Genomic DNA, 115343 nt, shown 5'->3' with positions numbered 1-115343 from the left:
CTTATTTTGTAAGTGAACGTGTACGTCTCCGGGCCATGGAACCGGAAGATTTGGAGATAATGTATGCCATGGAGAATGACCCGCAGACGTGGGATGTCACGAACTTCTCTGTGCCATATTCCAAGTATGTGCTGAAGCAATACATGGAAAACTCGCAATGCGATATGTTTGCCGACCGTCAGCTTCGCATGATGATAGTGCGTCTCGAGGATGATGCCGTGGTGGGTACTATTGATGTTACGGACTTTGCCCCGATGCACTCCCGCGGTGAGGTGGGGATTGCGGTGCGAAAGGAGTATCAAGGGAATGGATATGCTTCCGATGCCTTGAAACTTTTATGTGATTATGCCTTTGGCTTTTTGTTTCTGAAGCAACTGATTGTTCATGTGGCTGCCGATAATGACGTGAGCCTGCGTCTGTTCGGCTCTTGTGGGTTTGTGCAGTGCGGACTGTTGAAAGAGTGGTGGTTTACAGGCGGCGAATTTAAGGATGTTGTTTTGATGCAGCGTATTCGTCCTGAGAGTGCGGAACCGGATAAAAGGTAATCGGCAATCGGGTTTGTCGGTTGCTGTCAGTTCAGGGTGGGGATTTGCGGAAAGCGTGACCACATTTCATATTTCCCGCCGAGTTTGCCAAGCGCGTCTTTCCATAGGCTTCTGCTGGCTTTTTCATCCATGAGTGAGGGAATATCCGCTTTGTCCACCAGCCAGGTATTTTCTTCTATCTCCTGCTTCAATTGTCCGGGCTCCCAGCCGGAGTAACCGAGGAAGAAGCGTATTTTTCCTTTTATAGAATTTCCTTCCGCCATAAATCGCTTGATGGCGGTGAAATCGCCGTTCAGATAGAATCCGTTGGCTATCGGGAGTGAGTCTGCTACGTTATCCAGCGTGTGCAGATAGAAAAGGGTGTCGGTGCTGATGGGACCGCCTTTATAGATAGGAATATCTTCCCGGCAGTCGATTTCGCTTAATAAATCATTCAAAAATAGAGGCAACGGTTTGTTCATGACCAATCCCATTGTTCCGTCTTGTGTATGGTCTACTAATAAAATAACCGCTCGCCCGAACATATGGTCACACAAAAAAGGTTCGGATATAAGAACTTTTCCTCGTGTAGGAACTATATGGTTAGTTTCTATTTTGAATATGTCCGTATTGATATACATGCCCCCAAATTAAGTATTTTTCTATAAAGGAGCAAATTATATTTCTCTTTTTTGCGAGAAAAGTGTCTTTCTTGGGGTTTTTAAGGTTTTACAGAGAATGAAGTGTCTTCATGGTTTTGAACGTTCATTCTCTGTAAAAGGCATATACGGTCTATTTTATAGGATGGTTTTCTGCAAAAATAGCCATACGTTCATCCAACTGGGCATATTGATGGTCTTGGATGAATGAGGTGCAGGCGCGTAATCCTTCTTGGTGGCTTCCGGTGGTTACCAGTGAAATGGCGCTTACGCCGTAGTACATCAGCTCTTTGGCAAGCTCGCCGCTGCTCATGCCCGGATAGCCGATAGTGAAGTAGAATCCGTCTGCTACGGGGTCTCCGAGGTCGTTGTCGTATACCAGATGGAAACCGTGACGCAGGAAAATCTCTTTCAATCGCCGTGCGCGTTCTCCATATATCTTTACTTCGTCCAAGAAGTTGTATTCGCCTTCATTGGCAGCTTTCAGCATGGCGGCAAGCGCATATTGCGCCGAGTGGCTGGTTCCGGAAGAAAGGGCGTACAGGACGCGGTGAATGAACACTGTGCCGAACGTACCGCCACCATAGCGTTGTGTCAGTCCCGGATATGCCCGGTGATAAAGTTTGTCCGAGATGCAACTTACTCCGATGCGTTGTCCTGCATAGCTGAATGCTTTGGAACCGGATATGAGCAAGACATAATGGTCGGTGTAATGGGCTACTGAAGGCTGGTATGGCGCTTGGAACGGTTTGCTTAGGTCCTGACGGAAATCCATGGCGAAATAGGCAAGGTCTTCCAAGACAATTACGTCATATTGAGTGGCAAGCTCACCGATAATGCGGAGTTCCTCTTCTTTCAGACATATCCAGCTGGGATTATTCGGGTTGGAGTAAACAATGGCGGAGATATTGCCTTTTTTGAGATAGCTTTCCAACTTTTCTTTCAGTTTGTCACCACGGTAATCGTACACATCAAAGGTTTCATATTTCTGTCCCATTACAACTAATTGTTGCTTTTGCACGGGGAAACCGGGGTCGATGAACAGGATGGTATCTTTCTTCCCGTCGCATTGGCTGCATGTGAGGAATGAGGCAAAAGTTCCCTGCATGGAGCCTGTTACCGGTACGCATCCTTCCGGCGCTACATCTACGTTGATGAATGCTTTGATAAAGCGGGATGCTTCCTCTTTCAATGCCGGCAAACCGTTGATGTCCGGATATAGGCTTGCTATCCCTTTTTGCAGAGATTCAATTTCCGCCTTTACTCCTACGGCCGAAGGTGGCAGTCCGGGAACTCCCATTTCCATTTTTATAAATTCCACACCGGAATCAGCTTCTGCCTTAGCTGCGATAGCTTTTACTTCGCGAATAGTAGCTTTTGCAAAGTCTGCAATATGAAAATCTTCGATAGTTTCATCTATTAATTTACGTTCAATAGGGGTATTTTTCATGATTTCTATTTTTTTTGTCTATGCAAAGGTAACATAAATCTCTTATAATCAACCAATGTTAAAAAAAAGATGATTTTTTTTCTTTCAAGCTATTGCAGGTTAAAAAAAAACGCCTACCTTTGCAACCGCAATCGAGAGAGATAGCGATGAAAGAATGAAATTCTGGTGCGTTAGTTCAGTTGGTTAGAATACATGCCTGTCACGCATGGGGTCACGGGTTCGAGTCCCGTACGCACCGCGAAAGCAAATAGCAAATTAAAGCAAAGCTCTGAAATTCAAGGATTTCAGAGCTTTGCTTTTTTGTTGTTTCTGCAAAAAAAAAGGCTTTAGATAGCCTCTATATGGCTTATTCGTGATGCTTTTGTGATAACTGTATCCGGGGGCGGTAATTATTTAAATTGGATAGGTTATGGACAAGTTTTTATTGTTTATCTTTGCAGCCGCATTTATTGGCAGATAAAAGATATTATGAAACAGAAACGAATACCGTTGGTGGGGGAACAATATCTTGTTCCTTTTATATTGATTACTTCTCTCTTCTTTTTATGGGGATTTGCGCATGCCATTTTGGATGTGCTGAACAAACATTTCCAAGAATTACTGGATATTACGAAAGCGCATTCGGCTTTTATCCAAGCAATGATGTATATGGGATATTTTGTTATGGCTATTCCTGCAGGCTTATTCATAAGCCGTTTCGGGTATCGCAGAGGGGTGGTTTTCGGATTACTGCTGTATGGTATCGGGTCGTTATTGTTTATTCCCGGACAGTACTATCTGTCGTTCAATATGTTTTTGTTTGCTCTTTTTGTCATTGGTTGCGGACTGACTTTTTTGGAAACTGCAGCCAATCCTTATGCTACGGAATTGGGAGCAAAAGAGACAGCTGCCAGCCGCTTGAATTTTGCACAATCGTTCAACGGATTGGGATGTATTTGCGCTCCTGTATTGGCAGGGTTGCTTTTGTTTTCGGAAGACGGGAATGGCAGTGGGGGTAATGTGGCTCTGCCTTATGTCGGTATGGGGATAGTTGTATTGTTAGTAGCACTGGTTTTTTCAAGGATAAAGCTACCCGAAATAGAGCATGGGATAGAGGTGGATGAAGAAGGGCATCAGATAGGGCTGTGGTCACACAAACTTTTTATCTTTGGTCTGCTCGCTTTGTTTGCCTACGAAATAGGAGAAATTTCCATTAATAGCTTTTTTATCAATTATGTAGTAGAGCAGGGCTGGATGAATGCTCGTGATGCTTCACTGGTACTCTCGTTTGGCGGATTGGGCTTGTTTATGCTGGGACGTTTTGCGGGTAGCTGGATTATGGGACGTGTACGTGCAGAGAAAATGTTGTTGGTTTGCGCTACAGGAACGGTAGTGACTACTTTGGCGGTATTGCTTGATGTCGGTATGGTGTCACTGATAGCGTTGCTCTGCGGATATGCTTTCGAGGCTATAATGTTTCCTACTATTTTTGCTCTTTCTCTAAGAGGGTTGGGCAACCATACCAAGCGTGCTTCTTCTTTCTTGATGATGTCTCCCGTAGGCGGGGTAGTAGGTCCTCTGTTGATGGGGCTTGTAGCCGATTATACAACAATGGTGATAGCGTTTATCGTACCGTTGGCTGCTTATTGCGTGGTTTGGTGCTATGCACGCAAAATGCTGTCTGTCGCAGGAAAAGTGCGGTAAAAGACCTGTCAATATAGAATATATCCGGCTATTCCCGCAAGTATTATCAGCAGGATAGGATGTATCTTCCACTTCCAAGTCACTCCGAAAGCAGCCGCAAAGATGAGAATGCTTTTGTAGTCAATGAAGTTTTCTTTATTCATCAGTAACAAGGCGGCTGCGGCAATCAGTGAAACAGACATTGGCAATAGTCCCGACATGGCAGCCTTGATGTATTTGTTGTCTCTGCATTTCACGAAGAAATAGGATATGAGCAGTACTAATATGAATGAAGGCAGGCAGACAGCCACGGTGGCGGCAACAGCTCCCCATGCGCTTTGAGTAACGGTATAGCCTACATATGTGGCGCTGTTGATACCAATCGGTCCCGGTGTCATCTGTGAAATAGCTACGACGTCGGTAAATTGCTGGAGTGTGAGCCAGTGATAGCGGTCTACTACTTCGTGTTGGATTAATGAGAGCATGGCATAGCCACCTCCGAATCCGAACATTCCAATTTTTAGATATACTAAGATTAGCTGCCAATAAATCATGCTTGTAGTTTTGTAAGTTTATCTTTTAACCATAGTGTGTAAATGAGCCCGCCGGCAATTCCTGCCAAAACAATGTAGACAGGCGACAGTCCGCATTGCCAGATGAGCAATGTTGCGATAGCGGGAAGCACCAGTTGCCAGTATTTCAGTTTCAAGGCACGCACTGCGGAAATGCAAGGAAATACGATTAAGGCTACCACCGCCGGGCGAATGCCATTGAAGATGCGTATCATAATTTGATTGTCTTGAAAACGGGCAAAGAACATTGCTATCAGCATCATAATGACGAAAGACGGTAGTATGGTAGCCAAAGCGCATACCAAACTGCCTTTTACTTTGTGCAGTTTGTAACCGACAAATATGGATATATTGACCGCAAACACTCCCGGTAGCGACTGGGTTAATGCGAACATCTCCATAAAGTCGTTTTTAGTCATCCATTTTTTGTTTACAATCTCTCGCTCAATAAGTGGTATCATGGCGTATCCTCCACCGATGGTAAACATTCCTATTTTGGCAAATGTAAGGAATAGAATCAGGTATTTCATGTCTTCTTATATCTATACTAAAAGAGTTGCAATATAGGGGAAAAATCCCACTATTGCAACTCTCTTATGAGTTATATCAAGATGTACGTTACTTCATCTTATTCAGGTTTTCCTGTGCTTTTTCAGGCTCTACGGTCAAGGCTTTGGTAAACCATTCCTTTGCGATTTCCGTATCGCCGGACAGCCATGCCAATACTCCCAGGTTGTTCCATGCACGAGGGTCATCTTTTACTCTTTCCAAGTATTGTCCGGCACGGTCAAAGTCACCGTAAACGATATTGGCGGAGGCGGCATTGATATTCGCCACAATGTCTGCAGGGTAATTAGTGGCGGCTATTTCATAAACTTCCTTATATTCCTTTGTGCCCGGTTGGAAGTTCTTGGCCACACCATACATTTCCTGCAGGTTCAGCATCTTGGGATTGGTATAAATCAATGTTGCCGCTTCGGAGTTGCGGACTTCACGTATTTCGTAATCCACGGAGATAGACAGACGGCGCAAACGGGAATAATATTCGTTTATCATGGTGCGATAAGTCGTGGCTCCCAATCCGGTCTTCAGTCTGGCTTCACGTACATCAAGGTTGGTGTATTTGTTGATGATTTCCAATGCCTTGTCTGCATATGCAGGTTTGTCTTCTTCGAGCATCTTAATAAGGCTGTCCCAATCTTCACCGGCTGAAGTTACGTTCAATATGCTGTCAGGGAAGTGATAGCTTCCTCTCAGATAAAGAGCGAAGGAGTCGGCACGTTTTGTAGCCACGCGGTCGTTGGTCTTGGCTGAGCCGTCGGGTGAAGCGTATCCGCATACGTTGATAGCTTTGAAAGTAACCAAATCACCTTCGGTCAGCGGGTTCAGAGTTTCTTTCAGCTTTTGCAACTCTGTGGAGTTGTTCTTGAAATCAGCTTTGAATTCTGTGCCGCCTACTGCATATTCTATGTACAGGGTGTTTTGTTCGGAACGGACTTTCAAAGGCTCTTCCGTTGGAGTAAGGTAAGACACCATGCTCATACAAGGTTCGCAAATAGCCCCTTTCTGTGGCAATGGCTCTTCTTCTACGATAACTACCGGTTCTATTACCTTTATTTCGGGTAAATCCAGCAGACAGTCTTTTCTGCCTTCCTGCAATATCCACATATCCGCCTCGTTCATCCATTCTTCATAAGGAAGACATACGGTGTAGTTAACCAAATTTTGGCGGTCGGCAGACTTTCCTTTAATTATGGTATAAGGTGCATCATAATAGCCTTTCTTGGCAAGTTTGCGGTCTTTATGGCGCATCTTGAATTTCTTCTTACCGGTTACAACAACGGGCGGCAGGGTTTTGTACTTCTTTCCGGCAAACAGTACCGGAGTAAATGCATAGGATTGAGTACTGTTGACTTTCACGGCTTCCATATTGAACTTGAAATCCAGTGTCAGCGTATCGTTCTCCAAAGTCAATGCCGGTTTGGTGACTTTTACTTCACCTGCAAATGCAGCCAGTGGCAACATGGCAAACAGCAGACAATATATTTTTTTCATATTCTTCTTGTTTTAGTTGATGAATTTAGAGTGATTGAGTTTCTACCGTTTTGTATTTACGCTTGTGCTTGGGTCCGAAAGTGAAGTTGATACCCATGTTTACGTTGACTTGCGCACGGCTGATAGGAGCGAAGTAAGCCGGTTCGTATTTGCACATGGGGACGTCTGCACCGATGAAGAAGTTGAAGCCGCGCGGGTGGAAGTTCAACATGATACCGGCATCGGAGCCGAAGTTGGACAAGGCATAGTTTACAGATGCTTCAAACCAAGAGAGAGGAGCTACATTGGCAGAAACGCGGGCTTCTGTCCATGAGTGCTTACCTTGCATACGGGTAGTGGAGAGGAAACCGAAGCTCAGACGGTCGTAAGCGGGCAATGTGTATTGTGCACCCAAGTGCAGGGTGGCTGCGAGGGCGGTGGTACGTTTCATGCCTTCACCTGCCTTGTCAAATTTGGCGAGGTCGGCAAGGTCGTCTACCAATTCGTCTACTTGGGTATCCAGTTTTTGATTACTATCAGTTCCGTCGTCTTTTACAGAGATTTCACTGAAACCGTCGAAAGTGAAGTCCTTGCTCATTGTTCCTTTAGTTGTATTCTTCCAAGATATGAAACCGAGGTCGAGCAGAGAGGCGGAGAATGTCCATTCATCGTTCAGCTTGTACGTTGCTCCCAAATCAATAGCCATACCGAAGCCTGTGGGGCCGAGGTTGTCTGTATCAAAATCCATATCATCATACGAAATCTGTCCTTCAGTGCCTTCTTTCAATGTTTGGGTTCTGTTTCCGTCGGCATCCAGCGTATAGTCGTCTTCCTGATAGTTGCCGGTTTCACCTTTGGTAGGTATTATAAGACCCTTGGCGGACATATAGAGTTCGGCATTCTTAGGAGTGATAGTCCATTTGTCCTGAGAGGCGAGGATGTTCAACTCATCAATATGCATGGTTGCTTTTGCCAATCCCACGAGAGCCTTGACTTTGGCGCCTACTGTCAGGCGTTCATTGATTTCGCGTGCATGGCCGAAAGCGATTTCCGCATAGTTGGTAGATACGATATTCAGGTTTTTCACATTGTAATTGCTTCCCGTTTCGCTGGCTACTCCGTTCTTCATGAACTTAAAGAGCTCATCGGGCATGAAGAAGTTGGTGTTTGACTTTACGGAGATACCTAATGTGTTGAAACCGCCCCAAGCGTGAAAACCTAAGGAGAGTATCGACTCGTCTATGTTGACGCCTACTTTCAGTCTTTTAGGCAGTCCTTTCATGAATTCGGCGCTGCTGACTTCTTCATTCATGAAGGTGGTGAGGTCTCCATTGGCTTTCTTGAAGATAAAGTCGCCTACGCCACCTGTGGACTGTGCACCGATTGTAAGATTTCCCAAACCGGGGAAGCTGACATAACCGCGTTCGCCCATAAAGGCAGGATTGAGTTCATGACGGTAAGTGCTTCCTTCCAAAAAATAGGTTGAACGGCTGTTCTGTGTCTGTGCCATTGCGTCACTGATTGCAAGTGTCGCTACTGCTCCGGACAGTATAATTGCTAAAACATTTGTTCTCATTCGTTTCATTATATATGATTATTGAATCTTTAGTTTGTATCGCATGAAATATATTTTTCTTAATTCAAATCTACTTTGATGCCATTAGGTATTTTCAGCTTCATATCTTTCAGTTGCATCCACTGTGAGCTTAATAACTGAACATCGGTGGCTTGTCCCGGTACAGCAGTTACTTTCAGCTTCAAACCGTCCAGTTTGCTGATTGCACCTTCTGCCGTTGCGTTGAGATTGATGGATAACGTGCTTGAAACTTCAGTTTTGCCATCTTTGCTTTCCGTGATTGTTCCTTCTACGGTTACATCAATATCTTCTATCACGTTGCCATTCGCATCAAGTGCGCTGACGTTCTCATTCTTGATTTCCATTGCTAAAGGAATGGTGTTGACTGCGTTTATTGAAAGAATCGCTTTTTTGATGTCTACATCTTCAAGGTCGAGATCGAAGTCGTCAATGGTCTCTTCGTATACAATTCTCAGATTGCTGCCGAAACTCAGAGGAACATCAATGTCGTAACTACTGTTTAATATGTAGTCTTGCCCTAAGCCAACATTATAATAGTCATTGGATTTTACAGCCGGTTCCAAATCGACGGTTATTTTGTCGGGGATAGTTTCGATTATGTCATTTAAATTGGGTACAACAACATTAGTCACCCCTTCTATTGTGGTTGCAATACGTGTTAAAGAAATGGTTTGTTCGTTTTGTCCACTTGGTTTTAGTATAATTGACTCTCCACCGTTACCGCTTCCTATTTTTACGCTTTTAGTAACTGTCCCATTCTTATAGCCAGTCATAACTCCATCCAGTTCTATATTTGTATTTAAGGGGTTGTTGGCTTTAAATGAGAAAATCGGATTGATAATATCCAGTTGAACATCGTCATCTTGTAAAAAATCCGGTAAATTACTTAATTCCACTTCTGTGGGTTTTACATTCATATCGGGTTTTACAGTACCTTGCATACTGTTTACGGTCATTTTGTCCAGAGTGATTTGCGGCTTGATACTTAAAGAGGCTTTCTTTGAAAGATCGATTTCGGTAACGTTAACAGTAGCTTCTACATTTACAGCTTCATGAAGCGAGAGTGTACCGGCATCAACTTTTTTCCCCTCACCGTATTGTTCACTAAATGTAAATCCGGTTACATGCAATACAACCTCTAAACCGTTATTCTTATCAATTTCCTTATTGGTTATAGTATATTTATTGTCGGTAAGTTGCTCTTTGAATTGTAAAAAATCAGGGAACGCAATTTCCATAGTCTTAATTGTAGCTTTATTATAGCTTAGTGCACCGTCGAGCTTGAATTTCAAGGTTAGGTTTACATCATCCATGGCTGTCAAAGAACCGATTTCTATTACAGCCGGATCTATTTCTGTGGCTGTTGCATCAATGAAGCCGTTACTTTTTACATTTTCTGCTGTATAGTCGACATCTGTAGGGAATTCATTTTCATTAATAATGCTAATTGGACTAATATTATTCTCTGATTTATTTATGTCCACTAACTTTACCGATGTATTTGTCTCATCAATATTGTCCGATTTCAGCAAATGGTATTCTCCATTCTCCAATACCTGCAAATCATCTCCTTCGTCAATTTCAATGATTTTATCCAGCGTTATTTTCTCCGTATATCCTACGGGAATTGCCAAATGTTCGCCACCTATATTGACTGTCATGTCAATATCTTTGTTTAAGTCATAACTATTATCGATGCACGATGTGGTTATTCCTAACGATGTTAATAGTAGAGCCGCAGCTATGAGCGGTCTTTTTTTTGTGTTTAGCATCATAATTTTTACTGTTTATAATCGATATTATTGTTTTGTTTATGCGGTTTATTCTTTTTAAAGAATCTGGAAAAATAGGATAAATTTAAAGACCTTTGGAATACTCTTTAAAAACTGCGCAAATATATGAATATTCTTTAATAAGTCGGTGAAAACAGTGATAAAATGTGGAAAATTTCGAATAAATGTTGCATACACCTATTCTCAGTGCGTACGAGATCTATTGCCTAAAAAACTTACATCAGACAGAGGGGGGCTTCAGCCGTACACTCAGGGTGTCTCAGTCGTATACTGAGATAGGTTGTTTGTATATATCTGATTGACAGTTAGTTGTGATGTATTCTCAAAAATAGAATAATTTGTGACAAATAGACGCTCAATTCTTAAATCTATTTAAAAGCCGCTCATTTTATAAAGTTTAATATTTATCTTTGAACATTAAAAGAAAAATTGGCCTGACAACACTACAATGATACAGATTACACAACTACAAGGAACAGACAGACGGCTGTACGAGCTCGTGGCGCCATTGGTGATGAATCCGGAAATACTGAAACAGAATTATAACTATCCATTTCGCACATCGGAAGACTTTGTCTGGTTTGTGGCAATAGACAAAAAGAACGTTATAGGTTTTATACCGGTAGAAGAAAAGAAGAAAGAGTATGTTATCAATAATTATTATGTGGAAGGTAATAATGAGGATACACTAAAACTGTTATTAGAAAAAGTCATATCAGAAACGGATTCGAGTAAAGAATTGACTTCGGTTACTTTCATGGAACATTGCTCTCTTTTCAAAGAGTTGGGCTTTTCGGAGGAGAAAGTCTGGACCCGTTATGTGAAAATGAAAAAAGACAGATAACTATGGTCACATCTAAAAATGTATACGAACTTGCACAGGAACGTTTGGGATTGATTTTTAGGGAGTTTGATACTATATGCGTGTCTTTTTCCGGTGGTAAGGATAGCGGTGTACTGCTGAACTTGTGCATAGATTATATCCGGCGCAATAACCTGAAGCGAAAGATATGTGTGTTTCATATGGACTATGAGATACAGTATACCGTAACCATAGACTATGTAGATCGTATATTAGAAGCCAATAAGGATATCTTAGAGGTTTATCGGGTATGTGTGCCTTTCAAAGTTACAACCTGTACATCTATGTATCAAAGCTATTGGCGGCCATGGGATGAGGATATGAAAGAGCTTTGGGTACGCCAGATGCCCCCGGGGGCCTATACAAAGGAGGCTTTCCCTTTCTATACGGAGAATATGTGGGATTACGAATACCAAATGCATTTTGCCAAATGGTTGCATTTGCGAAAAGATGCGGTGCGTACTTGTTTCCTTATAGGCATCCGTACGCAGGAGAGCTTTAACCGTTGGCGCAGCATCCATTTAAATCGCAAATACCAAATGTACCATAATTACAGGTGGACCTCTAAAATCGGTAATGACATATATAATGCGTACCCCATATACGATTGGAAAACGACGGACATTTGGACGGCCAATGGAAAGTTTGGTTTCGATTACAATCATTTATACGACTTGTATTATAAGGCGGGAGTCAATATAGAACGTCAGCGTGTGGCAAGTCCGTTCCTTTGCGAAGCACAGGAAAGTTTGGCGTTGTATAAAGTGATAGACCCTAATACTTGGGGAAAGATGATAGGACGTGTCAATGGCGTGAATTTTACGGGTATTTACGGTGGAACCCATGCCATGGGATGGCAGAGTGTACGGATACCTGAGGGGTATACTTGGAAGAGTTTTATGCAATTCCTGCTCTCTACGTTACCCGAAGAAGCCCGGCGCAACTATTTGAAAAAGCTGACTGTCAGCATCGAATTCTGGCGAACTAAAGGAGGGTGCCTTAGCGAGAATACTATCAAGAAACTGCAAGACGCAGGCATCCCTATCGAAGTGGTGAACTATACCAATTACAAAACAAACAAGAAACCCGTCCGTATGGATTATCTGGACGATATTGATATTGCAGAATTCCGGGAAATACCTACCTATAAACGTATGTGCATTTGCATCCTGAAGAATGACCATGCGTGTAAGTACATGGGATTTGCACTGACAAAAGAAGAGATATACAAACGAGACAAAATAATGGAACAATTCAAAAATATGATGTTATGAGTGTAGATAAGAGTCCGGTATATGGTGTGAAAGCAGTTCCTATAGAGAAAATACAAGCTAATGATTACAACCCGAATGTAGTGGCGCCGCCCGAAATGAAATTGTTGGAACTGTCTATTTGGGAAGACGGCTTTACGATGCCTTGCGTCTGCTATTATGATAAGGAGAAAGATAATTATATTTTAGTGGACGGATACCATCGTTATCAGGTGTTGAAGACTTCCCAGCGGATTTACCAGCGTGAAAACGGTTTGTTGCCGGTTGTAGTGATAGACAAGGAACTGTCTAACCGTATGGCATCCACCATTCGCCATAATCGTGCGCGCGGAACGCATAACATCGAACTAATGTGCAACATTGTTGCCGAATTGGATCATGCCGGGATGTCCGATCAGTGGATAATGAAAAATATAGGAATGGATCGTGACGAATTACTTCGTTTGAAGCAAATTTCAGGGTTGGCGGACTTATTTGCCAATAAAGATTTCAGTATTCCTGATAATAAGCCGGAATATATTCCTTAACATTCAAAATAATTCTTTTGCAAACTTGCATAATTTAACCAAATCGCCTACATTTGTCAGCACATAAACAGAATAAACTGGTTGTATAGTCTTCGGACGTAGAATATAGTGCTGCATGAAAAAAATATTAGTTAGCGGCGGTGCCGGCTTTATAGGCTCCCATCTGTGTACTCGGTTGATTAAGGACGGTCACAAGGTAATATGCTTGGATAATCTTTTTACCGGTTCAGAGGAGAATATAGAGCATTTGAAAGGGAATTCCCATTTTGAGTTTGTACTTCATGATGTTGAGTTTCCTTATAAGGCAGAGGTCGATGAGATTTATAATTTGGCTTGCCCCGCATCTCCGATACATTATCAGCACGATGCGATAAAGACTATAAAGACTTCCGTGTTGGGAGCTATTAATATGTTGGAGCTGGCGAAAAAGACAAATGCAAAGATTATGCAGGCGTCAACCAGCGAAATCTATGGTGATCCTGTCGTACATCCTCAAGTAGAAAGTTATTGGGGGAATGTAAACCCAATCGGAATCCGCTCTTGCTATGATGAAGGCAAGCGTTGTGCCGAGACGCTTTTTATGGATCATCACCGCCAGAACGGGATACGCATTAAGATTATACGTATTTTTAATACATATGGTCCGCGTATGTTGCCTAACGATGGGCGAGTGGTTTCTAATTTTGTGGTTCAGGCATTGCGGAACGAGGACATTACGATTTACGGTTCAGGTGCCCAAACTCGTAGTTTCCAGTATGTGGACGATTTGATAGAAGGAATGGTACGCATGATGAATACGGAAGATGAATTTGTGGGGCCGATCAATTTGGGTAACCCGAACGAGTTCTCTATTCTTGATTTGGCGGAAAAAGTTATTAAGCTGACAGGTTCTAAGTCGAAATTGATATTCAATCCATTGCCGAACGATGATCCTAAGCAGCGAAGACCGGACATTACGTTGGCAAAAAACAAATTGGATTGGCAGCCCACTATTGAATTGGAAGAAGGGTTACGCCATATGATTGAATATTTCAGTAGATATCGTTCTTGAATAAATATAGTATCAATAGCGGGAAAAATATAATATAAAGATGAACATGGAAATAAATCCTTCTGAGTACAAAATCCTCATCGTAGATGATGTGATGTCCAACGTATTGTTGTTGAAAGTACTCTTGACAAATGAGAAGTTTGCGATTGCTACGGCAAACAACGGACAGCAGGCTTTGGAGCAGGTGGATAAAGAACATCCGGACTTGGTGCTGCTGGACGTAATGATGCCGGATTTAAGCGGGTTTGAGGTCGCACAGCGTCTCAAGTCCAATCCCGACACGGCAGATATTCCAATCATCTTTTTGACTGCGCTGAACAGTACGACAGATATTGTGAAGGGTTTCCAAGTAGGGGCTAATGACTTTATATCCAAACCTTTCAATAAGGAAGAATTGATAATTCGTGTAACTCACCAGATTTCATTGGTGGCAGCCAAACGCATTATTTTGAAGAAGACGGAAGAGTTGCAGCGTACCATTGCCGGACGCGACAAGCTGTATTCTGTAATAGCCCATGACTTGCGTTCTCCGATGGGTTCTATCAAAATGGTGCTGAATATGCTGATTCTTAATCTGCCTGTTGAGAAGATTGGCAGTGAAATGTACGAACTGCTGACAATGGCAAACCAGACAACGGAAGATGTATTCTCATTACTGGATAATCTGTTGAAATGGACAAAAAGTCAAATAGGCAGTCTGAGTGTGGTTTATCAGGATATTGATGTAGTGGAGGTGGTAGACAGCGTGATTGATGTATTCAATATGGTAGCCGGTTTGAAGAAGATTACCATTCGCGAAGAGAAGCCGGAGAAGTTACCCGTCTGCGCCGATATTGATATGCTGAAAACTGTTATTCGCAATCTGTTGAGCAATGCCATTAAATTCAGTAACGAGAATTCCGAAGTACTGGTGAAAATGGAGGAACAAGGAGATGTGGTAGTAGTCAGCGTAAAGGATAGCGGTTGCGGCATTGACGAAGAGGGGCAGAAGAAATTGCTGCATACCGACACGCATTTCAGTACTTTCGGTACAAACAACGAAGAAGGTTCCGGATTGGGATTGTTGTTATGTCAGGACTTTGTAGTAAAGAATGGCGGTAAGCTGTGGTTCACATCCAAGAAGGGAGAAGGATCTACATTCTACTTCTCTATACCGTTGAAGAAATAAATGAAAAAGGTGATAAGTGGTGTGGGTGTGTCAAAATACACTTGAACATCTCTTTTAGGCACGGATTACACGGATTTCACGGAAAAAGAATAAAGAAAATCTGTGAAATCCGTGTAATCCGCGCCTAAAAAGAAACAAGCAGTAAGCGAGTTTTTGTTTTGACACATTCCCATCGCTTTACTTGTTACATAGTCTTTTGAAGTCGCAGTATTCACATTTTTTCGTGTCTTCTGTTTGAGTGAAAGGCTCTTCAGGATTGTATATCTCCTGCAATAGTGTCAATAGCCGTTCACGAAAATCATCTTCATAAAATGCAAAATTATAGACCGGTACTTTAGGTTGGCGCGGTGCACCCATTTCTATAACGGGCGAGTAACTTTCGGACGCTGCACGATGAATATACAGCAGGGATGGAGCCACTTTTAATGTTTGCTTGCGGCACATGATGGCGGCATACAGGAAAGTCTGGAAAATATAGTTCGGGCGGTTATCAGCAGGGGTGAACAGTTGTTCTATATTTTCGGGAGTTTTGGGAGTACCGCCTGTCTTATAGTCCACAATACGCAGGGTATCGTTTTTACTATCCATACGGTCTATCGTTCCGCCAATATTTAAAGGCAGGATTCCTAAGGGGGTATTTACTTCGATGGTTTCCGTTACTTTCTGTTCCATGGCTTCCATGCGGAAAGGAGCATACTGCAAGTCATTGCGAAGCAGCTGCCGCAAATAGGATGCGATGACTTGGGAGTGGACAAGTTGTGTGCCGTTATACTCGGGCTGTTCGTTGGCGGGTACATGAAAAAGCTCTTCTTTGAAGGCGGTATCTACGTAAGTTTGCAGTTTGACGTCATTGCGAAGCAGCTGTTCCAAGTCCTCCTTGCGTATCTCCTTTCCATTGGCAGTAAGGTCTTGATAGACCAGTTCGGCAGAACGGTGGAAGATGGTTCCGAACAGAGCGGAGTCAATTTCTGCACTGACCTCATCGGGTGCTTTCAGCCCGACAACGTAGCGGTAGTAGAACTTTAACCGGCAATCGAGGTAGGTGTTGAGTGCCGAAGGAGAAAAGAGTGCATTCGGATGTCGCCGGATGTCGTATGTGTTGTACATCCGTAGCAATACCTCATCTGTTTTACGTATTTCTATCTCACGGCTGTGTTGGGGAGATTGTCCTGCTTCCAGATATTCGCGTGAGATGTCGTGTGGAGACTCTACAAGGAACTGCAGCATGAAACGTGACATTTCACCTCGGTTTAAGCCGTCGGATGCCGTATTATATAATAAGGTGATATTTTCCGCACGCTGTATCAAGCGGTAGAAATAATAGGCATATACCGAGTTCTTATGCTCAATGGTAGTCATACCGAATGCCTTGCGCAGGTTATAAGGTATGAAAGACGAGTCGCCGCCGGATTTTGGAAGCTGGCCTTCATTAAGGGACAGCATTATAAGGTTGCGGAAGTCAAGATTACGCGTTTCCAATACTCCCATTACTTGCATACCGATAGCCGGCTCGCCATGAAACGGGATGTTTGTCGAGGTGAGCAGACGGTTCATCAGACGTTTCAGGGTATCTGTCTGCAAGTTTAGTCCGTCACTTTCTATCAAGTTGAGCAAGCGGTTGACGAGAGTGTAGCTCTTGAATAGTGATTCCCGGTAAAGTTGGTTGAAAATATCTTCTTTGTCCTTTTCCTGACGGTAAACGACGGCTACCTCGCGCAGCAGTTCGGTGAGGTAACGGCAGATGGAAGAGATGCCGCTTTGCGGGGTGAATATCTGTTCAAGAAAAGCATCCTTCTTAAGTTCCGATGGAAGAGGATAGAAGCGGTTGTTTTTAGTGAGTTGTTTCTCCAAGTCTTCGGAGATGGTAGACAGTTGCCGGGTATAGGGATGTTTCAATACGGCAAGTACTGTTTCGTATGTATAGCGTCCCGTATCTCTGCGGTATCCCGTGGTCTGCAACTCCATAAGAGCGTTGATGTAACTGTATATAGGTGTCTGCGCCAATGGGAATCCCATAGTTATATTGACGTTTTCCACTTCCGGGGGGATAGAGTGCAGTACGGGCAATAACAGTGATTCGTTGCACAATACAATGGCGTTTTCTTTCTCCTTACTCGTCTCGGTGTCGTTTTTCATGACAGTACGCACCCATTTGGGCAGGTAGCGGGCTTGTGCATTTTCTGTCGGAGCAGAGATGAAACGGATTTTCTTGGGATGCCGCAAGACGTCAAAGGCTGTTTCGGGCAGCTGGTTGGGAAACAGCTTTAAGTTGCGCAGAATAAATTCGCCTGCCTCGTGGATGTATGGAGGTTGCTGTTCGTGGGGCAGACGGGTGTAGAATATGTCATAATCCCAGTAAAACATGGCTTTTCCCGCATCTTGCAGAAGCCGGAAGAAGCGGGTTTCTACTTTATTCAGCACATTGAAGCCGACGAATACGTAGCGGTCATAACGCAACCGGTCTGTGTCAAGCTGTTCTATGACATGGCGGTACATCATACCTTCATAAGCGATACCCAGTTCGGAGAGATTCTTCCGGTAATTCCTGTAAATATCTCCTAACTTGTCCCAAAGAGAGATAAACTTCTCTTTGAGCTGCGTGCGCTTGTCGATGGAGAAGTTTTGAAAGAACTGTTGTATGGCTTCTTCCTGCTCTTTATCGAGGAAGTCGTAGCTGTCCATGATATTCTTCAACTCCTGCAGGTTGCTGAACAGTTTGCCGGCATCTACAAGGTTTTTGTCAACGTCATCGAAATCGCTGATAAGCAGTTCTCCCCAAAAATAGAAGTCATCCAACGGTTCTTCGCTATGAGTCTCTTCACGGAATACTTTATACAGCTCGCACACCAGTCGGATAGGATCACCCGGTTTCAAGGGCGAAAGCTGGCGGAACAGTTCGCTGATGTTGACATATGCGGGAGACCATAACGGGCGATCGCTTTGGGCAGCCAGATATTCATTAAAGAACAGGCTGGCGCGTTTGTTGGGAAAAACGATAGCTGTGCGTGACAGATCGTTTCCTATTTTGGAATATAGGTCTTGGGCTACTAATTGAAGGAACGTTTTCATACTTTCTCTATTATTTCTTCTTCTACATACCACAGATACCCGCTGATAGTATTTGCATCATACCCCATGCGGATGAGTAAATCTATGTATCCTTGTACCTGTTTGTTATATTTTTTATTGGGTTTGCCGAACTTGAAGTCTACAACCACGATTGTTCCGCCACGCATCATCACGCGGTCCGGACGGCGGTTGCGCAGTTCTCCGTTTTCCTGCCAAATAATGTCGCATTCATTGAATAACTGCCAACTACCCGAATACCAATCCTTGATTTGCGGTTGCGAGAACGCCCTGAGGGTCAGTTCCCGTATTTCCTCTTCTTTTTCGGTGCGCCCTATGATACCCTCGAATACCAGACGGCTGATGGCATCGTCAATATCCTCTTCCGTTTCGATGGCAGAGAATAAAGTGTGCAACAGACGTCCCCGATTGATGAAACGCCGGCTGGACTTGGCTTCGTCTACTCCGGCTATGAAGTCGGCGGAACGGTTGGACTGGCGGAACTCGATGTCGTGGCGCATACTTTCCATATGCACCGGAAGTTTAACGGGCTTCTGTGCAAGCTTGTTCAGGGCTTGGCTGTTGTCATTCTCTTCTTCCGACGGATATACCTCTCCACTTTCATAAATGCTCTCTTCTTCATCCCAACTGCCTTCACCCGCTTGGGCAACTTGAGGCAGTGCGGCGGAAAGAAGTTCTGCCATTGTGCCTTTCTGGTCTTTCTTGCTCCATAATATCAGGTTTTTTCCGGCACGGGTAAATGCTACGTAAAGCAGATTTAGATTGTCCACCCATAATTGTAAGCGTTCGTCAAGATAATCCTGACGGTAAACAGACTCCGCCATCGTGGAAGAGTAGTTGACGGGAACAAGGTCTATTGCGTTGTAAGGTGGTTCGGGGGCGGTGCACCACACGAGCTGGTTATATGTTTCATTCTCCAGTTTCCAGTCGCAGAAGGGGATGAGGACGGTATGGAATTCCAATCCTTTGGACTTATGAATGGAGAAGATGCGTATGCCGTCCATTTCTCCGCTGGGGATTGTCTTGGCGCAAAGTGTTTCGTCCCAATAACGGATAAAGCCATCGAGGTCGGAGGAATTGTTTTGCAGATATTCCGTCACTGCATCGAAGAAAGAGAACAGATAAGCGTCTTGCTTTTCGATGCCGCCCATGTTGAATAGTGTAAACAGTTCTTCCAATAGCTCGTATAGAGGCATCAGGCGTAGTTCATCCATACGGGAGACGAATTCTGCAGGGAGTGCTGTTCGTGCATCAGCCGTTAATATGTCGTGCCAGTCTGCCGGTTCTGCCTTATCTCCACCTGTAATTTGTAATTTGTAATTTGTAATTAGCGAAGCTTTCGCTATCTTTTCTTCCGGATTCGACAGATAGCGTAGAGCATCTATCAGCATACAGATGGCAAGAGACGCATCCAAGCGGAACGCTTCATCCGATACAACGGGAAGGTGTAACTCTTTGTCGAAATAGTCCGCAATAGGCGGTATGTTTTTATTTTTGCGTACAAGAATGGTAATATCATTTAGTTTCACACCTTCCGAGAGTAGCCTTTGTACTTCTTCGCCCATAGCGGATAAAGTTTTTTGGGTATAGTTCTGTTCTTTGTCAGGCTCTATGAAAGAGACTTTGACATAACCCTTGCTGTCTGTTTTAGGAGATTCTTGGATTACATCGGCATAGGCGCGTTTCAGCGGGAAGCATTCTTCTTTCAGTTCTTCCAAGTGCAAAGAGTTCAGGTAATCGACCGCAGCGGTAAAAAGACAGTTGTTGAAATTGATGACATTCGTTTCACTTCGGCGGTTTACCTTCAATGTTTCCACGCGCACCGGGAAAGGAAAAGAGAGTTGGGGACTGGTGTCGCAGAATTGAGGTTTGGATTGGTTGCTTCCTAAGCTGTTCAATATTCCCCAATCACCGTTGCGCCAGCGGTAAATGGACTGTTTCACATCACCCACAATCAGACTGTCTGCTCCCTGCGACAGCCCTTCGAGCAACAGTAGCCGGAAATTATCCCATTGCATACGGCTTGTATCCTGAAACTCGTCTATCATAACATTGCGGATGTTGGCGCCTATTTTTTCGAATACGAAAGAAGAATCGCCTTCGTGCACTAATTTGTGTAACAGGGCGTTGGTGTCTGACAACAGAAACCGATTATGTTCGCGGTTCAGTGTGCGCACTTCTTCATCAATATGATTGAGCAACTGCAATTTGTTGAGATGTTGCAACGAGAGACGGCAACTGTTTATCGTACGGCTTTTCTGCGGACGCAGTCTTTCCGCATCTTGAAGCAAGGGTATCAGGCTGGTTTCCGCAAGACGGATAATCTCATCCTTGCGGGAGGATGTTTTTGTTGCCCAGTTCTTGGCATCTGCCAAGCTGTTTTGTAAGGTAGCGTTCAGTACATCCTTGTCTGTCAATCGTCCGTCACGCAGTTTACGAAAATAGCTGCCTATGCTGCGTGCACCGCCTTTTAAGTCTTCGGGTACGAGGGCGTGACCGTCTAACTCGCCTTCAAATTGGTCGTAGAAGCCTTTCATCTGTTCCAATGCGTCGGTTTCCATTTCGCGTAGCACATTCCGATAGAGTTTTATCGTTTCTGGAGAACGAAGTTTGAGACGAAGCCCTTCACCACGTTCTATATAGCTTTCATCGAAGATATTCCGTCCGAAACTCTTGACTTCACTGGAGACATTCCAACGCTTGTCATCGGCAATGCGTTCATTGATGTAATCCAACAGCCAAGCAAGTACGGGCGAAGAGGGAGTCAGTTTTTCAATCATACTGTCGACAGCGTCACTCAGCACATCGGCGTTATTCAGTTCGATGTTAAGGTTTGGGCTGAGTTCCAGTTCGCGGGCAAGGTTGCGCATGACGGACTGGAAAAACGAATCGATTGTCTCTACACGGAAACGGCTGTAATCGTGCAGCATATATTGCAATGCCATTCCAGCCCGTTGGCGCAGTTCTTTGTCAGGGGGGGGAGAGGGATTCAAATCCTCTTTGATGCGTTTCAGATAAGCGTCCGATGCAGGGTCCTCCTTCCAAATGCCGTACAGTTGTGTTAAAATGCGCTCTTTCATTTCCGCCGTAGCTTTGTTGGTAAAGGTTACGGCAAGTATCTGACGGTAGGCACGGGGATTGATAATCAGAAGTTTGATGTATTCCACAGCCAGTGTGAAGGTCTTTCCCGAACCGGCTGAGGCTTTATATACTAATAGTTCCATTGGATATGCAGCTTTGAAGTTTGACTACAAACATACATAAAAATCATGAGAAAGGCTTAAGGATAACGTGAAAAACAGGTATGCAAAAAAGGACTGCACCCTTTTGTCCGTACGGTGCAGCCCTTTAAATATGTATTTTCAATAAAGATTTATACGCTCTTATCAAAGAATGGGTGTCTGGAACAGGAATGTGAAAGAGGGGCTGTCTTTCAAATCTTTTACGGCATCTCCGGCATATATTTCTCCGTTGGTCAGCGAGAGTTTTTTTACTGTGGCTTTAGGGTTGAAATTTATTTTCTTCAAATCAAGCCAGAACAGGTTAGGAGTGAGAGTCGATTCGAAATAATAGACTTTGTCTTTCTGATTGGAGACCGAACGCCAACGGGTAGAAGATATGTGGGGCTTGTCCGGGGTAGTGATTCCAAACGGAACGGATACGGTACGCATCACGCTCAATACACTGGGCACTGCAATCTTTGCGTCTGCCGTCTGCGGAATGGCATGGATGTAGAATGACGCGCGTACAAAGCGGTCGCTGGAACGATTGGTTCCGGGCAGCATCTGTAATCCACCGACTTCTTTCCAATAGTCGTTTATAGCTAATTGATTTTCATACTTGGGTGAATTGGTCATTACCTGATATTCTTTACCCTCGTGGATACTCAGTTTTCCGTCCAGATATTCCAGAATAGCGGTATTTCCCGTTTCGTCTGTAATAGCCAGATGGAGGGTGGAAGCCGAGCCGTTAGGCATTTGGGGAGCATCAATGCGGAAGGTCTCTTTTTTCAGTTCGTCTACAGCTTCGCGTACAGTGGCGAAGTTGTCAAGTACATATTGCGTCCAAATGCCGATGCCCATTACCGGACGGGTATCTCCGGGACGGTCGTATACGGACTCCGGCAGGAACAGCAAACTGGCTACCAGTCCTCTTTCGTTCATGCCGTCGCACGTACCTATGTCATAACCTGTTGCGATGACACTGCCATACTTGGAAGTCCATTTCACTGTTTCACCTTTATTGTATCCGGCTCTTTCCATTCCCCGGGGAAATACGTAGAGGTTACTCATGATATCCTCTTTCCAGTCCATCGTACGGCCTGTGATAACCATATTGTCCGGTCCGATGTAAGTGGCGCGCGTACATGCGCCCGCTTGTTGTATGCCTAATGAAAACAGGGCAGCTAAGGCTGTTAATGCTACCGTTCCTCTTTTTGTATTCATAATTTTATTTGTTAAATGATTTATATACAAAGAGTAACAAATACAACATCAAACAGTTTGATGCAGACCGGCTTTTTAGGCTCTATTCTGTTTTCTCTTTCAGAAGGTCTTCCATTTTCAGCACTTCATCACGATATTGAGCGGCTTCAATGAAGTCGAGTTTCTTGGCGGCTTCCTGCATGAGTTTTTTGGTACGCTCAATACTCTTTTCAAGTTGGGCGCGACTCATGTACTGAACAATCGGGTCTGCAGCGAGTGTAGCGGTACTGTCTTGTTCCACATAGGGACGGGGAGTGGTTGCGGAAGATTTTTCTTTACCCGCTCCGCTTTCGGCGAGTCCTTCCGTACCGGCAAACACATTGAGATTCTTTGCTTTCTTTATTTGCTGGGGAGTAATGCCATGTTCTTCGTTGTACTTCAATTGTTTTTCGCGGCGGCGGTTGGTTTCGTCAATGGTGAGCTGCATACTGTCCGTAATTCTGTCGGCATACATGATAACCATACCGTTGACGTTACGGGCGGCACGTCCGGCTGTCTGAGTCAACGAACGGTGAGAACGGAGAAATCCTTCCTTGTCCGCGTCCAAGATAGCCACAAGAGAAACTTCCGGCAAGTCCAGTCCTTCACGCAAAAGATTGACACCGACAAGCACATCATATTCACCTTCACGTAAATCACTCATAATTTTTACGCGTTCCAGCGTGTCTACATCACTGTGTATGTAATTACACTTTACGCTGTTATTGAGAAGATATTCTGTCAGCTCTTCCGCCATACGTTTGGTCAGAGTGGTGACGAGCGTACGTTCATTGCGTTCTATGCGCAATTGGATTTCTTCCATCAGGTCGTCTATCTGGTTATGGCTGGGACGCACTTCGATGATAGGGTCCAGCAAACCGGTGGGGCGAATCACCTGTTCCACTACAATACCTTCGGATTGCATCAGTTCGTAGTCGGCGGGGGTGGCGCTGACGTATATCACTTGCTTGGCCATTGATTCAAATTCCTCAAATTTCAACGGGCGATTGTCCATTGCGGCGGGAAGCCGGAAACCGTATTCTACAAGATTGGTCTTTCGGGCGCGGTCACCGCCATACATGGCACGTATTTGCGGAACACTGACATGGCTCTCGTCAATGACAATCAGGAAATCATCGGGGAAAAAATCCAGTAGACAGTAAGGGCGAGTACCCGCTTCACGTCCGTCAAAATAGCGCGAATAGTTCTCAATGCCCGAACAGTGGCCCAGTTCGCGTAGCATTTCCATGTCATAGGTGACCCGCTCCTGCAAGCGTTTGGCTTCAAAAGGACGTCCCTCGTTTTCAAACCACTGCACCTGTTTGTGCAAGTCGTCCTCTATCTCGTGGATAGCCCGCAGGGTGGCTTCTTTGGTCGTCATAAAGAGGTTAGCGGGATATATTTTGTAGGCATCGAACCGGGCGATTGTAACTCCGCTTATAGGGTCCACTTCTTCAATGCTGTCTACTTCATCTCCCCAAAAAACTATGCGCAGAAGGTTGTCGGCATAGGCAAGGTAAATGTCTACGGTATCACCCTTTACGCGAAAATTACCGCGGTTCAAGTCGATGTCGTTGCGGACATAAAGACTGTCTACAAGCCGGCGCAGGAATACGTTGCGGCTGTAATTTTTCCCTTGTTGCACGTCGATGACGTTATTATAAAAATCCGCCGGATTTCCCATACCGTAGATGCACGATACGGAAGATACCACTACCACGTCCTTGCGTCCGGAAAGCAGGGCGGAAGTGGCGGCAAGCCGAAGTTTGTCAATTTCGTCATTGATGGCGAGGTCTTTCTCTATATAAGTGTCTGAAGAAGGAAGATAGGCTTCGGGTTGATAATAATCATAATAGGATACGTAATATTCTACCGCGTTGTTTGGAAAGAATCCTTTGAATTCACTGTATAGTTGCGCTGCCAACGTCTTGTTATGGCTCAATATGAGCGTAGGTTTGTTGATGTTGGCTATGACATTGGCAATGGTAAATGTTTTTCCGGAACCTGTCACACCCAGTAATGTCTGTGCAGGGACTCCTTCACGCACACCTTCGGTAAGCTGCGCAATTGCTTCCGGCTGGTCGCCGGTGGGCTGATAGGCGGATGTTAACTCGAATTTGTTCATTTCATCAGAATTGTAGGGCAAAGATAGGAAAGTTACATCGAAAATTTGTGAATTCGTAAGTAAAACATATCTTTGCGGTATCAAATTAATAACAACCATTAATGTAATACAACAAAAACATGATTTGGAACGAAAGTATCGAATGCATGGATCGCGAAAGCCTTCGTAAAATTCAGAGCATTCGTCTTAAAAAGACAGTGGAACGTGTATATCATGATACTCCTTTCTACCGCAAGAAAATGCAGGAACTGGGAATTACTCCCGATGACATCAACAGCATTGACGACATTGTGAAACTTCCTTTTACTACGAAATACGATTTACGGGACAATTATCCCTTCGGGCTTTGTGCCGTTCCTATGAGTCAGATAGTTCGTATCCATGCATCTTCCGGTACGACCGGAAAGCCTACCGTGGTGGGATATACGCGTAAAGACCTTTCAGCTTGGTCGGAATGTTTGTCACGTGCTTTTACAGCTTATGGCGCAGGCAGCTCGGATATTTTTCAAGTGTCTTACGGATATGGGCTTTTTACCGGTGGATTAGGCGCTCATGCCGGTGCCGAGAATATCGGCGCTTCTGTTATTCCTATGTCCAGCGGTAATACGGAGAAGCAAATTACGTTGATGCATGATTTCGGTTCGACAGTACTCTGCTGCACGCCCTCTTATGCGCTGTATCTGGCGGATGCCATTAAAGATTCGGGCTTTCCGCGTGAAGAGTTCAAGTTGAAAGTCGGGGCATTCGGTGCAGAGCCGTGGACGGAGAATATGCGCCGGGATATTGAAACGAAGTTGGGTATAAAGGCTTATGATATTTACGGATTGAGCGAAATAGCGGGTCCGGGTGTGGGATACGAATGCGAATGCCAAAATGGTACACATCTTAATGAAGATCATTACTTCCCGGAGATAGTAGACCCGAAAACGCTTGAATCGGTTGCACCGGGTGAAACAGGCGAGTTGGTATTTACTCACCTAACCAAAGAAGGTATGCCGTTGCTGCGTTATCGCACCAAAGACCTTACGGCTTTGCACTATGAAAAATGTGCTTGCGGACGTACACTGGTACGTATGGATCGTATTCTCGGGCGTAGTGATGATATGCTCATTATACGCGGTGTGAATGTATTCCCCACACAGATTGAATCTGTTATTCTTGAAATGCCTGAATTTGAACCGCATTATTTGTTGCTTGTCGACCGTAAGAATAATACGGATACCATGGAACTGCAAGTGGAAGTCCGTCCGGAATATTACTCCGATGAGATTAACAAGATGCTGGCTTTGAAAAAGAAACTTACTGCACGTTTGCAGAGTGTATTGGGCTTGGGCGTAGATGTCCGTTTGGTAGAGCCACGCAGTATTGAACGCAGTGTAGGTAAAGCGAAACGCGTAATAGATAATCGTAAATTGTAAATCCTCAAATAGTAAACTTATGGTAGCAAAACAACTTTCTATTTTTTTGGAAAATAAGTCCGGTCGCCTTACGGAGGTAACGGAAGTTCTTGCCCAAGAAGGTGTTAATCTTTCTGCTCTCTGCATAGCCGAGAATGCCGATTTCGGTATTCTTCGCGGTATCGTCTCCGAACCGGATAAAGCGTATAAGGCTTTAAAGGACAATCATTTTGCCGTAAACGTAACAGATGTGGTGGGAATCAGCTGTCCCAATGTTCCGGGTTCATTGGCAAAAGTGCTTCGTTGCCTGTCTGATGAAGGTGTATTTATTGAATATATGTACTCTTTTGCCAACGGACAGACTGCCAATGTTATTATCCGTCCCAATGATATGGAAAACTGTATCCGGGTATTGACGGAGAAAAAGGTGGATTTACTCGCTGCAAGCGATTTATATAAACTGTAAAAAGGAAGAAAAATAACAGAGTGATAGGGTATAATTTCAGTACCTCATCACTCTGTTGCTCTGTCATCTTATTATCTTGCATCACTTTACCCTTCTGTCACTCTATTATTTTTTTCTTTCCCTATTCATCGATTATCTTTCTCCCTTCGTCTTTGTTTTTGAAAAATTAAGGTGCGTATCGTTGTTTAATTCGATGCGAACCTCTATCTTTGCGCATTATTTGAATAAAAGTAATGAAGAAGAACATCCTTATAACTTTGCTTGCAGCACTGCTGCTCTCCTCATGTGGAGAATACAACAAGTTGCTGAAAAGCACAGACTACGAATACAAGTACGAAGCGGCAAAGAATTACTTTGCAAAAGGCCAGTACAATCGTGCTGCAACTTTGCTGAATGAATTGATTGCTATTCTTAAAGGTACTGATAAAGCGGAAGAATCACTTTATATGCTGGGTATGAGCTATTATAACCAGAATGATTATCAGACTGCCGCACAGACATTTACCCAATATTACAATGTGTATCCGCGTGGTACGTTTTCTGAATTGGCGCGTTTCCATGCAGGAAAGGCGTTGTATTTGGATACACCGGAACCCCGTTTGGACCAGTCCAGTACATATAATGCAATTCAGCAATTGCAGATGTTTCTTGAATATTTCCCGAACAGTTCAAAAAAAGATGAGGCTCAAAGCATGATTTTCGCATTGCAGGACAAGCTGGTTATGAAAGAATATCTTTCGGCCAAACTCTATTATAATTTAGGAAATTATTTGGGAAATAACTATGAGTCTTGCGTTATCACTGCACAAAATGCGTTGAAGGATTACCCTTATACCAATATGCGTGAAGATTTGTCTATTCTTATCCTGCGTGCCAAATATGAAATGGCAGTGTATAGTGTGGAGGATAAGAGAGCCGAACGTTATCGCGAGACGGTAGATGAATACTATGCTTTTAAAAATGAATTTCCTGAAAGCAAATACATGAAAGATGCCGATCGCATTTTCAAGGAAGCGCAGAAGATTTTGAAAGACTGATAGAAAGAGAGATTATCATCGTTATAGAATAAAATTAATTTAGATAGAAATTTATGGATTACAGAAAGACAAATGCTCCTGTTACTACGGTGACCCGCGATATGATGGAGTTGTGTGAGGATACCGGTAATGTATATGAAACAGTAGCGATTATTGGTAAGCGTGCCAATCAAATCAGTGTTGAAATCAAGAATGATCTTTCTAAGAAGCTGGCTGAGTTTGCTTCTTATAATGACAATCTTGAAGAAGTATTCGAGAATCGCGAACAGATTGAGATTTCCCGTTACTATGAGAAATTACCGAAACCTACATTGATTGCTACTCAGGAGTATCTTGAAGGTAAGGTATATTATCGTAATCCTTCTAAGGAAAAAGAGAAATTGCAGTAATGATACAACGTATTCAATCCGTTTATTTATTGTTAGTAGCAATTCTGCTGGTTGTGGCTATCTGCTTGCCGGTGGGAGAGTTTATAGGTTCGGATGGGATATCCGCTCATGTTTTCAAACCACTGGGGGTAACTTTGGCCGACGGGAGTTTTCAGTCTACATGGGGCTTGTTTGGTATTCTTTTATTGAGTGCAATCATTGCGCTATGCACTATATTCCTGTTCCGTAACCGTATGCTGCAAGTTCGTATGACGATATTCGGCAGTCTTTTACTGATAGGCTATTACATTGCTTTCTTTGTATTCATGTTTATCTTGAAAGGCGATTTGAATGCAATGAGTTTCCAGTTGGGTTGGGCTTTATGTTTACCTGCCGTATGTATCATACTGAATTATTTGGCTTTCCGTGCTATCTATCGTGACGAACTGATGGTGAAAGCTGCGGATAGATTGAGATAATGAGTCTGTTTCGATAAGAAGCGGAGATTGAAATAATAAAGGGGTTGTCAAAATATAGAAGTCCTATCATTCTGTCATTCTGAACGCAGTGAAGAATCTCTTCTCTGCATACATTAGAGAGGAGATTCTTCGTCGCAAGCTCCTCTGAATGACAGATTATACCTTAGTGTAAAAATCAAAAGATGTTTTGAGCGAAGCTAATGATAGGACTTTTACATTTTGACACCTCTTTTATTTATCAGACCTGTCGTTATTTTGGCTCAGTTTGAAAACTTGAGAGCTTGGTAAAAAACGGAGCGGTAGAGAATTCGTGGAGATTTTGTTTAGTGTAATAAAAGTTCGAGCTTTGTCTTGTGGCACAAACAAATCAATTGCAATTGTTGGCAGAAGCCGTGTTGCTTTCATGCCACCCCCTTTCACCCTTCCGAATCCTCCTGTTTATACGGGATAGCGGGTGGAACCCCATATCACAGACTGCATATTCCGGCAATTCCAATGACGCATCTCAGCTCCCTAAACCACACACCTCAGCTCCTCAAATGCCTGTGGTTTGCAGGACAAATGCTCGTGGTTTAGGGAGTTGAAGTGTGTGGTTTAGAGAGCTGAGATGTGTCATTGGGGAAGTAAAAAGCGGGTTCCACCCGCTATCCCGTATAAACAGGAGGATTCGGAAGGGTGGAAGGGGTACAGGCGCAAACTGAAATCCAAGAATATTCCCTGTTTTGATGTATATCATAATCCGTTTTGACGTATATCAAAATAAATTGTGATGTACATCACTTCCTCTTCAGATTAGCGAATGTGTATACATAAAGGGGAATTAGAAAACGTTAATCCCCCAAGAACTACAACTGAACCGTTATTTTCTTAAATCGAATAAATAAGTGATTTTAGCCGTGATAACTCCATGGGCTGAACGGGAGAAATAGTCTTTCTTAGTACTACTGTAAAAGTCGGACAAAGCATAATAATATCTGCCTTCTACCAAAAAGTTTCCAGCTTTGGTACGAAGCTCTATGCCGGCCCCGCCCGTAATACCATAGTCAAACTTGTTATCTACAGCTTTGTCGTGTTGCTCAACGGTTATTCCCGTATCATTGTCCCAGTCACCGCTAATTGTATAACTGTCTCCTAAGAAGAAGCCAATCTGCGGCCCGGCATGAATAAAGAATTGCAGCCCCCTGTCTTTTCCGAATGCCAGATGCGCAAGGAAAGGAATTTCTACATAGTTCATCTTGCGTGTGTATTGCAGTTCGGGATAGTCCTGGTAAAATTCATCCCAGCCATGCTGGGAGAAGTTCAGCTCTATTTGCGCACCGCATATCATACTGAAGTACTTCTCGGAAATATAACGGGCTGTCAGTCCTCCGTTGATGCCCATCAGATTGCTTTGGCGGACTCTGGGAGAGAAACTTACACTATTCAGGTTGATACCGCCGTTGATGCCCACAGAAAAGTTATGGCGTTGTTCGCCCACCTGTGCGCTTGCCGGCAAGGCACACATACCTGCCAAGAGTGCTGTTCCTATAATTGTTTTTAGTTTCATTTTCCTAAAATTGCGAATTGCTATGACCTAATGGCTGTAGTGCCGTCTCTTTAATCAAAATCGAGCTTTATCAATTCAAAGTTTTTGGTGAAATGCACAAAGAATACTTTCCGGTTGATAAATCCGCCCCAGTTATTTACGCGCTGGAACTTGAATCCGGTCTGAATGGGAACGAGGTCCATTCCGTTCAAGTTCTTTTCAAATCCGGAACCGTATCGGGACAACCCTTTGAGGAAGAAATAACCTGTATCGAAACCTAACATGCCGAATTTGGGATAACGCTCATCCATTTCTTTTCCATACCATTTGCGATAACTCTTGGTGAAGTTGATAGCTGCCGGCAACAGATTGTTCGTATAGAAAGATGAATAGAAATATGTATCGAGTTCAAAGAAGGCTTCAAGATGATCTTTTGTGTAAGTCTGCCATTCCGGGTAGCCGAACAGATGTACGCGGTTGTCGGGCTTTTCGCGTACCAATAACGTCAACTGCGGAAGTATCTTAATCAGTGTGACGTTACTTCCGGAAGTGGGGATGAAGATATTTTCGCGGTCGTCACGCAGTACGGCTTTCAATGATTCTACGGTAGCATCTTCTTTCAAAGATTTCATCGGTATGGAGCGGTTGAGCAGTTCCTCCTTCAGCCCTTTTATAAAATCCGCTTTGTCTTTAGTGCCTTGGCTGGCTTCGATGAAGATGACATTGGCATTAGGGAACTGGCGGACAAAGTGGTCGTGCACTTCTGAATAGAGATAGGATTGGGGCGTATTGATTTGGTACACCGACGGATTACGGAATACGGTATTGTCTTTGGATGTAAACGGTATGACCAGACGTATATCATGCTTGTCGGCAAAGTCGGCCAGCGGCTTGATGTGTTGCTGGTGTAGCGGACCGAAAATAATATCCATATCCTTCATCTCGTTTTTTCCAAGTATGGAGTTCAGGGATGATGTGGCAGGACCGGTACTGTAAGTATAAAGGTCGATGGAAGTGCCTGTACGCTTCAAACTGTCTACCGCCATGAGGAAACCTTCATAATATTCCACCATTTTTGCGGATTCGCTTTTACTTGCCCCGTCGGGTAGGAACGGAAGGATAACGGCAGCTTTGATAACATTGATGCGCTCATTGCTCTTTTTGTTTTCACTGAATAGTTCGCTGTTGCTTGGCACAGCTTGGGGGTGTGTGCTTTGCTGCGTTTGGGAAGATGGATAGGGGATACAGAGGAATGATCCCTTCTTTATTTTATTCTCACCCCGCAACTCCGGATTGGCGGCAATGAGTTCGGCCTCAGTGATGCCATATTCGCGGCTGATGCTGAATACTGTTTCTTTGCGTTTTACCTTGTGCATATCGCGGCAACGTGATTGTACCGGAGCTTGAACAGATACAGTCCCTGCAGATGTGCCGGAAAGTTCCGGTGCGTTTGCGGTGGCGGTTGTCGCGTCTGTAGAAGAAGGTATCTGAATTACCTGCCCGATGCGGAAGTTTTCGGCACTCAGTCCGGGATTGGCATCGCATATGGCTTTGGCGGATACGTTATATTTCACGGTCAGGCGATATAGAGTCTCACCGGGAGCTATGGTATGAAAAGTTTCCTTTTGCGAATTGGCATCCGTACGCGGAATGCGTAAGGTGCGTCCCACATATATCTTGTCATCGCTGCCGGGATTTAGTTGTACTATATCCGCTTGGCTGATGTTGTACATGCTGGCAATGGAATATAAGCTTTGACCTTTTTCTATTGTATGCAGAAAATATGACTGGTTTTCTTGTGCATTTACACCGAAACTGCATGCGCCGGCAAACAGTAGGGAGCAAAAAATACGGTTGATTGTTTTCATTCAGTAATCGTTGGTTTATGTTTACAATTTCCCAAAGTAGCTGCAAAGTTAGCAATATTGTCCTATTTTAACCAAAGGATTGCGTTAAGAAATAATATTGTGCATTTCAAAACTGAAAAATACATCTTTTCGACTGATATTCGGTGGGAAACCGTTATTTTTGCACAAATTCATTAATTAAAGTATGCAAGAAGAAACAGAATATATCAATGTATACGGAGCGCGTGTACATAATTTGAAAGACATTGATGCTGAAATCCCCCGCAACAGCCTGACTGTTATCACCGGGTTGAGTGGAAGCGGCAAGTCATCTCTCGCATTCGATACGATATTTGCCGAAGGCCAGCGCCGTTATATTGAAACATTTTCAGCCTATGCCCGTAACTTCTTGGGCAACTTGGAACGCCCTGATGTGGATAAAATTACAGGATTGAGCCCTGTGATTTCCATAGAGCAAAAGACAACCAATAAAAATCCACGTTCTACCGTAGGTACGACAACGGAGATATACGATTATCTTCGTCTGCTGTATGCCCGCGCCGGTGAAGCTTATTCTTATCTTTCCGGTGAAAAAATGGTGAAATACACCGAAGAACAGATTCTTGAGCTTATTCTGAATGATTATAAAGGGAAACGTATTTACATTCTTGCTCCGTTGGTGCGTAGTCGTAAGGGTCATTACAAGGAATTGTTCGAGCAAATTCGCAAAAAAGGTTATCTCCATGTCCGCGTGGACGGCGAGGTGCGCGAAGCATTGCCCGGCATGAAACTGGACCGTTACAAGAGCCACGATGTGGAGGTGGTCATTGACAAGCTGGTGGTAACGGATAAGGATGACACCCGCTTGAAGAACAGCGTTGCCACTGCCATGCGTCAGGGTGACGGATTGCTGATGATTCTTGATGCCCAAAGTGAGAGCGTTCGTCATTACAGCAAGCGCCTGATGTGCCCTGTAACCGGGTTGTCCTATCGTGACCCCGCTCCCCATAACTTCTCTTTCAACTCCCCGCAGGGGGCTTGTTCCAAGTGTAAAGGTCTGGGTGTGGTGAGCCAGATTGATATAGACAAGATTATCCCCGACCGCGAACTGTCCATCGGAGAGGGAGCCATCGTTCCTTTGGGAAAATCCAAAAACAGCATGATTTTTTGGCAGATTACCGCATTGTTGGAGAAATACGAAGCTACGCTGAAAACCCCTGTCAAGGAACTTCCGGACGATGCCATTGATGAAATACTGTACGGTTCGGACGAGCGTATAAAGATAAAGAGTTCGCTTATCGGTACATCTTCCGACTACTTTGTTACTTTTGAGGGAGTGGTGAAGTACATCCAGATGTTACAGGAAAAGGATGCGTCTGCCACGGCACAGAAGTGGGCGGAGCAGTTTGCCAAAACGGCTGTCTGTCCTGAGTGTCATGGCGCAAAGTTGAATAAGGAAGCCTTGTCGTTTCGCATTCATGATAAAAATATCTACGAACTCTCCACAATGGATATCAACGAGTTATATGACTGGTTGATGAATGTAGACCAATATCTTAGCAATAAGCAACAACAGATTGCTGTAGAAATATTGAAAGAAATCCGTACCCGCCTGAAGTTCTTGTTGGATGTGGGATTGGATTATTTGTCATTGGACCGTAGCGCTGTCAGTCTTTCCGGTGGTGAAAGCCAGCGTATCCGGTTGGCTACGCAGATAGGTTCGCAGTTGGTAAATGTGCTCTATATTCTGGACGAGCCGAGCATCGGATTGCATCAACGTGATAATCAGCGGCTCATCCATTCGCTGAAAGAATTGCGTGATATGGGTAATTCCGTTATCGTGGTGGAGCATGATAAAGACATGATGCTCGCTGCGGATTATGTTATAGATATGGGACCCAAAGCGGGCAGGTTGGGTGGTGAGGTCGTGTTTGCCGGAACTCCGCAGAAGATGCTGCAAACGCATACGCTGACTTCTCAATATTTGAACGGTGAACGTGCCATTGAAATTCCTGCCGAACGCCGGAAAGGCAATGGACATAGTCTTTGGCTGCGTGGTGCAAAAGGCAATAATCTGAAGAATGTGGATGTAGAGTTCCCGCTTGGCAAGCTGATTTGTGTAACGGGCGTGTCGGGTAGCGGGAAGTCTACATTGATTAATGAAACGCTTCAGCCTATTCTATCACAGAAGTTTTATCGTTCTCTTCAAGATCCTTTGGAGTACGGCAGTATCGAAGGATTGGAGTATATAGATAAGGTGGTGAATGTAGACCAGTCACCATTAGGACGAACCCCCCGTTCCAATCCGGCTACCTATACGGGGGTCTTTTCCGATATCCGTAACTTGTTTGTAGGCTTGCCCGAAGCCAAAATCCGCGGCTACAAAGCGGGACGTTTCTCGTTCAATGTCAGTGGCGGACGTTGTGAAGCCTGTCAGGGTAATGGTTACAAAACCATTGAAATGAACTTCCTGCCCGATGTCTATGTTCCTTGTGAGGTTTGCCACGGCAAGCGTTACAATCGAGAGACGTTGGAAGTGCGCTTTAAAGGGAAATCCATTGCCGATGTGCTGGATATGACAATAAACCGTGCAGTGGAGTTTTTTGAAAACGTACCTCAGATATTGAATAAGATTAAGGTTATACAAGAGGTTGGCTTGGGGTATATCAAGTTGGGACAATCTTCCACCACACTCTCCGGTGGAGAGAGCCAGCGTGTGAAATTGGCTACCGAACTTTCCAAACGGGATACGGGCAAGACACTTTATATTCTTGACGAACCTACTACCGGACTACATTTTGAGGATATTCGCGTTTTGATGAACGTATTGAATAAACTGGTCGATAAGGGTAATACGGTTATCGTTATCGAGCATAATCTTGATGTTATCAAAATGGCGGACTATATTATCGACATGGGTCCCGAAGGAGGTAAGGGCGGGGGAGAACTTCTCTCCTGCGGCACGCCTGAGGAAGTAGCGAAGAGTACGAGGGGATATACGCCGAAGTTTCTGAAAGAAGAGCTTCATGATTTGTAATAAAAGAGTCCTGATTTGCAATGAAAGAATCCAAGATTAATAAAACGAATGCAGCCCGGCTGCTTGATAAGGCAAAGATAGCCTACGAACTCATCCCCTACGAAGTGGATGAGAAAGATTTGAGTGCCATACACGTTGCCGCCAGCTTGGGAGAGGATATAGAACAGGTCTTCAAAACACTGATATTGCATGGTGACAAGACCGGCTATTTCGTGTGCGTCATTCCCGGAGAGCATGAAGTCGACCTGAAATTGGCGGCTAAGGTCTCCGGAAACAAGAAGTGTGACCTCATCCCTATGAAGGAGCTGCTTCCGCTGACGGGGTATATTCGCGGCGGTTGTTCGCCTATCGGTATGAAAAAGCCTTTTCCCACTTATATTCACGAGACTTGCCTGCAATTCTCCCATATCTATATCAGCGCCGGACAACGCGGATTGCAGCTTAAGTTGAATCCGAAAGATTTGATAAAGGAAGTACGCGCCGAGGTTTGTACTCTTTTTGAGTCATAAAAGCTCGGTTCGGGTAAGAGATATTCTGTTTTCTTACCGAAAATCTCGATGAAAAGCATATATTTGCAAAAAATATAAATAAACTAATACTAATTACTAATTTACAAAAACTTATTTTTATGTTTAGCAAACACCCTAATGGTTTGATTGCTGCCGCTTTGGCTAATATGGGAGAGCGTTTCGGCTTCTATATTATGATGGCAATCCTTACATTGTTTATCTCGGCTAAGTTCGGGTTGTCTGAAACGACTACCGGATATATTTATTCCGCATTCTATGCATCCATCTATATCTTGGCATTGGCAGGCGGTATTATAGCTGACAAAACTAAAAACTTTAAAGGCACTATTCTTGCCGGTTTGGTGATGATGGCTGTCGGCTATTTGATTATTGCCATTCCTACTCCTACGCCGGTTCCCAGTATGGCGCTTTACTTGGGATTGACCTGTTTCGGACTTTTGGTAATTGCTTTCGGTAACGGTTTGTTCAAAGGTAATCTTCAAGCACTGGTAGGTCAGATGTACGATGACCCCAAGTACTCAAGCTTGCGCGACTCCGGTTTCCAGATTTTCTATATGTTTATTAATATCGGCGGTTTCTTTGCTCCGTGGATTGCTATCGGTGTGCGTAACTGGTGGTTGAAGGTCAATAACTTCGACTATGATGCCACTTTGCCCGAACTTTGTCACCAATTCCTTAAGGAAGGTGATAAGATGGCTCCTCAGGCAATGGAAAATCTTGCGTCGTTGGCAGATAAAGTTACACTCAACGGCAGCCATGTGACTGATATGGGCGCATTTGTCAACAACTATCTGGATGTGTTTAACCGTGGTTTCCAATATGCTTTCATGGCTGCTATTGTTGCCATGTTGATTTCATTGGTAATCTATCTGGTCAATAAGAACCGTTTTCCCGACCCGGCAAAGAAAGTGGTAGCTGCCACAGAGCAAAGTGCTACTGTAAGTAAGGAAGAAATCAAGATGAGTGCAGCAGAAATCAAGCAACGTATCTATGCTTTGTTCGCTGTATTCGGTGTAGTAATCTTCTTCTGGTTGTCATTCCATCAGAATGGTTATTCGCTGACTTACTTTGCGCGCGACTATGTGGATTTGAGTGTAATCGATATCGACCTTGGATTTACCCGTATCAAGGGTGCTGAAATATTCCAATGTGTAAATCCGTTCTTTGTGGTATTCCTCACTCCGTTTATCATGTGGTTGTTCGGTTCGTTGAAGAAAAACGGCAAGGAACCTTCTACTCCGATGAAGATTGCTATCGGTATGGGTATTGCGGCATTGGCTTATGTGTTCCTGATGGTATTCTCATTCACTCTGCCCGCCAAAGATGCGCTGAGTACAATGAGTGCGGCCGAAATTAATGCTATCCGTGTAACCCCGTGGATTATGATTGGCTTGTACTTCATCCTTACGGTTGCCGAATTGTTTATCTCACCGTTGGGCTTGTCTTTCGTGTCGAAGGTGGCTCCTCCTCATTTGCAAGGTTTGATGCAGGGCTGTTGGCTGGCTGCAACTGCAGTAGGCAACTCGTTGCTTTTCATTGGCGGTATTCTTTATACTACCGTTCCAATTTGGGCATGCTGGTTAGTCTTTGTGGGTGCCACAGGTGCTTCTATGATTGTAATGCTCTCGATGGTTAAGTGGCTGGAGAGAGTGGCAAAATAAATGAGAAAACTTATTTAAATGAAGAATGAGGAATGAAGAATGAAGAATTTTTTGTTCCTCATTCTTTATTCTTCATCCCTCATTCTTTATTCTTCATTAAATTCAAATTTCCTTTCCCATTATATAGTCATTCATATAATATCCGTTTCCTATCGGGAAATCCCCTTCTCTCAGTTTTCTCATTCCCATGTGTTCGTAAAAGTGCATTGCCTTATTATTGCGGTTTACGTTTAATTCCAGCATACATGGCTCCGGGTGTACTTCCTTGATGTATTTTATAGCTTCACGAAACAGGAAACTTCCGCAGTGTGCTCCTTGATAATAGGGGAGTACATAAATCTTTTGCAGATGAAACAGGTCCTTGCCCTCCGGTTGTACGGATACATATCCTGCCGCTTCACACTCTTCATAGGCTATAAGGTACACATGCCCTTCTTCTTCCATTTGTTTGCGGATATTCTCTACAGAGTACATCCATTCCATCATGTATTCGATTTGCTCTTTTGAAAGTATTTCCTTATAAGTTTCGGGAAATATCTGCCAGGCAAGTTTGTGAATCAACTCACAATCAGCACTTGTTGCTTTTCTGATAGTAAACATATTTGTGGCGTTTATATTGTTAATCGGATACAAATATAGTATGCTTTGTGAATTAGTAGTATAAACTTAAGATATAAAAGGTATAAACCTTAAGTGTTATGGGTACAAAATACGACTTTATTGTTAATTAATATAAATATAAAGTACTTTGTAATACATAGTACTAATATAATACATATATTTGTGCCATACAAAGGATGTAGGTATGGCATCTTTGTTGTACTTAGTAAAATAATTTAATAATATATGGATTATGGACGTTAATAATGTAAAGTCGCAAATGCGCAAGGGCATGCTTGAATATTGCATCATGCTATTGCTCCATAAGGAACCGGCTTATGCTTCGGATATTATACAGAAGCTGAAAGAGGCACGGCTGATTGTGGTAGAGGGTACGCTTTATCCGTTACTCACCCGCTTGAAGAACGATGATTTGTTGAGTTACGAATGGATAGAGTCTACACAGGGGCCGCCGCGTAAATACTACAAGCTTACAGAGAAAGGCGAGGTCTTTTTGGGCGAATTGGAAGTATCTTGGCAGGAATTAAGTGACACGGTCAACCATATTGCCAATAATTAGTTGCTGATAGCTATATATAAGTAATAAATGAAAAAGTAAAAAACATACAACAATGAAGAAGACATTAACGGTAAATTTAGGTGGCACTGTTTTTCATATTGATGAAGATGCCTACCGCCTTTTGGATAATTATTTAAGTAATTTAAAGATTCATTTCCGTAAGGAAGCCGGTGCGGACGAGATAATCGATGACATTGAACGTCGTATTTCCGAACTCTTTGCGGAGAAACTTATTGCAGGTTCTCAAGTGATTACCATCGCTGATGTGGAAGAGGTGATTACCCGTATGGGAAAACCGGAAGATATGGAAGCGGAGAACGATAATGAGCCTTTTGCCGGCACCGGAAACACAACCCGTACTACAACACATCGTCGTCTTTACCGTAATCCGGATGATAAGTTACTGGGTGGTGTTATCAGTGGTATGGCAGCGTATTTGGGATGGGATGTGACTCTGTTACGTCTGTTATTGCTGGTTGTATTGATTTGTGGAGTGGGAACGTTGATACCGGTTTATATTGTTTGCTGGTTGGTTATCCCCGAAGCGCGTACGGCTGCCGAGAAACTGAATATGCGCGGCGAAGCTGTTACAGTGGAGAATATAGGAAAAACCGTGACTGACGGTTTTGAAAAGGTTGCCAATGGTGTGAACGATTATGTGAAATCTGATAAACCCCGTACTGTCTTGCAGAAGTTGGGTGATGCATTGGTTATGGTTGCCGGTTGGTTTTTCAAAATCTGTTTGGTGATATTCGCTATCATCTGCAGCCCGTTGTTATTTGTATTCGGAGTGGTATTTGTCGCTTTGCTTTTTGCGGCTATAATGGTGGCTATCGGCGGCGGGGCTGCGCTTATTTCGATGTTCCCTACTTTTGATGTGGTGTTGCCTACTTCTCCGTTATCGGCTATCGTCATGTATATTGCGGGTATTCTGTTGGTGGGTATTCCATTGGTAAGCCTTGTTTGGGCAATATTCAGCCAGCTATTTAAGTGGCAGCCCATGGCTTCCGGACTGAAATGGACTTTGGTTATCCTTTGGATTGTAAGTGCGGCTGTTTTTGGCATCTGTTTTGCAATGCAGGGGGCGACGTTTCCGATATTGGGTATCTTGGTTTGACAGGTGGAATAATATCTTGTTAACATTATGGCAGATATGAAGTTAACAGGATAGCTTACACTAAGTTAACATCATAGAAAAAGGAAGTTAACATCATTGTTGCGATGATGTTAACTTCCTTTTTTATGTTCTCTTTTATCTTTGTTATTTAGCCGGCTTCAGCCATTTGTCCAGCCATTCAAAGAATGTGCGCTGCCACAGAATACCGTTTTGCGGTTTCAGCACCCAATGGTTCTCATCGGGATAGATAAGCAATTCGGCGGGAACACCGCGCATAATGGCGGCATCAAAAGCTGCCATAGCTTGGTTGGCAAGAATACGGAAATCCTTTTCACCGTGGATGCAGAGGATAGGAGTATCCCATTTGTCTACAAAAAGGTGGGGAGAGTTGGCAAATGTACGTTGGGCTGTAGCGTTGTTCTTTTCCCAGTATGCACCGCCCATATCCCAGTTGGCAAACCATTTTTCTTCTGTTTCCAGATATTGCATTTCCATATTGAAGATACCGTCGTGAGCGATAAACGCCTTGAAGCGTTTGTCGTGATGTCCGGCAAGCCAGTAAACGGAGAAGCCGCCAAAGCTGGCGCCTACACAACCCAAACGGTCTTTGTCTACAAACGGTTCTTTGGACATTTCATCAATGGCGGTGAAATAATCTCTCATACATTGACCGCCGTAATCACCGCTGATGGCTTCATTCCATTCTACGCCGAAGCCCGGAAGACCGCGACGGTTGGGAGCCACGATGATATAGTCGTTGGCAGCCATAATCTGGAAATTCCAACGATAACTCCAGAACTGGCTGACGGGGCTTTGAGGACCGCCTTCGCAGAAGAGTAGGGTAGGATACTTCTTGTTGGGGTCGAAGTGGGGCGGATAGATAACCCATGTCAACATCTGCTTGCCGTCGGTGGTTTTCATCCAGCGTCCTTCCACTTTGCCCATTTCCAGTTGGTCGTAGATTTGCTTGTTCTCGAAGGTGAGTTGCGTTACGGGATAAATCTCTTTTACGGAATCGGTGCTGTTGTAATTGTTGCACACATCCGTACGGAATATGCAGACGGGGAAAGGTTTGCTGTCCAATTGTCCGATGGAAAAGATTTCGTCGCCCGCAGACATGGAGTGACGTTTGGCAATCATGCTGTTGCCGCATAAGGCCATCGAAGCATAGTCGTACATACCGTTGGTCAGTTGGTATATCCAATCGTCTTTCAGGTTGGTATTGTAGATTTGGGTTCTGCCTTGCCATACGCCCAAGAAGAAGATGCTTTGCGAATCTTTGTTCCATAAGAAAGCGTCTACATTGGACGGGAATCCCTGACTGATGAAACGTTTCTCTCCGGTGGTACGGTCCATTACACACAAGCGGTTGAGGTCTGCCTCATAGCCGTCTCGCTCCATACTCTGCCATGCGATGTATTTGCCGTCCGGAGAATATTGCGGATTGGTGTCGTAGCCTGCCATTTCAGCTTGCCCGTTGGAGGCTTTCGCATCCTTTTTGCAAAGGTTGATGAAGCCGCCTTTCTGTACATCGTATTCGTAAATGTCCGAGTCGGTGGAGATGGCATATGCCAGTCCGGTTTTCATGCGGCAGGTGAAAGCCACTTTATCCGATGTGGGGCTCCATGCCAGTTGCTCGATGCCGCCGAAAGGCTTCATCGGGCTTTCGTAGGGAAGTCCTTCGAGGATATCTCTTACGTTGCTGATTCCATTGCCGTCAAACTCGGCGACGAAAGGATGCGGGGCGGTTGTAACCCACTCATCCCAATGCTTGTACATCAGGTCGGTAATGATGATACCGGTTGCTTTGGGCAAATCGGAATGCTTGTCCGCAGTGCTCTGCACCGTTTTTACTTGGGCTATGAAAAGTAACTTCTTACCGTCGGGAGAGAAAGAAAAGCCTTCGATGTCTCCGTCATATTGAGTAAGCTGTTTACGTTCCGTGCCGTCGGGATTCATTTCCCATACTTGGCTGCTGCCGCTTTCATTGCAGAGGAAAGCAATCTTCTTACCCTCCTTAATCCAGGCTGGTTGGCTTTCCTGCCAATTGTCACGAGTGATTTGCTTGTTATTGTTGCCGTCTGCATTCATGACAAACAACTCGTTATTGCTCTTGTTTTCCGGTACACTGTAATAAGCCACCGAATAGGCAATCTGCGTCTCGTCGGGCGATACGGCTACACTGCCTATACGTCCCATTGCCCAAAGCGCTTCGGGCGTCATGCGTTTACCTTCAATCTTTATATCCGATTTCTCGATAAGCGCCCCGTTTTGTCCTGCGTCTTTAGTTCCGCCGCAGGATGCCAACATCATTGCTGCCGACATAAATAATAGGTTTGATTGTTTCATATATGTTTGAAGATTTATTTTGGTAGCGAAGATAGGGAATTAATTTAAATTTTCTTCAGACTCCATTTTCCTTTCTTCATGTAGAAGTAACAAAGCACCAAAATACCCACGGAATAAACTATTTCAGAGGTCCATGCAAATGCCACGTCCAATTTCAGATAGGCAACGATATATGTGATATAGCAGGTGTAAATCACCAGCGTTATCATTTCCAAAGCCAATGCGGTACGTGTGTTACCCGTTCCCGATACGGACTGGAAATAAACATTGGCCGGCACGAGGAACAGGTATGCGGAGCAAAGTACCCAAAGCGAGGGGATGGCCGCTTCCTGCAGTTCCGGAATGTCCGTATACACTCCCAATATCAGTTTGGGGAATAGTGCAAAGAAGATGGCGAAGGGCAATACAAAGGCATAGGCTATGCGTATGTGCTGCCGTATTGTTCCGGGTACGCAACTGATGTTTCCCGCCCCGATAAGGTTGCTGACCAGTGAACCGCAAGTAGAAGCAAATGCCATCATCACCATGAACATGATTCCGGATACGTTGCGGATGATATTTGTAATGGCGAGTGAACGTTCTCCCAAATGCTCTACATAGAGGAAGAGCAGGAACCATGTGGAGAGTGAGAGGAAATTCTGCACCATGGTCCATAGGGAAACGTTGAGCATACGTTTGAGTATGTTCCAACGGATACCCGGTATCTTGTCCAGTCCGTATTTGCGAATATCAATACGGTTGCGGGTATAGATAATGAAGAATATCAATGACACCAATTCCGCCATTGACGAGCCGATGGCTGCTCCGGCAATGCCGAGGGCGGGGAAGCCGAACTTTCCGAATATCAGGATATAATTGAACACGATGTTGCTTAATACCATGACAATGGAGTTCAGTGTCAGTGTTTTGGTTTGTGTAGTTCCCAGAAAAAAGGCACGGAACATTACTGCCGTAAAGGAGAAGAAGAAGCCGAAAACACGCCAGTTCAGGTAACTCATTGCCGCATCGTAAATGTGTTCGGAAGAGACAAGCCGTTTCAATATTGCCGGTGCAAAGCTGTAGCATACAGCAAACATGACCGCTGCCATTCCTACTTGAAAATAGATGCCTTGATAGAATAAGTTGCCTATTTCTTTATATTGTTGCTCACCGTTACGCCGTGCTATCAGAATTTGCGCTCCGATACTGAAACCGAATGCCACCATGAACATTACTATATAGAAGATGCCTGCAATGGCAGATGCTCCTAATTCTATTTCGCCTACACGCCCCAAGAAGGCTGTGTCTGTCATACCAATCATCTGCTCCATGAGCAAGCTGATTAAAATAGGGTAGGCTATGAGCCAAATCTCTTTGTAGGTGTATTTAGTTTGCATATTCGATAGATAATTTTTGGATATACTTGAAAAAATCATTTGATATACTTGATAATCCTTTTTGATGTACTTGAAAAAGGAAAAGAAAGCCGGGCAATGCGAATTGTCCGGCTCCCTTCTGAAAAATATCTTGAACGGAAGTTTATTTCCTGTTCTGCTTTTCTTTCATCATCTGCTCTTGTTGCTTCTGCATTGCTTCAAGGCGGGCGGCGAAGCCGGTTTTCTTCATCTTTTTCGGATCCTTCTTCTTTGCCTCCAATTGTGCAAGAAGGGCTTCTTCGTTAGTGGCTTTACGCATGATGAGCGTAGTCACTACACTGATGAGCGTCGAAATGAAGTAGTAATAGTTCAGTCCCGAAGGATAGTCATTCAATATGAACAGGAACATTACAGGCATCAGATATGACATCCACTTCATAGCTGCCATTTGCGGATTGGCGCCTGTGTCTTGCTGCTGCATCATAAACTTGGTGTTCAGAATATTGGTTACTGTCATCAGCAAACAGAATAAACTGAGGTGACTGCCCAAGAACGGAATATGGAACGGGAAGTTGATGAATGCATCGTATGTAGACAAGTCATCGGCCCACAAGAAACTTTGCTGGCGAAGCTCAATGGCACTCGGCACAAACATAAACAATGCCATCAGAATAGGAAACTGAATCAGCATCGGCAGGCATCCTCCCATGGGGCTGACACCGTATTGACTGTAAAGCCCCATTACTTCCTGTTGTTTCTTCATGGCATCTTCCTGCTTCGGGTACTTCTTGCCGATTTCGTCAATTTTCGGTTTCAGCACACGCATCTTGGCTGAAGAAATATAGGTTTTCCATGTTGCAGGGAATACTACCGCTTTTACAATTAATGTCATCAGCAACAAAACGATACCCATACTCAATCCCCAACTCGACAACCAGTCGAAGATGTTGATGGTGAACCATTTGTTTATCCAGCGGATTAACGGCCAGCCCAGATATACCAGACGGTTGAGTTCCCACTTGTCTTCACGCCCTTTGTCAAGTGCGGTCAGTGTCTTGTAATGGTTAGGGCCGAAGTAGAAGAACAACCGGGTAGGATTTTTGCCGCTCGGATCAAAAACAGTGCTCATTTCTGCAGAATAGTCCTTGATATATCCGCTGCCTTGCGCTTCCATCTTTGAGTTTAACTTTGTCTTTTCAAAATCTGCGTCAGCCAGGAATACGGAAGAGAAGAACTGATTTTTGAAGGCAATCCAGTCCAGACGTTCTGCAACTTCTTTTTCATCATTCTTGCCGGCGGACAAATAATCGGTTCCGTCTCCGGTAATTTTATAAGTCAATTCAGACAAACGGTTCTCGTAGGTGTAACCCTTTTCTATCTGGCGTGCACGTTGCGACCACTCAATGTCTACATAGTTGGTGCTTGCCAGCTTGTCTTCCATGCCTACGGCATCTATTGTGAAATCCACCAAGTACGTATCATTATGCATGGCATACTTAAAGTCGATATAGCTGGCACTGTCTGCAGACAAACGCATGGTTACGGTGCTGTCCGTACGGTTTGCCACTGTAAAATAGTAATCCTCTGTCTGTATCGTTTCCTTTTTGTTGTAGAAAAGGAAGTTCATGGAAGCGTCATCGCCGCTGAATAGGGTAACAGGCGTCTTTTTGTCCTGTCCCATATACTCTTTCAATGTAGCTGATGAAATACGTCCGCCTTTGGTGGCCACTGTCAGTTCCGCCAGGTTGTTTTGTATTGTAACCTGTGAGTCAGTTCCTTGAAGCGCATCAAAGAAGAGGGCGGCGGAGTCTGCCGTTTGAACCTCTTTGTCGTTAGCCAAAGCGGCTTCCGCCTTTGCTTTCAAGTCAGCTTCGCGTTGTTGTACTTGGGCTATGGAGTCATAATAGTGTTGTTGTGCTGCCAGCTGTTCCTTGCTCGGACGGCTTAAGAAACTGAATCCGACTAACAAAACGGCTATTAGGACAAGGCCTGTGATGGTATTTTTATCCATTTAATCAATTATGAATTATCAATTATTAAAATTAGTAATGATTACTTTTTTTCATTTTCAATCGCAGCTTTTACAAAAGCTACAAACAACGGATGCGGATGCAATACCGTACTGCTGTATTCCGGATGGAACTGTGTTCCGACATACCATTTCAGTTGCGGAATCTCTACAATTTCCACCAAGTCGGATTCAGGATTGATACCCGCGCATTTCATGCCTGCTGCTTCATATTCTTCCTTGTAAGCATTATTGAACTCATAACGGTGGCGATGGCGCTCCTGTATGTGTTCTGTGCCATAGGCTTCGTATGCCTTGCTGCCTTCTTGCAGCACACATTCGTAAGCGCCTAAACGCATGGTTCCACCCATATTGGTAATGGATTTCTGTTCCTCCATGATGTCGATAACATTATGGGGAGTCTTTTCGTCCATTTCACGGGAGTTGGCATCCGCATATCCCAAGACGTTACGTGCAAATTCAATGGCTATGCACTGCATACCCAGACAGATACCGAATGTGGGAATGTCGTGTGTACGTGCGTACTTGATGGCTACAAATTTTCCGGCAATGCCGCGTTCGCCGAAGCCCGGTCCGATAAGAACGCCTGACATACCTTTTAATGCTTCCGCTACGTTTTCGTCTGTCAGCTTTTCGCTGTTTACAAAATCTACCGATACTTTGCGGTCATTGTATGTTCCGGCTTGTGAGAGCGCTTCGCGGATAGACTTGTAGGCATCCTGCAAGTCGTACTTGCCAACCAATGCTATATGCACCGGTTCTGTTGTTTCCGCCTTGTGGCGGCGTTCGAGGAAAGCACGCCAAGGACCCAATCCCGGAGTGTCTCCGACAGGAAGTCCCATTTTCTTCAGGATAGTTTGGTCCAATCCCTGAGCTTGCATCAAGATAGGCACTTCATAGATAGTAGGCGCGTCGATACTCTGTACAACGGCATTCTCGTCTACATTACAGAAAAGTGCCACTTTCTTGCGTAAGTTGGTGCTCAATTCATGTTCCGTACGGAGCACAAGTATATCGGGCTGGATTCCGGCGCTTTGCAGTTCCTTCACGGAGTGCTGGGTCGGTTTGGTTTTCAGTTCACCGGCAGCTGCGAGGTAGGGTACATAAGTAAGGTGTACGCACAGTGCATCTTTACCCAATTCCCATTTCAGCTGGCGGATACTTTCCAAATACGGGAGAGACTCGATGTCACCTACCGTACCGCCAATCTCGGTAATAACGAAATCGAATTTATATTTATTGCCCAAGAGCTTTACATTACGTTTGATTTCATCCGTAATATGAGGGATAACCTGAATCGTTTTTCCCAAATAGTCGCCACGACGCTCTTTGTCGATGACGCTCTTATAGATACGTCCGGTTGTAATGTTGTTAGCTTTGGTAGTCTGGATGCCCAGAAAACGCTCATAGTGTCCCAAGTCAAGGTCAGCTTCATGACCGTCTACCGTTACGTAGCATTCTCCGTGTTCATAAGGGTTCAGTGTACCCGGGTCAATGTTGATGTACGGGTCGAACTTTTGAATCGTTACTTTATAACCTCTTGCTTGCAATAACTTACCGATGGATGACGAAATGATACCTTTGCCTAATGAAGAGGCAACGCCACCGGTGACGAAAATATACTTTGTTTCTCCCACAACTATACTGTTTTAAATGTTTTCTCTAAAAATTAAAGCGCAAAATTATGAAAAAAAAGAGGAAGTACATAACAGTTTAGTGAAAACAATTATAAAAAGTGGAATATGCGTGTATAATAAGGTTCTGATAAACTTTCACTTCACTCCTTTTGTAATCTGAACATTTTGGTTTAATTTTGCGTTCAAATATAGATTTTAAGAAATTATGAGGAATAGACGTGTTTTAATAGGATTAGTTGCCGCACTATTTTCATTTCCGGTAATAGCCCAGGATTCTATAAAGAAACAGGCTGCAACGGAAAAGGCGGATACATTGTCGGGCATTTGGAGCCAAAATTGGATATTGAAGCTGCAACCGTACAATGAAGGATATCAATTGGATACAGTCTCGGTGTTGCATGAGAAATATTTTGGAGTGCTGAATTATTTAAATGATCCGGCCACTCCCGAACGCTATATTGCATACAACCCGGACTATTACCGTTTGTTTGTTCCCACTACCTATTATTATGCTCCAATGGAACGTTTGTCTCAGGTAAACTGGAGTTTTCAAAAGCCTGATACGGTACCGGCAATGACAAAAGAACTTTTGCCGTTTGATACATTGAGCTTCTTGTCGAAGGAAAATGCCAATAAGATAGTAGACCGTGTGATGCTGAATACCTATGTTAATCGCCCGGACTTAGTGGTAATGACTGAAAAGGAAATTAAAAAAACGAAAGTTTTCAAGGATAATATTGAAAAGGAAGTTTCTTCCAAGCCTTCCGTTGCCAAACTTTTTGCCCAAGAAAAAATGATAGGGGTGAAAGAAGAAGCGGAGGTGGTGATACAGAAACCTAACTGGTGGGTCACCGGAGGAAACGGTTCATTGCAAATTACGCAGAACTATATCTCCGATAACTGGTATAAAGGTGGTGAGAGCACAAATGCCGTGCTTGCCAATTTGCAGTTGTTCGCTAATTATAATGATAAGGAGAAAGTTCAATGGGAGAACCTGCTGGATGCTAAATTAGGCTTCAGTTCCGCCCCTTCCGATGAGTTTCACAATTATCTGGTAAGTACCGACCAACTTCGTATTTATAGTAAAATAGGTATTCAGGCTGCATCTAAATGGTATTATACAATTACTACCGAGTTTAAGACACAGTTCTGTCACGGTTATAAAGCGAACAGTGAGGAGTTGGTTTCCGCTTTCTTTGCTCCGGCAGACTGGTCGTCCAGTATCGGTATGGATTATAAACTGAAAAAGAAGAAATTTAATTTGTCTGTTTTCATGGCTCCGTTGACTTATATGTTGCGTTATGTGGGCAATAAGGAGGTAGATGAAGTAAAGTTCGGTTTGGACGAAGGCAAGTGTGTCAAACATAATTTCGGTTCTCAAATACAACCGACGCTGTCATGGACCATTATACCTTCCATTGTGCTGGATTCTCGTTTGGATTTTCAGACCAGTTATGAATGGACACGTATTGAATGGGAAAATACTGTGAATTTTGTACTGAACCGTTATCTTTCCACTAAGCTTTATGTACACGCCCGTTTTGATGACAGTGCCAAGCCAACCGAAGGAGACAGCTATTTTCAGGTAAAAGAATTGTTGAGCTTCGGTATCAATTACAAATGGTAAACCATACATATTGTTAACGACTAAAAAGAACGCCCCGTTGAATGAAAACGGGGCGTTCTTTGTGTGTTTTAGTAGAAAAAATAAAGAAAAATCACTAAAAACGGGAAAATGAACGTTTACGTACACAGAAAAAACAATCTAATCCCTTGCAGTTCGCAAATAATGCGTAAATTTGCCGCGATTTGTAATGCACACTTTGCAAAATGGCGAATACTATAAAACATCAGGGTATTGTGGAAAACATAAACGGTTCTCATCTTCAAGTGAGAATTATTCAGACTTCAGCATGCGCTTCATGTAGTATCAAGGGACATTGCAGTTCCGCCGATACGAAAGAGAAGCTCGTTGATGTTACCAATGACAGCGAAACAGCCTATCAGCCCGGTGACCGCGTATGGGTTATCGGTGAATTGTCAATGGGAGTGATGGCGGTTCTGCTTGCTTTTGTACTACCTTTCTTTGTTTTAATTTTTTCCCTTTTTATTTTTATGGCTATATGGAATGATGAACTGAGTTCCGCACTTTGTTCGTTAGCTCTCCTTATACCTTATTATTATATATTGTGGTTGAACAAGTCGAGGTTGGGAAAGAAGTTCTCTTTTTCAGTCAAACCAATGAACTAACTAATACATAAAATAAATAATTAATAAACAACTAATTTATGAATGTAATTCTGATTGCAGTAATTTCATTGGGAGCTATAGCACTGGTTTCAGCGGCTATACTTTATGTAGCTTCCAAGAAATTTGCCGTGTATGAAGATCCGCGAATTGCGCAAGTGGCAGCTGTGCTTCCCCAAGCAAATTGCGGTGGATGTGGTTACCCGGGTTGTAGCGGATTTGCTGACGCTTGTGTCAAGGCAGGTTCGCTGGAAGGTAAGCTTTGTCCGGTGGGTGGACAACCCGTTATGACGAAGGTTGCCGAAATCTTGGGATTGGATGCAGCAGCTGCCGAACCTATGGTTGCAGTAGTGAGATGTAACGGAACATGTGCCAACCGTCCCCGTATCAACCAATATGACGGTGCAAAGAGTTGTGCGATTGCATCTTCTCTTTATGGTGGTGAAACAGGATGTAGTTTTGGCTGTTTGGGTTGCGGTGACTGTGTGGATGCTTGTCAGTTCGATGCTATCCACATGAATCCCGAAACCGGGCTTCCGGAAGTGGACGAAGCTAAATGTACCGCATGTGGCGCATGTGCTAAGGCCTGTCCGAGAAACATTATCGAAATCCGTCCTCAGGGTAAGAAATCCCGTCGCGTGTATGTGCAATGTGTAAACAAGGATAAGGGTGCAGTGGCACGTAAGGCTTGTACTGTAGCTTGTATCGGCTGTGGCAAATGTGTGAAAGTATGTCCGTTTGAAGCGATTACTTTGGAAAATAATTTGGCGTACATCGATCCGAACAAATGCAAATCTTGCCGCAAGTGTGAAGAAGTTTGTCCGCAAGGTACAATTATCGCACTTAACTTCCCTCCACGCAAGCCGAAAACAGATATAGAGGCTCCGAAAGTAGAGGCATAATATTAAAAGTAATAAAACGACTAAAAATACAGAATTGTATGTTGAAGACATTTTCAATTGGTGGAGTTCATCCACACGAAAATAAACTTTCAGCACATCAGCCTATCGTGCAGGCAGAGATTCCGGCAAAAGCCACAATCTTACTGAGCCAGCACATCGGTGCTCCTGCAAAGCCTATCGTTGCTAAGGGTGATGTCGTGAAAGTAGGTACAAAGATTGCCGAACCCGGTGGCTTCGTATCAGCTGCTATTCATTCGTCTGTCAGCGGAAAGGTCGCTAAGATTGACACAGTTGTCGATGCCAGCGGATATGCCAAACCCGCTATCTTTATTGATGTAGAAGGAGATGAGTGGGAAGAATCTATCGACCGCACCGATACATTGGTAAAAGAGTGCAACCTCACTGCAGAGGAAATTGTGAAGAAAATTGCGGATGCAGGTATCGTTGGTTTGGGTGGCGCTTGCTTCCCTACACAAGTTAAGTTGTGTCCGCCTCCGGCTTTTAAGGCAGAATGTGTTATCATCAATGCCGTAGAGTGTGAACCGTATCTGACTGCCGATCATCAGCTGATGTTGGAGCATGCCGAAGAGATTATGGTGGGTATTTCTATCCTGATGAAAGCCGTAAAAGTGAATAAGGCATTTATCGGTATTGAGAATAATAAGCCCGATGCTATCCAGCTAATGACGAAAGTTGCTGCCGGTTACGCCGGCATTGAGGTTGTTCCTTTGAAAGTTCAATATCCGCAAGGTGGTGAAAAACAGCTGATTGATGCTGTAATCAGTCGTCAGGTTGCTGCCGGAGCATTACCTATCTCTACCGGTGCAGTCGTTCAGAACGTAGGTACCGCATTTGCTGTGTATCAGGCTGTTCAGAAAAATAAACCGTTGTTTGAACGTGTAATTACCGTAACCGGCAAATCTCTTTCCAAACCTTCTAACTTCCTGGCACGTATCGGTACGCCGATGAAGCAATTGATTGATGCTTGCGGTGGTCTGCCCGAAGATACAGGTAAGATAATCGGTGGTGGTCCGATGATGGGTAAAGCTCTGGTTAATACAGATGTACCGACAGCCAAGGGTAGTTCCGGTATTCTGATTATGAACGATAAAGAAGCTAAGCGCGGTGAGGCACAACCATGCATCCGTTGCGCCAAGTGTGTAGGTGCTTGCCCTATGGGACTGGAACCTTACTTACTGGCTACTGTATCGGCTCACGGAGATTTTGAAAGAGTAGAGAAAGAAGATATCATGTCATGTATCGAATGCGGCTCATGCCAGTTCACTTGTCCTTCCAACCGTCCGATGCTGGATTATATCCGCTTAGGTAAGGGAAAGGTAGGAGCAATGATACGTGCACGTCAAGTAAAAAAATGAAAGATTTAATTTAGTATAATCTTATGAATAAATTAATCGTATCCCTTTCGCCCCATGTTCACGGTGGTGACAGCGTGAAGAAGAATATGTATGGCGTGCTCATTGCATTGATTCCTGCATTTCTTGTGTCGCTTTACTTTTTCGGACTGGGTGCACTGATTGTTACGGCTACTTCCGTAGCTGCCTGCTTGTTCTTTGAATGGGCTATCGGCAAATTCCTGATGAAAAAAGAAACCACAACCATCTGTGACGGTTCTGCTGTTATTACCGGTGTGTTGCTGGCATTTAATTTACCTTCCAACCTTCCTATCTGGATAATCATCTTGGGCGCTTTGTTTGCTATCGGTGTGGGCAAGATGTCTTTCGGTGGTTTGGGTTGTAATCCTTTTAATCCGGCATTGGCAGGACGTGTATTCCTGTTGCTCTCTTTTCCGGTGCAGATGACTACATGGCCAGCTGTCGGACAGTTGACAGCCTATACGGATGCTACTACTGCCGCTACACCGCTGGCTATTATGAAAGGTGTAATCAATGGCGCTCCGGGTATGTCATTAAGTGATATTCCCGCATCTTTTGACTTGCTGATTGGTAATAATGGCGGTTGCTTGGGTGAAGTCAGCGCATTGGCTTTGTTGCTGGGATTGGCTTATATGTTGTGGAAGAAGATTATTACATGGCATATTCCTGTTTCTATTCTGGCTACGGTGTTTGTTTTCTCCGGCATTATGTATATGGTTAATCCGGAAATTTATGTATCTCCGGTGGTGCAGCTGTTGTCCGGTGGTTTGATGCTGGGTGCTGTCTTCATGGCTACGGACTATGTAACTTCTCCGATGAGCCATAAGGGAATGTTGATTTACGGTGTTTGTATCGGTCTGTTGACGGTAATTATCCGTTTGTTCGGTGCATATCCGGAAGGTATGTCATTCGCTATTCTTATTATGAATGCGTTCACTCCGCTAATCAACACATATGTTAAACCTAAACGCTTTGGGGAGGTAGCGAAGAAGAAATGAAAAAGTTAGAATCATCCTTAAAGAATATGTTGCTGGTACTTACGGGCGTTACTGCTATTTCCGTAGCATTGCTGGCTTATGTAAACGAACTGACGAAGGAACCTATCGCACAAGCCAATGCCAAGACATTGAGTGATGCTGTGAGTGCCGTAGTTCCGGGTTTTGATAATGATCCGATTGCAGAAAAGAAAACTCAAGAGGTGAACGGTGTTGAATACTCTGTATATCCTGCCACAAAAGAAGGTAAATTCATCGGTGCAGCTGTTGAAGCAACTTCTATGGGCTTCGGTGGTGAACTGAAGGTTCTGGTAGGTTTCGATGCTGAAGGTAAGATTATTGATTACTCTTTGCTGTCGCATGTGGAAACTCCGGGATTAGGTTCCAAAGCCGCAGATTGGTTCAAGAAAGGAAATAAGGGAGATATTACCGGTATGAATCCGGGAGAAGCTCCTCTGACTGTAAGTAAAGACGGTGGTAAAGTGGACGCTATTACAGCTTCTACCATTACTTCACGTGCGTTTTTGAATGCCGTGAATGTTGCATATGCTGCATATGCTGGTCAAAATACGGCAGATAGTGCTACGGGAGCTACTATTAAAGTTGAACTCACTGATTCTATCAGTGCTAAATAAGAAAGGAGTAGAGATATGAATAATTTTAAAGTATTGATGAACGGGATTATTAAAGAGAATCCTACGTTTGTGCTCCTGCTTGGTATGTGTCCTACCTTGGGTACTACTTCGTCCGCTATCAACGGTATGGGCATGGGATTGGCTACAATGTTTGTGCTCATCTGTTCTAATGTGGTAATTTCGGCTATTAAGAACTTAATTCCGGACATGGTGCGCATTCCTTCCTTTATTGTTGTAATTGCATCATTCGTAACTCTGCTGCAAATGGTGATGCAAGCTTATGTTCCTGCGCTTTATGCAACATTAGGCTTGTTTATCCCGTTGATTGTGGTAAACTGTATTGTATTAGGACGTGCCGAAGCTTTTGCTGCCAAGAATAATCCGGTGGCATCGCTTTTTGACGGTCTGGGTATGGGGTTAGGCTTTACTATTGCATTGACTTTGCTCGGTGCTGTTCGCGAATTCTTGGGTACAGGCAAGATTTTCAACCTTACGATTCTTCCCGAAGAATACGGAATGTTGGTATTTGTCCTTGCTCCGGGTGCGTTCATTGCTTTGGGATATCTCATCGCATTGGTTAACAGCTTTAAGAAAGCATAATTTGTAATTCATAATTAGTAATTGATATTATGGAATATATATTGATATTTATCTCGGCAATCTTTGTCAATAACATCGTGTTGTCGCAATTCTTGGGTATTTGTCCGTTTTTGGGTGTATCCAAGAAAGTAGAGACAGCGTTAGGAATGTCAGCGGCAGTAGCATTTGTGCTTACTATTGCAACAATCGTAACGTTCCTCATTCAGAAGTATGTGCTTGATGCTTTCGATTTAGGATATTTGCAAACTATCACCTTCATCCTTGTGATTGCCGCATTGGTGCAGATGGTAGAGATTATCCTGAAAAAAGTGTCTCCTTCTCTATATCAGGCTTTAGGTGTATTCTTGCCTCTGATTACAACGAACTGCTGTATCCTTGGTGTGGCTATCCTTGTTATTCAGAAAGACTATGATTTATTGACCGGTGTGGTTTATGCATTCTCCACTGCTCTTGGTTTTGGCTTGGCATTGACACTTTTTGCAGGTTTGCGTGAACAGATGAGTCTGGTAAACGTGCCGAAAGGTATGCAGGGAACTCCGATAGCTTTGATTACAGCCGGTTTGTTGGCGATGGCATTTATGGGCTTCTCCGGTGTAGTTAAAATCTAAGATATATCCGGGAATTAGTATAAAGCGAGGAAACTACTCTCTCCATAAAAGCAGAGGGTAGGTTCTTCGCTTTATTTTGTTTTATGGGGAGTTATCGTACACGGTAGGGGTAAGATAATCTTTAGTTAATTTTCTCCTTCATGTATATATGTATTCTGAATTTATTTCCTTACATTTGTAGCCTAATGATAACCTAAAAGCTAAATTATCTATTTTAATATGAAAGAAAAAATTTTGGTTACAGGTGGAACAGGTTATATTGGTTCTCATACTGTTGTAGAACTTCAGAACGCAGGTTATGAAGTTATTATTATCGATAATCTGTCAAACTCCAGTGCAGATGTCGTAAATAACATTGAAAAGGTATCGGGTATTCGTCCTGTATTTGAAAAGTTGGATTGCTTGGATTATGCAGGTCTTGATGCTATATTTACCAAATATAAAGGTATTAAAGCAATTATCCATTTTGCAGCAAGTAAAGCTGTGGGAGAGTCCGTAGAGAAACCGTTGCTTTATTATCGTAATAATCTGGTTTCTTTGATAAACTTACTGGAACTGATGCCGAAACATGGAGTGGAAGGTATTGTATTTTCTTCTTCTTGTACAGTATATGGTCAGCCGGATCAACTTCCCGTAACAGAAGAGGCGCCTATCAAAAAAGCGGAGTCGCCTTATGGGAATACCAAGCAGATAAACGAAGAGATTGTTCGTGATACAGTTGCTTCCGGTGCACCTATTAATGCTATTTTGTTGCGCTACTTTAATCCGATTGGCGCTCATCCTACAGCCTTGCTTGGGGAACTGCCCAACGGCGTGCCGCAGAACCTGATACCATATCTTACTCAGACTGCTATCGGTATCCGTGAGAAACTGAGTGTGTTCGGTGATGACTATGATACTCCTGACGGTTCTTGTATTCGCGATTTCATCAATGTGGTAGATTTAGCAAAGGCTCATGTTGTAGCCATTCAACGTATATTGGAGAAGAAACAAAAAGAAAAAGTGGAAGTATTCAATATTGGTACGGGACGGGGGCTTTCTGTTTTAGAGTTGATTAATGCATTTGAAAAAGCGACCGGTGTGAAGTTGAACTATCAGATAGTGGGTCGTCGTGCCGGAGATATTGAAAAGGTGTGGGCTAATCCGGAATTGGCTAACAATGAATTAGGCTGGAAAGCAGAAGTGGGTATTGAAGATACTTTACGTTCTGCATGGAATTGGCAATTGAAACTTCGTGAAAGAGGTATTCAATAAGAATAAACGGATTTGTTTTTATTAACAAATAGAAAATAAACAAATGCCTCCCCGCATTTGTTTATTACATGCAAATCAGCCTGAAGCTGCTTATGTGTATGTGAATATCCATAACCGGTACATATGCCTCCCCGGCATAGACAGGTAAGATTGCATAGTAGTTTTGTCGTGTTTTATTTTGTGTTTGTGTTGTGAATAAGCCTTGTCGAGAGACAGGGCTTATTTTTTGTGTATTGGGGTTGGCAGCATTTCATGGTTCAGTAGAGATTATTCAGCCAACAAAGACCTGTTATATCCCTTCCACCCTTCCGAAACCTCCTGTTTATACGGGGTAGCGGGTGGAACGCGCTTTTTGCTTCCCCAATGACGCATCTTAGCTTCCCAAACCTCACACCTCAGCTCCCTTAACCACGGGCATTTGTCCTGCAAACCACAGGCATTTGAGGAGCTGAGGTGTGAGGTTTGGGAAGCTGAGATGCGTCATTGGAATTACCGAGATGTGTAGTCTGTGATATTAGGTGCATTACTAATTGTTAATCAACGTTATTATATATGGAATAAATTGTTCCTATTGTAGTATAAAACGTTCAAAATCGTATAATTTATAGAAAAAAAGCTTCTAAGGAGAACAATTAGACGTGATTTGTTTATACATTTGTGAGGTTGCTTATGTAACTATTTTGAATGAACAAACAGCCTGGTGCAAATGTTAATAGGGCAAAGTGAAATTGAGTGATGAAGGACGCGACTTGGCTGGTAGAAGATTACACGCGACGACTTACAACTTTACTAGATAATAATTAAGAAAATAGAATATAAAAAGATTGCTTATGTCACAGATTATTGGACATATCTCTCAGGTTATCGGACCTGTTGTAGACGTCTATTTTGAAGGTACGGAGGCAGAACTGATGCTGCCAAGCATTCACGACGCACTGGAAATAAAAAAGAATCACGGTAAGAGGCTGATTGTAGAAGTACAACAGCATATTGGTGAAAACACCGTAAGAACCGTAGCTATGGATAGTACGGACGGCTTGCAAAGAGGTATGAAAGTTTACCCGTTGGGCGGACCAATCACTATGCCGATAGGAGAGCAAATTAAAGGCCGCTTGATGAATGTAGTAGGCGACTCTATCGACGGAATGAAAGAGTTGGATCGTGCCGGTGCATATCCCATTCATCGCGAACCCCCAAAATTTGAGGATTTGACTACTGTACAAGAAGTCCTTTATACAGGTATCAAAGTTATTGACTTGTTAGAACCCTATAGTAAGGGTGGTAAGATTGGTCTGTTCGGTGGTGCCGGTGTGGGTAAGACTGTACTTATTCAGGAATTGATTAATAATATTGCCAAGAAGCAAAATGGTTTTTCCGTATTTGCCGGAGTAGGAGAGCGTACCCGTGAGGGTAACGACTTGTTAAGAGAAATGATTGAGTCCGGTGTTATCCGTTATGGTGAAGAATTTAAAAAAGGAATGGAAGAGGGGCATTGGGACCTTTCTAAAGTAGACTATAATGAAGTGGCCAAATCGCAGGTATCTTTGATATTCGGTCAGATGAATGAACCGCCGGGTGCACGTCAATCCGTTGCATTGTCAGGTTTAACAGTGGCGGAGTCTTTTCGGGATATGGGCTCCGAATCGAACGGTCCGCGTGATATATTGTTCTTTATTGATAATATTTTCCGTTTTACCCAAGCCGGTTCTGAAGTATCTGCATTGTTGGGACGTATGCCTTCTGCTGTAGGCTACCAGCCGACACTGGCAACGGAAATGGGTGCTATGCAAGAACGTATTACTTCTACACGTAATGGGTCTATTACTTCTGTGCAAGCTGTTTATGTACCGGCTGATGACTTGACCGACCCTGCACCTGCCACAACTTTTACACACTTGGACGCAACAACCGTATTGAGTCGTAAGATTACCGAACTGGGTATTTATCCGGCTGTTGATCCATTGGAGTCGACCTCGCGTATTCTTGATCCGCACATTGTAGGGCAGGAACATTATGAAGTGGCCCAACGTGTAAAACAGATTCTGCAACGTAACAAAGAATTGCAGGATATTATTTCAATCTTGGGTATGGAAGAATTATCCGATGCTGACCGTACGTTGGTGAACCGGGCACGTCGTGTACAGCGTTTCTTGTCCCAACCGTTTGCTGTTGCCGAACAGTTTACTGGAGTTCCCGGTACAATGGTTTCCATAGAAGATACTATCAGAGGCTTTAAAATGATTTTGGATGGTGAAGTGGATTATCTGCCAGAACCGGCTTTTTTGAATGTAGGAACTATTGAGGAAGCGATAGAGAAAGGCAAGAAGTTGTTGGAGCAAGCAAAAAAGTAATCGGAGTATTTAATTTTCAATAGACTAAAGAGATGAAGGGACTGCATTTGGATATTGTGTCACCGGATAAGGAAATATTCAGTGGTGAGGTCAACAGTGTTACTTTGCCGGGTACGCTTGGTTCGTTTACTATATTATCGAACCATGCGCCTATTGTGTCATCGCTGGCAACCGGTGCATTGGCTTATGTTACAACGGATGGAGAAGAACATGTGCAGGATATCCATGGCGGTTTTGTGGAGATGAACGGCAATAAAGTTTCGGTTTGTGTAGACTGACCCTTTTGATTTCTAACCTTAAAATGATTTGACGTGAGTATTACAAAACGAAACTATTTGTGGCAGGTAGCGCTCTTGACCGTGTTGGTAGGTGGTATAGGTGGCTGGGTTTACTATTCAGTATTTCCGCATCATTATTTTGGTGGTTATCCGCTGATACCGATCTTCTTCTTGGTCTTTGGCGTATTTATGATAAACATGGTCGAAAGTTGCCGCTATCGGATGCCGGGACGTATGTTGCAGATATACTTGCTGATGCGTGTTATGAGGATGCTTGCCTCTATTATTGTGATGTTGGTGTATTGTGTTGCGGTACGTGAGGAAGCCAAAGGCTTTTTGCTGACGTTTATCGCAAACTATCTGATATATTTGATTTATGACTCTTGGTTTTTCTTCACTTTTGAAGCTAACCGAAAGTTGAAAAAGAAAATGAGAAAAGAAAATGAAACAATTGCGTAACATACTAACCGGAGTATTATTGGTGATAGGACTGTTACTACCAGCTGCTGTGCAGGCTGATAGTATTCCTGCAGAACAAGAGAAGGCTACGGTGAACGTAAAGGAAATCGTATTCGGTCATATTGGCGATTCGTACGAATGGCACATTACTGCTTTTGGAAAAACGCAAGTTATTGTTCCTTTGCCTGTCATTCTATATAGCAATACAACGGGATGGCATATGTTCCTGTCTTCCCGTTTGGAAGAGAATGGTGGATGTTATGAGGGCTTCTCCATTGCTCCGGAAGGCAGTAGGTACGAAGGAAAATTGATAGAATATGATGCTGCGGGTAATGAGGTGCGTCCTTGGGATTTGTCCATTACGAAAGTTGCGTTAGCATTGCTTATCAATAGTGTGTTATTGCTCGTTATTATTCTGGGTGTAGCCCAATGGTATCGTAAGCATCCGCAAGGCAGTGCAGCTCCGGGTGGCTTCATCGGATTTATGGAAATGTTTATTATGATGGTGAATGATGATATTATAAAAAGTTGTGTAGGACCAAAGTATCGCAAGTTTGCACCATACTTGCTAACTGCATTTTTCTTTATTTTCATAAATAATATCATGGGATTGATTCCTATATTTCCCGGAGGGGCCAATGTCACCGGAAATATTGCTATTACAATGGTATTGGCTATTTGTACATTCCTTGCCGTTAATATTTTTGGAACCAAGACATATTGGAAAGAAATTTTTTGGCCGGATGTGCCTTGGTGGTTGAAAGTACCTGTACCTATGATGCCGTTTATTGAGCTCTTTGGTATTTTTACAAAACCATTTGCACTGATGATTCGTCTTTTTGCCAATATGCTGGCAGGACACATGGCTATGTTGGTGCTTACTTGTTTGATATTCATATCGGCAAGTATGGGACCTGTTTTGAACGGGTCGCTGACGGTAGCTTCGGTATTGTTCAATATCTTTATGAACGGATTGGAGTTATTGGTTGCCTTTATCCAAGCATATGTGTTCACTATGCTGTCCGCTGTGTTTATCGGTTTGGCTCAGGAGGAACACAAAGAAAAGGCGGGCGAGAAGGTGATAAAGTGATAAAATTGAGAATATAAAACATTAATAAAATAATCATTTAAAAACTGAAAGTTATGTTACTATCTGTATTATTACAAGCTGCTGCGGCAGGGGTTGGAGTTAGTAAATTAGGTGCAGCGCTCGGCGCTGGTTTAGCTGTTATCGGTGCCGGTATGGGTATTGGTAAGATTGGTAGTTCTGCCATGGAAGCCATAGCACGCCAGCCGGAAGCATCGGGAGATATTCGTATGAACATGATTATTGCCGCTGCCTTGATTGAAGGTGTTGCTTTGTTGGCAGTTGTTGTGTGTCTGTTGGTATTCTTCTTATAAAAAAATAAAATTATGTCATTGTTATTACCTGATAGTGGTCTGCTGTTCTGGATGCTCCTTTCATTCGGCGTGGTTTTTGTGGTATTGGCTAAATATGGTTTTCCTGTCATTACAAAAATGGTGGAAGGTCGTAGAACCTACATAGACCAATCTCTGGAAGTGGCACGCCAGGCTAACGCCCAACTCGCCAAATTGAAAGAGGAGAGTGAAGCGCTGATTGCTGCTGCGAACAAGGAGCAGGGACGCATCATGCGGGAAGCAATGCACGAGCGTGACAAGATTATTATCGAAGCACGTAAACATGCGGAAGCCGTTGCGCAGAAAGAACTGGATGATGTGAAACTGCAGATTCAGCAAGAAAAGGAAGAGGCTATTCGTGATATTCGTCGTCAAGTTGCTGTACTATCGGTAGATATAGCAGAAAAAATTATCCGTCGTAACTTGGACGAAAAGCATGAACAAATGGAAATGATTGACCGTATGCTGGATGAAATGCTGACGGCTAATCACTAATCAGTAACCTTTAGAAAAAATGGATATAGGAATTGTTTCGATGCGATATGCAAAGGCTCTTATGGAGTATGCTAAAAGTACGGGTACGGAAGACAGGCTGTATGCAGAGATACGTATGTTGAGCCGAAGTTTTGAGAAGCACCCCGATTTGCGTACTGCATTGGAGAATCCGGTTTTGCCGATGCAGGAGAAATTTTCGCTTATCTGTACTGCAGCTGTGGGAAATGCTCCCGCCGAACGAGAGTTAACCCGTTTCATTACACTGGTATTAAGAAACAGGCGTGAGTCATTTTTACAATATATATGTTTGAGTTTTCTGGATTTATACAGAAAGAGCAGGCATATCGGTGTTGCGAAACTGACGACTGCCGTGCCTGTAAGCCGTGAAATAGAGGAACGTATTCGAAATAGTGCTTCCCATTTGTTACATGCCAAAATGGAGTTGCAGACAGATGTTGATCCATCTATTGAAGGCGGCTTCGTTTTCGACATCAACGATTTCCGTTTGGATGCGAGTATTGCTACTCAGTTGAAGAGAGTGAAACAACAGTTCATTGATAAGAACAGGAGAATTGTATAACACTAATCTAATTAATCACTAAATAAAATGTTGTCTGAAAATATAAAAGTAAGCGAAGTCTCCGATATTTTGCGCAAACAGTTGGAAGGTATTGATACCCGTGTGCAACTGGATGAAATCGGTACGGTACTGCAAGTCAGCGATGGTGTTGCACGTATCTACGGATTGCGCAATGCCGAAGCAAACGAGTTGCTGGAATTTGACAACGGTATCAAAGCTATCGTGATGAACCTTGAGGAAGACAATGTAGGTGCTGTATTGTTGGGACCTACGGACAAAATCAAGGAAGGGTTCGTGGTGAAACGTACCAAACGTATTGCCTCCATTATGGTAGGAGAAAGTATGTTGGGGCGTGTTATCGATCCGTTGGGCGCACCGTTGGATGGCAAAGGACTGATAGGCGGTGAACTCTGTGAGATGCCGCTGGAACGTAAAGCACCGGGGGTTATTTTCCGTCAGCCGGTAAACCAGCCGTTACAGACCGGTTTGAAAGCCGTTGATGCTATGATTCCCATCGGTCGCGGACAGCGTGAGCTGATTATCGGTGACCGCCAGACGGGTAAAACTGCCATTGCTATTGATACCATCATTAATCAGCGTGCCAATTATGAAGCCGGTGATCCGGTATATTGTATCTATGTAGCCATCGGTCAGAAAGGCTCTACGGTGGCATCTATCGTAAATACACTGCGTGAATACGGTGCAATGGATTATACTATCGTTGTGGCAGCTACAGCGGGCGATCCGGCTGCATTGCAGTACTATGCTCCGTTTGCAGGTGCTGCAATTGGCGAGTATTTCCGTGACACCGGTCGTCATGCACTGGTTGTTTATGATGACTTGTCCAAGCAGGCAGTGGCATATCGCGAGGTGTCTCTGATTTTGCGCCGTCCCTCAGGGCGTGAGGCGTATCCGGGTGATATTTTCTATCTGCACTCCCGTTTGTTGGAGCGTGCGGCAAAAATTATCAGTCAGGAAGAAGTGGCGCGTGAGATGAACGACCTGCCCGAAAGTCTGAAAGGCAAAGTAAAGGGAGGCGGTTCATTGACAGCGCTTCCTATTATTGAAACGCAAGCGGGTGACGTGTCAGCTTATATCCCGACAAACGTAATTTCCATTACGGACGGACAGATATTCCTCGACACAAACCTATTCAATCAGGGCAACCGTCCGGCTATTGATGTGGGTATTTCTGTGAGTCGTGTAGGTGGTAATGCCCAGATTAAGGCGATGAAGAAAGTGGCGGGTACATTGAAGATAGACCAGGCTCAGTATCGCGAATTGGAAGCATTTACCAAATTCAGTGGTGATATGGACCCTGTAACAGCATTGACTATTGATAAGGGACAAAAGAATACCCGTTTGTTGGTGCAGCCTCAGTATAGCCCGATGCCCGTAGAGAAGCAGATTGCTATTCTTTATTGCGGTACCCACGGTTTGCTGAAAGATGTACCTTTGGATAAAGTGAGCGAGTTTGAACGCAGTTTCCTCGAATTCCTTGAAAGAGATTATCAACTGGAAGTGCTCGACGTACTGAAGACGGGCGTCATTGATGATAAGGTCTGCAAGAAGATAGAAGAGACAGCGGCAAAGGCAGCCAAGCAATTTATGTAGATGGCGGTTAGATATCCAACCGCTAATCACTAACACCTAATCACTATATAAAATGGCTTCACTGAAAGAGGTAAAAAATAGAATAAGCTCCGTCAAGAGTACGCGTCAGATAACTTCGGCGATGAAGATGGTAGCATCTGCCAAACTGCACAAGGCGCAAGGGCGGATTGAGAATATGCTGCCTTATCAACGGAAGCTGAACGAGATTCTGACAAACTTCTTGAGTACAGATGTTACGGTAGAGTCGCCCTATACCAACGAACGTCCGGTAGAGAGGATAGCGATTGTGGCATTCTCGTCCAACTCGTCCTTATGTGGTGCTTTCAACTCTAATGTGGCGAAGATGTTGGAACGTACATTGGAAGACTATAAATCATTGGGTAGGGAGAATATCTTGATATATCCCGTAGGTAAGAAGGTGGAAGAAGCCGTAAGGAAATTGGGTTATGAACCGCAAGGCAGTTATCAGGAAATGGCTGACAAGCCTTCGTATGTGCAGGCTTATGAACTTGCGGGACTCTTGATGAAAGAATTTTTGGAGGAACGCATCGACAAGGTGGAGTTGATTTATCATCATTTTAAATCTACCGGGTCACAAGTTCTGACAAGAGATAAGTATTTGCCTATCAACTTGGAAAAGGTAGCGGAAGAAGCAACCGAAGCCACCGTGGAGAAGAGCCGTTTCAATAATGATTATATTGTAGAACCCTCTGCAGCACGGTTGATAGCTGAACTTCTTCCTAAAGTTCTGAGCCAGAAGATTTACACGGTTTTGTTGGATTCGAACACTTCCGAGCATGCAGCCCGTATGCTTGCTATGCAAGCGGCTACGGACAACGCCAATGAACTGATTCAGGACTTGACAAAGCAATATAACAAGAGTCGTCAGCAAGCGATTACGAATGAATTGCTGGATATTATCGGCGGTAGTCTGAAATAATTTTCTCAGCGAAGAGAAAAATATAAGAGGTTATGTTCCAAAAGGATATAACCTCTTATATTTATGTCTGCCGTTTGTCCCGCAAAAAACATCCGGGCAATTCCCTCTTTCTTCTTATATTTGTACTACCTTTACCACTCGTAAAAACAAACTGAAAAGAATAATGGAGCAGAACTCTGAGTTAGCGCTTGCATGGCAGTTCATTGAAAACACAGGCACTCATCTTTTTTTGACAGGTAAAGCAGGAACAGGTAAAACAACTTTCTTACGTAAACTCAAGCAGGAGAGTCCTAAACGCATGGTCGTTATTGCGCCTACGGGCATCGCGGCTATCAATGCAGGCGGTGTCACAATCCATTCTTTCTTTCAGCTTCCCTTCGCACCTTATGTACCCGAAAGCTCGTTCAGTACGAATGGAAAGGCCACCTACCGTTTCCGTTTCGGTAAAGAGAAAATCAATATCATACGTAGCATGGACTTACTGGTGATTGATGAAATCAGTATGGTGCGTGCCGACCTGTTGGATGCGGTAGATGAAATGCTTCGCCGTTACCGTGACCGCCACAAGCCGTTTGGCGGTGTGCAACTATTGATGATTGGCGATTTACAACAACTGGCACCCGTGGTGAAGGATGAGGAATGGCAGATGCTGAAGAAGTATTACGACACTCCCTATTTTTTCTCCAGCCGGGCATTGAAACAGACGGAATATTGCACTATCGAACTCAACACCGTATATCGGCAGAGTGACGGAACTTTCTTGAACTTATTGAACCGCATTCGCGAAAATCATTGCGACCCTCAAGTATTGGAAGCGTTGAACCGTCGTTATCTTCCCGGTTTCCAGCCCCGAAAAGAGGAAGGCTATATTCGTTTGGTTACCCATAACTATCAGGCGCAGCGTATCAACGATTATGAGTTAGAACAGCTTTCGGGCCGTTCCTATGCTTTTCGTGCCACGATTGAGGGGAAGTTTCCCGAATATTCATACCCCACGGACGAAGTCCTTGAACTGAAAAAAGGCGCCCAAGTAATGTTTGTAAAGAATGATTCGTCCGGCGAACACCGTTACTACAACGGCATGATTGGTGAAGTTTCTGATGTTTCCGCCAACAGTATTGAAGTGTGTGCCAAGGACAGCGGCGAATCTTTCTTACTGCAAGAAGAGGAGTGGACAAATGCAAAATACGTATTGGACGAAGAAAGCAAGGAGATTGTGGAAGATATTGAAGGGACTTTCCGTCAATTTCCTTTAAAACTGGCATGGGCCATTACCATCCATAAAAGTCAGGGGCTTACGTTTGAGCGTGCCATAATCGATGCCAGTTCATCTTTTGCACATGGGCAGACGTATGTGGCTTTGAGTCGTTGCAAGACGTTGGACGGTTTGGTGCTCAGCGCCCCTCTTTCTGCAAAGGCCGTTATCAGTGACCAAGCGGTAGACCGCTTTACGGAAGAAGCCCGCAGAAACGAACCGGATGAGAATCGTTTCCATTCATTGCAACGAACCTATTTCCACGAACTGTTGTCCGGACTATTCGATTTCCAACCGTTAGAGCAGGCGTTGCAACACTATATACGCCTGATTGACGAGCATCTTTATAAGCTCTATCCCAAACAGTTGGGTGCATACAAAGAAGAAGCGGAACGTTTTCACAAAAAGGTGGTGGAAGTAGCGCAGAAGTTCGGTATGCAATACAACCGTCTGATTGACGCTGCACAGAACTATGCTACGGACAAGACATTGCAGGAGCGAATTGTCGCAGGAGCCAATTACTTCAGAAAAGAAATGGAACCCCAATACCTTGTATTGATAAGAGAACAGATTCTTGCCACTGACAATAAAGAATTGAAGAAACAGCTGAATGCAGCGAAAGAAGAACTGAATACTCTTTTCCTACTGAAAGACGACCTTCTGGCTTACGTTATGGAAAACGGATTCCACACAGCCGACTATTTAAGGCAGAAAGCGGTACTCTCTATCGGCGACCGTGCTATCTCCGGAAAAGAAGATTTGAAACGGAGAGGTATGTCGGAGGCGGTAGAGAAGCATATACAGGAGCGGAAGAAGAAAGAATCAACTGCAACTGCCATTCAAGTTCCGTCAGACGTGCTGCATCCCGAACTATACGACCGGTTGGTAGCGTGGAGAAACTCGGAAGCATCCCGATTGGGGCTGCCCGTTTATACGGTTATTCAGCAAAAAGCAATTTTAGGTATAAGCAATTTGCTGCCGGCAGATAAAGCCATGCTTGTCCGCATTCCTTATTTCGGAAAGAAAGGAGTAGAGAAATACGGAGATATAATTCTGGAAATGGTGCGTGTGTACCGTAACGAAAAGGGATTGGCAGAACCGGAACTTATGTTTTAAAACGGTGTCCTGTTTCCTTGCTGCACTTCGATGCGTATGCCGAAAGCGCCGTTGGAAGATTTCATCTCGAATGCTCCCTTGAAGTTATTCCTTTCCCAAGGCAGTGCCGAACGGTTGGGCACTTTCCAACCGTCTTTGTCGTACTCGCCATAAGTATTGATGCGCATACCGTTTTTCAGTTTGAAGCTGCCCATTTGCAGATTCTCCGGTGACGACCAGAATCCGGTCAGTCCGAACGGGTTCATACTGTAAACGGTGGAATTGGTAAGTGAAAATACATTTGAAAGCCCTTGTGAGTAGATAGCGTTCGGATTAAGACGGAATAGTCTACCGTAGTCTTTGCTTGCATCCGGTATTTCCAGCGTAAACTTAGGCAGGCGGGGCGCTTCCATTTTCATTAAACTCATATCTAAGAGAAAGCCGTCATAATTCTTCACTTCAGGCATAAGCATCCCTTCAGGCGGAGTGCCGTCGGGCAAGGCATTGGAGTGTATGCTGTCACCTTTCACTTCGCTTTGGGCATACAGTGGGGCAGCGCTTACAAGTAATGTGATGATAAAAAAACAAATTCGTTTCATTGTTCCATTCAACTATTCTTAATGGAGCCTTCTCCAATTAATTGGCTTGACTCTTTAATCCTTTAACTCCTCATCTCTTAACTACAAAGATAAATCTTTCCAGCCATTCTCCGAATTTTCTTTAAGTAAATATTAAAAAATCAGTTTATATCCTATTCCCCGTACATTTACAATGCGGATTCGGTCGTCCAGCGCAAGTTTGTGGCGTAATTTGGTGATGAATACGTGCAAGCTGCGGGAATTGAAAAAGCTGTCGTCTCCCCAAAGGTCCAGTAAAACATTCTGAGTGTTGACCACTTGGTTACGGTTTTCGCAAAGGCGTTTCAGTATTTCCGATTCCCGGTGGGAGAGCTCCACTTCCGTAGCAGCTTGCGGAGATACGGCGGTTCCTACATACGACAACCGTTGTGTGACAGAGTTAAAACGGTAATCTCCTATCTCAAAGTCGGTGACTTCTTTGGGTGCCGCTTCTGTGAAGCTGAAAGCCCTGCCAGCCAGTGCTTTGATGCGTATAATCAGTTCCTGCATACCGAAAGGTTTTTTCAGATAATCGTTTGCGCCGAGTTCAAAGCCCTCTACGACATCATTGATGGCAGAACGGGCAGTAAGAAAAAGTACCGGTGTATGCTTGTCCGTCTGACGGATGTGGCGTACCATTTCAAAGCCGTCCATGCGAGGCATCATGACGTCTGCCACAAGTACATCGGGACGCAGGTCGAAGAATTGGCGCAATCCCTCTTCGCCATCGGCAGCGGTGTATATAATGAAGTCTTGTCCTTCCAGTGTATCTTTAATAATCATGGCGAGGGTTTCTTCATCCTCAACTAATAGAACTTTTATTTTATCCATCGTTTATTTGTTTAATTTTACAATAAAAGTGCTTCCTTTGCCCGGTTCGCTCTTCACGGAAACGCTTCCTCCATGTTTTTCGGTCATGGTCTTGACATAGAACAGACCGAGCCCGTAACCTTTCACATTGTGCAGATTGCCGGTGGGGACGCGGTAGAACTTATCGAATATATGTTTCTGTTTCTCGGAGTCAATGCCGATTCCACGGTCGCTGATAGCGATTTCAACGAGTTCTCCTTGTTCCGCAGAACAGGTTTGGCGACAGCGGATGTTCACTTCCGCTTCTTCGGGGGAGTATTTTATGGCATTGTCAATCAGGTTGCTGATGATATTGCTGAAATGGGTACGGTCTGCGGTGAGGGTAAGTCCTGAGGGTTCGATATCCATCGATATATGTACGGGCTTTTCCGACTTCAGTTTATGCTGTTCGATGAGCGGTTCGAGAATGCCTTCTATGGACAGTACCTCCGGATGCAAGCGGAACGTCTTGCGGCGTTCCATACTCATGGAAAGAATCTGTTCTACCAGTCCGCTGAGTCGTTGCAGCTGTTCCTGACAGATACGCAGATATTTGTCGCGTTGTATCTTTTCTTCCGCTTGGTTAAAGTTCAGCAAAGCATCGTTGGCTGCATAGGCAACGGCGATAGGGGTTTTCAGTTCATGGGTGATGTTGTTGGTGAAGTCGCTTTTCATTTCCTCGAGTGTCTTTTGCCGCAAGATAGTTCGGATGAGTACCCAAAATGCAAAAACAAGAATAATAAGGATTACGAATGAGGTAGCGAGAATTCCCGACATTTGTTTCAATACCAACTGTGTGACGGGTTCTATCCAAAGGCGGTAACTTTGGTGGGTATTGAGGTCGAAAGCATAGTTGTATTGTTTGGCTTCGGAGCTGGGAATGTATCCGGCGGTACCGGCAACGGCAAGTGTGTCCACGAATGCGTAAGACGATTCCCGGTCGCTCGTGTAAATGTGCTCCAAGCGGTGGGGAAGTGTGATACCTCGCTCTTTCAGTTGCAGGGTCAGCAGGCTGTCATATACAAGGACATCGGGATCGGAAATAATGTCCAGACCGGAATGCAGACCTCGTTGGAAGTATATGGCGAGTTCCAGCATGCTGTTTTGGTCACGTAGAATTACATCCAGTCCGTCTTTGGCTATCAAGGCAGCCCGGGGTGAGTTGTCGGAGTCCGAGGCTGCAGTGTCATCGCGGGTGATAATAGCTTGTACAGAAGAATTGTCCGAGATATTCATCGAAATGGTATCACTCTTTTGATGAATGACCTGTTGGGTGGTGGTTTCTTCTTTCCGGCCGTTGCGGTCTATACTGGTGCTACTGCGTACATAGGTTTTGTTTTGCGTTCCGTCTTTCTCGAATCCGGCGGATACGCTCACTTCTCCATGGTCTGTATTGTCCTTACGCATCCTTTCCACGCGCAGCATCATCTCGTTGTAGTCACTCATGCGCATGGCTTCTATAACATTACGTTCCAAATCATCGCGCATGGTACGGTACAATCCGCCGAGCCAATAGGCCTGATAGGAGAAGATACCCGCCAAAGACAGGATAACGAGTACGGCAATATATTTCAGAGGCAGTTTCATAATGATTCCTTTATGCTTATGCAGGCAAATATAAGGAGTTATATCGTGTGCTGTATCATGTGGTAAGACTAAATAACACTTCCGATAACAGTAGATAACACTTGGTAAGCCGATGATAACACAGGGTTACGCAGCTAATGCCGTACTTTGCAGAGGTCAATACAAAATATAATATGAAACATATGAAACGGTTCTATTTATTATCAGTAATCTGCCTGACAGGCATCAGTCTTTTCGCCCAAGAAAACACCGGCGCAGAACGTACTCTCAGTGCAGACAGTATTATAACCTCGGATGCACGTTTGGACAGCATTTACCAGAGCCTTCCCGAAGTAATGATTACCGGCGAACGTCCCGTTGTGAAAGCATCGCAGGGCAAACTGGTTTACGATTTGCCTCGCCTTATCCGCGACCTGCCTGTGGACAACGCCTATGATGCCGTAAAGGAGCTTCCCGGTGTAACCGAGATGAACGGCGCTTTACAACTGGCAGGGCAGGGCGTCACCGTCATTCTGAATGGAAAAGTTACAACTCTCAGCATCGAACAGCTTTATTCATTACTGCGGAGTATCCCCGCAAGCCGGATAGAAAAAGCCGAAGTTATGTATAACGCACCTGCCCGCTACCAAGTGCGTGGCGCCCTTATCAATGTACATTTGAAGCAAACTTCGGACGGTCCTTCTTCTTGGCAAGGCGAACTCTATGCCAAATACCATCAGAAGTATTACGAAAACTTTGAAGAACGCGCCAGCCTTTTATATAACGGAAATAAATTCTCGGCAGATTTTCTTTACTCGCACAAACACGGCCGTACTTACAATACGACGGACAAAGATGCTGTGCACACTTTAGCGGATGGCTCGGTGCATCCAATGACAACCGATGAGGTGCGCCGCGGCCGCTCGCATACGCATAGTTTCCGGGTGGGAGCCGATTACAATATCGCTAAGGAGCATCAGTTGAGTTTTGTCTATAACGGAAACTATACAACGTTTCACAACCGGATGAACATCTTCGGTTCGCAGCAGTCCACTACCTTTAGCAACAGCACCGACTGGCTTCACAACGGACGCTTGGACTATCGCACTCCTTTCGGTCTGAAGGCGGGTGTTGAGCTTACTTATTACCGTTCTCCGTCCGACCAGTTGCTGCACAGCCGTTTGTTGGATAGTGATGAACTTGATTTCTTTACACAAGACTGTCAGCGCATCAATCGTTGGAAGATGTTTTTGGCACAGGAGCACAACTTGGGTAAGGGCTGGGCACTGAACTATGGAGTGGTCTATACCACCAGCACAGACAACAGTTACCAATATTATTATAATCCGGAGACAGGAGAACAGTTTGGCAATACAGATGCAACGTCATCGGCAACGGATGAAAATACCGGCGCCAATCTTAGCGGCATGAAGTCCCGCAAGCGGGAAGAGACGCTGAACATCTATACCAGTTTCAGTAAGAGTTTCGGCGACAAGCTCTCACTGGATGCTTCCTTGGCCATAGAACGCTATAAGTCACCTGTTTGGAATCAGTGGGATTGGTATCCTACCATCAACCTCAATTATATGCCTGCCCCCGGACATATCCTGCAACTTGCTCTAAGCAGCGATAAGGACTATCCTGACTATTGGGCTGTGCAGGATGCCATTTCTTATCTTGGCGGCGGATATTCCGAGATTCACGGTAATCCTCTGTTGAAGCCTGCGCAAAGTTACGAGTTTAAAATGAACTACGTTTTGAAAGGAAAATATATCTTCAGCGCTTGGCTCAACCACACTAAAGACTACTCGACGCAGACGCTTTACCAATCCTCGCAACGGTTGGTTGAGATTTATAAATATATGAATTTTGACTATCAACAACAAGCTGGTATACAGGCATCCGTACCATTTAAGATAAAGAATTGGTTGAACTCTCGTCTGACGCTCATCGGGATATGGCATCACGAGAAAGACAATGATTTTTGGGATATTCCTTTCAATCGCAAGCAATGTTACGGCATAGCGCAAATGAATAATACTTTCACCCTTTCCACCCGGCCCGATTTGAAGCTGACCGTTACCGGATTTGTACATAGCAAGGCCATTCAGGGAATTTACGACCTGCCTACTTCCGGCAATGTGAATGCCGCCTTGCGTTATGGCTTTGCTAATGGAAAAGCGATACTGAACTTGTATTGCAACGATATATTTGAAACCGGACAAATCTCTCCACGTATCCGCTTCCTGACACAGAACGTAACCAATCATTATTCTTGCTTCCGTGAATTGGGCGTGTCGTTCACATATAAGTTTGGCGGTTATAAAGAAAAACAAAGGGAAGGGGTGGATACGTCGCGGTTTAAATAATGATGTGCCAGTCAATTAATGATTAATTAATTAATTAATGATAAGTATTAGTTGGTAATTAGTTTATATCAAGGGTATCTGTCATTCAGAGCGGAGCGAAGAATCTCCTCTCCCTATATTTGAGAGAAGAGGTTCTTCGCTCCGCTCTGAATGACAGATAGTACAAGTTGATTATACCTGTTTTTTTATGCCAATCAATTTATAACATAGTAATCAATTCATAACATAGTGATCAATTTATGACATGATAATTAGTTTATGATTTGAAAAAGACCTAAGGCTGAAAGCCTTTTATCATATAGCCCGGGGTAACACCCCGGGGGTATGCATATGATTAACATTGCGCCCTGTAAGGGCAAAATCTGTGAATATTGATGTTTTGCCCTTACAGGGCACAAAATATTTGGGGACAAAATGTCCCCGGGGTGTTACCCCGGGCTATATGATAAAAGGCTTTCAGCCTTAGGTTATCCCATTAATCCCTAATAATTTTATCCAATCTAATAATCTCATCCAATAACCTAATCTAACCTGATAACTTAATAAACTACTGTTTTACTAAATTCTTTGTATATACCTGTATTTTCCCTTCTTTTTTGTACTTTTGCAACTTTCAAAAATCAAAGTTGTTATTTAAAGAAAAGCCCTATATGAAATCAGACATTGAAATAGCGCGCAGCATAGAACTGAAAAAGATAAAGCAGGTTGCTGAAAGTGTGGGTATTCCTCGTGAAGAAGTAGAAAACTACGGCCGTTACATCGCTAAGATTCCCGAACAGCTGATTGACGAAGAGAAAGTAAAACAAAGTAACCTGATTCTTGTAACCGCTATCACGGCTACGAAGGCAGGCATTGGTAAGACCACCGTTTCTATCGGTCTGGCATTGGGGCTCAATAAGATTGGAAAGAAGGCGATTGTAGCTTTGCGTGAACCCTCGCTCGGTCCGTGCTTCGGTATGAAGGGAGGAGCGGCGGGAGGCGGCTATGCACAGGTGCTTCCAATGGAGAAAATAAATTTACATTTCACAGGAGATTTCCATGCTATCACTTCCGCTCACAACATGATTTCAGCTTTGCTGGACAATTATATTTACCAGCATCAGGCAGATGGCTTCGGTCTGAAAGAAATTATCTGGCGGCGTGTGCTCGATGTAAACGACCGTTCTTTGCGCAGCATTGTTACCGGCCTCGGACCGCGCACTAACGGGGTCACTATGGAGTCCGGCTTCGATATTACGCCCGCATCGGAGATTATGGCAATCCTTTGCCTCGCAAAAGATACGGAAGACCTTCGCAGGCGTATTGAAAACATTATACTGGGCTTTGATTTTGACGGCAAACCATTCACAGTAAAAGACTTAGGAGTTGCCGGTGCCATCACCGTATTACTGAAGGACGCTATTCATCCCAACTTGGTACAAACTACCGAAGGGACAGCCGCTTTTGTTCATGGCGGTCCGTTCGCCAATATTGCACATGGCTGCAACTCCATTCTCGCCACCAAAATGGCAATGACATTTGGCGACTATGTAGTGACGGAAGCCGGCTTCGGTGCAGACTTGGGAGCGGAGAAGTTCTATAACATCAAATGCCGCAAGAGCGGTTTGCAACCCAAGCTGACTGTCATCGTTGCCACTGCACAAGGATTGAAAATGCACGGTGGCGTCAGTCTCGACCGCATCAAGGAACCGAATATGGAAGGTCTGAAAGAGGGTTTTGGTAATCTTGACAAACATATTCGTAACCTGCGCTATTTCGGGCAGACCGTTGTTGTTGCTTTCAACCGTTTTGCCAGCGATACGGATGAAGAAGTGGAAGCCATCCGCCGTCATTGCGAAGAAGATTTGAAAGTGGGCTTTGCCATCAACAATGCTTTTGCCGAGGGTGGGGAAGGCGCTATCGATTTGGCTAACCTTGTAGTAGACACGATTGAAAAGAAACCTTCCGCTCCGCTGCAATACACCTACGAAGAAAACGATAGCGTGCAGCAGAAGATAGAGAAGGTGGCTTGCAACCTTTATGGAGCAAGTGTGGTGACTTACAGCAGCGCTTCGCGCAAGATGATGAAGCTCATCGAAGAAATGGGCATTGCACATTACCCCATCTGCATAGCCAAGACGCAATATTCTTTCTCTGCCGACCCTAAGATATACGGAGCGGTCAATAATTTCGAGTTCCACATCAAAGACATCGTTATCAACAACGGTGCGGAAATGCTTGTAGCCATTGCCGGTGAGATACTCCGGATGCCGGGCTTGCCCAAAGTTCCGCAGGCAGAGCATATCGACATAGTGGACGGCAACATAGAGGGACTTTCTTGAAATTGAATGAAGAACCACTGAAATGAAGAACCACTGAAATGAAGAATTAAGAATGAAGAATGAAGAATTGGGAGTGATGAATTAAGAGTAAAGGATTAAGAATAAAAGGAGATAGGCTGCGTAATGTTCGTTTTGAACTACGCAGCCTATCTCCTTTTTATTCTTAATTGTAGAAACTTATATATTCCTCAATTCTTCATTCTTCATTCTTAATTCTTCATTTCAGCGGTTCTTCATTCATTTAGCCCTTCCTTTGTTTTAGTAGGCGAACAGCGGGTATTCCTTCATCTTGGCATTCACGCGTGCGCGAACGTCTGCGATGACCTGTTCGTTTTCTACATTGGAGAGAACGGTTTCAATCATTTCAGCGATTTCCAGCATTAAATCTTCTTTTGCGCCGCGGGTTGTGATGGCGGGAGTACCCAGACGGATACCGGAAGTCTGGAATGCAGAGCGGCTGTCGAACGGAACCATATTCTTGTTGACAGTGATGTCTGCGGACACCAATGCTTTTTCGGCTACTTTACCTGTCAAGTCAGGATATTTGCTGCGGAGGTCTACCAGCATGGAGTGGTTGTCCGTACCGCCGGAAACGATTGTAAAGCCGCGGTCCATCAAGGCTTGTGCCAATGTAGCGGCATTCTTCTTCACTTGCTTGGCGTATTCTTTCCATTCCGGTTGCAGAATTTCACCGAAGGCAACGGCTTTTGCTGCGATGACATGTTCCAGCGGACCGCCTTGAATACCGGGGAATACGGCAGAGTCGAGCAATTGAGACATCATCTTGATTTCGCCTTTCGGAGTTTTCTTGCCCCATGGGTTGGGGAAGTCCTTACCCATCATGATAACACCGCCGCGAGGGCCGCGCAGGGTTTTGTGGGTGGTAGAAGTTACGATATGGGCATATTTCACAGGGTTATCCAGTTCGCCGGCGGCAATCAGCCCGGCAGGGTGTGCCATGTCAATCATCAGGATAGCGCCTATCTTGTCGGCAATTTCGCGCATACGTTTGTAGTCCCATTCGCGTGAATAGGCAGAACCGCCGCCGATAATCATTTTCGGTTTTTCGCGCAGTGCCACTTCTTCCATTTGGTCGTAGTCCACGCGTCCGGTTTCTTTATTAAGGTTGTATTCGCAGGGGGTGTAGATAATACCGGAAGTATTAACCAATGAGCCGTGAGAGAGGTGGCCGCCATGCGCAAGGTTCAAGCCCATGAATTTGTCACCCGGATTCAGCACTGCGAGGAATACGGCTGCATTGGCCTGTGCACCCGAGTGCGGCTGTACGTTAGCCCATTCTGCGCCGAAAATTTCTTTCAGGCGGTCAATGGCAATCTGTTCGCTTTGGTCTACAACTTCGCAACCGCCGTAGTAGCGTTTGCCGGGATAGCCTTCTGCATACTTGTTGGTGAGGCAGGAGCCCATTGCCTGCATAACTTGGTCACTTACGAAGTTCTCTGATGCAATCAGTTCAATGCCTTTGAGCTGACGTTGATGTTCTTTTTCGATGATGTCGAAAATTAAATCGTCTCTTTTCATTCTTGCTTATTAGATAAGTTTGATAATTCTGTGTTCTCTTATTAAGCGCACAAATTTAAAGGAAATAAATGAATAAACTGTAAGAAAAGTGAGAAATTTCCTATCAAAAGAACACTCCCAGCGAAAAGCTGAGCACATTATCCCGCCTGTGGAATCGTATTTGGTTGGCAAGGGGGGCTTCTTCGCCGGCACTCTCGTCGTAGATGGGCTTGTAGCTGATGCGTTTGGAGATGTTGTGCAGTCCGATGTCGTACCGGAAATCGAAGAAAACGCGGGAAATGGTTACGGCAACGCCGGCGGTGAAGCTGACGTTCAGCGGGTAGAGTTCTTCTTCAATATCCCGTTGGTCGAAATTATCAAAAGTAACCTTGCTTTGCTTGTCCCATATGTAGCGTATTTTCGGGCCGCCGAATACGGCAAGGCTGTAAGGCCCTTCTTTGATGATGTTGTAGCCGTAGATTACGGGAATCTCGAAACTGTGGATAGAGGAGGTGATGGATGCCATTTCGGGCACGCTGTTTTCGGGTGCGTCCTCCGGCAGCGGCTTTTCAAAGGTGATGTTGCAGCGGTTGATTGTATAAGACAGTTCCGGTTGCAGGAAATGGCGTTTGAAGTTTATCCGCATAAAGAACGAGCCGAAAAAGCCTATCTTGTAGTTGTTCTGCACTTCGTTGATGACAGTGCCGTTAAGCACTAAGTCCGACACGAGGAAAAGCGAGGAGGTGAAGCCGCCTTTGACACCGAAGTTCACCCGTCGGTCATGGCGGTGGGTGTGTTGGGGCTGTTCCGGTTCTTCCGTTCCGGGCACAAAGGGGAGTTGCCCCCACATGGCTGTGGAGAAAGCCAGTAGGCAAAACCCGAAAAGCAATCCTCTTTTTCCCATATTTGTTTTTGAATAATTAATGTAATGATACGCTTGGGTGTATCTTATCATTTTTTCTTCTCTACCGACCAGCCGAATTTTCCGATTTTCTCTCCCAATTCATAATAGCCTCCATGCACATAGACCAACAGGTTGGACTCTGCCAGTTCCAGTTTTCCGGTTTCCGTGTTCAGGTGGGAGGTGTCGGCACGCACATTCACCACGTCGGCTATGAACATATCGTGCGAGCCCAAGGCTACGATTTCCTTCACCCGGCACTCAATGCACAAGGGAGACTCCTCTATGAGCGGAGCGCTGACAACGGTACTCTTGCCGGGCGTCAGCTTCATCTCCTCGAATTTATTGTAATTCTTGCCCGAACGTACGCCGCACCAGTCGGTGGCACGTGCCATGTCTTTGGTTGTCAGGTTGATGACAAACTCCATGTTGCGCTTGATGATGTCGTAGGAGTGGCGTTCCGGACGTACGGAGATATAGCACATAGGCGGGTTCGTGCAAAGCGTTCCCGTCCATGCGACAGTCAGTATGTTGTATTCTTCCGGTGTGCTCCCGCAGCTCACCAGCACGGCGGGGAGCGGATAAATCATGGTTCCCGGTTTCCAGTCTTCTTTCATGAAATCGCTCAAATTATCTCTATTTCTTCTCTTTTCTGTTCTTTCTCGCAATAGTGGCATTTGATGACGCAATTATCCTTGTCTACCACATGAAACAGGGTGGGCATCGGCTCGTTGTTGGTGATGCACTTGGGATTGGCGCACTTCACGATGCCGCATAATTCGTCGGGCAGGTTCACTTCGCGTTTTTCCACCACTTCGTAGTCGCGGATAATATTCAGTTTGACGTTGGGGGCAACTACGGCGATGCGGTTGATTTCCTCGTCACAGAAGAACTTGTCCGCTATTTTGATGATACCCTTTGTTCCCAGCTTCTTGCTCTTGAGGTTGAAGCCGATTGTGATGTTGTTGCTCATCTGTTCCAGTCCGAGAAGCGACACCACTGTAAACAGCTTTTCGGAAGGTATATGGTCGATAACAGTGCCGTTTTCTAATGCGGCAACCTGTAATTCTTGCTTTTTCTCGCTCATGTGTGATTGATGTATAAAGTGTAAAATTAGAAGTATGAAGTTTGAAAAAACACACTTATTTCCCGTCTCTTCTCACGTCGTCCAGCGTAATGCCGAGCACATCGCACAGGATGGCTTCGCGGGCATAGAGTCCGTTTTGCGCCTGTTGAAAATAGTAGGCTTTGGGGCTGTCGTCCACGTCGAGCGCTATCTCGTTGACGCGGGGCAGCGGATGAAGGATGCGCAGGTTGGGACGGGTGTGTTCCAGCATCTTGTTGCGCAGGATGTAGATGTTCTTTACACGTTCGTACTCCATGAGGTCGGTGAAGCGTTCGCGCTGCACACGGGTCATGTAGAGGATGTCTGCATCGGCTATTACTTCTTCGGTGAAGTCGGTGTGTTCCACGAACTTGATGCCGTGTTCGCGGCAATAAATCTTGTACTCTTCCGGCATTTTCAGCTCTTCGGGAGCGATGAAATGGAATGTGGGGTTGAAGTGCCGCATTGCCATCAGCAGGGAGTGCACGGTGCGGCCGTATTTCAGGTCACCCACGAGGTAGATGTTCAGGTTTTCCAGTGTGCCTTGTGTCTTGTAGATGGAGTAGAGGTCGAGCATCGTTTGCGAAGGATGCTGGTTGGCTCCGTCTCCGGCATTGACGATGGGCACTGCGGTTACTTCGCTGGCATAGCGTGCCGCCCCTTCCAGATAGTGGCGCATCACGATGATATCGGCATAATTGCTCACCATTTTGATGGTGTCTTTCAGTGTTTCGCCTTTGGACGAACTGGTGGCTTTAGGGTCGCTAAAACCGATGACGCGTGCCCCGAGACGGTTGGCGGCAGTTTCAAAACTTAAGCGGGTACGGGTGGACGGCTCGAAAAATAGGGTGGCGACAACTTTCTCATCAAGCAGATGCCTGTTGGGCTTTGCCTCAAACTCTTTCGCCATTTCGAGCATGTAGAGGATTTTTTCCTTGCTGTGTTCGGCGATAGTGACTAAACTTCTGTTTTCCATATCGTTGATATTCTTTTTACTTTTCGAGAGTGTAAAGGTACGAAAAAGATGTGGCGCACGAAAATGTGAGAGGACTTTTTTGAGATAAAAATGCTCGTTGCCGCCAATGACGCACCTTGCCGTCCGAAAGCACGCACCTCGTCAACCGAGACCACGCAGTTCGTATGATTCGGCGTGCGTGGTCGGGCTTCGCGAGGTGTGTACTTTCGGGTGATGAGGTGCGTGCTTTCGGACGATGAACTGCGTGCTTTCCCGAGGAGAAAAAAGCGGCGGCAACAGCAGCGTTTTTTCTTTCTTTCTTTTATGTTGCTGCTGTTATATAAATATAATATATACTTTTTTATACGGAAAAATGGCTTATTGGTTTGGTTGTTAGTTGATTAACGTGTGTTAATTAACTCAATTTTGTTCACTGAAACGGCAGTTCCGTGAACAAAAACGACAAAAAATGGTCAAAAATGTTCAGCGAACTGCGCTTTCCGAACCTAAAAAAAGACGAAAAAAGCGGGAATGTTTGAGTGTATATACATTATATTTCCGTACCTTTGTCCTATTATTATAATCACAGAAATTGTTGAACCGGACATGATAAAAAAAGTCGTAAAAGTCCTTTGGATTTTCATAGCACTGATAGCACTGGCATGCGTTATTATTTTCTTCTCGATAGCAAAAGGTTGGATTGGCTATATGCCTCCCGTTGAAGACCTGGAAAATCCCAATTATAAATTTGCAACGGAAATCTTCTCGGAAGACGGAAAGGTTCTGGGCACTTATTCCTATAGTAAGGAGAATCGTGTGTTCGTGGGATATAACGACCTGTCTCCCCACATCATCAATGCGCTGATTGCAACGGAGGACGTGCGCTTTGCCGAACATTCGGGCATCGATGCCATTGCCCTGTTCCGCGCTGTGGTGAAGCGTGGCATCCTGATGCAGAAGAACGCCGGCGGAGGAAGTACCATCAGCCAGCAGCTTTCCAAGCAGCTGTATTCGCCGAGCGCCGATAACATAATGGAACGTCTGTTCCAGAAACCCATCGAATGGGTTATCGCCGTAAAGCTGGAACGCTATTACACCAAAGAGGAGATTCTTACGATGTATCTCAATAAGTTCGACTTCCTGAATAATGCGGTCGGCATAAAGACTGCCGCCTACACTTACTTCGGTTGCGAGCCGAAGGACCTGAAGATAGAGGAAGCCGCCACGCTGGTGGGCATGTGCAAGAATCCGTCCCTTTACAATCCGGTGCGCTACAATGAACGTTCGCGCGGACGCCGCAACGTGGTGCTCGACCAAATGCGCAAAGCCGGATATATCACCGTTGAGGAGCGTGACTCATTACAGGCGTTGCCCTTGAAACTTTCGTATCACCGTGTAGACCATAACGAAGGCCTCGCAACGTATTTCCGCGAATACCTGCGCGGCGTGTTGAATGCCAAGAAGCCCGATAAATCGGATTATCGCGGCTGGCAGATGCAGAAGTATTACGAGGATTCGCTCGACTGGGAAACCAATCCGCTCTACGGCTGGTGCGAAAAGAACACGAAGAAAGACGGAAGCAAGTACAACCTTTATACGGACGGGCTGAAAATCTATACCACGATTGACTCCCGTATGCAGAAATATGCGGAGGATGCCGTGACCGAGCATCTGAAGGAATTGCAGGGCTATTTCTTCAAAGAGAAGAAGGGAGCCAAGAAAGCGCCTTATACTTTCCGCCTGACTCAGGAACAGGTGGACGAGATTCTGGGACGTGCCATGAGACTGTCCGACCGTTACCGCATCATGAAGAATGCCGGGGCTTCCGAAGCCGAAATAAAGAAAGCGTTCAACACGCCCGAAGAAATGTCCGTTTTCAGTTGGAGCGGCGAGAAAGATACCGTGATGACTCCGATGGACTCCATACGCTATTATAAATTTTTCCTGCGTGCCGGATTCATGTCGATGGACCCGCGCAACGGCCATGTAAAAGCGTATGTGGGCGGCCCGAACCACCACTACTTCAAATATGACATGGCGATGGTGGGACGCCGCCAGATTGGCTCTACCATGAAACCCTATGTGTATTCGCTGGCTATGGAGAACGGGTTCTCTCCCTGCGACCAAGCCCGTCACGTGGAATATACGCTGATAGACGAAAACGGGACGCCTTGGACACCGCGCAACGCCAACAACAAGCGCTACGGCGAAATGGTGACGGTGAAGTGGGGCCTGGCTAATTCGGACAACTGGATAACGGCCTATCTGATGAGCAAGCTGAACCCCTACGAACTGAAACGTCTGGTGCACAGCTTCGGTGTGCGCAACCGCGAGATTGTACCTTCCGTATCCCTCTGTCTCGGCCCTTGCGAGATTTCCGTAGGCGAGATGGTGAGCGCGTACACCGCATTTCCCAATAAGGGTATCCGGGTTGCACCGCTGTTCGTAACCCGCATCGAGGATAACGACGGCAACGTGCTGGCTACATTCTCGCCGGAGATGCAGGAAGTAATCAGTGCATCCAGCGCCTACAAGATGCTGGTAATGCTGCGTGCCGTAATCAATGAAGGTACGGGCGGGCGTGTTCGCCGCCTGGGAGTAAAAGCCGATATGGGCGGCAAGACGGGTACTACCAATTATAATGCCGACGGCTGGTTCATGGGCTTCACGCCGTCACTGGTTTCCGGCTGCTGGGTAGGCGGTGAAGACCGTGATATCCACTTCGATACGATGCTTCACGGGCAAGGCGCCTCCATGGCATTGCCTATTTGGGCCAAATATATGGTGAAAGTGCTTGGCGACAAGTCTTTGGGATATGATGAGAACGAAACATTCCAACTGCCCGAAGGCTTTGACCCGTGTAAGGATAATGAATACGAGGAGACGGAGCCTGCATCGGAAATGGGGCTGGACGACCTGTTTAATTGAAAATGAGATTCGGAACTTAAAAAATGGTTTATACAATCTGCATCGGCAGCAATGAGCATAGGAAGGACAATTTGGCGCTGGCGCGTAAGAGGCTGTCAGAGCTGTTTCCGAATATCCGCTTTTCTGCAGAGGCGGACACGAAACCTTTGTTCTTCCGGCGGCAGGCATTGTTTGCCAATCAGGTGGCACGCTTCATGTCCGACTGTGATGCCGACAAAGTAATGCACCATCTGAAAGATATAGAACGGGAAGCCGGAAGGACTCCCGATGAAAAGAAACAGGAGATTGTCCGTCTTGATATAGACTTGCTTTCTTGCGACAGCCGGGTGTATAAGCCGGAGGATTTGAAACGGGACTATATCGTGCGCGGGCTGGAGGAACTGGACGAAAAAGCGTAGCCGGACCGTCTCCCGAATAATAACACAGTAAATAAAGTTTTGACGATATGAAATTTCTGGGAATAATCCCCGCCCGTTACGCATCTACGCGTTTCCCTGCCAAGCCTTTGGCTTTATTGGGCGGAAAAACCGTTATCCAACGGGTGTACGAACAAGTGGCGGGTGTTCTGGACGATGCTTATGTGGCAACCGATGACGAACGCATCGAAGCTGCCGTAAAGGCATTCGGCGGAAAAGTCGTAATGACATCCGTGCACCACAAAAGCGGTACGGACCGTTGCTACGAGGCTTGCACCAAAGTAGGGGAAGGGTTTGATGTAGTGGTGAACATTCAGGGTGACGAACCTTTTATACAGCCGTCTCAACTGGAGACTGTAAAGGCCTGTTTTAACGACCCGTCCACACAGATAGCCACTCTGGTAAAACCCTTCACCGCAGACAACGGCTTCGAGGCATTGGAGAACGTCAACTCTCCCAAAGTGGTGCTCAACAAGAATATGAATGCTCTCTACTTCAGCCGTTCCATCATTCCCTACCAGCGTAATGCGGAAAAACGCGAATGGCTGAAAAACCATACATACTACAAACACATCGGCTTGTATGCCTATCGCGTGGAAGTGCTGAAGGAGATAACCTCACTTCCCCAATCTTCATTGGAACTGGCGGAGTCACTGGAGCAATTGCGCTGGTTGGAGAACGGCTATACCATTAAGGCAGGTGTCACCGAAGTGGAGACGATAGGCATCGATACCCCGCAGGACTTGGAGCAGGCGGAACGCTTCTTGCAAGCCCGAAACGCCAAATGAATACCTGACTGACAATGCCTGTGGACAGAACCATCCAACCCGAAGTGAGGAATATAGAGCACTTGGCCGTACAGATGCCCCGACGCTCTGTCATGCCCAATGGCGTATCTCTGAATGTGCTCGATTCCGGTGATAATGAAGTGGTGCGCATCGACTTGCTGATGGAGGGCGGACGCTGGCAACAGTCCCGGCCCCTGCAAGCTCTGTTCACCAACCGTATGCTGCGTGAAGGGACACGCCGGTACAATGCTTTGCACATAGCGGAGAAGCTGGATTATTACGGCGCATGGTTGGAATTGTCCATCGCATCGGAATATGCCTACATCACGCTCTATTCACTGAATAAATATCTGCCGCAGACGTTGGAGATACTGGAGTCTATCGTAAAAGAGCCTGTATTTCCGGAGAAGGAGTTGGGCATTATTGTAGACAATAATATACAGCAATTCTTGGTCAATTCGTCCAAAGTGGACTTCTTGGCCCACCGGGCATTGATGGAGGCGGTGTATGGCAAGGAGCATCCTTGCGGACGGCTGGTGCAGAAGGACGATTACGGACGGATAAACCCGGCTGTGTTGCAGGAGTTCTACGACCGCCACTACCATTCATGCAACTGCACGATTTATGTGTCCGGCAAAGTGAGCGATGATTGCATCCGGCGGATAGAAGACTTGTTCGGCAAGGAAGCGTTCGGCAGGGATTTCCGCAAACCGGAGAAGAAAGATTTTATCCCGGCTTCATCTGCGGACAAACGGATTTTTGTGGAGTATGCGGATGCCATGCAGAGTGCAGTCCGCATGGGCACGCTCTCTTTGGAACGCAACCATCCCGATTACCTGAAGACGCGGGTAATGGTGACGTTGTTCGGCGGATACTTCGGAAGCCGCCTGATGTCCAACATCCGCGAAGAGAAAGGCTATACCTATGGCATTTCCGCAGGCATCGTCCCGTATCCGGGAAAGGGGATGCTGGTTGTCAATACGGAAACGGCAAACGAGTTTGTAGAACCTCTCATTCAGGAGGTTTACCATGAAATAGACCGCCTGCAGAATGAGTTGGTGCCGGAAGACGAACTCTCTATGGTAAAGAATTATATGCTGGGCGAGATGTGCCGCAGCTATGAATCGGCATTCTCACTGGCAGATGCGTGGATATTCGTCCAAGTTTCCGGTTTTGGGGACACTCACTTTGAGGATGCCCTGAATGCGGTTAAGGAGATTACCCCCGAAGATATACGCGAACTTGCCGGACGGCATTTGTGCAAAGAGAAATTAAAAGAAGTCATATCCGGCAAAAAAATGTCATAAAAAGCGGAATGCGTCTCGTGGTTTTAGCAGATTAATCGTATCTTTGTCCAAATCCTAATCAAGTAATTTGTAACCAAAGATGAAATATCTATATACTGCAATCATTCTGTTATTCTTGTCACAGGGAAATGCCGCAGCCCAAGAAAAAAGCGGTTTCTTTGATAAAATAAAAGGGACTTTCTCATCGGAAATAAAAATAGGGACGCATACGTTTAAAGACGGTTCCGTATATACCGGCGAGATGAAAGGACGCAAACCCAACGGCAAAGGAAAAACGGTTTTCAAGAATGGCGATGTGTATGAAGGCGAGTACGTCAAAGGAAAACGAGAGGGATACGGAGTTTACACTTTTCCCGACGGCGAGAAATACGACGGCCAGTGGTTTCAAGACCAGCAACATGGCAGAGGAATCTATTATTTTATGAATAACAACCGTTACGACGGTATGTGGTATCAGGACTACCAACACGGTAAGGGTACCATGTACTATTATAACGGCGACCTGTACGAAGGTGACTGGGCAAACGACAAACGTGAAGGCGAAGGCACTTATACTTGGAAAAACGGTTCCAAATATATCGGTTCGTGGAAGGATGACAAGAAAAACGGAGAAGGCACATTAATATGGAATGACGGCTGCAAATACGACGGGCATTGGAAAAATGATGTCCGCGACGGCAAAGGCACGTTTGAATATGCCAATGGTGACAAGTACGTGGGCGACTGGAAAGAGGATATGCAGCATGGCAAGGGTATTTACTTCTTCCATACGGGCGATCGCTACGAGGGTTCTTATGTGCAGGGCGAACGTACGGGCGCAGGTATTTACTACCATGCGAGCGGTAATAAATATGTAGGAAACTTCAAGAACGGTATGCAGGACGGGCACGGTATATTTACGTGGGCAAGCGGTGCTGTATATGACGGTCAGTGGAAGGACAACCAACGCAACGGTTATGGCGTTTACAAATGGAACGTCGGTGACTCCTACGAAGGTGAATGGAAAGATAATAAATTCAATGGTCAAGGAACCCTGATTCTTACCGACGGCACAAAATACAAAGGTGGTTTTGTGAACGGACTGGAAGAGGGAAGCGGCGTACAGGAAGATAAGAACGGCAACCGCTACGAAGGCTTCTTCAAACAAGGCAAAAAGGATGGCCCGTTTGTAGAAACCGACAAGAATGGAAAGTTAGTGCGGAAGGGAACCTACAAAATGGGAAGATTGGAAAACTGAGAATTGAGAATTGAGAATAAAAAAAGAGAGAGGGCTGCACAGTTTCATTGCGCAGCCCTCTCTCTTTTTTTATTTTCAATTTTTTATTCTCAAATAATGTATTGAGAACTGATGGATTCGTTTGACATTACTCTTCTGATAGTTTCGGCAAACATATCGGCAATACTTAATTGCTTAACTTTAGCGCACTTCTTGGCATAAGGAATACTGTCTGTGAAAACCATTTCCGTCAAACCGGATTCTTGTACACGGAATGATGCGGGGTCGGACATTACGCAGTGGCTGGCAATGGCACGTACGGACTTGGCACCGGCCTCCATCATGATATTGGCTGCTTTGGTAATAGTGCCTGCCGTATCTACGATGTCATCTACCAATACGACATTCTTGCCTTGTACATCGCCGATAATCTGCATGGTGGCAACTACGTTCGCCTTTTCGCGCGTTTTGTTGCACAAAACCAATGGTACACCGAGGTATTTGGAGAATGTGCTGGCACGTTTTGAACCGCCTACGTCGGGGGTTGCAATAACAAGATCATCCAGCTTTAATGATTCGATATAAGGAAGGAATACTGCCGATGCATACAGATGGTCAACCGGAATGTTGAAGAAACCTTGAATCTGGTCAGCATGGAGATCCATAGTAATCAAACGGTCGATACCTGCAACAGAGAGCAGGTCGGCTACCAGCTTGGCGCCGATGGAAACACGAGGTTTGTCTTTTCTGTCTTGACGTGCCCAACCAAAATAAGGAATAACTGCAATTACACTTTTGGCAGATGCTCTTTTGGCCGCATCAACCATCAGCAGAAGTTCCATCAAATTGTCGGAATTAGGGAAAGTGGATTGAACCAGGAATACGTTTGCGCCACGGATAGACTCTTCATAAGAAACGGCGAATTCACCATCAGCAAAGTGGGTGATGTTCATCTTTCCTAAGGGGCAATCAAGGCTGGCGCAGATTTTTTCTGCAAGGTATCTCGAGTTTGTTCCTGAGAATACCATAAAGGGTGCTTTTTCGCTCATTTTGTAATAGATGTTACCTATTTATTAATTTGCATGCAAAGGTATGAATTTCCCGCTACATAATACAAGACTTATTGTAGAAAAAATATTTTTCTTTACCGGATTTATTTGTAGCTTTGCTTTGTGAAACGCCTTTCATCTATATTATTGTCGGTGGGAATGCTATACTTGGTTGGTACGGCATTTGTTTCGTGCGTGGGTACGGCTCCCACAAAGGAGGTGCACCTGATTGACTCCTTGAATCAGGCGGCATACTCCTATCGATATAAAAATCTGGATTCATCGTTCCATGCGGCTTCAAGGGCCTATCAAGAGGCGGAACTTTACAGGCAGGGAAAGGCCGAAGCCTGTAATAACTTGGGATTCTGCGCCTTTATGCGTATGGATTTTGAACAGGCCGAGAGGTATCATCAGGAAGTGTACAATCTGACAAAGAACGAGTTGGAACTTCTTATCGCCGATATCGGTTTGATGAAGATTTATCAACGGACAGCGCTGAACAAGGAATTTTATGATTATCGAAATAGCGCCGTACGCCGTATGAAGCGTATTGCGGAGGATAATAACCTGTTTGCAGACAGGCATGAGCGAATGCGCCTGAGTTATGCGCGGTCGGAGTTCTATATTGTATCTGCCGTATACTATTATTATCTGCAACAGCGTCCGGAAGCTCTGGCATCCATAAATGAGGTGTCGGAGAACGAGGAACTGGCAACAGATACCAACCAGTTATTGTATTATCACTATATAAAAGGTTCGGCTTCTTTGTGCGAAGGCGAGACGCCGGATGAGCGTCGTCTAAGGGAATTTGACGAACTTTATACTACTTGGAGGCTGGCTTCCAGAAAAGGGTATTTGTATTTTGAGGGGAACGGTGTGCAAGGTCTGGCAAACCTGACGGCTTCGCCGGATGATTATGAATTTTTTCAAGGACGTCGTTCGCACGCTCTGAAGCAGTTTGGCGAGCCGATGGATTCTTTATTGCCCATGCGGTTGGGACAATTGGCTTTGGAGAAGTTCCGGCAATACAATGACATTTACCAGATAGCAGGCGCTTATGTGTCTATCGGGAAGTATCTGAATGCACACGGGGAGTATGGACAGGCTTTGGACACATTGACACGTGCTCTGGAATGTGTGAACGATCATCATCGACGCTTTTACGATTGTCACGACAGCTTGGATTGGCTGAAGGCATATGACCGCCGTGATACGATATGCGCGGAGAAGTCGTGGATTCAACAGAAACTGAAGACCGTGCCCGAGTGGATTTCAAGAATACGAGAACAACTGAGCGTGACATATGCCGGACTGGAGATGAAAGAATATTCCGACTATAACAGGAATATCTATTTGGATATTCTGGAAGATACCCGTCAGGACAAAGAACTGGAAAGCCGCTACCAAGCATTGGAGAAGGAGGCGGGACAACTGAACTTTTTGCTTTTCTTTGTGATTACGGGAGTTATTTGGGTATTGATATTCTTTTGGTTCTTTAATAAACGCTCCAAAATACGCAACAAATTACATCTGCGCCGCTTGCAATCCATGCTGGATATATGTCAGGGGATAACTGCATCTATCCCCGCCGATGCACAAACCGAGGAGGATATAACGGATGCGATTTTAGCGGCAGTACGTCCTGAGCTGAAAGACTTATTCGGTACAGAAGATATATCTATTAAAGATAGAAAACTGGTATTCGTACAGCGCATGGGGAAAGATGAACAGGCTATGATGCAAGTAATCAACCCTTATATACAATGGGCGCTGGACAACGGAATGACTTCCATCTCCCTCGGCGAGGAACAGCGCAGGCTGGAAAAACAACGTTATATCCACGAACAGCACATCGCCGGAAACAAACGGCAGAATCTGATAAAAAAGGCTTGTCTGTCTATTGTGAACGGTATTCATCCGTATATTGACCGTATTCTGAACGAGGTGCACAAGCTGGTGCGCATGGGGTATATCCATGACGAAACTATCAAAAAAGAGAAGTATCAGTATATTGACGAGCTTGTCACCACGATTAACGAGTACAACGATATTTTGGCTTTGTGGATTAAGATGAAGCAAGGTACGTTGAGCCTGAACATTGAAGCATTTGAACTGAATGAACTCTTCGAACTGTTGAGGAAAGGAAGCCGGGCTTTTGAAATGAAACAACTGGATTTGGAAGTGCAACCGACCGATGCTTGCGTGAAGGCAGACAGGGCATTGACTCTCTTTATGATAAATACACTGGCTGAAAATGCGCGCAAATATACTCCTAAAGGAGGAAAGGTAAGGGTTTATGCCCGTAAGGAGAATGACTGCGTGGAAATATCCGTTGAAGATAACGGGTGTGGCCTGTCTCCGGAAGATGTTACCCGCATCGTAGGAGAGAAAGTGTATGACTCCAAAGCTATCGGTATGAAAGATGCGTCCGACCGGGAGGAATTGAGGAAGAACAAAGGTAGCGGATTCGGCTTGATGAACTGTAAGGGCATCATTGAGAAGTATAAGAAAACGAACCCGATTTTCAATGTGTGCCTGTTCAATGTGGAAAGCACATTGGGACAGGGCAGCCGTTTTTACTTCAGACTGCCTACCGGTGTACGCAAGGTTCTGACAATGATGTTGCTGGTACTGTCTGTGAGTGTGGCTTCCTGTACGAAGGCAGCCGGCGATGATGTGCCTATGGACACTCTTACGGATTCGTTGACATTGGCTTTGCAGGAAGAATACGGGGTTTTGCTGGACCGGGCTTCCGATTATGCCAATGAAGCGTACTACTGTAATGTGGACGGCGAATTTGCAATGGCTTTGCAATATATAGATTCCGCAATGACTTGCCTGAATGAACATTATAGGAAGTATGCCGGGCAACCGGACCGCTATATGACTTTAACGGGGAATGATATGCCTGCCGAACTGGACTGGTGGAACGAGATGTTCAATTCCGATTTTCATGTGATACTGGATATTAGGAATGAGGCGGCTGTGGCGTTTCTCGCCTTGAAGCAATGGGATAATTACAATTATAATAATAGCGCTTATACTACTTTGTATAAGCTGCTGGGTGAAGATCAGTCTCTGGAGAGCTTCTGTCGTGAGTTGGAACGTTCTACGAATAATAAGATGGTGAGTATCTTACTGGTCGCTATTTTGCTGGTTACGCTATGTCTGGGGTATTACATCCTGTATTTTCGCCGGAGGTTGGTGAACCGTTGGAATCTGGAACAAGTGTTGGAAATCAACAAACAGGTATTTACTGCGTCTGTAATGCCTGTATCTGAAAATGAGGAGATGCTGCAACGGGAAGAAGATACGTTGAAAGATATTCCGCAACAAATAGCGAACAATGCGTTCGATGCCGTTAATGAGTTGCTGGGCATAGAACGGCTGGGTATTGCTGTATATAATGAAGCCGCCCGCAAACTGGAATACGCAGCCAATCCTCTGGAAGAAATAACCGAGGGGCAGCAGCCTGCATGGACAGACCTGATGCAACGTTGTTTTAAGGAGCAAATGTACTTGTCGGAGAATGGAATGCAAGCGCTTCCTCTTGTCGTGAAAGCCGGAAATTCCAGTCAATGTATAGGAGTGCTGTGTTTGGTGAGAAGTGAAGCGCAACAAGAATCCGACCGTTTGCTGCTGGAACTGATAGCCCGCTACGTTGCGATAGTGGTATTTAATGCGGTGGTGAAGTTGGCCATAAAATACCGGGATATCGAAACGGCTCAGGATGAAGCACGCCGTGCATCATGGGAAGATAGCTTGCTGCATGTGCAGAATATGGTGCTCGACAATTGTTTGTCTACCATCAAACATGAGACGATTTATTATCCCAACAGGATAAAGCAGCTGATAGGCAGGCTCCGTTCCGGTGAATTGCCGGAAACGGAAGAACAGGAAACTGTGGCGGCCATCAGTGAACTGATAGAGTATTATAAAGGCGTATTCTCTATTTTGAGCCAATGTGCGTCCCGCCAGCTGGAGGAGGTTACTTTCAGGCGTACGGTGATTCCTGTACCCGGACTGCTGGAAGCTGCGGAGAAGTATTTCCGCAAGGCAAGCAAGGGAGTTTCCACCTCCGTTGTTTTCAATGCGGAAGCAGTGGATGAGTCAGTTGTCGGAGATGTGAATCAATTGCGTTTTCTGCTGGAGAATCTGATTGATGAAGCCCTGTCTGTATCTGTTTCAGGAAAAATCTGCCTGACTTGTGCAGTAGAAGATGATTTTGTGCGTTTCCTTTTTACGGATATGCGGCGGGAGAAAACAAAGGAAGAATTGAACCAATTGTTCTACCCGGACTTGGCACGTATGACGGCAGGTGAAAGGGGAGAGTTGCATGGTACGGAATATCTGATATGTAAACAGATTATTCGCGACCATGATGAATTTGCAGGAAGGAGAGGATGCCGCATCAATGCAGAGCCGATGGAAGGGGGAGGATTTGCAGTATACTTTACGTTGCCCCGTTGTCTAAAGAGAGTTTAGCCCGGAGGATAATTGTTTTTTCTCGGAGCAAATCAAAATAAGTTAGGATGAAAAGATATGAAATATGAAAGCAAAGAAATTTAAAGTCATCATTGTAGAAGACGTAAAACTGGAGTTAAAAGGTACGGAAGAGATATTCCGCCATGAGATACCGGATGCGGAAGTTATCGGTACCGCCATGACGGAACAGGAGTTCTGGACCTTAATGGAAGCCGGTGTACCTGATCTCGTGTTGTTGGATTTAGGCTTGGGTGGCTCTACTACTATCGGTGTGGATATTTGCCGCAATATCTTTAAACGGTATCCCGGCGTGCACGTGCTGATATTTACCGGAGAGATTTTGAATGAGAAACTATGGGTGGATGTTCTTGATGCAGGAGCTGACGGTATCATCCTGAAAACCGGAGAATTGTTGACAAAGACGGACGTACAAGCCGTTATGGATGGCAAGAAACTTGTTTTTAATTACCCCATATTGGAGAAGATTGTGGAACGCTTTAAGACTTCCGTCCAAAATGACGCGAAACGGCAGGAAGCCGTCATCAGTTACGATATAGACGAATATGATGAACGTTTTCTGCGCCATTTGGCCCTGGGATATACCAAAGAAATGATTGCCAATCTGAAAGGAATGCCGTTCGGAGTGAAATCATTGGAGAAGCGGCAGAATGATTTGGTAGGACGCCTTTTCTCGGCTTCCGAACGGATGGGAGTGAACGCTACGCGCCTTGTTGTGCGTGCACTTGAACTGCGCATTCTTGATATTGACAACTTGGAAGCGGACGATGAATAGTCCGGAGGCACTGAGAAACTATGAGAAATAAATGGCGCATGCCCCATCCTGCAACGATGTTCTTCCTGTTGACGCTGGGAGTCATCTTTCTGTCGTGGATATTTGATGTCTACGGTTTAAGCGTGCGTCTGCCTCAGACCGGAGAGGAAATACGTGTACAAAGTTTGTTGAGCCCGGAAGGGATTCGTTGGTTGCTGCGCCATGTGGTGACAAACTTTACCGGTTTTGCTCCGTTGGGACTGGTTATTGTGGCGATGTTCGGAATAGGGGTTGCCCGGCATTCGGGGTTTATAGATGCGTGTATACGCAAAGGCATACGCAACCGGGAACATAATCCGTGGCGTATTGTGCTTAGTGTTATTGTTCTGGGATTGCTGTCCAATGTAGTGGGGGATGCCGGATATATCATATTACTGCCTATTGCCGCAACATTGTTTCACTCAGTGGGATTGCATCCCATAGGCGGTATTATTGCATCCTATGTGTCTGTATCGTGTGGTTATAGTGCCAATATTCTTTTAAGTACGCTCGACCCTATGCTTGCGGCTGCAACACAAGAGGCCTCTGATATGACGAATGTATCGGGTGGAAGAGTCGGACCGCTATGCAATTATTATTTCTTTTGTATATCTACTTTTCTATTGATATTCATTATCTATTACATCACCCGTAAAAAGTTATTGCCAAGTTTGGGAAAATATAATGGGAACAGTGCTTTTTGCGGTTATAAGCAGCTCTCTCGTAAGGAACAGAGGGCTTTGTGGGGAGCGGTAATTGTAGGGTTGCTTTATGCAACGCTTGTTCTGTGGGCTACATTCTCTTCATGGGGAATTTTGAGGGGTGTCAACGGCGGGCTTATCCGTTCACCTTTCATTATAGGTATCTTGTTTTTGCTCTCTTTGGGTATCGGTTTAATGGGAATGGTATATGGATTTGCATCAGGGCGTTATCGTACGGACAACGATGTAATAGAGGGGCTGACCCAACCGATGAATCTATTGGGCGTTTATTTTGTCATTGCTTTTTTTGCTTCCCAGATGTTTGCTTGCTTTGAGTATTCCCATTTGGATAAATGTATCGCAATAATGGGAGCGAATGCACTCTCTTCTGCCCAACTGGATAGTTTGTGGATATTGATATTATTCATTCTGTTTACTGCTCTTATCAACCTTATAATGGTTTCCTCCACGTCGAAGTGGGCGTTTATGTCTTTTATCTTTATTCCGGTATTGGCCGGTATGGGAATTTCACCGGATATGACGCAATGTGCATATCGTATTGGTGACAGCGCGACGAATGCCATAACCCCCTTTATGTTCTATATGCCGCTTGTGCTGACCTATATGCAGCAATACGACAGGCAGTCCACATATGGTTCACTACTTCAATATACATGGAGATATTCGTTGGCTATTCTTATTGCCTGGACTGCTTTGTTTGTACTTTGGTACGCCTGTAAACTACCACTTGGGTTGTGATATCTTGACATTATAGATAGAGCAGAATGTGAATGATATTGATTTAAATAATCGTTTGGAAAAACATATACATTTGTTAAGACTGTTCTGAATAACTTGAGAATACTTGGAAATCTATTACATTATAGCTGTTAATAAGTAAGTTTATGTTTGAATTTTGTTCGCTAGAATATAATTTAATGGTAAATATTATTTGCAAATAATAGCTAAGAAGTCAAGACGATATATTATTTTTGCAAAAAAAGGTATTCAATAATGATACTATAATATAACCATTGAAACAAAAATGAAAACAGAATTAATAGAAAATTTGGATTTTACAGAGGAAGACTATAATGAAAAAATTGCCGGTGAGGATGTTGCCACTTTCAACGAATTTATAGATGCCGTTATTGCATTTGTAGAACAAAGTGGAGGTACTTTGGAAGATGCAATTGTTATGGCTAATGATACCTATTATCAGTTGTAGTACAATTATAATTGATACCGAAATAGGAGAGGGATTGTAAAAACTCTTCTGACATATAACTCGTATATTCTTTAGAATGACTTCATGGGAGTTAATGTGTTGTATTTCAATTATACAACTATTTACTCTTTATGCAAGATATTATCATTTTAATACAGATAATAAATATTTTGAATATAATATTTGCAGTTTTCATAAAAAAGCGTACCTTTGCACCGCAATTAAGGCTGGTTCCGTAGCTCAGCTGGATAGAGCAACGCCCTTCTAAGGCGTGGGTCTTGCGTTCGAATCGCAACGGAATCACGAAGAAAAGGCAAGTAGTCGATAAAACTGCTTGCCTTTTATTGTTTTTAGAGGGTGAAAATATTCAACTTAACGGAGCAGTAGAAAGTCCGTGGGGATTTTGTTTGATGTAATAATACAGTTTTATTTCATTCCTTTTACGCCCGCTATCCCCCTATAAATAGGACGTTTTGGAAGGGTGGAAGGGGTACAAGTGCAAACTGAAATCCAAGAATATTCCTTGTTTTTATATACATGATAATCTGTTTTGACGTATATCAAAATGAATTATGATATACATCAAAACAGATTTTTGCCGGCTGAATACTTCTTGCGCAAGTAGTGATTTGAGATTGTTATTGAGGGCGCAAAACTACAACCCCAAAAACAAGGTACGCAATGTGTATCTATTTGAATGCTTATGTTCAAATGCAGCCGCTGAGTTTTTTAATGCTAAAATAAAATTGTTCAGAGCCAATTTGCATGGAGTGGCTGACAAAAAGTTCTTTTTTTAGAATTGATTATACATGTTTATTCCCACTAAATCTCTGCCGAGTCCCTTTCAGTACGTTGCTTACTCCAAATAGGCAGGGCTGCATTTATACTTTTACTTGAATAGCAATTGCGCCATATGGTACAAGCTTCTGCGCCAAGTCAGAAATTCATGTGCTGTGTCGGGAGACACGAACGAGGTGGCGTTGAAGCCGGCAGCTTTTAGGTCTTCTACAGCTTTGGTCACACCTGTAGGATTTTCTTTGCTTCCGCAACTGATGAAGATACCTGCCACTTGGTTCTTGTCTTTGATGTCATTCGGAGTATAGATACCACCACTCAATAATCCATAGTAATTGAATACTTCAGGACGACGGAGAGTAATCAGTTTCGTTTCGAAGCCGCCCATGGAAAGTCCTGCCATAGCACGATGTTTCTTGTCGGCCAGCGTGCGGAAATTGCTGTCAATGTAAGGTATCAGCTCGTCTACCAGCACTGTTTCAAATTCTTTGGCTGTGAACTCGTTGATATGTCCGAACTTTACATCGTTCGTCATGCCGTAGGTCATTACAATGATGAAAGGTTCTATCTTGCCTTCGGCTATCAGATTGTCCATGATGAGATTGGCATGTCCTTGATTGGACCAAGCTGTTTCATCTTCTCCCCAACCATGTTGCAAGTAGAGAACCGGATATTTCTTCTTGTCTTTACCGTAAGTCGGCGGAGTGTAGACGAATGCGCGGCGGTGGGTATTGGTGCTCTTGGAATAGAAATAGATTTGCTGTACGTTACCGTGAGCCACTTCCTTCATGGCATAGAAATCTGCATCGTGAGCCGGAATTTCAATACCGCTTTCCCAACGGCAGGAACCGTAGTAATTCTTTGCGCCCGGGTCGTTGAACACACCACCGTCAATATCGAGGTGGTAATAGTGGAATCCTTCGTCCATAGGTCCTTCGGTAGTACCTACCCATACGCCGTCTTTATCCTTGCGGAGAACTGTACCTCCACGACCGCCCAAACCGAGGCTGACAATGACTGACTTGGCGTCCGGAGCCACTACGCGGAAACGGGCATATCCCTGAGAGTTGACCATAGGATATTCTTGTCCCGGTTGGTTGAGTACGGATGGACGAAAATCTTCTTTCACTACCGCATTGTCGGCTGCAGGGTCAAAATTCTTGATGAGGTTGTACACACGCTTTGGCTTGTAGTTCTCGTCGTAGGGCAACGGATAGTTGCGTACACCAACCCATGAGTCTTTGTCGGATAGATTCCAAAAAGTAACGTTGCCTACCACATCCTTATGTTTACGGAGAACCTTGAACAGACGTGTATATTGGTCTTCCTGAAGTGTTTTTACCGTTTGGCTGATATTGCCGGCCTCACGGCTGAAATTGAGTTGTCCTCCCATTTCCTCGTTGGCGCGGATATCCAGTTCGGTGATATGGATGTGCTTTACTATCGTAGAGTATTTTGTCAGGGCGGCATCTACGTCTTCCATGCTCGGACCGTAGATGTTGTAATGTCCCTGCATACCGATACCGTCAATGGGGATACCTTCTTCTTTCATAGATTTCACCATGTTATAAATGCGGTCGCGCTTTTGCGGATCGGCGGCGTTATAGTCATTATAGAAAAGGAGTGCGTTGGGGTCGGCTTCACGAGCATAGATAAAGGCTTTTTTGATGAATTCGTCACCCGCTATCTGATAGAGGGGAGAATTGCGGTAAGGGCTCGGTTTCTGCCCCATACCTCTCCGTCCACCTTGCCAGCCACCGTCGGAGATTGCTTCATTCACTACGTCCCATGCATATATCACGTCTTTGTAGCGTTCCATGATGGCTGTGATGTGGTGCTTCATGTTCTGAAACAATTTTTCTTTCGATACGAGGTTTCCTTTTTCGTCCTGATACATCCATTTGCCTATTTGGGCGTGCCATATCAGGCAGTGTCCGCGGAGCTTGATTCCGTTGTTACGGCAGAAGTTGGCAATCTTGTCGGCATTCTCCCAGTTGAACTGTCCGTAGGCCGGTTCGGTTGGTTGCGGTTTCATGTCGTTTTCCGCAGTGATACTGTTGAAGTCCTTTTTGATAATGGCAATCTGTTCAGGATTTGTGATGTTGCGCATATTTACTGCTACACCAATGGAGAAGTAGTCTTTGTAAGCATCTTTTAGTCCTGTTTCATCGTTTTGTGCCAATCCGCTGCCTGCGCCCATGACGAATGCCAATGCGCAGAGGGAAAATTTAAATAAATGTTTCATACAATAATAAATTAAAGGTTTTACTTTACGATTACAAAAGAATGCTTTTTGTACAAAAAGTAACTATATCTATGTTACACATTCTTTTTTGTATGATACATATTTCAGAAAAATGAAGAAAAACGGTATATTTAGATAATTTCATCATTCGGAAATGTCACTCCCCAGTCCCGCCTTAGCTCATCCATTATGCGCATGATACGCAGGGTTTCGCGATGTGGCATATAAGGAGATTCCAGCAATCCTTGTTCGAGAGCCTCGAAGCTGGCGATAACTTGATATTCGTAGCCTGTAATCTGAGGAGGGGCGGGATATTCGGCGGTCAGACGGTAATCCAAGTCGTAAACACGCGCTATTTCCGGATTGTTGATATTTTCCACAATGATATATCCTTTATCACCCGAAATTATTCCCTTGCGATCGCTGCGCGGATACATGGAACTGTTTAGTACCGCCATTCTGCGATTACTGAAAAACTGTGTGATGCTTTCTTGGTCGTCCATTCCCGTGTCGGTCTTGGTACAGGCGGATACGGTACGTTCTATCTCGTCTCCATAAATCATAGCGGCAAAGTTCAGTGCATACACGCCGAGATCGAGTAAGGAGCCTCCTGCCAGTTCGGGGCGTTGCATCCGTTCCTTTTCCGAAACGGGGTAACATAGATTGGCAGTCAGTGTATAGGGATGTCCGATGACACCTTGCCGAACCAATTCGATAACTTTGAGTGACAGAGGCATATAACGGGTCCAAATGGCCTCGGTGATGAAGACCTTGCGACTTTCGGCAAGTTCCAGCAATGTCTCGGCTTCGCGGGCATTGGCGGTGAATGCCTTTTCGCAAAGTACGGGCTTGTTGTGTTCGATGCAGATACGTGCATGTTCGTAGTGCAAGGCATGGGGAGTGGCGATGTACACCAGTTCCACGTCATTGTCCTTGACCAGTTCTTCGTAAGAGCCATAAGCGCGGGCAATACCGTGCTTGGCGGCAAAGCTATCGGCGTGCGCTTGTGTACGGGAGGCGATGGCGAGACATTCGTAACCCTTCATTCCTGCAAGAGTGATTGCCATTTTTTCGGCAATCCAGCCGGAACCGAGGATGCCTACAGTGTGGTTCTTTGTATTCATACTGTTTGAAACGGTTATTAAAGTTTATATTAAATATATACGATTGCGTTATTTTCTCGGGGTAAAGGTACGAAGATATGGATTTTCATCAGATTATTCAATTGTTTTTTCAGGCTTTGTGCGAATTTCCTGCATTTATCTTTTTTAGGCTTCGCGGAACTTCCTATCTTTGCACTCCTAAATATAGAGATAAAACTGTAACATTTTGGACTGGCTATATAGTTTGTTTATCGAACATTCCGCCCTGCAGGCAGTGGTGGTACTCTCGTTGATTTCCGCTATCGGATTAGGCTTGGGGAAAGTGCATATTTGCGGCATTTCCCTTGGTGTGACGTTTGTTTTCTTTGCCGGTATTCTTGCCGGACATTTCGGATTGTCCATTGATCCGCAGATGCTGAATTATGCGGAAAGTTTCGGACTGGTGATATTTGTGTATGCGTTGGGGCTGCAGGTAGGGCCCGGCTTTTTCAGTTCTTTCCGCAAAGGCGGCGTGCAACTGAATATGTTGGCTCTGGGTGTGGTGCTGATAGGCACGTTGATGACGGTGTTGGGCAGCTACGGACTGAATATTCCGTTACCGAATATGGTGGGTATCCTTTGTGGAGCTACGACCAACACACCGGCTCTGGGTGCGGCACAACAGACATTGAAGCAAATGGGACTGGAATCCAGCACCCCGGCTCTGGGTTGTGCGGTGGCGTATCCATTGGGTGTGGTGGGAGTGATTCTTGCCGTATTGGTAATACGCAAGGCTTTGGTTTGCAAGGAAGATTTGGAACTGAAAGAGAAAGACGATGCGAACAAAACCTATATTGCAGCGTTTCAAGTACACAATCCGGCTATTTTCAATAAAAGCATCAAGGAGATAGGCGGGCTGAACTATCCGAAGTTCGTTATTTCCCGTTTGTGGCGGGATGGTAACGTAAGTATTCCTACCTCCGAGAAGATTATCAAAGAGGGAGACCGTTTATTGGTGGTGACTTCGGAAAAGTATGCTCCGGCATTGACCGTACTGTTCGGTGAACAAGAGCATACCGATTGGAATAAGGAAGACATTGACTGGAATGCCATAGACAGCCAACTCATTTCACAACGTATTGTAGTGACGCGCCCCGAGCTGAATGGAAAGAAGCTGGGTTCGCTGCACTTGCGCAATCATTATGGCATTAATATCAGTCGTGTGTATCGTAGCGGCGTGCAGTTGCTTGCCACTGCGGAACTGACCTTGCAGTTGGGCGACCGCCTGACAGTGGTGGGTGAGGCTGCCGCCATACAGAATGTGGAAAAAGTATTGGGAAATGCTATCAAAAGTCTGAAAGAGCCCAATTTGGTGGCTGTATTTATAGGTATCATTTTAGGACTGGCTCTGGGGGCTATTCCCATTTCCCTGCCGGGCATCAGTGCTCCGGTGAAGTTGGGATTGGCAGGTGGACCGATTATCGTAGGTATTCTGATAGGCACTTTCGGGCCGAGGATGCATATGGTGACTTATACTACACGTAGCGCCAATCTGATGCTCCGTGCCTTGGGGTTGTCGCTCTATCTCGCTTGTCTGGGATTGGATGCAGGGGCACACTTTTTCGAGACGGTGTTCCGTCCGGAAGGCTTGCTGTGGATTGCTGCAGGTTTTGCGCTGACTGTGATTCCGGTGCTGATAATGGGTGTGATTGCCTTTAAATGGATGAAGGTGGATTTCGGTTCCATGGCAGGTATGTTGTGCGGAAGTATGGCAAACCCGATGGCACTGAATTATGCCAACGACACTATTCCGGGTGACAATCCGTCAGTGGCTTATGCTACGGTATATCCGATGTGTATGTTCTTGCGGGTAATCATAGCGCAGGTATTGTTGATGTTTTTGTTGAGTTGAGAATTAAATGTAGTATTAATTACTGATAACCGAATATAAATCATAAATCTAAAATCATAAATCTTGTCATGGGAACTATTACTCCGGAAAGTATAATCAGTGACTTGCGCTATTTGCAATTATTGTCGCGCAGTTTTCCTACCATAGCCGATGCCAGTACGGAAATAATCAATCTGGAGGCTATTCTGAATTTGCCTAAGGGTACAGAACATTTTCTTACGGATATTCATGGAGAATACGAAGCTTTTCAACACGTATTGAAGAACGCTTCGGGGGCAGTAAAACGGAAGGTGAATGAAATCTTCGGCCATACGCTGCGCGAGAGTGAGAAAAAAGAAATCTGCACGCTGATTTATTACCCGGAGGAGAAGTTGCAGTTGATAAAGGAACAGGAAACCGATTTGGACGATTGGTATCTTATCACTTTGAACCAGTTGGTGAAAGTGTGCCAGAACGTATCTTCCAAATATACACGCTCGAAGGTACGCAAGGCGTTGCCGGCAGAGTTCTCGTATATCATTCAGGAGTTGCTGCACGAGTCCAGTGTGGAACCTAACAAGCATGCGTATATCAATGTCATTATCAGTACGATAATCTCGACCAAGCGTGCGGATGATTTTATCATAGCCATGTGTAACCTTATCCAACGGCTTACGATTGACTCCTTGCACATTGTGGGAGACATCTATGACCGTGGCCCGGGCGCACACATCATCATGGATACGCTTTGCGATTACCATAACTTCGACATTCAGTGGGGCAATCATGATATTCTGTGGATGGGAGCCGCATCGGGCAATGATGCCTGTATAGCGAACGTAATCCGTATGTCCATGCGCTATGCTAACTTGGCAACGTTGGAAGACGGATACGGCATCAACCTGTTGCCGTTGGCTACATTTGCAATGGATACTTATGCGGATGACGCCTGCACTATCTTTGCCCCGAAGATGAACTTTGCCGATGCCAATTACAATGAAAAGACATTGCGCCTGATTACACAGATGCATAAAGCAATTACGATTATCCAATTCAAACTGGAGGCGGAGATTATCAACCGTCGTCCGGAGTTTGGTATGGAGGGTAGGAAGCTGTTGCATAAGATAGACTTTGAACGGGGGGTATTTGTGTACGAAGGAAAAGAATATGAATTGCGTGACAGCAATTTCCCGACCATCGACCCGGCTGACCCGTATCGCCTGACTGATGAAGAACGGGAATTGGTGGATAAGATTCATGCTTCGTTCATGAACAGCGAGAAACTCAAGAAACATATGCGTTGCTTGTTTACCTACGGCGGTATGTATTTGGTGTGCAACAGTAATTTGTTGTACCATGCGTCTGTACCTTTGAATGAGGACGGAAGTTTCAAGCATGTACGTATCGGTAAGAAAGAGTATTGGGGACATAAGTTACTGCAAAAGACCGACCAGCTTATCCGTACCGCTTACTTTGATGAGGACGGTTCCAAAGAAAAGAATTTTGCATTGGACTATATGTGGTATATGTGGTGCGGGCCGGATGCACCGTCTTTCGACAAAGACAAGATGGCGACTTTTGAGCGATACTTCATTGCGGACAAGGCTTTGCACAAAGAGAGTAAGGGCTATTACTACACGCTCCGCAACCGTGCCGATATTTGCGATAATATTCTGACTGAATTCGGGGTAGAACCGGGTCCTCATTCACACATCATCAACGGGCATGTACCTGTGAAAATCATCAAAGGCGAGCGTCCTATAAAAGCGGACGGCAAATTGCTGGTGATTGACGGTGGTTTCTCCAAAGCTTATCAGCCCGAAACAGGTATTGCCGGATATACATTGGTGTACCACTCACACGGTATGCAGTTAGTGCAGCACGACCCTTTCCAAAGCCGTCAGAAGGCGATTGAGGAGGGACAAGACATCAAATCTACAACATTCGTCATTGAGTTCAACTCGCAGCGTATGATGGTGAAAGATACGGATAAGGGCAAACAGCTTATTACGCAAATCCAAGACCTGAAGAAGTTGCTTGTAGCATATCGGACAGGATTTATCAAGGAAAAAGAAATCCTTTAAAACAATACCACACCGCCCTCTATAATGGCACCTTTGTCAAAATTGGCGTTCCTGTTGTAATACCTATCCCAACCATAACCGCCTGTAACGAATACTCCCAAGTGTTTGGGCAGGCGGTATTCAAGGTTGATGCGGGTTTGGAGGGAATAGAGGCGGGCAGGGAAGCCGTAGTCTTTGTTTTTGAAAGTTTCCACATGTTGGTAGCCTAAATCACCGCTGATGAACAGTTGTTTGTATACAGGCAATTCCAAACCTGCACGGTAGAACAGTGCGCCGGAGAACTTATCGCTGAAACCGAGGTAATGTGTACCCCCTCCAAGAATGGTGTAGAACAATTCGTTTTTGAAGCGGGCTGCCATATTCAGTTTTGTGGTGTTACCGCCAAAAATCATCATCTGCACCTTTGTGTTCGGATTGGCATTCACCAGTCCCAACTGGAAACCGTCCAGCTTATCCTTGTAATAGTTCACCAAACCTATCTGAAGACCTTTGGCATGGACAGCCACATTAAAGGGAGCGAGTTGCACACCGACGGACGTGCTTCCTGTGATATTTCCTAAACCGGAAATCTGTATTCCTTTCATATCGCCGCCTACCACATTCAGCAGTCCGGATGCAGTGACACCTGCGAAGTCGCCGCCCGAAATGTTGGCAAGTCCTGCAAGCTGTACACCGGCGCTTTTTTCACCCGTAATATTCAGTAAGCCGCCCATGATGACGCCATTGCTGTTATCCCCTGTAATGTTCGCCAGACCGGAGAGAACCACTCCCTGCGCATAACTGCCGGTAATGCCCACCAGACCGGAAACGGACAAACCGCTGAGATTGCTCCCATTGATATTGGTTATACCCGCTACCTGTACGCCCCGCATACTTCCACCCACCATATTGGATATACCGGAGAATTGTACTCCGTTCATATCTCTGCCTACAACAGCTCCCAAGGCATTTACTCCCAAACCGTTCAGGCGGTTCATGGCGGAAAAGATACCGAGATTGAAGAAAGTACTTCCAACAGTGTCCGTACGTTGTGTGGCAATATTTCTCCAAAGAGAAAGGTTGATGCCTGTTTTTTCTTTACGGATGGGTTGTTGCTTGTTTACTTGGGCATGAACTGTCCCGGCTGAAAGCAGGGACAGGCAAATGAGTGAAAATATACGTTTCATAATTCTTTATAGCATTTCATCCGGCCATGGAGCCAGCTGTCCGGTAGTGTGCAGTGTAGGACGCTGTGCATCCACTGACCGTAGGTAGTTACTTAATTTTTTGGATAGCTTCTTTACGAGTTTCGGGTTCTTGGCGGCTACATCATGCTTTTCGCTGATGTCGGCCGGGATATTGAACAATTCGTGCTTGCCGCTTCCGAAGTAGTACACCAGTTTCCATTCTCCGGATCGGATGGAGCAGGTAGCGCCTATGCCGGGTCCGGAAGGACCCCAGCTATGCGGATAGTGCCAGTAGATGTCACGGGAGGGTATTTTACCTTTGCCGGTAAGTAGGGGCAGAAAGCTGATGCCGTCGCGTTGCTGTACGGTATTGTAATCCTTCACCCCGGCTATTTCGAGAATGGTAGGGAAGAAGTCCTCTATCATCAGATAGTGGTCGCATTTGGTTTTGGCGGCTACTACACCGGGCCAACGCACAATCATCGGTTCACGCACTCCGCCCTCGTAGGCTGAACCTTTTCCGCTGTTGAGCGGGTAGTTCTGCACGTGCAGCTGTCCGGCACGAGTGTGTGCGGCCAATCCGCCGTTGTCGGACATGAACAGAAGGACGGTGTTGTCGGTCAGGTTGTTTTTGTCCAGATAATCCATTATGTCGCCGAGACTCTTGTCCATGCCTTCAATCAGGGTGGCATACGCGGCTTCTACCAGGGGAAGTCCTTTGTCCAGATACTTCTGATAGAAACGCATATCGGGCTGAATCGGTGTATGGATGGCATAATGCGCCATATAAAGGAAGAAAGGCTTGTCCGTTTCCAGTGCATCATCCAGTGCTTTCCCGGCTTCTATGGTGAGGGCTTCGGAGAGGAAGATATTCTTTCCATGATACTTCTCCAGTCCGGGTACAGCTGCCAGCGGACTCTTTCCTCCGGGTTTGTTTCCGAAGTTATTCATGCCGTAGTAGCTGGCGGGAGAGCCAGCCGCATGACCGGCTATGTTTACGTCGAAACCCATTTTCAGAGGATCGGCCCCGGGAGTATCGTTAGCGCCGAAGTGCGCTTTGCCGCAATGTATGGTGTGGTAGCCGTTGTCCTTTAGCACTTGTGCCAGTGAGGTGATATGTGTGGTACGCTCCACGCCGGGTTCTTGACAGATGCCGTTGACGTTCCATTCGGGGTAACTCAGAACCGAGTCCGGCTTTTCGTGAGTGGTGTTCTTGCGCAATGTCCAGCTTGTCACCCGGTGGCGTGCAGCGTTCATTCCCGTAAACAGGCTGACGCGTGTGGGTGAGCTGACACTGCAAGCATAGGCTTGCGTAAACATTTTACCCTGAGTTGCCAAACGCTCCATATTAGGCGTATGATACGTATCGTTGTAGCGGGTACGCTGTGTCCAGAAAGGCAGGGAAGTATCCTGCCAACCCATATCATCCACTAAAAATAAAATGATATTGGGACGTTTCTCCGCAGCGGGTGCTACTTCGCTTGGCGGCATTGCTTTTGCTTCTCCTGCCATTCCACATAACGGAAGTAGCGCGGCAGATAATAATAATTCGTTTTTCATTGAGAGGTTAGATATGTTTCTTCTTATCCTTTTGCTTCCTGATACAAGAAGCGTTTGATGGATTTCTTAGGCGTTTTTTCAAATTCTTCAGGATATATCTTCATCTTTGAAACCTGACAGTAGGCAGGGAGTTCAGCATTCAGGGCTACACGATTCTCTTCCATGACACGTTCTATGTCGTCATTGGTGAGACCGTGGGCAAAGGCGTCGTCAAAGTCGGGATATACCAATCCTACAAGTTTTTCGTTTTGCTGTACGATGATGCTTTCAGATACGTACGGCAGGTTGTTCAGCTTGTCTTCTATCTCTTCGGGGTAGATGTTCTGTCCGCTTGGGCCAAGGAGCATATTCTTGCTGCGTCCTTTGATGGTGACATTGCCTTGGGCATCCATAAGGGCGAGGTCGCCGGTATGTAGCCAGCCGTCTTTGTCCACCACCTCTTCGGTGGCCTCCGCATTCTTGTAGTAGCCCAGCATGACGTTTGGACCGCGGCAAACAATCTCACCGGGGATATTCTCCGGGTCGGGAGAGAGAATCTTCACTTCCATACGCGGGGCGGCTTTACCGCAAGAGCCGGGTTTGAAGCGTGTCCAGTCTTCATAACAGATGATAGGGCCGCATTCCGTCATACCGTATCCTACGGTGTAGGGGAAGTCTATCATACGCAGGAATTGTTCTACTTCTTGGTTGAAGGCTGCACCGCCTACAATTACCGCTGCAAAATTACCGCCGAAAGCCTGTATCATTTGTTCGCGTACGGTGGCCTTTATCTTGTCGTTGATAATGGGCACTTTCAGCAACAGTTTCATGGTAGGCGTTTCCAGTTTGGGCAATACGCTCTTCTTGATAATTTTTTCGATGATGAGCGGCACGGCTACAATGAGGTTGGGCTTTACGTCGGCAAAGGCTTGGAAGATAATCTTCGGGCTCGGCATACGGGTGAGGTAATAGATGTGGCAGCCTACGGAAAATTCATACAGGAATTCAAAAGCCAGTCCGTACATATGCGCCATTGGCAGCATACATACCAGTTTGTCTCCGGCTTTCAGCGGCAACACTTCAAAGGCGAACTTGGTATTGGACCACAAGCTGCGATAGGGCAGCATTACGCCTTTCGAGTAGCTGGTTGTACCTGAGGTATAGTTGATGACCGCCAGTTCTTCGGGCAGGTCTTTGTGATAATCGATGTGTTCCTTGCGGAAGTTCTTGGGGAATTTCTTGCCGAACATCTCGTTGAGGTGCTCTCGGGCGTAAGTGACCCGTTCGTTGCGTGATACCAACAGGGTGAAATCCGTCATCATGAAGATGCCTTCCAATAGCGGCATGGCGCTTTCATTGAGGTTTTCCCACACTTGGTCGCCCACGAAAAGAAGCTTGGCTTCGGAATGGTTGACGATGTTGTGCACATTGTCCGCTTTGAACTCATGGAGGATGGGCACAATGACTGCGCCATATGTCAGCGTAGCGAGGAAGGTTACTCCCCAGTGTGAGCTGTTACGTCCGCAGACAGCGATTTTATCGCCTTTCTTGATGCCGCTCGCTTCAAAAATGATATGCAGTTTTTCTATTTTGCGGGCTACATCCTTGTATTGCAGGGTCGCTCCCTTATAATCGGTCAGGGCGTCCAAGTCCCAGTTTTCTTTGATACTATTCTCTATATAGGCGATAAAACTTTGTTCCATTATATATTGCACATTTAGTTGAAAATTGTGCAAATATAAGGGTTTATATAGAGAATGCAAACTTTTAGGGGAAAATAGTACCTCGGCGGACTTTCTAAAACTCTACGGTGATACCCAGAGTGGGCAGCAGGGTTCCGCTTTCCTGTTTGAGGTATTTCATCTTATAGCGTTGTTCGGATGCGGGTGCGGAGGGATTTTCAATGACTCCTGTGCTCATTATGACATCTGGTTGCTTCAGTTTGCTTCCGGTCACATTTTGCAAATCCAGATAGATTCCCACCATGCAACGGCGGAGGTAGAACGATTTGTCTGCACGTATGTCCAGTTGGGCGAAATCGGGCAGTCGCCCGGTATTGTAGAGTGAGTAGTCGTAGTAAGGTTGTCCTTTGGCGTTCCATGCTTCCACGAGCGATGATTTCTCTTCATCGTAGGGGGTGTAGGGCGCACCGCCTATGTAGCTCAGTTTGCCGCCTATGCTCCAACGTTTGGGCAGGTTGTACGTGCCGCTCATATTGAGGATGAAACGGTTGTCCCATGCGGACGGAATGTACTTATCTCCGGAATGGTTGCGGTACTCGCTTTTATAGAGGGTGAAGGAAGATACCAAATTGAATCTGCCGGATACCTGCCACCTGAACATGGTTTCCAGTCCATATGCCATGCCATCGGCGGTAGAAGCAAGCAATTCATTACCCACCACTCCGTAGTCATTGCCTTTGCAGGCAAGCGGGATATTGTCTTGCAGGGAGAGGGGGATACGGTTGTAACGCTTGAAGAAGCCTTCGGCTGAAACCATAATACGGTCGTGCAGATGCCAGTCTATTCCGATGCTGCCCTCTGTTACCTGCATATATTTCAGTGCTTTGTTGAGGTAAACCCCTTCGTTATTCTTGTAGCCCAGTGCCGTGTAGGGCGGCAACTGGTGATAAAGTCCGGCGCTGCCGTTCAGAATCCATTGCTCCGACAGTTTGTAGGAGGCGGAGAGACGGGGAGACAGTTGTTTCCACAATTGTTTCATGCTGCGGTTGTAGTTGTTGCCGTCCATGCGGATGCCGGTGGAGAGGGTAAAACGATTGTCGCGGGTGGAGTAGCCGGACGAGAAGAAAGCTCCCCAACCGATGATGTTGAGCGAGGTTTCGTATAGTGAGAACGGGTTGCCGGAGTTACCCTTGTACAGTAGTTGCCGGGAGTTGTTGGTATAGATGGAGTTAGTGAGTTCCGCACCCTCTTTCAGAGTCCATTGTCCGAGGCGGGTTTGGTTCTCGAACAGGGCGGTGGTTTTCTGTTCTACCGAACGGAGGCGCAGAGTGAGGTTGTCCTCGGAGGAATCGTCGTTGTTGCGGTATTTCAGGTTACGGTTGTTCAGATAGTTATGGCTGAGGGTTACGGACTGTACATGTTTTCCGGCGTAGTGCCTGTACGCGGCTCCTACGGTGAATGTTTCCTGATGGATGGCGGGCAGGTAGCTTAGCAGGTATTCGGCATCTTCTCCTTTTTCATCCGTATTCAGTTTCATTTTGTCGATGCCTGTCAGGGCGAGTACGGTCAGTTCGTCATGTTCAGTCAGTTTGGTTTTGATTTTGAACTGTCCGTCTATGAAGTTGGGCAGGAAAGGCAGTCCCAAGACTTTGAATAGCAGTTGCAGGTACGATTGCCGTACGGAGAAGAGATAAGTGGTGCGGTCATTGAAATGCCCGCTTCCGCTCAGGGATACTTCGGATGCTCCGAGGGTTGCTTTGAAAGTCTGTTTGTCGGGGTTGCCGTCACGCAGGCGGAAGTCGAGAACCGAGCTCAACGCTCCGGAGCGGTTCGTGGGGAATGCACCTGTATAGAATGTAATCTCCCGTACGAGGTCGGCATTGACGATACTCACCGGACCTCCCGATGCTCCTTGCGTGGCGAAATGGTTGATGTTGGGAATCTCGATGCCGTCCATGTAGAAACGGTTCTCGGAGGGTGCGCCGCCCCGTACAATCAGGTCGTTGCGATAGCCGACGGGTGAGAATGACACTCCCGGATAGGCGCGTACAATGCGGGAAACGTCCCGGTTGGCTCCGGGGCTTTTCTCAATTTCCTGCAGGCCGATGACGCGCATACTTACGGGGCTTTCTATGCTTCGCCGGAAGGGGGAAGGCGTTACGACTACCGCTGCCAGCAGGTTGGCGTCTTCTTCCATCTCTATCTCGATGAACGGGGTGGAGGCGGAGACTATATATTCCGGGGTAGATGAGGTGACATAGCCTATGCACGTGGCTTCAAAGCGGTATATTCCCGGAGGAACTTGTTCGATGCGGAATATGCCGAGTGAGTCGGTGGAAGCCCCCTTGCCGGGAATGCCCGCTACCATCACATTGGCGTAGGCAACGGGTTTCCGGGAGTTCCTGTCAATGACTTTTCCCCGCACAGGGTAGGTTACGGTAGCGGCTGTAACCACTACCGGGGCGATATACAAGAGAAGTATCAGCCATACTACGCTACCGATGTGGCGGAGTGCTATTCCCATATCGTTTACTTGTCGTTGCCCAAGTACCAGCGGTACATCCGTTCCACACCTTCCTCAATGTCAATCTTATGCTGCCAGCCCAGTGCGTGCAGCTTGCCGGGGTCGGTGAGTTTGCGCATGGTTCCGTCGGGTTTGCTACTGTCGAAAGTCAGTTTTCCGCGGTAGCCCACTGTGTCCACAATCAGTTCGGCAAGTCGGCGGATGGTGATTTCCTTGCCCGTGCCAATGTTGATGTGGCAGTTGCGGATGTCCTTGTCGCCGCATTTGTAGGTATCTTTAAAGTCTACGTGCTCCATGACGAACACGCTGGCATCCGCCATTTCTTCACTCCAGAGGAATTCGCGCAGCGGTGTTCCCGTGCCCCAGAGTTTCACTTCTTCTTCATTGATGCCGTATTTGGCGAGTATGCCCAGTATCTCTTCGTTGCTGTTGCTGCCGTTGACGCCTTCCACGGGACGTTGGTCCATGTCGCGGCGTACGGCGTCCCAGTCGCCCTGTTGCAGGCAGTGGGCGAGGTGTATCTTTCGAATCATGGCGGGGAGCACGTGGCTGCGTTCCAAATCGAAGTTGTCGTTGGGACCGTAGAGGTTGGTGGGCATAACGGCGATGTAGTTCGTACCATATTGCAGGTTGAAGCTCTCACACATTTTCAGTCCGGCAATCTTGGCGATGGCATACGGTTCGTTGGTGTATTCCAACGGAGAGGTGAGGAGTACATCTTCTTTCATCGGTTGTTCGGCATCACGCGGGTAGATGCAGGTGCTGCCCAAGAAGAGCAGTTTCTTCACGTTGTGGCGGAAGCTCTCGCCGATGACGTTTTGCTGTATTTGCAGATTCTTGTAGATGAAGTCGGCGCGGTAGATGCTGTTTGCCATGATGCCTCCTACGAAGGCAGCGGCGAGGAACACATATTCCGGTTGTTCTTCATCGAAGAAACGGCGGACGGCTACTCCGTCCAAGAGGTCGAGTTCATTATGGGTTTTGCCTATGAGGTTGGTATATCCTTTCTCTTGCAGGTTTTTCCAGATGGCAGAGCCTACCAATCCGCGGTGGCCTGCGATGTATATTTTTGCGTTCTTGTTTATCATTGTGATGACTGCGAATGGTTTGTTCTTCGTTTATTTATTCAAATCTCTTTGCTTCTTAGATGCAGTTTGTGTACGAACTTCATGTCATGCTCCGCCATGATGCGCACCAACTCTTCAAAGCCGGTCTGTCGGGGATTCCAGCCCAACAATGTTTTGGCTTTGGTGGGGTCGCCCAGTAGTTGCTCCACTTCGGAGGGGCGGAAGTATTTGGGGTCTACCTCCACCAGTACCTTTCCGGTGCGGGTGTCGATACCTTTTTCGTCAATGCCGGTACCCTCCCAACGCAGTTGTATGCCTACTTCCTTGAAGGCGAGTGTGGCGAATTCTCGTACGGTGTGCATCTCTCCGGTGGCAATCACGAAGTCCTCCGGGGTGTCATGTTGCAGGATGAGCCACATACATTCTACATAGTCGCGGGCATATCCCCAGTCACGGCGTGCGTCGAGGTTTCCCAGATAGAGCTTGTCCTGAAAACCTTGTGCTATGCGTGCGGCGGCCAGTGTGATTTTCCGGGTCACGAAAGTTTCTCCGCGCCGTTCGCTTTCGTGGTTGAAGAGAATGCCGTTTACGGCAAACATACCGTAGCTTTCGCGGTAGTTCTTCGTAATCCAGAAACCATATTGCTTGGCTACGCCGTAGGGGCTGCGCGGGTAGAAGGGAGTAGTTTCTTTTTGGGGCACTTCCTGCACTTTGCCGAACAGTTCGGAGGTAGATGCCTGATATATCTTCGTCTTTTTTTCCAGTCCGAGGATGCGTACGGCTTCAAGCATACGCAGTGTGCCCACGGCGTCTGTTTCGGCTGTATATTCGGGCACGTCAAAGGACACTTTTACGTGGCTTTGTGCGGCAAGGTTATATATTTCGTCCGGTTGCACTTGTTGGATGATGCGGATGAGCGAGCTGCTGTCCGTCATGTCTCCGTAGTGCAGGTTGATGGTACGTTTCTGTTTCATGTCGCGCACCCATTCGTCGAAGTACAGATGTTCGATGCGTCCGGTGTTGAAAGATGAGGAACGGCGCATGATGCCGTGCACTTCATATCCTTTTTGTAATAGGAATTCTGCAAGGAACGAACCGTCCTGTCCGGTGATTCCGGAGATTAGAGCTTTCTTCATTTATCTTTAGTTTTTATGACCGTTGTTTTGAACGAGCAAAATTCGTTATTTTTTGCGAGACGGCAAAATATAACTACTGAATTAAATAAGTGAATAGGTATAGTTAGCTTATATCATCTGTCATCCAGAGCGTAGCGAAGAATCTACTCTCTTGGCATAAATTAAAATTCAACACTCTTATATCTAAAGGGAAGATAAAAACGGCTTACCGAATAATGAACGCATTGGGTGTCCAAAGATAGCATAAAAGTTAGAATCTATGAAGTAAAGGAGTCTTTATTTTAGTCATGGAATGATGATGCAAAATTAAAGTAAGATTGCTTTCTTTGCATATGAAATTGATAGGTGTAGCTGTGGGATGCGGCGGATTCTTGCTGTACATCGCCACCCCTAAAGGTAAGAGATGGTTCGGCTCTTTATAGAATTTGCTTCTTTATAAATATAAAGCCTCGTTTTTTCAAACGAGGCTTTTTTTATGATTCTGTTTTTCAATATCCTATGGCTTTACAAAAGGCTCGCCGTCGGGACGTATGGTACCGCTGTCGGGGCCCATATCGATGGGATAGGACTGGTTGGCGACGACGTCGGAGTAAAGGATCTGTACCAGCTTTGGGGGATTTTTGGCCATAAAAGTTATGCTTCCGGGAAATACATAATATACTTCGTTAGTAGTCAATTCCTTGGCAGATCCAACAATGGCGTGGGTGATGCTGAAACTGCCGTTGGCAGGCTGTGTGTCTATGCTTTGGGGAATATCAATATTGGCCAAAGCGGTGTTGGTGTTGCTTATTCCGGTTATATCCAACCGCACCAGTTCGCTTTTGAATTTTAGCGGAATGGCGGCGGTAGAAGCTGTAATTGTAATGTTTGTGGAGGTTGCTTTCATTACGATGTTCTTTTCGGTAAGGGTCATGATATTGCCGGACAGGGTGCCGTTGGTATAGATGGCTTCTATCTTGACGGTGGCGCCTGACGGGACGGAGAGTGCCGGGTCGGGGTCGCTCCAAGTGCCGGTACTGCCGCTGATGGTGTATGTGGCGGTGGAGTAGGCATACGTGGTGGTTCCGTTTAGGGTGATTGTTGCGGCAAGATATATCTTGTCGCCGTTCTCCCATGTCAAGGTTGTGCCCGAATCTGCGATGCGGGTGTTGGAATTTCCTGTTACTTCCACAAAGGGGACGGTCTCGCTTATGGCGAGGGTAAGTGGCTGCGGGTCGGCAGAGGGCAGCCCGTCTTGTTCCGTGCAGGCAGCACAGAGTACTAATAGGCTCAGGCTGCATATGCTGAGCGTACTGTACAGGGTGTGTAAGAGATACTTTTTCATTGTTATGCTGTTTTCAGGTTAGGGGGTAATGTTCAATTTACTGTAGTTTATTCTGGGATACTTATTGTCGTCAGCGGACGTAGCATCTGCCCAGTATGTGGAGGATAGCCACTGCTTGCCTGTATCATCTATAAAATATGAATTGGTAGAGGGATCATACTTTATGAACTTGAATGTGTTGGTTGATTGAATATAGGTTTTCATAATCGTCATTACGTTGCTCGTTGAACCGTAAGTATGGCAATTATCACGAGTACCGCCACTGGGTGCGAAAATGTTATAGACAAAAACATTTCCCCAGTCATTCCAGTTGGGTATAGTGCGGCTATCTCCGTAACAGTTTTGTAGTGTACAAGACAGTGCATTGCCGGCAAAACCGCTAAAATAGAAATTGTTCATCCTAATACCGTTCTTCAGAGTAGGATGTGTGAGATTAATCTCCGTATAGGTATAGCATGATGCACATTTAAAGGTAGAAGAGCCGGCATAGCCTATAAAACCGCCTGCAAACAATTCTCTTGAGTCCGCCGTACTGGAACTCCCTGTGAAAGTGATATATATTCTTCCCGTAGAATAAGAACCGAGAATTTCGTCGAAACTACTGCCGTCATCGCTGGCAACGAATCCTCCTATCCTGATATTATGAGTGCTGGCTGCATTGATTGTTTCCAACCTTATGTCACCTGAAGAACGGCAGGATGCGATGTTACATCCGGATATATCTCCTATGAATCCTCCTACATAACAGGAGTAAAACGTAGGACTGTTACTGGTGATGAGAATGCCGCCTTCTCCTATTGTAATATCAGAGCGACAGAAAGATATGTAGGTATTGCTTGCTTTTCCTATTAATCCGCCTGTTGAAGGAGGTGTATTGTAATTATATTTATCGCAATAAATTATCCACATATCTCCGATGGCAGAACAGGCTGTTATGTTTCCTCCGAGGGCTTGTCCCACTAATGCTCCTGCAGATTCAATGTCCCTTTTTAGGTCTATATCTACATTTCTCAGGTGTATGCCCACCAGAGTGCCACTGCTTTTACTGAAGAGACCGGTGGGGTATCCCTGACTATTGTGGGCGGTTATCTTCAAATTCCTTATGGTGTAACCGTTCCCGTTGTAGGTTCCGGTAAAAGCCCTGTCTTTGCCTATCGGAGTCCAGTCGGTAGCGTCATCGGCATAGTTGGTGGTGTTTTTGAGGTCTTGCAAGTTGATGTCGGCTATTTGTATGGCTTTCTTATCTGTGGCTTTGCCATTATTCACCAGATCACGGAAAATGGCGAGGTCTTCGGCGGTGGATATATAATAGTCGTACTGATTAGGTACAGGGGTAGGTTTGGGCTTTTCCTGTGCATCCCATGCCATGTCTGCATCTACTGTGATGGAGATGATTTGGTTGTCCTTTATAGTGAAGGTGTAGCCGATGGCTTTGCCCAATATCCAGTCGTTGGCATTGGGGAGGGTGGTTTCTATGGTTTTGGTAGTACTGCCGTCGAGGTAGGAGAGTGATACTTTGGTGTCTGTCATGTGGTCGGGCGGCAGGAAGAATTCTTTGACGGTTGTTGCTGTGCTGCCTGCGGTGATGTTGAGGTTGGTGGCGGTGCAAGTGGTTCTATTTTTAGATAGAGTTCTCACAGTGATTCCGGTGTCGCTACCATTAAATTTGATTCCCGTAGCATAGACACACTCGGTGCTGACTCCGGTTATCGTCTTTGACCCGCCGCCTTCCACTTTCACTTTAAAGATTACTTTGGTCGTAGCGTGCTTCATGGTGAACCGAACGGTGCCATGATTGTTGGTGCAATTCAGTTCGCCTAAAGAGTATAGGATGTCGAGTTCGCCTTTTACGGGTGTATATATAATGGCGGGGCTGCCATTTGTGGTGACAGAGGTGGGAACTGCTGATATTTGGTCACCACCGGAAGGTACAGAGGCGCTGTGTGGTGCATATGCAAAGAATGAGACTTTATCGTTGGGGTTGGCGGGCCAATATTTTACGGGGCTGTACGTCCATGTTCCGTTTACTTTCTTCACCGATTGGTTGCATAGGAGATTGGGGGCAAAACCTGTGGAGGCCATGTAGCTTGTGCCTGTATTGTATGCAAATACGCCTATTTCCGTGAGGTTGGCGGTGGTGGCTTCGGCACGGGTGGCGGCATGGGTATCGCTGTCGGCACGGGTGGCGCTGTCGTCTACTGATGTTGAGAAGCCGATGGGCTGTGTTGGCATTAGGGTTGTGTCTTCGTTGTCACAACCGATGCACAGTAGGGTGCAGAATAGTGGAATGAGGATGTATGTACCTTTTATTCTTCTCATTATTGCTTGCTTTTTTTATTAGAAAGAGTTTTTTGTGTGCCCGAAGAAAGACATTCAACCTTCTTCGGGCGTGTGTCAATGCTTTGATTGACGTTTCATTGGTTTCGCTCAGAAACATCTCTTCTCTTGTATGTAAGGAGAAGAGATGCTTCGCTGCGCTCTGCATGACAGGGGCGGGTGTCTCACTTCTGACAGGGGTGGGTGTTTCACTTCTGACAGGATTGGTTGTCTCACCCCTGACAGGATTGGTTATTGGACAGTTATGGAGTTGTCAGTTTCTGCTCCCCAGCTTGCGTCTGTGTTTACATCGAATGTGATAGCATTCAGACCGATGGTGAATATGAATTTGTGGGCTGAGCCTTTCTTAAAGACACCGGCGGGCAGGTCCACTGTCTTTTCGACTGAAGATTTGGCGTGGGTGGTGTCGCTTGTCTTGTTCACGATGTCGTATGCTATTTTTACTTTTACGTCACCGGCATTGGCTGTTCCTGTTCCATTGTTTACTGGGAGGAGGAACAGGAATTCGTCTGTGTTTTGGCCGCTTGCTTTTTTAATGAATAATGATGTAGCGGTTGTTCCTCCTGCAGAGATATCTATGGACGAGGTGGTGTAGCCTGCGAAGTTGGCTGCCGTCAGGTTCAAGATACCGCACTCGTTATTTTGATTATCGTATGCTGTCAGCGCATACGGAGAAGCTAAGTAGTCCGTTGTATTGTCTGCCCATGTCAGGGTTTTCATATCGAGTGTGCCTTTTTTGTTCAGCTTGCTGGTGTGTATCAGCGATACGCCTGTGATGAATACCTTTGTAGCGCTGTTTTTGCTGATGTCCGTGCCTGTTTTGGCTACCATATCCACTCTGGTCAGCGGGTGCATGAACTTGAATTTTACTGTTCCCGAAGCCGAAGTCATGTTCATTGTATTGTTGGTCGCATCTTCGGGGTTGGACACTACTATGTCTATCATCTGATATTGGTAGTCTCGTAGTGTATAGGCTATTTTGGGGTTGTTGCTTGCGTCAGCGGATGTCGGTGTGATGTCGTAGGGAGGCGAATAGGCGAAGAACGAAACTTTCTCATTGGTTCCTGCAGGCCAGAATTTTACGGGGGCGTATTCCCATTTGCTGGTGGTGTTATTCCAATCTACCGACTCCTTATTCATGAATTCTGATTTAGCTCCGGTTGTGCTGTAATCTCCGGTCGTCTGATACGCCATAACTCCGATTCCATCACCTTTTAAGAGCTCTATGTCCGCTTCTATTCCGCGTGTCTGCACGCTTGCATACGTATCAAATCCGATTGGCTTGTTCACCTCGGGGTTTTGTTCGGTAATCTCGTTTTCCGAACACGCTGCCAGTGCCAGCATGGTAATGGTCAGCAAGA

General features: G+C 45.3%; 87 protein-coding genes and 2 tRNA genes (1 of these 89 running past the window's edge). 51 read left to right on the top strand and 38 right to left on the bottom strand.

Annotated features, from left to right (window positions below; genetic code table 11):
• Positions 1 to 545, top strand: the 3' portion of a protein-coding gene (locus KG118_RS07290; protein ID WP_117711834.1) for a GNAT family N-acetyltransferase. 10 nt of this gene lie to the left of the window's left edge; only the last 545 of its 555 coding nucleotides appear in the window; its start codon lies beyond the left edge, outside the window; it ends in the stop codon at positions 543 to 545.
• A 26-nt stretch (positions 546 to 571) separates the two neighbouring features.
• Here the strand turns inward: KG118_RS07290 and KG118_RS07285 are convergent, their stop codons facing one another.
• The gene (locus tag KG118_RS07285) at positions 572 to 1165 is read right to left on the bottom strand and encodes a YqgE/AlgH family protein (protein ID WP_117711831.1); all 594 of its coding nucleotides are present in this window, start codon (positions 1163 to 1165) and stop codon (positions 572 to 574) included.
• A 151-nt stretch (positions 1166 to 1316) separates the two neighbouring features.
• Positions 1317 to 2633, bottom strand: coding sequence for a pyridoxal phosphate-dependent aminotransferase (locus tag KG118_RS07280; RefSeq protein ID WP_117711830.1), 1317 nt, complete (start codon positions 2631 to 2633; stop codon positions 1317 to 1319).
• Between the two features lie 164 nt (positions 2634 to 2797).
• Between KG118_RS07280 and KG118_RS07275 the strand changes: the two genes are divergently transcribed.
• Together KG118_RS07275 and KG118_RS07270 are read left to right on the top strand one after the other, a co-directional pair.
• Positions 2798 to 2871, top strand: a tRNA-Asp gene (locus tag KG118_RS07275).
• A 230-nt stretch (positions 2872 to 3101) separates the two neighbouring features.
• On the top strand, positions 3102 to 4316 hold the full coding sequence (locus KG118_RS07270; RefSeq protein WP_117711805.1) for a sugar MFS transporter: 1215 nt from the start codon (positions 3102 to 3104) through the stop codon (positions 4314 to 4316).
• A gap of 8 nt (positions 4317 to 4324) precedes the next feature.
• Here KG118_RS07270 and KG118_RS07265 read toward each other — a convergent pair whose 3' ends face one another.
• From KG118_RS07265 to KG118_RS07245, 5 genes are all read right to left on the bottom strand, one after another.
• Positions 4325 to 4849 carry a chromate transporter gene (locus KG118_RS07265; protein WP_117711803.1) on the bottom strand — a complete coding sequence of 175 codons (525 nt, stop codon included), beginning with the start codon at positions 4847 to 4849 and terminating at the stop codon, positions 4325 to 4327.
• Positions 4846 to 5397 (bottom strand): chromate transporter, encoded by a 552-nt coding sequence (locus KG118_RS07260; protein WP_117711800.1) that lies wholly within the window; start codon positions 5395 to 5397, stop codon positions 4846 to 4848. The genes KG118_RS07265 and KG118_RS07260 overlap by 4 nt, the downstream gene beginning before the upstream one ends.
• A gap of 88 nt (positions 5398 to 5485) precedes the next feature.
• Entirely contained in the window at positions 5486 to 6922 is a 1437-nt protein-coding gene (locus tag KG118_RS07255; protein WP_117711798.1) for a DUF3868 domain-containing protein, read from the bottom strand.
• Between the two features lie 25 nt (positions 6923 to 6947).
• Positions 6948 to 8477, bottom strand: a complete 1530-nt coding sequence (locus tag KG118_RS07250) for a DUF5723 family protein (RefSeq protein ID WP_199598792.1) — start codon at positions 8475 to 8477, stop codon at positions 6948 to 6950.
• A 59-nt stretch (positions 8478 to 8536) separates the two neighbouring features.
• A complete protein-coding gene (locus KG118_RS07245; protein ID WP_199598789.1) occupies positions 8537 to 10273 on the bottom strand; it encodes a hypothetical protein in 1737 nt (578 codons plus the stop codon).
• Between the two features lie 466 nt (positions 10274 to 10739).
• Between KG118_RS07245 and KG118_RS07240 the strand changes: the two genes are divergently transcribed.
• The 5 genes from KG118_RS07240 to KG118_RS07220 all read left to right on the top strand — a co-directional run bounded on the left by KG118_RS07240 (position 10740) and on the right by KG118_RS07220 (position 15170).
• Positions 10740 to 11135 carry a hypothetical protein gene (locus KG118_RS07240; protein WP_117711792.1) on the top strand — a complete coding sequence of 132 codons (396 nt, stop codon included), beginning with the start codon at positions 10740 to 10742 and terminating at the stop codon, positions 11133 to 11135.
• 2 nt (positions 11136 to 11137) lie between these two features.
• Positions 11138 to 12427 (top strand): DUF3440 domain-containing protein, encoded by a 1290-nt coding sequence (locus KG118_RS07235; RefSeq protein ID WP_117711790.1) that lies wholly within the window; start codon positions 11138 to 11140, stop codon positions 12425 to 12427.
• On the top strand, positions 12424 to 12951 hold the full coding sequence (locus tag KG118_RS07230; RefSeq protein ID WP_117711788.1) for an IbrB-like domain-containing protein: 528 nt from the start codon (positions 12424 to 12426) through the stop codon (positions 12949 to 12951). Before KG118_RS07235 ends, KG118_RS07230 begins: the two co-directional genes overlap by 4 nt.
• Positions 12952 to 13066: 115 nt before the next feature.
• Positions 13067 to 14002 carry a UDP-glucuronic acid decarboxylase family protein gene (locus KG118_RS07225; RefSeq protein WP_117711786.1) on the top strand — a complete coding sequence of 312 codons (936 nt, stop codon included), beginning with the start codon at positions 13067 to 13069 and terminating at the stop codon, positions 14000 to 14002.
• Between the two features lie 40 nt (positions 14003 to 14042).
• Complete coding sequence (locus KG118_RS07220) at positions 14043 to 15170, top strand: hybrid sensor histidine kinase/response regulator (RefSeq protein WP_117711784.1); 1128 nt, start codon at positions 14043 to 14045, stop codon at positions 15168 to 15170.
• Positions 15171 to 15347: 177 nt separating this feature from the next.
• Here KG118_RS07220 and KG118_RS07215 read toward each other — a convergent pair whose 3' ends face one another.
• The 4 genes from KG118_RS07215 to uvrB all read right to left on the bottom strand — a co-directional run bounded on the left by KG118_RS07215 (position 15348) and on the right by uvrB (position 24845).
• Positions 15348 to 18239 carry a PD-(D/E)XK nuclease family protein gene (locus tag KG118_RS07215; RefSeq protein WP_117711782.1) on the bottom strand — a complete coding sequence of 964 codons (2892 nt, stop codon included), beginning with the start codon at positions 18237 to 18239 and terminating at the stop codon, positions 15348 to 15350.
• A complete protein-coding gene (locus KG118_RS07210) occupies positions 18236 to 21481 on the bottom strand; it encodes a UvrD-helicase domain-containing protein (RefSeq protein ID WP_117711780.1) in 3246 nt (1081 codons plus the stop codon). The genes KG118_RS07215 and KG118_RS07210 overlap by 4 nt, the downstream gene beginning before the upstream one ends.
• A gap of 162 nt (positions 21482 to 21643) precedes the next feature.
• Positions 21644 to 22702, bottom strand: coding sequence for a linear amide C-N hydrolase (locus tag KG118_RS07205; RefSeq protein WP_117711778.1), 1059 nt, complete (start codon positions 22700 to 22702; stop codon positions 21644 to 21646).
• Between the two features lie 82 nt (positions 22703 to 22784).
• Positions 22785 to 24845 (bottom strand): excinuclease ABC subunit UvrB, encoded by a 2061-nt coding sequence (gene uvrB / locus KG118_RS07200; RefSeq protein ID WP_117711777.1) that lies wholly within the window; start codon positions 24843 to 24845, stop codon positions 22785 to 22787.
• 119 nt (positions 24846 to 24964) lie between these two features.
• On the opposite strand from uvrB, the gene KG118_RS07195 reads away from it, so the two are divergent.
• The 5 genes from KG118_RS07195 to KG118_RS07175 all read left to right on the top strand — a co-directional run bounded on the left by KG118_RS07195 (position 24965) and on the right by KG118_RS07175 (position 28592).
• On the top strand, positions 24965 to 26263 hold the full coding sequence (locus tag KG118_RS07195) for a phenylacetate--CoA ligase family protein (protein WP_117711776.1): 1299 nt from the start codon (positions 24965 to 24967) through the stop codon (positions 26261 to 26263).
• Between the two features lie 19 nt (positions 26264 to 26282).
• Complete coding sequence (locus tag KG118_RS07190; RefSeq protein WP_117711775.1) at positions 26283 to 26708, top strand: amino acid-binding protein; 426 nt, start codon at positions 26283 to 26285, stop codon at positions 26706 to 26708.
• Positions 26709 to 26941: 233 nt separating this feature from the next.
• A complete protein-coding gene (locus tag KG118_RS07185) occupies positions 26942 to 27745 on the top strand; it encodes an outer membrane protein assembly factor BamD (RefSeq protein ID WP_117711774.1) in 804 nt (267 codons plus the stop codon).
• A gap of 53 nt (positions 27746 to 27798) precedes the next feature.
• The gene (locus tag KG118_RS07180; RefSeq protein ID WP_009121057.1) at positions 27799 to 28134 is read left to right on the top strand and encodes a DNA-directed RNA polymerase subunit omega; all 336 of its coding nucleotides are present in this window, start codon (positions 27799 to 27801) and stop codon (positions 28132 to 28134) included.
• Positions 28134 to 28592, top strand: a complete 459-nt coding sequence (locus KG118_RS07175; protein ID WP_117711773.1) for a DUF4293 domain-containing protein — start codon at positions 28134 to 28136, stop codon at positions 28590 to 28592. Before KG118_RS07180 ends, KG118_RS07175 begins: the two co-directional genes overlap by 1 nt.
• An 859-nt stretch (positions 28593 to 29451) precedes the next feature.
• Here KG118_RS07175 and KG118_RS07170 read toward each other — a convergent pair.
• Both KG118_RS07170 and KG118_RS07165 read right to left on the bottom strand, forming a co-directional pair.
• Complete coding sequence (locus KG118_RS07170) at positions 29452 to 30138, bottom strand: porin family protein (RefSeq protein WP_117711772.1); 687 nt, start codon at positions 30136 to 30138, stop codon at positions 29452 to 29454.
• Positions 30139 to 30188: 50 nt separating this feature from the next.
• Positions 30189 to 31985 carry a muramidase family protein gene (locus KG118_RS07165; RefSeq protein ID WP_117711771.1) on the bottom strand — a complete coding sequence of 599 codons (1797 nt, stop codon included), beginning with the start codon at positions 31983 to 31985 and terminating at the stop codon, positions 30189 to 30191.
• 184 nt (positions 31986 to 32169) lie between these two features.
• On the opposite strand from KG118_RS07165, the gene uvrA reads away from it, so the two are divergent.
• The 3 genes from uvrA to KG118_RS07150 all read left to right on the top strand — a co-directional run bounded on the left by uvrA (position 32170) and on the right by KG118_RS07150 (position 37192).
• Positions 32170 to 35001 carry an excinuclease ABC subunit UvrA gene (uvrA, locus tag KG118_RS07160; RefSeq protein ID WP_117711770.1) on the top strand — a complete coding sequence of 944 codons (2832 nt, stop codon included), beginning with the start codon at positions 32170 to 32172 and terminating at the stop codon, positions 34999 to 35001.
• Positions 35002 to 35021: 20 nt separating this feature from the next.
• Positions 35022 to 35510 carry a Cys-tRNA(Pro) deacylase gene (gene ybaK / locus KG118_RS07155; RefSeq protein WP_117711769.1) on the top strand — a complete coding sequence of 163 codons (489 nt, stop codon included), beginning with the start codon at positions 35022 to 35024 and terminating at the stop codon, positions 35508 to 35510.
• Positions 35511 to 35629: 119 nt separating this feature from the next.
• Positions 35630 to 37192, top strand: coding sequence for a peptide MFS transporter (locus KG118_RS07150; RefSeq protein ID WP_117711768.1), 1563 nt, complete (start codon positions 35630 to 35632; stop codon positions 37190 to 37192).
• A gap of 102 nt (positions 37193 to 37294) precedes the next feature.
• On the opposite strand, the gene KG118_RS07145 is transcribed toward KG118_RS07150, so the two are convergent.
• Entirely contained in the window at positions 37295 to 37792 is a 498-nt protein-coding gene (locus KG118_RS07145; RefSeq protein ID WP_117711767.1) for a GNAT family N-acetyltransferase, read from the bottom strand.
• A 253-nt stretch (positions 37793 to 38045) separates the two neighbouring features.
• Here KG118_RS07145 and KG118_RS07140 point away from each other — a divergent pair, with 253 nt between their 5' ends.
• Both KG118_RS07140 and KG118_RS07135 read left to right on the top strand, forming a co-directional pair.
• The gene (locus tag KG118_RS07140; RefSeq protein WP_117711766.1) at positions 38046 to 38372 is read left to right on the top strand and encodes a PadR family transcriptional regulator; all 327 of its coding nucleotides are present in this window, start codon (positions 38046 to 38048) and stop codon (positions 38370 to 38372) included.
• 52 nt (positions 38373 to 38424) lie between these two features.
• On the top strand, positions 38425 to 39489 hold the full coding sequence (locus KG118_RS07135; protein WP_117711765.1) for a PspC domain-containing protein: 1065 nt from the start codon (positions 38425 to 38427) through the stop codon (positions 39487 to 39489).
• A gap of 144 nt (positions 39490 to 39633) precedes the next feature.
• Here the strand turns inward: KG118_RS07135 and KG118_RS07130 are convergent, their stop codons facing one another.
• The 4 genes from KG118_RS07130 to KG118_RS07115 all read right to left on the bottom strand — a co-directional run bounded on the left by KG118_RS07130 (position 39634) and on the right by KG118_RS07115 (position 46859).
• Positions 39634 to 41838, bottom strand: a complete 2205-nt coding sequence (locus tag KG118_RS07130) for a dipeptidyl-peptidase 5 (RefSeq protein WP_233514896.1) — start codon at positions 41836 to 41838, stop codon at positions 39634 to 39636.
• Between the two features lie 44 nt (positions 41839 to 41882).
• On the bottom strand, positions 41883 to 43214 hold the full coding sequence (locus KG118_RS07125) for an MATE family efflux transporter (RefSeq protein WP_117711763.1): 1332 nt from the start codon (positions 43212 to 43214) through the stop codon (positions 41883 to 41885).
• 142 nt (positions 43215 to 43356) lie between these two features.
• Positions 43357 to 45204 (bottom strand): membrane protein insertase YidC, encoded by a 1848-nt coding sequence (gene yidC / locus KG118_RS07120; protein WP_117711762.1) that lies wholly within the window; start codon positions 45202 to 45204, stop codon positions 43357 to 43359.
• Between the two features lie 41 nt (positions 45205 to 45245).
• Positions 45246 to 46859: a CTP synthase gene (locus tag KG118_RS07115; protein WP_117711761.1), complete on the bottom strand. Its 1614-nt coding sequence runs from the start codon at positions 46857 to 46859 to the stop codon at positions 45246 to 45248.
• A gap of 205 nt (positions 46860 to 47064) precedes the next feature.
• Between KG118_RS07115 and KG118_RS07110 the strand changes: the two genes are divergently transcribed.
• The 19 genes from KG118_RS07110 (at position 47065) to KG118_RS07020 (ending at position 66001) form a co-directional block, all read left to right on the top strand.
• Entirely contained in the window at positions 47065 to 48486 is a 1422-nt protein-coding gene (locus KG118_RS07110) for a DUF3078 domain-containing protein (protein WP_117711760.1), read from the top strand.
• A gap of 203 nt (positions 48487 to 48689) precedes the next feature.
• Complete coding sequence (locus KG118_RS07105) at positions 48690 to 49109, top strand: SoxR reducing system RseC family protein (protein WP_117711759.1); 420 nt, start codon at positions 48690 to 48692, stop codon at positions 49107 to 49109.
• Between the two features lie 38 nt (positions 49110 to 49147).
• Positions 49148 to 50008 (top strand): Fe-S cluster domain-containing protein, encoded by an 861-nt coding sequence (locus tag KG118_RS07100; protein ID WP_117711758.1) that lies wholly within the window; start codon positions 49148 to 49150, stop codon positions 50006 to 50008.
• A gap of 38 nt (positions 50009 to 50046) precedes the next feature.
• Positions 50047 to 51384 carry an electron transport complex subunit RsxC gene (rsxC, locus tag KG118_RS07095; protein WP_117711757.1) on the top strand — a complete coding sequence of 446 codons (1338 nt, stop codon included), beginning with the start codon at positions 50047 to 50049 and terminating at the stop codon, positions 51382 to 51384.
• A 23-nt stretch (positions 51385 to 51407) separates the two neighbouring features.
• The gene (locus tag KG118_RS07090; protein ID WP_117711756.1) at positions 51408 to 52400 is read left to right on the top strand and encodes an RnfABCDGE type electron transport complex subunit D; all 993 of its coding nucleotides are present in this window, start codon (positions 51408 to 51410) and stop codon (positions 52398 to 52400) included.
• Positions 52397 to 53032 carry an RnfABCDGE type electron transport complex subunit G gene (locus tag KG118_RS07085; protein WP_117711755.1) on the top strand — a complete coding sequence of 212 codons (636 nt, stop codon included), beginning with the start codon at positions 52397 to 52399 and terminating at the stop codon, positions 53030 to 53032. The genes KG118_RS07090 and KG118_RS07085 overlap by 4 nt, the downstream gene beginning before the upstream one ends.
• Positions 53033 to 53047: 15 nt before the next feature.
• The gene (gene rsxE / locus KG118_RS07080; protein ID WP_117711754.1) at positions 53048 to 53632 is read left to right on the top strand and encodes an electron transport complex subunit RsxE; all 585 of its coding nucleotides are present in this window, start codon (positions 53048 to 53050) and stop codon (positions 53630 to 53632) included.
• 29 nt (positions 53633 to 53661) lie between these two features.
• Positions 53662 to 54240 (top strand): electron transport complex subunit RsxA, encoded by a 579-nt coding sequence (rsxA, locus tag KG118_RS07075; RefSeq protein WP_117711753.1) that lies wholly within the window; start codon positions 53662 to 53664, stop codon positions 54238 to 54240.
• A gap of 219 nt (positions 54241 to 54459) precedes the next feature.
• Entirely contained in the window at positions 54460 to 55494 is a 1035-nt protein-coding gene (gene galE / locus KG118_RS07070; protein ID WP_117711752.1) for a UDP-glucose 4-epimerase GalE, read from the top strand.
• Positions 55495 to 56324: 830 nt separating this feature from the next.
• Complete coding sequence (gene atpD / locus KG118_RS07065) at positions 56325 to 57845, top strand: F0F1 ATP synthase subunit beta (RefSeq protein WP_117711751.1); 1521 nt, start codon at positions 56325 to 56327, stop codon at positions 57843 to 57845.
• 32 nt (positions 57846 to 57877) lie between these two features.
• Positions 57878 to 58123 (top strand): ATP synthase F1 subunit epsilon, encoded by a 246-nt coding sequence (gene atpC / locus KG118_RS07060; protein ID WP_117711750.1) that lies wholly within the window; start codon positions 57878 to 57880, stop codon positions 58121 to 58123.
• A gap of 33 nt (positions 58124 to 58156) precedes the next feature.
• A complete protein-coding gene (locus KG118_RS07055; RefSeq protein WP_117711749.1) occupies positions 58157 to 58582 on the top strand; it encodes a hypothetical protein in 426 nt (141 codons plus the stop codon).
• Positions 58566 to 59672: a F0F1 ATP synthase subunit A gene (gene atpB / locus KG118_RS07050; protein WP_117711748.1), complete on the top strand. Its 1107-nt coding sequence runs from the start codon at positions 58566 to 58568 to the stop codon at positions 59670 to 59672. The genes KG118_RS07055 and atpB overlap by 17 nt, the downstream gene beginning before the upstream one ends.
• Before the next feature lie 53 nt (positions 59673 to 59725).
• Positions 59726 to 59983: an ATP synthase F0 subunit C gene (gene atpE, locus KG118_RS07045; RefSeq protein ID WP_005653914.1), complete on the top strand. Its 258-nt coding sequence runs from the start codon at positions 59726 to 59728 to the stop codon at positions 59981 to 59983.
• A 12-nt stretch (positions 59984 to 59995) separates the two neighbouring features.
• Positions 59996 to 60496 carry a F0F1 ATP synthase subunit B gene (gene atpF / locus KG118_RS07040; protein ID WP_117711747.1) on the top strand — a complete coding sequence of 167 codons (501 nt, stop codon included), beginning with the start codon at positions 59996 to 59998 and terminating at the stop codon, positions 60494 to 60496.
• A gap of 19 nt (positions 60497 to 60515) precedes the next feature.
• Positions 60516 to 61076: a F0F1 ATP synthase subunit delta gene (locus KG118_RS07035; RefSeq protein ID WP_117711746.1), complete on the top strand. Its 561-nt coding sequence runs from the start codon at positions 60516 to 60518 to the stop codon at positions 61074 to 61076.
• A 30-nt stretch (positions 61077 to 61106) separates the two neighbouring features.
• Positions 61107 to 62690 carry a F0F1 ATP synthase subunit alpha gene (gene atpA, locus KG118_RS07030; RefSeq protein ID WP_118324191.1) on the top strand — a complete coding sequence of 528 codons (1584 nt, stop codon included), beginning with the start codon at positions 61107 to 61109 and terminating at the stop codon, positions 62688 to 62690.
• Positions 62691 to 62742: 52 nt separating this feature from the next.
• Positions 62743 to 63630, top strand: coding sequence for a F0F1 ATP synthase subunit gamma (locus KG118_RS07025; RefSeq protein WP_117711745.1), 888 nt, complete (start codon positions 62743 to 62745; stop codon positions 63628 to 63630).
• Positions 63631 to 63793: 163 nt separating this feature from the next.
• A complete protein-coding gene (locus KG118_RS07020; RefSeq protein ID WP_117711744.1) occupies positions 63794 to 66001 on the top strand; it encodes an AAA family ATPase in 2208 nt (735 codons plus the stop codon).
• Here KG118_RS07020 and KG118_RS07015 read toward each other — a convergent pair.
• The 3 genes from KG118_RS07015 to KG118_RS07005 form a co-directional block, all read right to left on the bottom strand.
• Entirely contained in the window at positions 65998 to 66579 is a 582-nt protein-coding gene (locus tag KG118_RS07015) for an occludin (RefSeq protein ID WP_117711743.1), read from the bottom strand. The two genes, KG118_RS07020 and KG118_RS07015, sit on opposite strands and share 4 nt — an antisense overlap.
• A gap of 132 nt (positions 66580 to 66711) precedes the next feature.
• On the bottom strand, positions 66712 to 67428 hold the full coding sequence (locus KG118_RS07010) for a response regulator transcription factor (RefSeq protein WP_117711742.1): 717 nt from the start codon (positions 67426 to 67428) through the stop codon (positions 66712 to 66714).
• A gap of 3 nt (positions 67429 to 67431) precedes the next feature.
• Positions 67432 to 69033, bottom strand: a complete 1602-nt coding sequence (locus tag KG118_RS07005) for a sensor histidine kinase (protein WP_117711741.1) — start codon at positions 69031 to 69033, stop codon at positions 67432 to 67434.
• Between the two features lie 182 nt (positions 69034 to 69215).
• Between KG118_RS07005 and KG118_RS07000 the strand changes: the two genes are divergently transcribed.
• Both KG118_RS07000 and KG118_RS06995 read left to right on the top strand, forming a co-directional pair.
• Positions 69216 to 71381, top strand: coding sequence for an outer membrane beta-barrel family protein (locus KG118_RS07000; RefSeq protein ID WP_117712004.1), 2166 nt, complete (start codon positions 69216 to 69218; stop codon positions 71379 to 71381).
• 650 nt (positions 71382 to 72031) lie between these two features.
• Positions 72032 to 73702: a formate--tetrahydrofolate ligase gene (locus KG118_RS06995; protein WP_117712003.1), complete on the top strand. Its 1671-nt coding sequence runs from the start codon at positions 72032 to 72034 to the stop codon at positions 73700 to 73702.
• Positions 73703 to 73960: 258 nt separating this feature from the next.
• Here the strand turns inward: KG118_RS06995 and glyA are convergent, their stop codons facing one another.
• The 5 genes from glyA to pyrB all read right to left on the bottom strand — a co-directional run bounded on the left by glyA (position 73961) and on the right by pyrB (position 78202).
• The gene (gene glyA, locus KG118_RS06990; protein ID WP_117711740.1) at positions 73961 to 75241 is read right to left on the bottom strand and encodes a serine hydroxymethyltransferase; all 1281 of its coding nucleotides are present in this window, start codon (positions 75239 to 75241) and stop codon (positions 73961 to 73963) included.
• A gap of 103 nt (positions 75242 to 75344) precedes the next feature.
• The gene (locus tag KG118_RS06985; protein WP_117711739.1) at positions 75345 to 76124 is read right to left on the bottom strand and encodes a porin family protein; all 780 of its coding nucleotides are present in this window, start codon (positions 76122 to 76124) and stop codon (positions 75345 to 75347) included.
• Positions 76125 to 76171: 47 nt separating this feature from the next.
• A complete protein-coding gene (locus KG118_RS06980; RefSeq protein WP_117711738.1) occupies positions 76172 to 76738 on the bottom strand; it encodes a flavin reductase family protein in 567 nt (188 codons plus the stop codon).
• A gap of 8 nt (positions 76739 to 76746) precedes the next feature.
• Entirely contained in the window at positions 76747 to 77208 is a 462-nt protein-coding gene (gene pyrI, locus KG118_RS06975; RefSeq protein ID WP_117711737.1) for an aspartate carbamoyltransferase regulatory subunit, read from the bottom strand.
• 55 nt (positions 77209 to 77263) lie between these two features.
• Positions 77264 to 78202, bottom strand: coding sequence for an aspartate carbamoyltransferase (gene pyrB, locus KG118_RS06970; protein WP_117711736.1), 939 nt, complete (start codon positions 78200 to 78202; stop codon positions 77264 to 77266).
• 585 nt (positions 78203 to 78787) lie between these two features.
• Here pyrB and KG118_RS06965 point away from each other — a divergent pair.
• The 5 genes from KG118_RS06965 to KG118_RS06945 all read left to right on the top strand — a co-directional run bounded on the left by KG118_RS06965 (position 78788) and on the right by KG118_RS06945 (position 84857).
• Positions 78788 to 81109 (top strand): transglycosylase domain-containing protein, encoded by a 2322-nt coding sequence (locus tag KG118_RS06965; protein ID WP_117712001.1) that lies wholly within the window; start codon positions 78788 to 78790, stop codon positions 81107 to 81109.
• A gap of 23 nt (positions 81110 to 81132) precedes the next feature.
• Positions 81133 to 81507, top strand: coding sequence for a 2-amino-4-hydroxy-6-hydroxymethyldihydropteridine diphosphokinase (locus tag KG118_RS06960; protein WP_117711735.1), 375 nt, complete (start codon positions 81133 to 81135; stop codon positions 81505 to 81507).
• A gap of 47 nt (positions 81508 to 81554) precedes the next feature.
• Positions 81555 to 82313 (top strand): 3-deoxy-manno-octulosonate cytidylyltransferase, encoded by a 759-nt coding sequence (gene kdsB, locus KG118_RS06955; protein WP_117711734.1) that lies wholly within the window; start codon positions 81555 to 81557, stop codon positions 82311 to 82313.
• A 14-nt stretch (positions 82314 to 82327) separates the two neighbouring features.
• A complete protein-coding gene (locus KG118_RS06950; protein ID WP_117711733.1) occupies positions 82328 to 83620 on the top strand; it encodes a M16 family metallopeptidase in 1293 nt (430 codons plus the stop codon).
• Between the two features lie 79 nt (positions 83621 to 83699).
• On the top strand, positions 83700 to 84857 hold the full coding sequence (locus KG118_RS06945) for an MORN repeat-containing protein (RefSeq protein WP_117711732.1): 1158 nt from the start codon (positions 83700 to 83702) through the stop codon (positions 84855 to 84857).
• 89 nt (positions 84858 to 84946) lie between these two features.
• Here the strand turns inward: KG118_RS06945 and KG118_RS06940 are convergent, their stop codons facing one another.
• Positions 84947 to 85885 (bottom strand): ribose-phosphate pyrophosphokinase, encoded by a 939-nt coding sequence (locus tag KG118_RS06940; RefSeq protein WP_187120043.1) that lies wholly within the window; start codon positions 85883 to 85885, stop codon positions 84947 to 84949.
• Positions 85886 to 86044: 159 nt separating this feature from the next.
• Here KG118_RS06940 and KG118_RS06935 point away from each other — a divergent pair, with 159 nt between their 5' ends.
• The 5 genes from KG118_RS06935 (at position 86045) to KG118_RS06915 (ending at position 93413) form a co-directional block, all read left to right on the top strand.
• The gene (locus KG118_RS06935) at positions 86045 to 90370 is read left to right on the top strand and encodes an ATP-binding protein (protein ID WP_117711731.1); all 4326 of its coding nucleotides are present in this window, start codon (positions 86045 to 86047) and stop codon (positions 90368 to 90370) included.
• Positions 90371 to 90434: 64 nt separating this feature from the next.
• A complete protein-coding gene (locus tag KG118_RS06930) occupies positions 90435 to 91163 on the top strand; it encodes a DUF5932 domain-containing protein (protein WP_117711730.1) in 729 nt (242 codons plus the stop codon).
• Between the two features lie 20 nt (positions 91164 to 91183).
• Positions 91184 to 92641, top strand: coding sequence for an AbgT family transporter (locus KG118_RS06925; protein WP_117711729.1), 1458 nt, complete (start codon positions 91184 to 91186; stop codon positions 92639 to 92641).
• A gap of 286 nt (positions 92642 to 92927) precedes the next feature.
• Positions 92928 to 93110 (top strand): hypothetical protein, encoded by a 183-nt coding sequence (locus KG118_RS06920; RefSeq protein WP_117711728.1) that lies wholly within the window; start codon positions 92928 to 92930, stop codon positions 93108 to 93110.
• A gap of 229 nt (positions 93111 to 93339) precedes the next feature.
• Positions 93340 to 93413, top strand: a tRNA-Arg gene (locus KG118_RS06915).
• Between the two features lie 586 nt (positions 93414 to 93999).
• Here the strand turns inward: KG118_RS06915 and xyn10D/fae1 are convergent.
• Both xyn10D/fae1 and KG118_RS06900 read right to left on the bottom strand, forming a co-directional pair.
• On the bottom strand, positions 94000 to 96150 hold the full coding sequence (gene xyn10D/fae1 / locus KG118_RS06905; protein WP_117711727.1) for a bifunctional endo-1,4-beta-xylanase/feruloyl esterase: 2151 nt from the start codon (positions 96148 to 96150) through the stop codon (positions 94000 to 94002).
• Positions 96151 to 96281: 131 nt separating this feature from the next.
• Positions 96282 to 97274: a Gfo/Idh/MocA family protein gene (locus KG118_RS06900; RefSeq protein ID WP_117711726.1), complete on the bottom strand. Its 993-nt coding sequence runs from the start codon at positions 97272 to 97274 to the stop codon at positions 96282 to 96284.
• 205 nt (positions 97275 to 97479) lie between these two features.
• Here KG118_RS06900 and KG118_RS06895 point away from each other — a divergent pair, with 205 nt between their 5' ends.
• Together KG118_RS06895 and KG118_RS06890 are read left to right on the top strand one after the other, a co-directional pair.
• A complete protein-coding gene (locus KG118_RS06895; protein WP_117711725.1) occupies positions 97480 to 99144 on the top strand; it encodes a putative transporter in 1665 nt (554 codons plus the stop codon).
• 68 nt (positions 99145 to 99212) lie between these two features.
• Positions 99213 to 101207, top strand: a complete 1995-nt coding sequence (locus tag KG118_RS06890) for a fructose-1,6-bisphosphatase (protein WP_117711724.1) — start codon at positions 99213 to 99215, stop codon at positions 101205 to 101207.
• Here KG118_RS06890 and KG118_RS06885 read toward each other — a convergent pair.
• From KG118_RS06885 to KG118_RS06845, 9 genes are all read right to left on the bottom strand, one after another.
• On the bottom strand, positions 101204 to 102373 hold the full coding sequence (locus KG118_RS06885; RefSeq protein WP_117711723.1) for an LA_2272 family surface repeat-containing protein: 1170 nt from the start codon (positions 102371 to 102373) through the stop codon (positions 101204 to 101206). The genes KG118_RS06890 and KG118_RS06885 overlap by 4 nt on opposite strands.
• Positions 102374 to 102379: 6 nt before the next feature.
• A complete protein-coding gene (locus KG118_RS06880; RefSeq protein ID WP_117711722.1) occupies positions 102380 to 103933 on the bottom strand; it encodes a sulfatase in 1554 nt (517 codons plus the stop codon).
• Positions 103934 to 103956: 23 nt separating this feature from the next.
• Positions 103957 to 105615, bottom strand: coding sequence for a long-chain fatty acid--CoA ligase (locus tag KG118_RS06875; RefSeq protein ID WP_117711721.1), 1659 nt, complete (start codon positions 105613 to 105615; stop codon positions 103957 to 103959).
• 94 nt (positions 105616 to 105709) lie between these two features.
• A complete protein-coding gene (locus KG118_RS06870) occupies positions 105710 to 108118 on the bottom strand; it encodes a TonB-dependent receptor (RefSeq protein WP_117711720.1) in 2409 nt (802 codons plus the stop codon).
• Positions 108119 to 108123: 5 nt separating this feature from the next.
• Positions 108124 to 109206, bottom strand: coding sequence for a GDP-L-fucose synthase family protein (locus KG118_RS06865; protein ID WP_117711719.1), 1083 nt, complete (start codon positions 109204 to 109206; stop codon positions 108124 to 108126).
• Positions 109207 to 109244: 38 nt separating this feature from the next.
• On the bottom strand, positions 109245 to 110321 hold the full coding sequence (gene gmd / locus KG118_RS06860; protein WP_117711718.1) for a GDP-mannose 4,6-dehydratase: 1077 nt from the start codon (positions 110319 to 110321) through the stop codon (positions 109245 to 109247).
• Positions 110322 to 110817: 496 nt separating this feature from the next.
• Complete coding sequence (locus KG118_RS06855; protein ID WP_117711717.1) at positions 110818 to 111645, bottom strand: fimbrillin family protein; 828 nt, start codon at positions 111643 to 111645, stop codon at positions 110818 to 110820.
• 18 nt (positions 111646 to 111663) lie between these two features.
• Positions 111664 to 113964, bottom strand: coding sequence for a fimbrillin family protein (locus KG118_RS06850; protein ID WP_213388392.1), 2301 nt, complete (start codon positions 113962 to 113964; stop codon positions 111664 to 111666).
• A 249-nt stretch (positions 113965 to 114213) separates the two neighbouring features.
• Positions 114214 to 115343, bottom strand: a 1130-nt coding sequence (locus KG118_RS06845) for a fimbrillin family protein (protein ID WP_213388390.1), incomplete at its 5' end; no start/stop codon positions are given.

It is taken from the genome of Bacteroides propionicigenes (assembly GCF_018390535.1).
GTDB lineage: Bacteria > Bacteroidota > Bacteroidia > Bacteroidales > Bacteroidaceae > Bacteroides > Bacteroides propionicigenes.
The sequence above is the reverse complement of the archived record's forward strand: the minus strand, read 5'-3'. Positions and strand labels throughout refer to the sequence as shown.

What these genes read in the sequence shown, in the direction of transcription:
- KG118_RS07285 (WP_117711831.1), bottom strand. Translation starts at nt 1,165, where the DNA reads ATGTATATCAATACGGACATATTCAAAATAGAAACTAACCATATAGTT.
- KG118_RS07280 (WP_117711830.1), bottom strand. Translation starts at nt 2,633, where the DNA reads ATGAAAAATACCCCTATTGAACGTAAATTAATAGATGAAACTATCGAA.
- KG118_RS07270 (WP_117711805.1), top strand. Translation starts at nt 3,102, where the DNA reads ATGAAACAGAAACGAATACCGTTGGTGGGGGAACAATATCTTGTTCCT.
- KG118_RS07265 (WP_117711803.1), bottom strand. Translation starts at nt 4,849, where the DNA reads ATGATTTATTGGCAGCTAATCTTAGTATATCTAAAAATTGGAATGTTC.
- KG118_RS07260 (WP_117711800.1), bottom strand. Translation starts at nt 5,397, where the DNA reads ATGAAATACCTGATTCTATTCCTTACATTTGCCAAAATAGGAATGTTT.
- KG118_RS07255 (WP_117711798.1), bottom strand. Translation starts at nt 6,922, where the DNA reads ATGAAAAAAATATATTGTCTGCTGTTTGCCATGTTGCCACTGGCTGCA.
- KG118_RS07250 (WP_199598792.1), bottom strand. Translation starts at nt 8,477, where the DNA reads ATGAGAACAAATGTTTTAGCAATTATACTGTCCGGAGCAGTAGCGACA.
- KG118_RS07245 (WP_199598789.1), bottom strand. Translation starts at nt 10,273, where the DNA reads ATGATGCTAAACACAAAAAAAAGACCGCTCATAGCTGCGGCTCTACTA.
- KG118_RS07240 (WP_117711792.1), top strand. Translation starts at nt 10,740, where the DNA reads ATGATACAGATTACACAACTACAAGGAACAGACAGACGGCTGTACGAG.
- KG118_RS07235 (WP_117711790.1), top strand. Translation starts at nt 11,138, where the DNA reads ATGGTCACATCTAAAAATGTATACGAACTTGCACAGGAACGTTTGGGA.
- KG118_RS07230 (WP_117711788.1), top strand. Translation starts at nt 12,424, where the DNA reads ATGAGTGTAGATAAGAGTCCGGTATATGGTGTGAAAGCAGTTCCTATA.
- KG118_RS07225 (WP_117711786.1), top strand. Translation starts at nt 13,067, where the DNA reads ATGAAAAAAATATTAGTTAGCGGCGGTGCCGGCTTTATAGGCTCCCAT.
- KG118_RS07220 (WP_117711784.1), top strand. Translation starts at nt 14,043, where the DNA reads ATGAACATGGAAATAAATCCTTCTGAGTACAAAATCCTCATCGTAGAT.
- KG118_RS07215 (WP_117711782.1), bottom strand. Translation starts at nt 18,239, where the DNA reads ATGAAAACGTTCCTTCAATTAGTAGCCCAAGACCTATATTCCAAAATA.
- KG118_RS07210 (WP_117711780.1), bottom strand. Translation starts at nt 21,481, where the DNA reads ATGGAACTATTAGTATATAAAGCCTCAGCCGGTTCGGGAAAGACCTTC.
- KG118_RS07205 (WP_117711778.1), bottom strand. Translation starts at nt 22,702, where the DNA reads ATGAATACAAAAAGAGGAACGGTAGCATTAACAGCCTTAGCTGCCCTG.
- uvrB (WP_117711777.1), bottom strand. Translation starts at nt 24,845, where the DNA reads ATGAACAAATTCGAGTTAACATCCGCCTATCAGCCCACCGGCGACCAG.
- KG118_RS07195 (WP_117711776.1), top strand. Translation starts at nt 24,965, where the DNA reads ATGATTTGGAACGAAAGTATCGAATGCATGGATCGCGAAAGCCTTCGT.
- KG118_RS07190 (WP_117711775.1), top strand. Translation starts at nt 26,283, where the DNA reads ATGGTAGCAAAACAACTTTCTATTTTTTTGGAAAATAAGTCCGGTCGC.
- KG118_RS07185 (WP_117711774.1), top strand. Translation starts at nt 26,942, where the DNA reads ATGAAGAAGAACATCCTTATAACTTTGCTTGCAGCACTGCTGCTCTCC.
- KG118_RS07180 (WP_009121057.1), top strand. Translation starts at nt 27,799, where the DNA reads ATGGATTACAGAAAGACAAATGCTCCTGTTACTACGGTGACCCGCGAT.
- KG118_RS07175 (WP_117711773.1), top strand. Translation starts at nt 28,134, where the DNA reads ATGATACAACGTATTCAATCCGTTTATTTATTGTTAGTAGCAATTCTG.
- KG118_RS07170 (WP_117711772.1), bottom strand. Translation starts at nt 30,138, where the DNA reads ATGAAACTAAAAACAATTATAGGAACAGCACTCTTGGCAGGTATGTGT.
- KG118_RS07165 (WP_117711771.1), bottom strand. Translation starts at nt 31,985, where the DNA reads ATGAAAACAATCAACCGTATTTTTTGCTCCCTACTGTTTGCCGGCGCA.
- uvrA (WP_117711770.1), top strand. Translation starts at nt 32,170, where the DNA reads ATGCAAGAAGAAACAGAATATATCAATGTATACGGAGCGCGTGTACAT.
- ybaK (WP_117711769.1), top strand. Translation starts at nt 35,022, where the DNA reads ATGAAAGAATCCAAGATTAATAAAACGAATGCAGCCCGGCTGCTTGAT.
- KG118_RS07150 (WP_117711768.1), top strand. Translation starts at nt 35,630, where the DNA reads ATGTTTAGCAAACACCCTAATGGTTTGATTGCTGCCGCTTTGGCTAAT.
- KG118_RS07145 (WP_117711767.1), bottom strand. Translation starts at nt 37,792, where the DNA reads ATGTTTACTATCAGAAAAGCAACAAGTGCTGATTGTGAGTTGATTCAC.
- KG118_RS07140 (WP_117711766.1), top strand. Translation starts at nt 38,046, where the DNA reads ATGGACGTTAATAATGTAAAGTCGCAAATGCGCAAGGGCATGCTTGAA.
- KG118_RS07135 (WP_117711765.1), top strand. Translation starts at nt 38,425, where the DNA reads ATGAAGAAGACATTAACGGTAAATTTAGGTGGCACTGTTTTTCATATT.
- KG118_RS07130 (WP_233514896.1), bottom strand. Translation starts at nt 41,838, where the DNA reads ATGAAACAATCAAACCTATTATTTATGTCGGCAGCAATGATGTTGGCA.
- KG118_RS07125 (WP_117711763.1), bottom strand. Translation starts at nt 43,214, where the DNA reads ATGCAAACTAAATACACCTACAAAGAGATTTGGCTCATAGCCTACCCT.
- yidC (WP_117711762.1), bottom strand. Translation starts at nt 45,204, where the DNA reads ATGGATAAAAATACCATCACAGGCCTTGTCCTAATAGCCGTTTTGTTA.
- KG118_RS07110 (WP_117711760.1), top strand. Translation starts at nt 47,065, where the DNA reads ATGAGGAATAGACGTGTTTTAATAGGATTAGTTGCCGCACTATTTTCA.
- KG118_RS07105 (WP_117711759.1), top strand. Translation starts at nt 48,690, where the DNA reads ATGGCGAATACTATAAAACATCAGGGTATTGTGGAAAACATAAACGGT.
- KG118_RS07100 (WP_117711758.1), top strand. Translation starts at nt 49,148, where the DNA reads ATGAATGTAATTCTGATTGCAGTAATTTCATTGGGAGCTATAGCACTG.
- rsxC (WP_117711757.1), top strand. Translation starts at nt 50,047, where the DNA reads ATGTTGAAGACATTTTCAATTGGTGGAGTTCATCCACACGAAAATAAA.
- KG118_RS07090 (WP_117711756.1), top strand. Translation starts at nt 51,408, where the DNA reads ATGAATAAATTAATCGTATCCCTTTCGCCCCATGTTCACGGTGGTGAC.
- KG118_RS07085 (WP_117711755.1), top strand. Translation starts at nt 52,397, where the DNA reads ATGAAAAAGTTAGAATCATCCTTAAAGAATATGTTGCTGGTACTTACG.
- rsxE (WP_117711754.1), top strand. Translation starts at nt 53,048, where the DNA reads ATGAATAATTTTAAAGTATTGATGAACGGGATTATTAAAGAGAATCCT.
- rsxA (WP_117711753.1), top strand. Translation starts at nt 53,662, where the DNA reads ATGGAATATATATTGATATTTATCTCGGCAATCTTTGTCAATAACATC.
- galE (WP_117711752.1), top strand. Translation starts at nt 54,460, where the DNA reads ATGAAAGAAAAAATTTTGGTTACAGGTGGAACAGGTTATATTGGTTCT.
- atpD (WP_117711751.1), top strand. Translation starts at nt 56,325, where the DNA reads ATGTCACAGATTATTGGACATATCTCTCAGGTTATCGGACCTGTTGTA.
- atpC (WP_117711750.1), top strand. Translation starts at nt 57,878, where the DNA reads ATGAAGGGACTGCATTTGGATATTGTGTCACCGGATAAGGAAATATTC.
- atpB (WP_117711748.1), top strand. Translation starts at nt 58,566, where the DNA reads ATGAAACAATTGCGTAACATACTAACCGGAGTATTATTGGTGATAGGA.
- atpE (WP_005653914.1), top strand. Translation starts at nt 59,726, where the DNA reads ATGTTACTATCTGTATTATTACAAGCTGCTGCGGCAGGGGTTGGAGTT.
- atpF (WP_117711747.1), top strand. Translation starts at nt 59,996, where the DNA reads ATGTCATTGTTATTACCTGATAGTGGTCTGCTGTTCTGGATGCTCCTT.
- KG118_RS07035 (WP_117711746.1), top strand. Translation starts at nt 60,516, where the DNA reads ATGGATATAGGAATTGTTTCGATGCGATATGCAAAGGCTCTTATGGAG.
- KG118_RS07025 (WP_117711745.1), top strand. Translation starts at nt 62,743, where the DNA reads ATGGCTTCACTGAAAGAGGTAAAAAATAGAATAAGCTCCGTCAAGAGT.
- KG118_RS07020 (WP_117711744.1), top strand. Translation starts at nt 63,794, where the DNA reads ATGGAGCAGAACTCTGAGTTAGCGCTTGCATGGCAGTTCATTGAAAAC.
- KG118_RS07015 (WP_117711743.1), bottom strand. Translation starts at nt 66,579, where the DNA reads ATGAAACGAATTTGTTTTTTTATCATCACATTACTTGTAAGCGCTGCC.
- KG118_RS07010 (WP_117711742.1), bottom strand. Translation starts at nt 67,428, where the DNA reads ATGGATAAAATAAAAGTTCTATTAGTTGAGGATGAAGAAACCCTCGCC.
- KG118_RS07005 (WP_117711741.1), bottom strand. Translation starts at nt 69,033, where the DNA reads ATGAAACTGCCTCTGAAATATATTGCCGTACTCGTTATCCTGTCTTTG.
- KG118_RS07000 (WP_117712004.1), top strand. Translation starts at nt 69,216, where the DNA reads ATGAAACGGTTCTATTTATTATCAGTAATCTGCCTGACAGGCATCAGT.
- KG118_RS06995 (WP_117712003.1), top strand. Translation starts at nt 72,032, where the DNA reads ATGAAATCAGACATTGAAATAGCGCGCAGCATAGAACTGAAAAAGATA.
- glyA (WP_117711740.1), bottom strand. Translation starts at nt 75,241, where the DNA reads ATGAAAAGAGACGATTTAATTTTCGACATCATCGAAAAAGAACATCAA.
- KG118_RS06985 (WP_117711739.1), bottom strand. Translation starts at nt 76,124, where the DNA reads ATGGGAAAAAGAGGATTGCTTTTCGGGTTTTGCCTACTGGCTTTCTCC.
- KG118_RS06980 (WP_117711738.1), bottom strand. Translation starts at nt 76,738, where the DNA reads ATGAAAGAAGACTGGAAACCGGGAACCATGATTTATCCGCTCCCCGCC.
- pyrI (WP_117711737.1), bottom strand. Translation starts at nt 77,208, where the DNA reads ATGAGCGAGAAAAAGCAAGAATTACAGGTTGCCGCATTAGAAAACGGC.
- pyrB (WP_117711736.1), bottom strand. Translation starts at nt 78,202, where the DNA reads ATGGAAAACAGAAGTTTAGTCACTATCGCCGAACACAGCAAGGAAAAA.
- KG118_RS06965 (WP_117712001.1), top strand. Translation starts at nt 78,788, where the DNA reads ATGATAAAAAAAGTCGTAAAAGTCCTTTGGATTTTCATAGCACTGATA.
- KG118_RS06960 (WP_117711735.1), top strand. Translation starts at nt 81,133, where the DNA reads ATGGTTTATACAATCTGCATCGGCAGCAATGAGCATAGGAAGGACAAT.
- kdsB (WP_117711734.1), top strand. Translation starts at nt 81,555, where the DNA reads ATGAAATTTCTGGGAATAATCCCCGCCCGTTACGCATCTACGCGTTTC.
- KG118_RS06950 (WP_117711733.1), top strand. Translation starts at nt 82,328, where the DNA reads ATGCCTGTGGACAGAACCATCCAACCCGAAGTGAGGAATATAGAGCAC.
- KG118_RS06945 (WP_117711732.1), top strand. Translation starts at nt 83,700, where the DNA reads ATGAAATATCTATATACTGCAATCATTCTGTTATTCTTGTCACAGGGA.
- KG118_RS06940 (WP_187120043.1), bottom strand. Translation starts at nt 85,885, where the DNA reads ATGAGCGAAAAAGCACCCTTTATGGTATTCTCAGGAACAAACTCGAGA.
- KG118_RS06935 (WP_117711731.1), top strand. Translation starts at nt 86,045, where the DNA reads ATGCTATACTTGGTTGGTACGGCATTTGTTTCGTGCGTGGGTACGGCT.
- KG118_RS06930 (WP_117711730.1), top strand. Translation starts at nt 90,435, where the DNA reads ATGAAAGCAAAGAAATTTAAAGTCATCATTGTAGAAGACGTAAAACTG.
- KG118_RS06925 (WP_117711729.1), top strand. Translation starts at nt 91,184, where the DNA reads ATGAGAAATAAATGGCGCATGCCCCATCCTGCAACGATGTTCTTCCTG.
- KG118_RS06920 (WP_117711728.1), top strand. Translation starts at nt 92,928, where the DNA reads ATGAAAACAGAATTAATAGAAAATTTGGATTTTACAGAGGAAGACTAT.
- xyn10D/fae1 (WP_117711727.1), bottom strand. Translation starts at nt 96,150, where the DNA reads ATGAAACATTTATTTAAATTTTCCCTCTGCGCATTGGCATTCGTCATG.
- KG118_RS06900 (WP_117711726.1), bottom strand. Translation starts at nt 97,274, where the DNA reads ATGAATACAAAGAACCACACTGTAGGCATCCTCGGTTCCGGCTGGATT.
- KG118_RS06890 (WP_117711724.1), top strand. Translation starts at nt 99,213, where the DNA reads ATGGGAACTATTACTCCGGAAAGTATAATCAGTGACTTGCGCTATTTG.
- KG118_RS06885 (WP_117711723.1), bottom strand. Translation starts at nt 102,373, where the DNA reads ATGAAACGTATATTTTCACTCATTTGCCTGTCCCTGCTTTCAGCCGGG.
- KG118_RS06880 (WP_117711722.1), bottom strand. Translation starts at nt 103,933, where the DNA reads ATGAAAAACGAATTATTATTATCTGCCGCGCTACTTCCGTTATGTGGA.
- KG118_RS06875 (WP_117711721.1), bottom strand. Translation starts at nt 105,615, where the DNA reads ATGGAACAAAGTTTTATCGCCTATATAGAGAATAGTATCAAAGAAAAC.
- KG118_RS06870 (WP_117711720.1), bottom strand. Translation starts at nt 108,118, where the DNA reads ATGGGAATAGCACTCCGCCACATCGGTAGCGTAGTATGGCTGATACTT.
- KG118_RS06865 (WP_117711719.1), bottom strand. Translation starts at nt 109,206, where the DNA reads ATGATAAACAAGAACGCAAAAATATACATCGCAGGCCACCGCGGATTG.
- gmd (WP_117711718.1), bottom strand. Translation starts at nt 110,321, where the DNA reads ATGAAGAAAGCTCTAATCTCCGGAATCACCGGACAGGACGGTTCGTTC.
- KG118_RS06855 (WP_117711717.1), bottom strand. Translation starts at nt 111,645, where the DNA reads ATGAAAAAGTATCTCTTACACACCCTGTACAGTACGCTCAGCATATGC.
- KG118_RS06850 (WP_213388392.1), bottom strand. Translation starts at nt 113,964, where the DNA reads ATGAGAAGAATAAAAGGTACATACATCCTCATTCCACTATTCTGCACC.